Genomic DNA, 112,363 nt, shown 5'->3' on the forward strand with positions numbered 1-112,363 from the left:
ATTCTCTACATCACCGGCACTCGCGCTGATTTTGGACTGATGCGTACCACATTGGAGCGAATCCACGCCTCCACAGAGCTGAGCCTTTCGCTACTGGTTACAGGCATGCATCTCGATCCTCATTATGGTGAAACGGTTCGCGAGATCGAGGCAAGTGGTTTGCCGGTCGTTGCACAGGTGCCTGTGACATTGCGCAGCGATGATGGTGCAGTGATGGCGCGCGCTATTGGTCAGGAATTACTCGGTATGGTCGACATTATAAAGCATGAACGCCCGGATCTGGTATTGCTGCTTGGCGACCGGGGCGAGATGCTTGCCGGAGCGATTGCCGCCCTGCACCTTAACATTCCAGTAGTCCACCTGCATGGCGGCGAGCGTTCGGGTACCGTGGATGAGCCAGTGCGCCATGCCATTTCCAAACTGGCCCACTACCACTTTACCGCCACCACAGGAGCACGTGAGCGGCTAATCCGCATGGGCGAGCGGGCTGAGCATATCTTTGTAACCGGCGCGCCGGGGCTTGATGGCCTGGTCGAGTCGGTGCGACGTGGACGTACAGAACTGGCGGAGCAGATGGCTTTTGATCCAGAACTTCCCATCGCTCTGGCGGTATTCCACCCGATTGTGCAGCAAGTGGATGAGGCTGCTGACCAGGCCGTGATCCTGCTCGATGCTCTGGCTGCAATTCCCAGGTTACAGGCTCTTTTGATGATGCCTAATGCTGATGCTGGCGGCGAGGCAATCCGTGAGGTGATGCAGCAGACAGAAGGGCGTTTCAAAACGCTGCTCCATTTACCGCGCGCCGATTTCATCGACTGGATGGCGGCGGTAGACGTCATGGTAGGAAACTCCAGCAGCGGCATTATCGAGGCCGCCTCGTTGGGCACGCCGGTGGTCAATGTCGGCGACCGTCAATTGGGGCGCGAGCGCAGTGCGAATGTACGTGATGTTCCTGTGACGCGTGAGGCGATCAAGGAGGCACTGCACGCGGCGCTTGCTGAGGGGCGCCAGGAGGTGACCAATGTCTATGGTAACGGGCGTGCCGGGGAGCGTATCGTTGAGCTGCTTGCTACACTGCCCATCGGCCCTGAACTGCTAATGAAAAGCAATGTCTACTGAACGTTTCATTTTCGGTGCCGGTGGCCATGCCAGGGTGGTGCTCGATGCTCTGCAGAGCAGAGGCGAGACAGCCCGGTTGTTCGATGGTGAACCGGCATATGCCGGTAAAAGTTTGCTCGGGGTAGAAATAGAGTATGCTGACATGGCGACCAAACTCCCACCCTTGGGCCACTTGGCGATCGGTGATAATCAAATACGAAAACGGTTATTGTCAGAACTGGGGGGCGGGTTACGTGGCTGGTTCAGTATTATTCATCCAGATTCTACTCTTGCAACTTCTGCCGAACTGGAAGATGGAGTGTTTGTCGCGGCGCGTGCCGTGGTGGCTCCGCTGGCGCGAATTGCGACTGCAACCATCATCAATCATGGGGCGGTGGTCGACCATGATTGCCGCATTGGGAAATGCTGCCATATAGCGCCCAATGCAACCCTTGGGGGTAATGTGAGTCTCGGTGATGGTGTGTTGGTCGGCAGCGGAGCAGTAGTGTTGCCGGGCGTGGTAGTGGGTGATAATGTCATTATCGGTTCCGGTGCGGTAGTAACCGCTGATGTGAAATCTGGCTGCACCGTGGTCGGGGTGCCTGCTCGTGAGAGAAAAAACAATGCATGATGTGCAACGCCTTATCGTTCGATCCGGGCTCTCGTTGCGTGAGATGTTCGAGTATATGGATAAAGGCAGGCAAGGCATCCTGCTTCTGGTGGATGAGTCAGGAAAATTGCTGCGCACGATTACGGATGGTGACTTGCGGCGCTTATTGCTCAAGAATGTATCACTGGATATGACGGATTTCGAATTGCCAGCCAAGCCACCTGTCACGGCACCGGTGACTAGCTCAGGCAATCAACTACTGGCATTGATGCGGCGTGAGAAAGTAAATCAAATTCCCCTGTTGGATGAGAGTGGCAAACCCGTGAGCATCGTCCAACTTCACGATCTCGAAGAGCCGATATTATTATCTACTCCGCACATGGGTAACCAGGAGCTGAATTTTGTAAACCAGGCTTTTGATACCAACTGGATAGCTCCTTTAGGCCCTAATGTTGATGCCTTTGAAAAAGAACTGGCTGAGATGGTGGGTATCGAACATGCCGCCGCCCTAAGTTCTGGGACAGCTGCGCTCCATCTTGCTCTGATTCTGCTTGGAGTTAGACGTGGCGATACCGTGTTCTGTTCAAGTCTGACATTTGTGGCAAGCGCTAACCCGATATTGTATCAGGGCGCGACGCCAGTTTTTATTGACTCTGATACGAATACGTGGAATATGTCACCCCGCGCACTTGAGCGAGCATTACTTCATGCCGATGCGTCCGGGAAGCTGCCTAAGGCAGTAATTGTAGTGAATCTCTACGGGCAGAGTGCAGATATGGACTCGATTAAATCTTTATGTGATCGATTTGATGTTCCGATTATTGAAGATGCGGCCGAGTCACTGGGTGCAACATATAAAGGCAAAGCAAGTGGAACGCTAGGTACGATTGGTGTTTACTCATTTAATGGAAATAAGATTATCACTACATCTGGCGGTGGAATGCTGGTATCTGACGATGCCGATCTTGTGGAAAGAGCACGTTTTTTATCCACTCAGGCGCGAGATAACGCACCTTATTATCTCCATTCCCAGGTTGGTTATAATTACCGTATGAGTAATGTGCTTGCGGGGATAGGTCGTGGCCAGCTAAAAGTGCTTGATGATCGTATTGCGGCGAGACGTAATATCTTTGACCGCTATAAGGAAGGGTTGAGCGATATTCCTTATATTCAGTGGATGCCTGAGGCGGATTATGGAATAAGCACTCGTTGGCTGAGCTGCCTTACTATAGATCCCAATAACAGTCCACTTACAGTGGATGAGCTAATCACTCACCTTGCTAACAACGATATTGAGGCTCGTCGAGTCTGGCGACCAATGCATATGCAGCCCTTATTTAAAGATTGCGAGTATTTTTCATATGTTCAAAACAAGAGTGTTTCGAATATGTTATTTGAAAATGGACTGTGCTTGCCATCCGGGTCTAACATGACTCTGGAGCAACAGAGTCGTGTAATTGACGTAATTATTGATGCCTTTAACCAGTATCAGTGAGATTCCCACCATCAGTGAGCTATGCTTGAAACTGGTGTACGGGGTGATTGAAGAAGGCGGCGTACCCTGCTGAAATCGGTTTGTCATGAACTGAAACAGCAGAGGAGGTACGCCACCATGAGCAAAGATAGCGTAATCGAATTTCCGGCGCCAGAGGCGATTTCGGACCCGCTGACGGAGCTTCTCCGCCAAGGCGCCAAACGCCTGATTCAGCAAGCCATCGAGGCGGAATTGACCGAGCTGCTGGCCCAATACGCCGAGGTGCGGGACGAACAGGGCCGCCGGGCGGTGGTCCGAAACGGCTACCTGCTACGGCGGGAGATTCTGACCGGGGTGGGCCCGGTGTCGGTCAAGGTGCCAGCCGGACGTGCGAGCCGGTGGTATTTCGCTCCTCGCAGGTCCGCCCTATGTGCGCTAGGCCCGGCGCGTGGAGGCAGCCCTGCCGTGGCTGTACCTGAAGGGCATTGCCACGGGGCAGATGTAGGAGGCCCTGGACGTGCTGGTTGGCTCCGAAGCGAAGGGCCTGTCGGCCACGGTGATTGGCCGCCTGAAGCGGGAATGGGAGGCCGAGAACGCCGACTGGTGCCGCCGGGACGTAGCGGGACCGCTGGGTCTATCCGTGGGCGGACGGCATCTACAGCAGTCTGAGAGCCGAGCAACAGAAGCTGTGCGTGCTGGTGGTCATTGGCGTCAATGACTGGGGCGAGAAGCATTTTCTGGCCATCGAGAACTGCGTGCGGGAATCGACGCAGAGCTGGCGGGAGGTGCTTCTGAACCTGAAGCGACGCGGTCTTGCCAATCCACCGAAACTTGCGGTGGGCGACGGCGCCCTGGGCTTCTGGGCGGCGCTGAAGGAGGTGTACCCCGAGACCCGGCACCAGCGCTGCTGGGTACACAAGACGGCGAACGTGCTGAACTACCTGCCGAAGGGTGTACAGCCCAAGGCGAAGCAGGCGCTGCAGGAAATCTGGATGGCAGAGAATCGGGCCTCGGGCACAAAGCCTTCGAGCACTTTGTGCAGACGTACCAGGCCAAGTACCCGAAGGCGGTTGCTTGCCTTGAGAAGGACCGAGATGCCCTACTGGCCTTCTACGACTTCCCGGCCGAGCACTGGGTGCACATTCGGACGACGAATCCGATCGAGTCGACCTTCGCGACGATTCGGCATCGGACGGACCGAGCCAAGGGATACATGAGCCGAAACACCATGCTGGCCATGATCTACAAGCTGGGCGTGAGTGCCGAGAAATGCTGGCGACGAATCCGGGGATTCAAGCTCTTGGCCAAGGTGATTGAAGGAGTGAGATTCAAGGATGGCATTGAAGTGAACAACCATGATTCCGAGGACAACAGGAACGCCGCCTGATCATGACATACACCAGATTTGACTATAGTTCCGAACTTCGCAGTCAGATCGCAGTGCCCGTTCAGTGCCACGCCCACTTGCCAGCGCCAGCCCGGAATGAAAGGTAATGTCGATGTCGGATTGCTCGATGATGAAGCGGCACACTGGTTACCTCGCAGGTGAGTTTAGTTGTGTCCCTCATAATACCGTTGCGCACTATATTCATCGAGTAAAAGGGGGCGTTTTTCTGCTTTGTAAAGCACTGATTAAGCTGGAAAGATAGTGGGTCTCAGAGGTCTGCTTTGAGAAAAGCATGGAATATGATGTCTGGGATAGTCAACGAAAGGAGCTTTTGTGAGAAGTTACTTGCGTAAAGCATTGCACAGCACCCGGAAAACTCTGCTTGTGGCACTGCTGGATTTGGCTATGATCCCGTTGTCTTGGTTGGGTGCCTACTGGTTGCGTTTCAATCTGGGCGCGATTCCTCCCGAGATGTTGACGGCCATGCAGCAGGCGCTGTGGCTGCTGGTACCGGTGCAGGGTGCCTGCTTCTGGTACTTTGGTCTCTACCGCGGAATGTGGCGCTTTGCCTCCATGCCCGATCTGCTGCGGATCCTCAAGGCTGTTGCGGTAGGTGTTGCGATTTCCTTTGCACTGCTTTTCCTTTGGACACGCCTTCACGACATCCCTCGCACGGTGCCGATTCTCTACATCATCTTGCTTGTGGGTTTGCTCAGTGGGCCCCGCTTTTTTTACCGCTGGCTCAAGGATTTCCGTCTTCCTTTGGGTGTCGGTAAACGGGTTCTGGTGGTGGGTGCCGGACGTGCGGGCGAGATGCTGGTGCGCGATCTGCTGCGAGATCCTGGCCACGCCTATCGGCCCGTGGGTTTTGTCGATGATGAACCGGGCAAGGAGGGACGGGAGATCCACGGCATCCGGGTATTGGATAAGTGTGATCGCATACCTCGACTGGTGAAGGAATTGTCGGTCGAGGCGGTGATTCTGGCTATTCCGTCGGCCAATTCGAAGCAGATCCGCAGGCTGGTTGAACTGGCCGAGGAGGCCGGAGTGCCTATACGTACCTTGCCGCGCCTCGCAGACTTGATGTCTGGCAAGGTGGGTGTGAACGAACTGCGCGAGGTTTCCATCGAGGATTTACTGGGTCGCGAGCCGGTTTCCCTCGATTGGAACGCCATCCGTGCCGGCCTGTCGGGGAAGAGGGTAATGGTGACTGGGGCAGGTGGATCCATCGGCTCCGAGCTGTGCCGACAGCTCGCCCAGTTGGGGCCGGGCGAGCTGATCCTGCTGGAAAACAGCGAATTCAATCTTTACGCCAGCGAGTTGGAACTTGGCCGCGATTTCCCCGACCTTTTGCTGCATGCTCGGCTATGCGATGTGCGCGATGCCGGGGCTGTGGAGCGGGCCTTCGCGCGTCATCAGCCAGAGGTGGTGTTTCATGCAGCGGCCTATAAGCACGTCCCCATGCTCGAACATCAAGTGCGTGAGGCAGTGCGCAATAATGTGCTGGGTACGCGGGTTGTGGCGGAAGCCGCGGATCGCCACAGGTGCTCGGAGTTTGTGCTCATCTCGACCGACAAGGCAGTGAATCCGGCGAACGTCATGGGTACCACGAAACGGGTGGCGGAAATCTTTTGCCAGAACCTGGATGCCCGTTCGAATACCCGTTTCATTACCGTTCGTTTTGGAAACGTTTTAGGGTCCGCCGGCAGTGTGGTGCCGCTGTTCAGAAAGCAGATTGAGGCGAGCGGGCCGGTAACAGTCACTCACCCCGAGATCGAGCGCTATTTTATGACCATTCCCGAGGCGTCCCAGCTCATCATGCAAGCCTCGGTGATGGGGGAGGGTGGTGAAATCTTTGTGCTGGATATGGGAGAGCCGGTAAAGATCCGCTATCTGGCAGAGCAGATGATTCGCCTTGCGGGACAAGAGCCGGGAGAGGATATCGAGATTGTCTACACAGGCTTGCGCCCCGGTGAAAAGCTGTATGAGGAGCTGTTCCATGAGCAGGAGTCACTGACCGGTACCGGTCATGAGAAGATTTTGCTGGCGCGGTATAGACAGGTAGAATGGGCAGAGCTAACAAATATACTGGATGAGATGGCAGAAGCCTGTAACAGTCATGATGATGAGGTTTTGCGACGATTGTTGGTGCGATTGGTCCCGGAAAGCAATCTGATCGGAAATGGGAAGAAAAAGGTAGGAGGTTTGGTGGTGGTGAAATAGACCGAGGTTCTGTGTCAGGACAACGATTCTATCAGCTCGGTTGTCCAGTGTTCCGGATGGGTTTCAAGGGCCGTAATGGCCCGTTTTTTGTCTAGAATGCTAAACGGAGGGCGTTCGGCAGGCGTTGAATATTCGCTGGTAGGGATGGGGATAATGTTTTTGCAGGGGAGCGCGGTGCATTTTTGCAATTCGTTGTATATGGCGACGGCGAAATCGTACCAGGTGGCGCTGCCGCTGTCTGTCCAGTGGTAAATACCCCTTGCACTTTCAAGGGTGGCAAATATATATAGTGCTTTTGCAAGGCTATAGGTGCTGGTGGGCGTGCCAAACTGGTCGGAGACAACGCGGATTTCTTCGCGTTCGTGCATTAGACGGATCATGGTTTTGACGAAGTTGTGGCCGTAGGGGGAGTGGACCCAGGCTGTGCGTACGATTAGGTGTTCAGGTCCGAGGATCTTCTGGATGGCCTGTTCGCCGGCGAGTTTGGTTTCGCCGTAGACGTTCAGGGGGTTGGGTTCGTCTTCGGGGGTGTAGGGGCGGCACTTTCGGCCGTCGAAGACGAAGTCGGTGGAGATGTGGATCAGGCGGCAGCCGGATTCCAGTGCAGCGATGGCGAGGTTTTCGGGACCATGGCCGTTGATGGCCATGGCGATGTCTGGTTCGGATTCGGCCTTGTCCACGGCGGTGTAGGCGGCGGTGTTGATGATGACGTCCGGTCGGATTTCGCGGACGGTTTCGAGTACCGCGTTGCGGTTGGTGATGTCGAGTTGGCTGCTGGTGAGGGGGACGATTTTGTGCTCACGGGGTGTCAGATGCTGCAAGGTGAGGCCGAGCTGGCCGCCGGCGCCGGTGATGAGGATTTTTTTGTTCATCAAGCAAAATTCATGGTGGATTGGTTTTGGATTCGGTATGTCTGGCTGAAACCCGGCCTACGCATGTGCTTTACCGTCTCGAAACGGAATTTGCACAACTTGACGCCTGCCCGAACATCAGGACATATTCTGTAGGAGCGGCGCAAGCCGCGAGCCATGCAGGGCCGAGTGGCGAGGGACGAGGGCCGAGAAAAAACACGGCTGGTTGGCTTCGGTGACTTCGGCCCTCGTCTCTCGTTCCTCGGCATTGTCTGATTCGCGGCTCGCGCCGCTCCTACATGTAACCCGCTTTCGCACGAGAGTAAAGATTATTTTGCGACGAATAGTGAACGTTCCAAATTAATCTTACACAAAGCATCGTAGGCTGGATCAAGCGCAGCGGAGCCGGAATTTCGGGATGCCGATCCGGTGCTGTGGTCGTTATCTGGGAGTTGTTCGGATTTTCATGGGAAGTATTCGGCTTCGTCGAAGCGAAGCCCTTCGCGGTCTTTTTGCGAGAGGATTGGGCCAGTGGTGATCGGCCAGTTGATGGCCAGTTGCGGATCGTTCCAGCGGATGCTGCGTTCGTGTTCCGGAGCGTAATAGTCAGTGGTCTTGTACAGGAATTCGGCCGTTTCGCTGACGACGTAGAAACCGTGGGCGAAGCCTTCGGGGATCCAGAGCTGGCGCTTGTTGTCAGCGCTGAGAGCGATGCCGACCCATTTGCCGAAGGTGGGTGAGCTGCGGCGCAGATCGACGGCGACGTCGAAGACCTCGCCGGCCACGACGCGGACCAGTTTTCCCTGGGGCTGTTGAATCTGGTAGTGCAGACCGCGCAGGACACCTTGGGCTGAGCGGGAGTGGTTGTCCTGTACGAATTCGCCGGTGAAGCCGGTCAGTTCATGGAAGCGTTGAGCGTTGTAGCTTTCGAAGAAAAAGCCGCGGTCGTCTCCGAACACGTGGGGTTCGAGGATCACGACGTCTGGGATGGAGGTGGGGGTGGCTTTCATGGCTGTTGTGGGTTTTCTCCCCTCACCCCTACCCTCTCCCCCCTGGGGAGAGGGGGTGGTCTTCTTCCAGGATTCGGAGGAGGTATTGGCCGTAACCGTTTTTGGTGAGTGGTTTGGCCAGAGTTTCGAGTTGGGTGTTGTCGATATAGCCGAGGCGCCAGGCGATTTCTTCGGGGCAGGCGATTTTGAGGCCCTGGCGTTTTTCGATCGTTTCGATGTAGGTGGCGGCATCGAGCAGGGATTCGTGGGTGCCGGTGTCGAGCCAGGCCATGCCGCGGCCGAGGTTCTCGACGTTCAGCCTGCCCTGTTCCAGGTAGGTGCGGTTGATGTCGGTGATTTCCAGCTCACCTCGGGCGGAGGGTTTGAGACTGCGGGCGATTTCGATGACGGCATTGTCGTAGAAGTACAGGCCCGTGACGACGTAGCGGCTACGCGGGTGTTCGGGTTTTTCCTCAATGGAGACGGCGCGGCCGGTATCGTCAAATTCCACCACGCCGTAGCGTTCGGGATCCTTGACCGGGTAAGCGAAGACGGTGGCGCCTTGTTCACGTCCCGCGGCGCTGCGCAGGAACTTCACGAGATCGTGGCCGTAGAAGATGTTGTCGCCCAGGATCAGGGTGCAGCGATCGGTTCCGATGAAATCTTCGCCGATGAGAAAGGCCTGGGCCAGGCCGTCCGGAGATGGCTGGACAGCATATTCGATGCGAAGGCCCCAGTGGCTTCCGTCACCGAGCAGTTGTTCGAAGCGCGGTGTGTCCTGGGGCGTGGAGATGAGCAGGATGTCGCGCAGGCCCGCCAGCATCAGGGTGGTGAGCGGATAGTAGATCATCGGTTTGTCGTACACCGGCAGCAGTTGCTTGGAGACGACCCGGGTGACCGGGTGCAGCCGGGTGCCGCTGCCACCAGCGAGGATGATGCCCTTCATGCGCCGACACTCCCTGTCAGGCCCAGCCGCTCGCCGCTGTAGGAGCCGTCGAGCACATTGCGGATCCATTCGTCGTGGCTCAGATACCATTCGACGGTCTTGCGCAGGCCGGTTTCGAAGGTTTCGTCGGGCACCCATCCAAGTTCGCGCTGGATTTTGCCGGCATCGATGGCGTAGCGCCGGTCGTGGCCGGGGCGATCGGCAACGTATGTGATCAGTTCCCGGTATCGGCTAACACCGGCTGGTTTTTCCGGGCGAAGCGTTTCGAGGATGTCGCACACACCGTGGACGACTTCCAAGTTAGTCTTTTCGTTGTGGCCACCGATGTTGTAGGTCTCACCGGTCCGGCCTTGTTCCAGTACGTGCAGCAGGGCGCGGACATGGTCGTCCACGTAGAGCCAGTCGCGGATCTGCTGGCCGTCGCCGTAGACGGGCAGGGGCTTGCCGGCGATGGCGTTGAGGATCATCAGCGGGATCAGCTTCTCCGGGAACTGGTAGGGGCCGTAGTTGTTGGAGCAATTGGTGATCAGCACCGGCAGGCCGTAGGTGCGGTGCCAGGCCCGTACCAAGTGATCGGAGCTGGCCTTGGAGGCCGAGTAGGGCGAGCTGGGTGCGTAGGGCGTCTGTTCCGTGAATAGGTCTTCCGTGCCTTCCAGATCGCCGTAAACCTCGTCGGTGGAGATGTGGTGGAAGCGAAAGCGGTCGCGGCGCCCGGTCGGGAGGGCCTCCCAGTAGCGGCGTGCCTCCTCGAGCAGGATGTGGGTGCCGATGACGTTGGTTTGCATGAACTCGGCCGAGCCGTCGATGGAGCGATCCACGTGGGATTCGGCGGCCAGGTGCATGATGGCATCGGGCTGGAAATCGGCCAGGAGGTGACGGACGGTGTCGGTGTCACAGATGTCGCCGTGGTGGAAACGGTAGCGTTCCGAGTGTTCGACCGGTTGCAGTGACTGCAGGTTGCCGGCGTAGGTGAGCTTGTCGAGGTTGAGAACCGTGTCCCGGCGTTCGGCGATGATGTGTCGGATCAGGGCCGAGCCGATGAAGCCTGCGCCGCCGGTGACGAGTATTTTCATGGTGGTGAGTGCCGCGAGATTTCAGCCGCGCAGTGGGGTGACCGTGGCGCTGGCCGCTGAACGGTCCGCCAATGCAGGGACGATACCGCGGTCGGCCAGAAACGCGAAGAGCAGGTCCACGCTCTCTTCCAGCGACTGGCTGTCGGTTTCGATGACCAGCTCCGGGTTTTCCGGTGTCTCATAGGGAGACGAGATGCCAGTGAAGTTGGGAATCTCGCCCTGGCGGGCGCGCTTGTAGAGGCCCTTCACGTCTCGCTGTTCGCAGACTTCGAGCGAGCACTTACAGTAGATCTCAATGAAGTCGCCTTCGTCGAAAAGCTGGCGGATGCGGTTGCGATCGTCCCGGAAGGGGGAGATGAAGGCGGTCAGGGCGATGACGCCGGCTTCCACGAACAGTTTGGTCATCTCGCCGATGCGGCGGATGTTTTCCTTGCGGTCTTCGTCGCTGAAGCCGAGGTCGCTGCACAGGCCGTGGCGGACGTTGTCGCCGTCGAAGACGAAGGTGCGGCAGCCGGCCTGGTGGAGCCGTTCTTCCAGGGCATGGGCCAGGGTTGACTTGCCAGAGCCGGACAGGCCCGTGAACCAGAGCACGGCGGCACGGTGTTTCTGCAGGGCTTCGCGGCGTTCGCGGGTGACGGTGGCGTGGTGCCAGACGATGTAGTTATCCATGGATGAACGAGTTCCTTGTCGTGCGCGGTGCCGGGTTGGTGCGCTGATTTTCGGGGTATTATACCTGGCTGAAGGGGTGGGAGTCATTACACGTTGGTTGTAGGCGGTTTGGTGGTGTCCCCTCACCCCGGCCCTCGGCTCTGGCTTCCTGATTCGCCTTGTCTCCTGCATCCATGCAGTCGTCTCCCAGAATGGGAGTAGGGAACTTGAATCGCGGCTTGCGCCGCTCCTACAGGGGGTGGAAGGAACCCTTATGTTCGACACCATGCATGTACTGCATGCCGATTGCACGTACACGCTCTCTCCCCTCTGGAGAGAGGGCCGTGGTGAGGGGGAACACGTTTGCATATGACAAAATCATTGACTTATCGCTACGCTACCCTGTGGTGGCTCATCGGCTGGGGCATGGTGGCGGCGGTCACGGGGCTTTCGCTGATGCCGGATCCGCCGGAACCGGTGGAATTCGGGCATGCCGACAAGCTGGAGCATTTGCTGGCCTACGGGGTGATGATGGGCTGGTTTGCGCAGCTCGTGGAACGAGGGCGGCAGGTTCGCTGGGCACTGGGGCTGGTCGGGCTGGGGGTGGGACAGGAATTCGTGCAGGGGTGGAGTGGGTACCGGATGTTCGATGTGCTGGACATGCTGGCCAATGCCTCGGGCGTGCTGCTGGGCTGGTGGCTGGCGCGGGGCCGGCTGGGCGGGAGTCTGGCGAGGCTGGATCGGTGGTTGGTGGCGTGGGCCGGGGGCGGGCCAAGGGCTTGAATTCACGGGGGGCTTCCGGTACATTTCGCGGCCTGACAACAGTCGCGTAGCTCAGTTGGTTAGAGCACCACCTTGACATGGTGGGGGTCGTTGGTTCGAATCCAATCGCGACTACCAGATGACAGGGACGAGTGGCGAGGACCGAGTGACGAGGAGAGGGCTTTTGCTACTCATCCATGAATACATCAAAAAAATCAGGGGTTTGCCCCTGATTTTTTGTTTTTGGGACATTCTCACCTGTAGGTAGGTCGGGCTTCAGCCCGACCATGGCATCAAAAGATATGACGTTTGTCGGGCTGAAGCCCGACCTACGGATCGGCTGGTTCGACGACAAATTTTACCTGCACGTGGCCTTTGGTAGGGGCCACCACTGCGAAAGGACGGTTATTCATGCCCACCATTACCCTTCCCGACGGCTCGCGCCGCAGCTACGATCACCCTGTTTCCGTCATGGATATTGCCCGGGACATTGGTCCGGGGCTGGCTCGGGCCACGATTGCCGGCAAGGTGGACGGCAGGCTGGTGGATGCCTCCACGGTGGTCGATCACGACGCCGAGGTGGCCATTGTCACCGAGAAGGATCCGGAGGGGTTGGAGGTCATTCGCCACTCCACGGCGCACCTGCTCGCCCAGGCGGTCAAGGAACTCTATCCCGAGACCCAGGTGACCATCGGGCCCGTAATCGAGGACGGGTTCTACTACGACTTCGCCCGGGACAAGCCCTTCACGGAAGAGGATCTGGCCCGCATCGAGAAGAAGATGCAGGAGCTGGCGAAGCAGGACATTCCCGTGGAGCGCACGGTGATGCCCCGGGAGGAGGCCATCGACTTCTTCCGCAACCTGGGCGAGGAGTACAAGGCCGAGATCATCGAGGATATTCCCAAGGGGGAAGAGCTCTCCCTCTACCGGCAGGGCGACTTCATCGATCTGTGCCGCGGCCCGCACGTGCCCTCCACCGGCAAGCTCAAGGCCTTCAAGCTGATGAAGGTGGCCGGGGCCTACTGGCGCGGGGATGCCAGCAACGAGATGCTGACCCGCATCTACGGCACTGCCTGGCCGGACAAAAAGGCCCTCAAGGCCTACCTGAAGCGGCTCGAGGAGGCCGAGAAGCGGGATCATCGCCGGATCGGCCGCCAGCTCGACCTGTTCCACGTCCAGGAAGAGGCGCCGGGGATGATCTTCTGGCACGACCGGGGCTGGCGGATCTACCAGCAGGTGAAGCAGTACGTGCGCGAGAAGTTGCGCGCCCACGGTTACCAGGAGGTCAACACCCCCGTGCTGGCCGACCGGGTGCTGTGGGAGAAGTCGGGCCACTGGGAGAAGTTCCGCGACGACATGTTTATCACCGAGTCGGAGAAGCGGATCTTCGCCATCAAGCCCATGAACTGCCCCTGCCACATCCAGATCTACAACCAGGGGCTCAAGAGCTACCGCGATCTGCCCCTGCGCATGGCCGAATTCGGCTCCTGCCACCGCAACGAGCCCTCGGGCACCCTGCACGGGCTGATGCGCGTGCGGGGCTTCACCCAGGATGATGCCCACATTTTCTGTACGGAAGAGCAGATCCAGGGCGAGGTCTCCGATTTCATCGATCTGCTCCACGAGGTCTATCGCGATTTCGGTTTCGACGAGGTCATCGTCAAGCTCTCCACCCGCCCCGAAAAGCGGGTCGGCTCCGACGATCTGTGGGACAAGGCCGAGCACGCCCTGGAGAAGGCCCTCAACGACAAGGGTCTGGACTGGGATCTCCAGCCGGGGGAGGGGGCCTTCTACGGGCCCAAGATCGAGTTCTCCCTGAAGGACTGCCTGGGCCGGGTCTGGCAGTGCGGAACCATTCAGGTGGACTTCAACATGCCGGCCCGTCTCGATGCCAGTTACGTGGCCGAGGACGGTTCGAAACAGGTGCCGGTGATGCTCCACCGGGCCATCCTCGGCTCCCTGGAACGGTTCATCGGCATCCTCATCGAGCATTACGCCGGCGCCATGCCCCTGTGGCTGTCGCCGGTGCAGGCGGTGGTGATGGATATCACCGATCGCCAGGCCGAATACGTGAAAAAAGTCGAAAAAACCTTGCGGGATGCCGGTTTACGGGTCGAAACCGACTTGAGAAATGAGAAGATCGGCTTTAAAATCCGCGAACATACGCTGCAGAAAGTTCCCTATCTGCTGATCGTCGGCGATCGGGAAGTCGAAAATTCCACTGTGGCCGTGCGCACGCGCACCGGCGAGGATCTCGGCGCCATGTCCCTCGCGGACCTGACCGCCCGCCTCACCGCGGAAGTCGCGAGCCGCGGCCGCAGTCATTTGGAGGGTTGAAGTATCGCAACCAAAAGAACACGCATCAACGCGGACATCACGGCGCCGCAGGTCCGGGTGGTGGACGCCGAGGGCGAACAGCTGGGGGTCATGCCCATTGAGGAGGCCCTGAAGATCGCCGAAGAGGCGGATCTGGACCTGGTGGAAGTGGCCCCGCAGGCCGATCCGCCCGTCTGCCGCATCATGGACTACGGCAAGTTCCTGTTCGAGGAGAACAAGAAACGCCATGCGGCCCGCAAGAAGCAGAAACAGATTCACGTCAAGGAAGTGAAGTTCCGCCCAGGGACGGAAGAAGGGGACTATCAGGTCAAGCTGCGTAACCTGAAGAAGTTCCTTAGCAACGGGGACAAGGCCAAGGTCACCCTGCGTTTCCGCGGCCGGGAAATGGCCCACCAGGATCTCGGTGCCAAGCTCCTCAAGCGCATCGAGGAGGATTTGGCCGAGTACGGCACCGTCGAGCAGTATCCGAAGATGGAAGGCCGGCAGATGGTGATGGTCATTGCCCCCAAGAAGAAGTGACGACGGGTCCCAAGGCATACCTGCGTCACGTTTCGTTCAATCGTCAAGATGGAGTAACCGAAATGCCCAAGATGAAGACCAATCGCGGCGCCGCGAAGCGCTTCAAGCGCACCGCCTCCGGCGGCTACAAGCGTGCCCATTCGTTCAAGAACCACATCCTCACCAAGAAGAGCACCAAGCGCAAGCGTCAGCTGCGCCCCATGGACATGGTGGCCGACGCCGACGTGCCCATGCTGCGTCGCCTGATGCCCTACAGCTAACGAGGAGGAACGAACATGCCACGCGTCAAACGCGGCGTCACCGCCCGCGCCAAGCACAAGAAAGTCATCGCCCAGGCCAAGGGCTACTACGGGCGGCGCAAGAACGTCTTCCGCGTCGCCACCCAGGCCGTCACCAAGGCCGGCCAGTATGCCTATCGTGACCGCAAGCAGCGCAAGCGTCAGTTCCGCGCCCTGTGGATCGCCCGCATCAATGCCGGTGCCCGCGAGAATGGTCTGTCCTACAGCCGCCTGATCAACGGCCTGAAGAAGGCCAACATCGAGATCGACCGCAAGGTCCTCGCCGATCTGGCGGTCTTCGACAAGCCGGCCTTCGCCGCCCTGGCAGAACAGGCCAAGGCCAGCCTGGCCGGCTGACCGCCGCGGCCTGCGCCGCGACGGCAGACGGAACCCGCCCCTCGGGGCGCAAGAAGGGAAGGCCGATGGTCTTCCCTTTTTCGTGTGAGGGCCGAAGACCGACCTGCAGCAGGAGCGGCGCCCTCGCCGCGACGAGGGACGTATCAATCATGGTAGGAGCGGCGCGAGCCGCGATGCGGCGGTAGCGGGTCGGGGGTAGCTGGTAGTCGAGAAAACCGAATGCCGTTTCCGGCCACCTGTCCCCGGCTACCCGCGACTGCATAATCGCGGCTTGCGCCGCTCCTACAGGGGGCGTCAATCGTGGGGTGATGCCTCCGGCCTGAAGATGAATCGCGGCGAGGGCGCCGCTCCTACAACTCGTCCCTCGCCACTCAAGAAAAGGGGATAACATGCAAGACGAACTCGATCGGCTCGTTGCCGAGGCCAAAAAGGCGGTGGCGGCGGCTGACGATTTGCAAGGCCTCGATCAGGTCCGGGTCGAGTATCTCGGCAAGAAGGGCAAGCTGACCGAACGCATGAAGACCCTCGGCCAGCTCCCGCCCGAGGCGCGGCCGAAGGCGGGGCAGGCCATCAACCAGGCCAAGCAGGCGGTGCAGCAGGCCATCGAGGCCCGCAAGGCCGAGCTGAAACAGGCGGCCCTCGAGGCGAAGCTGGCCGCCGAGAAGGTGGACGTGACCCTCCCGGGCCGCCAGATTCCGGCTGGCAGCCTGCACCCGGTCACCCGCACCCTGCAGCGCATCGAGGATCTGTTCGCGCGCATGGGTTTCGAGGTGGCCGAGGGGCCGGAGATCGAGGACGACTTCCACAACTTCGAGGCCCTCAACATCCCCGAATCCCATCCCGCCCGGGCCATGCACGACACCTTCTATTTCCCGGATGGCCGGCTGCTGCGGACCCACACTTCACCGGTGCAGATCCGGGTGATGCAGAACGCCGAGCCGCCCCTGCGGGTCATCGCGCCGGGGCGGGTCTATCGCTGCGATTCGGATCTGACCCACACCCCCATGTTCCACCAGGTGGAAGGTTTCATGGTGGACGAGCAGGTCACCTTTACCGATCTCAAGGCCATCCTGAACGATTTCCTGCACCGCTTTTTCGAGCGCGAGGATCTGGCCGTGCGCTTCCGCCCGTCCTACTTCCCCTTCACCGAGCCCTCCGCCGAGGCCGACATCCAGTGCGTGATGTGCTCGGGCGAGGGCTGCCGGGTGTGCAGCCAGACCGGCTGGCTGGAAGTGCTCGGCTGCGGCATGGTCCATCCCAACGTCTTCGCCCACGTGGGGATCGACAGCGAGAAATACACCGGCTTCGCCTTCGGCATGGGCGTCGAGCGCCTGGCCATGCTGCGCTACGGCGTGGACGATCTGCGGCTGTTCTTCGAGAACGATTTGCGGTTTTTGAAGCAGTTTGCGTGAGAAGAGGGTAGGAGCGGCGCAAGCCGCGATAAATCGTGTAGGTCGGCGTTCAGGCCGACAATCATGTCCGCCGCGTGGATGTCGGCCTGAAGGCCGACCTACAAAACCTTCCTCGCGGCTTGCGCCGCTCCTACGGGAAAACACAACAGAGATTCGAACCGGATAGACAGGCATGAAATTCAGCGAAAAATGGCTCCGTGAATGGGTCGATCCGCCGGTGTCCACCGAGGAGCTGGCCCACCAGCTCACCATGGCCGGGCTCGAGGTGGATGCCGTCGAGCCGGTGGCCGGTGAGTTCAGCAAGGTGGTGGTAGGGCGGGTCCTCAAGGTCGAAGCCCATCCCGATGCCGACAAGCTGCGGGTCTGCGAGGTGGACGTGGGCGGCGACGAACCGCTGCAGATCGTCTGCGGCGCGGCCAACGTGCGCGAAGGGCTGAGGGCGCCAGTCGCGCTGGTGGGGGCGAAGCTGCCCGGCGGGTTCAGGATCAAGAAGTCGAAGCTGCGCGGCGTGCCCTCCCACGGCATGCTCTGCTCGGCCAGCGAGCTGGGCCTGGCCGAGCAGTCGGAAGGGCTCATGGAATTGCCGGACGATGCGCCGGTGGGGGCCGATCTGCGTGAATACCTGGAACTCGACGATGTGACCATCGAGCTGGGCCTGACGCCCAACCGGGGCGACTGCCTCAGTATTGCCGGTGTGGCCCGCGAGGTGGGCGTGCTCAACCGGGTGCCCGTCGAAGGGCCGGAAATTCCGCCCCAGGCCAATGCCATCAAGGACACCCTCGCGGTGCATCTGGAGGCGCCCGAGGACTGCCCGCGCTACGCGGGCCGGATCATCCGGGGCATCGACACCGCGGCCACCACGCCCCTGTGGCTGCAGGAGAAGCTGCGGCGCAGTGGTCTGCGCAGCCTGGGTCCGGTGGTGGACGTCACCAACTACGTGTTGCTGGAACTGGGCCAGCCCATGCATGCGTTCGATCTGGCCCGCATTGCCGGGGGCATTCACGTGCGCCGAGCGACCGCCGGCGAGAAGCTGACCTTGCTCGATGGCCAGGAAGTGACCCTGACCGAGGGCACCCTGCTCATCGCCGACGATCAGCGCCCCCTGGCCCTGGCCGGCATCATGGGTGGCGCCGAGAGCGCCGTAGGCGACGCCACGACCGACATCTTCCTGGAGAGCGCCTGGTTCTCGCCCCTGGCCATCGCCGGCCGTGCGCGTTCCTACGGCCTGCACACCGACTCTTCGCACCGCTTCGAGCGTGGCGTGGACCCCGAACTGCAATTGCAGGCCCTGGAACGGGCCACCTTCCTGTTTCTGGAGATCGTCGGCGGCCAGGCCGGCCCGGTCATCGAACAGGTCGTTTCCGCGCATCTGCCGCCGCGCACGCCGGTGCGCCTGCGCGAGGCCCGTATCGAGCGGGTGCTCGGTACCGCCATTCCGGCCGACGAGGTGGTCGACACCCTGAGCCGCCTCGGCATGCAGATGGAAGGCGGGCAGGGCACCTGGCAGGTCACGCCGCCGTCGTTCCGCTTCGACATCACCCTGGAGGTGGATCTCATCGAGGAGGTGGGCCGCATCCACGGCTACGACAACCTGCCCGAGACCACCCCCGCCGTGCACCTGCGCATGCCGCAGCGGCCCGAGGCCCAGGTGAGCCTGGAGCGGATCCGCGAGCGGCTGGTGGATCTGGGCTATGCCGAGGCCATCACCTACAGTTTCGTCGATCCGGACCTGCAAAAACGCCTGGATCCGGACCATCCGGCCATCGAACTGGCCAATCCCATCGCCAGCGACATGGCGGTGATGCGCACCTCCCTGTGGCCCGGATTGCTGCAGGCGGCGCAATACAACTTGAATCGACAGCAAAATCGGTTATGCTTGTTCGAGTGCGGTCTGAGATTCATCAGGCAAGAGCCTGAAATCAAACAGGAAATGATGGTTTCCGGTGTGCTGTCCGGAAGCGTTGCACCGCAACAATGGGGGATTCCCCCGCGCAACGTGGACTTTTTCGACGCCAAGGGGCATGTGGAAGCCCTGCTGGACCTCACCGGGCGTCGTGCGGACTTCACCTTCAAGGCCGACAGCCATCCCGCCCTGCACCCGGGCCAGAGTGCCGCCATCGTGGATCGCGACGGCCGCACGGTGGGCCGGGTTGGGGCCCTGCATCCGGCCCAGGCCAGCGCTCTGGGTCTGTCGCAGACGGTGTATCTGTTTGAATTGGAAGCAGATATTTTGCAGACGGGGAGGGTGCCGGCCTACCGGCCGCTGTCGAAATACCCTTCCATCCGCCGGGACATTGCGCTGGTGGTAGATGCCGACATCCCGGCGGCCCGGGTGCTCGAGACCATCCGCGAGGCGGGCGCAGAGCACCTCACGGACATCGAGCTGTTCGACGTGTATACGGGCGAAGGTATTGATTTAGGAAGAAAAAGTCTGGCATTGGGCTTGACCTTGCAGGATCTTTCGCGCACTCTTAAGGATACTGAAGTCGAGGCCGAAGTGGTTCGCATCCTCGATGTGCTGAACAAGAAGCTTGGGGCTACACTAAGAGCATAACAACATGGCGTTGACGAAGGCCGACCTCGCGGAGCGCCTGTTCGAAGAACTGGGGCTGAACAAGCGCGAAGCGAAAGAGATTGTCGAGATGTTCTTCGAGGAGATCCGTGGGGCACTGGAACGGGGCCAGCAGGTCAAGCTTTCCGGCTTCGGGAACTTCGACCTGCGCGACAAGAAGGAACGGCCCGGCAGAAACCCCAAAACCGGAGAGGAAATCCCCATCACCGCCCGGCGCGTCGTCACCTTCCGCCCCGGACAGAAACTCAAGGCAAAAGTAGAGGCTTATGCTCGAACCCACGAACAACAATGAGCTCCCGCCGATTCCGAGCAAGCGCTATTTCACCATCGGTGAAGTGAGCGAGCTCTGCGCCGTCAAACCCCACGTCCTGCGCTACTGGGAACAGGAGTTCCCCCAGCTCAAGCCGGTCAAGCGCCGCGGCAACCGCCGCTATTACCAGCGCCAGGACGTGATCATGATCCGCCAGATCCGCAGCCTGCTCTACGAGCAGGGCTACACCATCGGTGGCGCCCGCCTGCAACTGTCGGAGAACCACAACAACCACACCGATCCGCTGCACAACGACAAGGCCATCCTGCGGGAAATCCGCCAGGAACTCGAGGAAGTGGCCCGCCTGCTCACCCTGGATCGTTGAAACGACACCTTCCATCCTGCCCCGGCCTGGGGTAAGATACCGCGCCTTCCACGGGCGCCTTTCAAACGGCATACCGATTCTTTCGGGGCGTAGCGCAGTCTGGTAGCGCACCGCAATGGGGTTGCGGTGGTCGGAGGTTCAAATCCTCTCGCCCCGACCAATTCAGGGCCGAGGGACGAGTGGCGAGGGACTAGGGTCGTTCGCTGCAGTTCCTGGCACGATTCTCGAAGTTCCCGCCCGATTTCTCCAATTTCCCGGCATTTTTCTGTAGGAGCGGCGCGAGCCGCGACCACGGCGGTAGCGGGTTGCGGGTGGCTGGTAGCTGGGAAAACCGAGTGCCGTTTCCAGCTACCCGTCCCCAGCTACCCGCCACCGCATAATCGCGGCTTGCGCCGCTCCTACTCCGATGTTGCGCCACCCCGCCGCGGATCGCCGGCACCAGCGAATTCCCCTTCCCGATGCAACACGGCATGCACGCCGCCGAAAAAGAGGTTGGGTTCCGGCCAGAGGGTGTGGTCGGGGAAGTCGGCCAGGAGGCGGTCGCGGGTTTTGGGGTCGAAGCCGGCTTCCAGATCCAGGTGCCGGCCTTCCACGTGCAGGCGGGGGGCGGTGATGGCCGAGTGCAGGGGCCGGTTCTGATCGACGAGGCGCGAGATCACTTCGAGCATGGCGCTGCGGATCCGGTTGGAGCCGCCGGAGCCGAGGGCGATGGCGGTGCCGTCGGCCAGCTCCAGCAGGGCCGGGGTCATCATGGAGATCATGCGCGTGCCGGTGGGCCAGCGGTGGAAGCCGGCGGGGTTGATGTCGGCTTCGCCGAGCATGTTGTTGAGCATGATGCCGGTGCCGGGAATGAGGTGGCCGCAGCCTTCGCCGTTGCTGGTGGTCAGGCTGGCCCGGTTGCCCTCCGCGTCGATGACGCTGATGTGGGTGGTGCCGCGGCGGGCGAGGGCGCCGTGGAGCCGCCGGCGCCAGCGCTCGAGCCGATCCGCGCCCAGCAGGGGAAGCAGCGATTCGGCCAGGGCGGGGTTCTCCAGGGGCTGGCGGGCCTCGGCGGTGAGGGCCAGTGTGCGGGCCAGGGCGGGCAGCCAGCCCGCGTCCGCACGCAGGGTGTGCCGTTCGAGGCTGGCGAGCAGTTGCAGCCCGAAGGCCACCAGCAGGCCGCCGGTGGAGGGGGGCGGGGTGAGGAACAGGCGGGCGTCCCGGTAGGGCAGCGAGAGCGGCGCGCGGACGGCCACGCTGTAGTGGCGCAGGTCATCCCGGCGAAGATGGCCGCCGCCTTCCCGGCACAGGCTCTCGACGCTGGCCGCGATCTCTTCCCGGTACAGGCGTTCCCCTTCGCGGGCCAGGGCCTCGAGGAAATCGGCCTGTTCGCGCTGGCGCAGGCGCTGGCCGGCGCCGATCACTTGGCCGGAGTCCTGCGGATCGGCGTAGATGGCGCGGCTTTCCGGGGTGGCCAGATAGATGGGGGCCACGATGCGGAAGATCCCGGCCTGGAAGGTGTTGAGGCGGATCCCCTCCCGGCCCAGGGCCACGGCCGGGACGATCAGTTCACGCAGCGGCAGGCGGCCCAGATCCCGGTGGATGGCCAGCAGGCCGGGAATGGCGCCGGGCGTGGCGGCCGCGCCGAGGCCGATGTGGAACTCCTGCCGGGCGGTGCCGAAGTCGGCATGGATGGGGTGGAAGTCGATCTCGTCTGCCGGGCGCTTGCGGCGGGGGGTGTGGACGAAGAAGTCCCAGGCGCGGACCGGCCCGCCCCGCGGCGCCGCCAGCAGGAAGCCGCCACCGGCCAGGGAGCAGAGTACCGGTTCGGCCATGCAGGCGGCGAAATGGGCAGCCACCACCGCATCGAAGGCGTTGCCGCCGGCATGCAGGATTTCCGCCGCCGCCTCGGCGGTGGCCGGATGGCCGGCGGCAACCATGCCCTTCAGGGTCGTCATGGTGAACGGGTGGAGGCTTGTGTCATGGGGGCATTTTCCTCTCGGGATAGGCCGAGGGGAACAGCGTACCCCAACGGGCAAGGTTCGGGGGGCGGGGCATCGGTGGTAGAATTACTGGTTCGATTGGCCTGTCGATTGATTTTTCGGCCATTTTCCACAAGTCAGCGGAGCCGACGTGAAGTTTCTTCCTCTTTTCATGAACGTGCAGGGCCAGCCCTGCCTGGTGGTCGGTGGCGGCCAGGTGGCTTCGCGCAAGGTGTTCATGCTCCAGCGCGCCGGGGCCGAGGTGACCGTGGTGGCGCCCGAGTTGTGCGACGAGCTTTCGCAGCGGGCGGAGAAGGGTGAAATCCGTCATCTGCCCGAGAGTTTCCGTCCCGGCCACGTGGACGGCCAGATGGTGATCATCGCCGCCACCGACGACGAGGCGGTCAATCGGCAGGTGTCGGAAACCGCCAAGGGGCGCGGAATCCCGGTCAACGTGGTGGATGCGCCGGCGCTGTGCAGTTTCATCGTGCCTTCCATCATCGATCGGGACCCGGTGCAGATCGCCATCTCCACCGGCGGCGCCTCGCCGGTGCTGGCGCGCCTGCTGCGGGCGCGCCTGGAGACCTTCATCCCCGCTGCCTACGGCCGCCTGGCGAAGCTGGTGGAGTCCTACCGCGAGCAGGTCAAGGCCCGCCTGCCCGACAGCAATGCCATCCGCCAGTTCTGGGAACGGATCCTCGAGGGGCCGGTGGCCGATCGGCTGATGGCCGGCAAGGATCGGGAAGCCCGGGAACTGCTCGAGCAGGCGGTGGCGAAGGCCGAGCCGCCGCCGAAGACCGGCGAGGTCTATCTGGTGGGCGCCGGGCCCGGCGATCCCGATCTGCTCACCTTCCGCGCCCTGCGCCTGATGCAGCAGGCCGATGTGGTGGTCTACGACCGGTTGGTCTCCGCCGAGGTGCTGGATCTGGTGCGCCGCGATGCCGAGTTCATCTATGCCGGCAAGGCGCGCAACCAGCACACCCTGAAGCAGGAGAACATCAACGCCCTGCTGGTGCGCCTGGCGAAGGAGGGCAAGCGGGTGCTGCGCCTCAAGGGCGGCGATCCCTTCATCTTCGGCCGGGGCGGCGAGGAGATCGAGACCCTGATGGCCGAGGGCGTGACCTTCCAGGTGGTGCCGGGGATCACGGCCGCCGCCGGTTGCGCCGCCTACGCCGGCATCCCGCTCACCCACCGCGACTACGTGCAGTCCTGCCTGTTCGTCACCGGCCACCTGAAGGACGACAGCCATGAACTCAACTGGGAGGCCATCGCCCAGCCGGGCCAGACCGTGGTCTTCTACATGGGCCTCTCCCAGATCGAGGGCCTGTGCGCCAAGCTCGTGGAACATGGCCTGCCCGCCGATACCCCGGCCGCCCTGGTGGAGAAGGGCACCACCCAACAGCAGAAGGTCCACATCGGCGATCTCGCCACCCTGCCGCGGCTGGTGAAGGAAAACGACGTCAAACCCCCGACCCTGATCATCGTCGGCGAAGTGGTAAAGCTCCACGACAAGCTCGAATGGTTCCACCCCGACGCCAGCGGCGCGGCGACGTATCCGATCTCGGGGTGAAGGGCTGCGTTCGGGGTTGATGGAACCGTAGGAGCGGCGCAAGCCGCGACAGGCGGTAGCGGGGGACGGGTGGCTGGTGACAGCCGGTTTTTCCCGAGAGGGGCCTCCAACACAATCCGTTGCTGCATTTCGCGGCTTGCGCCGCTCCTACCTTGCCGGGAAACTCGAACGCCTTTCCCCGCTACCGCCCATTGCGGCTTGTGTCGTTCCTACCCGGACGTTTGCCTCTTGCCTCTTTCCTCTGCCGTCAAATGCACCATGTAATAGAGGGCGGGTACCAGTAACAGGCTGACGAGCAGCGAGAAGAGCAGGCCCCAGACGATGACCACGGCCAGGGGCTGGAGCATTTCGGCGCCTTCGCCGAGGCCGAGGGCCAGGGGCAGCATGCCGGCAGCGGTGGTGAGGGTGGTCATGAGAATGGGGCGCAGGCGCACCCGGCAGGCTTCGAGAATGGCTTCGGTGAGGGGCAGGCCGGCTTCCCGTTCGATCTCGATCTGTTCCACCAGCACGATGGCGTTGTTGACCACGATGCCGGCGAGCATGATCAGCCCAAGCCATACGGGAATGGAGACGGGCAGGCCGCTGACGTAGAGTCCGGCGCTGACGCCGAGCAGGCTGAAGGGCACCCCGAGCAGGATGATCAGCGGATTGCGCAGGGATTCGTACTGCACCGCCATGACCACGAATACCAGGAACAGGGCCAGTCCCAGGAGCACCTTGCCCAGCCCCTCGCTCTCCTGCAACTGCTGGCGCACGCCGCCGTCGTAGAGGCTGTAGCCGTCGGGCAGGGGGAAGTCGGCCAGGGCCGCGTCCACCGCGTCGAGGGCCTGGCCCAGGGGCAGGTCCGGGCCGAGGCTGGCGCTGATCTCCACGATCCGCCGCTGGTTGTCGCGCTTGATGCGATCCGGCGAGGCGACGATGGCCAGCTGCGCCACCTCGCCCAGGCGCACGGGCTGCCCGTTGCGATAGCCCACCAGCAGGCGCCGGGCCCGTTCCAGGCTGTCGACGGCGTGGCGGGGCAGGCGCAGGCGGATGGGATAGCGGCGATCGCCCTCCCGGTAGTCGGAGATCGGCCGCCCTTCCAGGGCCACCTGCAGCGCCCGGCCGATGGCCTCGGTATCGATGCCCAGCGTGGCGGCCCGTTCGCGGTCCACGCGCACCACCAGTTCCTCGCGCAGGGCCTCGTAGTTGTGCTGCACGTTGCGCAGCCCCGGGATCCGGCGCAGGCGATCCACGGCGGCATCGCCCAGCCGGCGCAGGGTGTCGAGGTCGTCGCCCTGGATGCGCACGCTGATGTCGTCGTCGCCCCGCCCCAGATGCACGCCGCGCACGCCCCGCACGCGCAGGCGCACCCGGTAGCCCACCAGGTCCAGCCTGCCGATGGCCTGCTGCATGCGGCGCACCCACTGCTGGCTGGACAGGGTCCGCTCGCTGGCCGGGACCAGTTGCACGTAGAGGCCGCTGAAATGGCTGGACTGGAACTCGGAGCGGCCGAAGATGAAGCCGCCCACGGTCACGAACAGGGACTCGACCTCGGGACTTTGCAGAATCACCTCCTCGATCCGCTGCACCGTGGCATCCATGGCGTCCAGTTCGGTGCCCGGATCGCTGCTCACGCTGATGATTACCCGGCCTTCGTCCACCTGCGGCAGGAAAATCGGCGTGCGGGCCAGCAGCAGCCATGCGGACAGCGCCAGCAGCGGCAGCAGGCCGAACAGCAGCCAGCGGCCGTGGGGCAGCAGACGGGCGGCCAGGGCCGCGTAGCGTTCGCGCAGGGCGTCGAGGGCGCGGCTCACGACGCGGGGCGGGCGCCCGGCGAGCCGGCTGCGGGCGCCGAGGGCCGGGACCAGGGTGATGGCCACCACCAGCGAGGCCAGGATGGCGGCGGAGATGGTGACGATGAGTTCCCGGAACAGCAGGCCGATGAGCCCGCTGATGAACAGGAAGGGCAGGATGGCCGCCAGGTTGGTGGTGGTGGAAGCGGTGATGGCGCCGGTGACTTCCGCGGCGGCGTTGCGCGCCGCCTCGTCTTCCCCTTCGCCGGCCTGCTGGTGGCGGGTCATGTTCTCGAGCATGACGATGGTGTTGTCCACCAGCATGCCCACGCCCACCGCCAGGCCGCCGAGGGTCATGATGTTCAGGGTCAGGCCGAAGACGGCCATGATGATGAAGGTCACCAGGATGGCCAGCGGAATGGCCAGACCGATGATCAGGGTGCGGGTGAGGTCACCCAGGAACAGCCACACCACCAGCATGGCCAGCAGCGCCCCGCCGAGCACCGCCAGCGCCGCGTTGCGCAGGGAGTGGCGAATGAACACGGACTGATCGGCGATCACGGCCACGTCGATGTCATCCGGAATCACCCGCTGCTGGCGCAGCCAGGCGAGCCGCTCGCGCACCGCGTCTACCACGGCCACCGTATTGGCGCCCGGCTGTTTCTGGATGGAGAGCTTGATGGCCGGCTGGCCGTCGAGACGCACCCGCAGCCGTTCGTCCTCGTGGGTGTCGAAGATCCGGGCCACGTCGCCCAGGCGTGGCGCGTTGCCGCTGGCGTCCGGCTCGCCGATGGGCAGCGCCGCAAGCCTGGCCGGTTCGCGCACCCGGCCGTCGGCCCGGCTGGCCAGTTCGCGGCCGGCCACCAGGATCCGCCCGCCCGGGTATTCCCGGTTCTCTGCCGAGAGCGCCGCTTCGATGTCGGCGAAATCGAGCCCCAGCGCGGCGAGCCGTTCCTGATCCACCTGGATGCGGATCTCGCGCACCTGGCCGCCGCCCACCTCGGCGGCCGCGACCCCGGGCAGGTTCAGGAACCAGTTGCGGAAGGCGTAGTCGACCCAGTCGCGCAACTGCACCGAATCCCGCCCGCGGGAGCTGACCGCCAGTTCCAGCACCGGGATCTGGGCCGGATCCCGCTTGTAGATGATGGGCGGCTCGATGCTGGTGGGCAGGAAGCGCCGGGCCCGATCCAGGCGGGTGCTGGCGTCACGCAGGGCGCGGTCGATGTCGGTGCCGTAGGGGAAGCTCAGATCCACCGAGCTGCGCCCCTCGGTGGTGGTGGACTGTACGGCGATGGCGTTCTCGGTGATGGCCAGCTGTTCCTCGAGCTGGCGGGTCACTTCGTCTTCCATGATCCGCGCCGGCACGCCGGGATTGAGCACCCGCACCCGCACTTCCGGGTAGATGATGTGGGGCAGCAGATCCACCGCCAGGCGATCGAGGGAGAACAGCCCCAGCACCACCACCGTCAGCGCCAGCATCACCGTGGCCACGGGGCGGCGGATGGACCAGGCGGCGAGCCCCCCGGTGCGCGGGCGCACGGCCATGTTCAGTCGTCCCCGCCGGCCACGCGGACGGTCCGGCCGTCACGCAGCCCGGTGAAGCCCTTCACCACCACCCGCTCGCCCGCGGCCAGGCCCTGGCGCACGGCGATGTGCTCGCCCAGTTGCAGTCCGGTGACGATCCGCACCTTGCGCACCCGGCCATCGTCATCCAGGCGATAGACATAGGCGCCGTGGCTGTCGTGGCGCACGGCGAGGAAGGGCACGTGCAGCCTGGCGGCGGTGCGCACCGGCAGGCGCACGCGCACGAACTGGCCGGGCAGGGCGCCGGCGGGCGGCGTGAAGGCGATTTCGATCCGTCGCTTGAGGCTGCGCGTGTCCACGCCCGGCGTCAGGCGCAGGAGGCGGCCAGCGAGGAAGCGGGTGCCCAGGGCATCGATCCGCAACTGCACCGGCTGGCCGGGGGCCAGGCCTTCGGCGAGCAGCTCCGAGAGAAACACCACGGCCTTGAGCCGGGCCGGATCGATGAGGGTCAGCAGATGGGTGTGCAGGGGCGCCACGTCGCCCGGCTCGAGACGCCGTTCGCTGACGATGGCATCGAACGGCGCCAGAATGCGGGTGCGGGTGAGGCGGGTCTCGAGCTGGCTGACCTCCGCCTGGGCCAGCTTGATGGCCGTATCGGCGCGGGCGATGTCCTCTTCGGAAACCAGTTTCTGACGAAACAGGGCGTCGAGCCGCTGCCGGTCACTGCGCGCCTGGGCGAGGCTGGCCCGGGCCTTGCGCAACTGGGCCTGGATCAGCCGATCGTCGATGCGCACCAGCAGTTCGCCGCGGCGCACCCGGTCGCCCGCATGCCAGGGCAGCTCAAGCACGCGGCCCGCTTCCTGGTTGAAGATCTGCACGCGGCGGCTGGCTTCGAGCCGGCCGCTGGCGGTCTGTTCGCCCGCGAGCGGACCGTCGCCGACCGTGGCCACGGCCACGGTGATCGGGGAGCGTTCCCGTTTTCCGTTGCGCGCCGGGTGATCGTCGTCACTGCAGGCTTGCAGGAAGGCCAGGGCAAGGAGGAACAACCAGAGGCGGGCAATCCGGGACATGCTGTGTTCCATTCGGGTCGGGCTTTCCCACAAGGTTGACAGGGAGATGCCGCAACGGTTCAGGGGGCGGTTCGGCCTTATGATAATATCTCCCACCTTTCTTCGATAGCCGGGAATCATGCGCATCGAACGTTACACCGAAGCCCCCACGGTCGGCAGCCAGGAGTTGCGCAATCTCAAGCGCATGTTTCCCTATGTCTGGCAGTACCGCGGCCGGGTGTTGCTGGCGCTGGCCAGCCTGATCCTGGCCAAGGTCTCCACGGTGGGGATCCCCGTGGTGCTCAAGCACATCGTCGATGCCCTCGACACCAGCCAGGGCCGCCTGCTGGCCCTGCCTATCGTGCTGTTTCTGGCCTACGGCGCCCTGCGCCTGGGCAGTTCCCTGTTCAACGAACTGCGTGACGCGATCTTCGCCCGGGTGCGCTATCACGCCATGCGCCGGCTTTCGCGGCAGGTGCTCGAACACCTGCACCGGCTGTCGCTGCGCTATCACCTGGAGCGGCGTACCGGCAACATCATCCGCGATCTGGAGCGGGGCACCCAGAGCATCAGTTCGATTCTCAATTACCTGGTGTTCAACATCCTGCCCACGGCCGCCGAATTCGTGCTGGTGGCCTTCCTGCTGCTGGGCCAGTACGACTGGCACTTTGCCCTGGTGACCTTCCTCACCGTGGCCGTGTACATCGCCTTCACCCTGGCGGTGACCGAATGGCGCATGCACTTCCGGCACACCATGAATCGCCTCGACTCCAAGGCCAACGGCCAGGCGGTGGACAGCCTGCTCAACTACGAGACGGTGAAATACTTCAACAACGAACGCTTCGAGCTGCAGCGCTACGATCGCACCCTGGGTGAATGGGAGAACGCGGCGGTCAAGAGCCAGACCTCCATGGCCCTGCTCAACTTCGGCCAGGGCGCCATCATCGCCGTGGGCGTGACCCTGATCATGATCTACGCCGGGCAGGGCGTGGTGGACGGCAGCATGACCCTGGGCGATCTGGTGCTGGTCAATACCCTGATGCTGCAGCTGTTCATCCCGCTCAATTTCCTCGGCATCGTCTACCGCATGCTCAAGCACACCCTGGCCGACATGGATCGGGTCTGGAAGCTGCTCGACGAGACGCCCGAGATCGGCGATGCGCCCGATGCCCGGCCGCTGGTGGTGCGCGAGGGCGAAGTGGCGTTCGAGCACGTGGCCTTCGCCTACCAGCCCGAGCGGCGGATCCTCGAAGACGTGAGCTTCACGGTTCCCGCCGGCCACAAGGTGGCCGTGGTGGGGCCCTCGGGCGCCGGCAAGTCCACCCTGGCACGGCTGCTGTATCGCTTCTACGACGTGGAGCGCGGGCGGATCACCATCGACGGCCAGGACATCGCCCATGTCACTCTCGACAGCCTGCGCCAGGCCATCGGCATCGTGCCCCAGGACACGGTGCTGTTCAACGAATCGATCTATTACAACATCCTCTACGCCCGGCCCGACGCCAGCCGCGAAGAGGTGGAGCAGGCGGCGAAACTGGCGGCCATCCACGACTTCATCGTCAGCCTGCCCGAGGGCTACGAAACCCTGGTGGGCGAACGGGGCCTGAAGCTCTCCGGCGGCGAGAAGCAGCGCATCGCCATTGCCCGGGTGATCCTCAAGAACCCGCCGATCCTGATCTTCGACGAGGCCACCTCGTCCCTCGACTCCCGATCCGAGCGGGCCATCCTCGACGCCCTGCGCCAGGTGGCCGAACAGCACACCACCCTGGTCATCGCCCACCGCCTCTCCACCATCGTCGATGCCGAACGGATCCTGGTCATGGACCAGGGCCGCATCGTCGAACAGGGCACCCACGCCGAACTCCTCGCCCAGGGTGGACTCTACGCCCAGATGTGGGAACTGCAGCAGGAGGAGCGGCAGGTGGTGGCAAAGGAAGCCGGGCTTGAGGAGGTGGGGGAGGAAATCTCCTTGTAGGAGCGGCGCAAGCCGCGATGCGGCGGTAGTAGGTGGCTGGTAGCTGGTAGCTGGAAAAAAACCGTCAACACTTGTTCCAGCTACCCGGCCCCAGCTACCAGCCACCAACTGGTCGCGGCGAGGGCGCCGCTCCTACAGGTCAGATCCGGCTATAATGGGTGTTCACAGCGAGGAGAATTGTCATGGCCGAGATGAAACGTTCCCAGATGGCGCCGGCGCCCGATGAGCTCAGCGGCTGCGCGTCCGCCGAGCCGTTCGCCCTGCAGGTGATCGACGACAGCATGGAGCCCGAGTTCAAGAAGGGCTGCATCATCATCATCGATCCGGAAGGCCTGGCCACCGATGGTTCCTACGTCATTGCCCTGATCGAAAACGGCTACATCTTCCGCCAGCTCCGCCGCCACGAGGACAAGTATTACCTCGTGCCCCTCAACGAAGCCTATGCCCACGAAGCCCGCGAGATCGCCATCGAGCAGGTCAAGGGCGTGATCATCCAGCAGGCCGCCCCCAATGGCCGGCGCAAGGACCGCAAGAAATACGAATACCGCACGAAGAGCGAGGTCAATCCCGGGTGTGGGTCCTGCGGGCAGGGGTGAGAACCCCAGCCAGGCTCGGTGGAAGGAACGCAGAGGGCGCAGAGACGCAGAGTTTTTTGCAGAAAAGCTTTCCACCCCGTGTAGGAGCGGCGCAAGCCGCGATAAATCAGGGCTGAGGGACGAGGCTGTCGAAGCCAATCAACCACGTTTTTCCTCGGCCCTCGGCCCTCGCCACTCGTCCCTGCATTGTTCGCGGCTTGCGCCGCTCCTACAGAAACCGGCCACGGGCCATCAAATCAAAACAAATCTCCGCGTCCTCTGCGTCTCTGCGCCCGCTGCGTTGTTTGCAGACAGCCTGATCATTTCGCATTGCTGCTGAGCTGCTCCGGGCGCAGGCGGGGGGTGAAGTATTCGTCGGCTTCGTCTTCCGAGACCGGCTGGCCCTGGCCGTTGACCATGGGCTGTTCGTAATCGGCCCAGCCGCGCAGGCCGGTCTTGAGGGAGACGACGTTGGTGTAGCCCATCTTCTGCATCACCTCGCAGGCGAACACGCTGCGGTTGCCGGAACGGCAGATCACGACGATTTCCTTGTCCCGGGCTTCCACCAGTTCCGGCACGGTTTCCTCGTAGTCGTATTCGCAGGCGGTTTCGAGCACGCCGCGGGGGACGTTGAGGGAGCCTTCGATGTGCATGGCCTCGAATTCGTAGGGCTCGCGCACGTCGAGCAGCATCACTTCCCGTTCCTGAAGGATCTCCTCCAGATCCCAGGGAAAGATTTCCCTGACGTGTTCGGCCGCCTCGGCGACCAGTTCATTGAAGCGTTTCATGGCGTTTCGCTCTGAATATTGAATGTCTCAAAATTGTTTTGACGTGAATGGTTCGTTGTAGGAGCGGCGCAAGCCGCGAAGGGATACCGTTTCGCGGCTTGCGCCGCTCCTACAGGATGGAACCTGCCAATTTCGGTCAACACAATTCGGATCAGCTGTCTAGCCGTTGTTCCCGGAGGCGTTGCGGGAGAAGCCGTGTTCGACGGCCATCACGGCGGCTTCCACGCGCGAGTGCACGTCGAGCTTGCGCAGGATGGCTTTCACGTGCAGCTTGACGGTGCCGTCGGAGATCCCGAGGTTGCGGGCGATGGCCTTGTTGCTCTGGCCCTCGGCCAGCAGGCCGAGGATTTCGGTCTCGCGCGGGGTCAGTTCCGAGAAGGGGCTGTCGTCTTCCGGCTCCTCGGGCTCGCCACCGCCGCCCTGCACGGCCTTGGCCAGAATGGGGGCCAGATCCGGGGCCACCACGGTCTTGCCGGAGACGATGTCGCGCAGGGCCAGCACCAGCTCGTCCGGCTCCATGTCCTTGAGCAGGTAGCCCTGGGCGCCCTGGCGCAGGGATTCGAGCAGATCGCTCTCCTCGGTGCTGGTGGTGAGCATGACGATGGGCAGTTCCAGCCCCTCCTGGCGCAGCATCTTCAGCACCCCCAGGCCGTCGATGCCGGGCATGCGCATGTCGAGCAGGATGACGTCCGGTTGCAGTTCCTCCACCAGGCGCAGGCATTCCTGGCCGCTGCCCACCGAGGCCACCACCTCGATGCCGCGGCTGGCCAGCAGGCCTTCGAGGCCCACCCGGAACAGGGTGTGATCGTCGATCAGCAGCACGCGCAGACTCATGGCAGCACCTTGGCCGTGGGCAGGTCGACCCGCACGCTGTGGGTTTCGTCGTCCGGGGCCGGTTCGGGATAGCGGAAGTGCAGGATGACCCGGGTGCCTTCGCCCGGTTCGCTCTCGATGCGCACGGTGCCGCCGATCCGCTTGGCCCGCTCTTCCATGATGGACAGGCCCAGGTGATCGCCCGAGGTGCGATCCGATTCGGGCAGCAGGGTCATGCCCACGCCGTCATCCTCGATCAGAATGTGGCAGTCGCCCTGCACGTCGGAGCGCATGATCACCCGCACCGCATGGGCCTGGCTGTGCTTGCGGATGTTGTTGAGGGCTTCCTGGATGATGCGCAGGGCCTGGACCTCGACGCTGGCGGGCAGTTGCAGGACGTTCCACTCCTTCTGCAGGAAGATGGAAATCTCGCTCTGGTTGCGGAAGCGCTCCACCAGATGCTCCACGGCCGGTACCAGGCCGCGCTTGTCGATGGGCGCGCGGAAGTGGGTGATCAGCTCGCGCAGTTCGGCGTAGGCCTCGTCCAGGTTGTTTTCGATCTTCTCCAGTTCGTACCAGATGGCCGGCTCCTGGCCCTGGCGCAGGGTCTCGTCCAGCACCCGCACCTGGAAGCGCAGGCTGGCCAGGGTCTGGGCCAGGGAGTCGTGCAGCTCGTGGGCCAGGCGGGTGCGTTCTTCCATGATCGACAGGCGGTTGGACTCGTCATCGTGACGGGCCTTGTCGATGGCCATGCCCAGGTGGCGGCCGATGGAGGTGAGCAGGCCCACCATGTCTTCCTGATCGGCGAAATCCTCGTGATCCACGAACAGGTTGTACACGCCCAGGGTCTTGTCCCGGTATTGCAGGGGCACGGCGATCATGCCGATGTTGTCGTCGTTGAAGAAGGAGCGGCCGACGATCTTGTCGCAATGGGTGATGTTCTTCTCGAACAGCACCGTCCCGTCCCGGTAGGCGCTGCCGCACAGGCAACTGTCGGAGGGGATGAGCTGTTCGCGCTTCATCAGATCCTCGTCCAGGCCGATGCTGGAGACCAGGCGCATCTGGCCGTCGTCGGTCATCAGCCGCACCACGGCGGCGCGGGCATTGACCACGTCGCGCAGGGTGTGCAGGAAGCGGGTCAGCAGATCCTCCAGATCCCGGGAGACGTTGATGCTGGCGGCCACGTCGTAGATGATTTCCAGCGAGTGGGTCTTGCGCTCGATGTGCTCGGTCTGGGCGCGGACCTGGCTCTGCATGTCGTGGGTGAGGGCCTGCAGCTTGTCGCTCAGCTCGTTGATGTCCTCGTACAGGGCGTTGAAGTCCCGGGAGGCGGTGCGGGGCAGGCGGGCGCCGAGCTTGCCTTCACGCAGATCCTGGGCCCACTGGCGCAGGGCGGTGAGGGGTTCGAGCAGGGTGCGCTGGATCTGCCGCACCAGGCGGGTGGTCAGCACCAGGCCGAACAGGGTCGGCAGCCAGATCAGCAGGTGGCCGGTGGGCGGGTAACCGGCTCGCTCGATCAGCCAGCTTCCGGCCGCGGCCATCAGGATCAGCAGGCCGGCGATGCTGAAGATCAGCACGCACAGATGGCTGCGCCACAGGCGGCCGCGCTGGCGGCAGCATTCCGTGTCGAAGGCGCTGCCGTCGTCGGGATGCCGGATCTGGTCGGGATGCGTCGCCATGAGCCGTTGATTATACCCCGGAAGCGTCCCGGAACGGTTACAGGGCGTGTTCCGTGCCCGAATCGTCGTTCTGCGGCGGCGTGTAGTTGGGATCGTTGGGGTTGAGGAAGATGAAGTTGTACTCGCCATCGTCGAGCTGTACGTAATCGAGGGTACAGCCGTTGAGCAGATCGATGCTGGAGGGGGCGATGACGATGGTGACGCCTTCCTCGGTGAAGCTGAGATCGTTCTCGGTGGTCTCGTCGGCAAAGCCCATGGCGTACTGGATGCTGCCATCGGTTTCGCGGCGGGCGGCGATGCGCAGGGGCATGCCTTCCATCTGGCCTTCGCGGGCCGACTTGATGATCTGTTCCGCGGCGGCGGGGGTGACTGTGAACATGGGATGACTCCGTGTGTGGATTAATAACCTAGCGCAATAGTCAATTATACACGATGGGCGGCCCGTTGTGCGCGCACGAAGTTCACGAAGCGCGGTGCCCAGTGATTGTGGGAAGTGTCGCGAAGATGGGCGTAAGCGGCCAGCAGGTTGCGGTAGACGATGCCGTCGTGGTTGCCGTCGACACCCATGCCGCGGTGTACCCGGTAGGCGAAGCGGGTCCCCTCGGGCAGGGGTTCCAGGGCCGAGTAATGGAACTCGTGGGCGGGGAAGATCCGCTGGCCCGGCTGCCCCGGCCAGGGGTGGGCGGCGGTTTCCTCGAGCTGGACGTAGCCCCGGCCCACGGGCCGGTCGTGCATGACCACGGGCACGGGCAGGATGCCGACCATGTCGGCTTCCCGGCCTTCCCAGCGCAGGCGGCGGGACAGATACATCAGCCCGCCGCATTCGGCGTAGGCCGGCAGCCCCGCTTCGATGGCCTCGCGCACCGCCTCGCGCATGGCCCGGTTGGCGGAGAGGCGCTCCATGTGGGTCTCGGGAAAGCCGCCGCCGAGGAACAGGCCGTCGCAGTCCGGCAGCCGGCTGTCGGCAAGGGGCGAGAAGGGCACCAGTTCGGCCCCTGCCGCTTCCAGAGCCTCGAGATCGTCGGGATAGTAGAAGCCGAAGGCCGGATCGCGGGCGATGGCGATGCGCACGTCGCGGCGGACAGCAGGTTGCGGCCAGGTGACGTCGCTGGCCGGCAGGGGCGGAGCCTGTGCGGCGATGGCCAGAATGGCCTCCAGATCGACCTGGGCCGCGACCCGTTCGCCGATGTGTTCGACGAAGGCGCGGGCATCGCCGCTCTCGTTGCTCGGCACCAGGCCCAGATGACGCTCGTGGATGGTCATGGCCGGGTCGTGATAGACGGCGCCGACCACCGGCACCTCGGTATAGTGTTCCAGCACGGCACGCAGCTTGGCCTCGTGGCGTGCGCCGCGGATCTGGTTGAGGATGATGCCGGCGATCCGCACTTCCGGTTCGAAGGCCTGGTAGCCGAGGACCAGGGGCGCGATGCCCCGGGTCATGCCCTGGACGTTGATCACCAGCACGACGGGCGTGCGGGTGAGGCGGGCGAGGGCGGCGTTGCTGTTGCTGCCTTCCAGATCCAGGCCGTCGTAGAGCCCCTTGTTGCCCTCGATGAGGGCCAGATCGGCCTCGCCGGCATGGCGGGCGAGACTGGCGAGGATTTCCTCCCGCGCCTGGGTATAGAAATCGAGGTTGTAGCAGGGACGGCCGGCGGCCAGCCCCAGCCACATGGGATCGATGTAGTCGGGCCCTTTCTTGAATGGCTGGACGTGCCGGCCCCGTTCCCGCAGGGCGCGGCACAGGCCGATGCTGAGGGTGGTCTTGCCCGAAGACTTGTGGGCGGCGGAGATCAGCAATCGGTTCATGTGCGGGATCCGAAACGGCAAAAGGGGATTTTGCAATCCCCTTTTGCGCAGGTCCGGTGTGGCAGGACTGGACGCTTACTTGTGATGGGGATCCACCACCTCGTCAGCCAGGCTCTCCGGCAGGAACTGCAGGACCTTCACGGCCAGCGCCACGATGATCATGGCCACGGCCATCCCGCCCAGGCCCAGCAGGACTTCCGGCAGGCTCGGCGTGTAGCTGTTGACGATGCCGTCGAAGAAGGAACTGGAAACTTCCTTGCCGGGGAAGATCAGCAGCGGATAGGCCTGGCCGCCGATGATGATGACGTACATGGCTGCCAGCCCGCCCAGGATCACCAGGGCCGAGGCGAAGCCGATCAGGCCGCGGTTTCGGCCCCAGGTGGGGTGGTAGACGATGGCCAGGGGCACCAGGCTGCCGAGCAGGATCCAGCCCAGCCAGAAGAGCTGGGTGTAGACGCCGCCATTGAGCAGGATGAAGGCCTCCACGCCGTGGTACTGGGTGATGTAGAGCTTGGTCAGATGGTAGGCCAGCAGCAGGAGCAGGGTGCCGGCCACGAACACGCCCAGCAGGTTCTTCAGCCGCCGCAGCAGGGCATCACCGAGGGGCCGGCCGGTCCACTTGTAGGCGGCCATGGTGACCAGGATCAGGATCGCCAGGCCGAAGGCGAAGGACATGACGATGAACAGCGGCGCCATGATGGCCTCGTTGTAGGCCAGGCGGGCCACCAGGAAGCCGAAGATGGAGCCGGTACCGGTGGTGAGGATCAGGCGCCAGACGAAGGCGCTGACCCCGGCCACCTTGGTGTACTGGGTCTTGGTCGGGTCCATCATGGTCCACAGGTAGATGGCCACCAGCAGGAAGAAGCCGTTGTAGAGGATGATGTTCCAGGCGAAGATCGACTTGAAGTTGTAGTAGGTCATGGCCACGATCAGGCGATCGGGCCGGCCGAGATCCAGCACCAGGATCATCAGGCCGCCGGCCAGCAGGGCGATGGCCAGCAGGCCGGAAAGCCGTGCCAGGGGCTTGTAGGCGGTCTTGCCGAACACCGAGGCGATGGAGGCCGTGTTCAGGGCGCCCGATGCGGCCACGATCAGGAACACGGCGAACACGTGCGGCGTCCCCCACACGATCTGGTTGGTCATGCCGGTGATGTAGTGGCCGTAATGTTCCATGAAGTACACGGCGATCAGGCCGGCACCGGCAAACGCGCCCAGTAACGCCAGCAGGGCCAGGTAGCCCGCGCTGTTCCCCTCGATGGTGCTGTATCGGATGTTTTTCATTTTCTGCACTGCTCGCTCTGGAGGTTAGAGACCCTGATAACGGATGCCGGTGTTCAGGCCCAGGTCGGCCCGGATCTGTTCGCCACCGCGCTCGCGCAGTTCGCGGGAGATGGCACTCTCCGGATCCTTGAGATCACCGAAGATCATGGCCTGTTCCGGGCAGGCTTCGACACAGGCGGGCTGACGGCCGGCATCGACCCGCTGCACGCACAGGGTGCAGGATTCCACGGTGCCCTTGCCCCGGGGGGCGTTGACCTTCTGGTCGTGCAGTTCTTCATGAATGAAGGACCGCGCCTTGTAGGGGCAGGCCATCATGCAGTAACGGCAGCCGATGCAGATGTGCTTGTCCACCAGCACGATGCCGTCGGCGCGTTTCATGGAGGCGCCGGTGGGGCACACGTCGACGCAGGGCGGATGCTCGCAGTGCTGGCACATCAGCGGCAGGGTCTGCACGTGGCCGGTCTGCTTGTCGGTGAGCTTGACCTTGCGGATCCACTGGGCCTTCTGCTCCGGCGAGGATTTCGTCTCCGGACTGTTGGGGCCCCAGCCGTATTCGTCCTGGCAGGCGGTGACGCAGGCGTCACAGCCTTCGGCACACTTGTTGGTGTTGATCAGGATCCCCCAGCGCTGGCGATCGCTGGCCGGCAGTTCCGGCGCCCGGGCGTGGGCCACCTGCTGGAGGATGACGCCGGGGGCCACGGTCAGGCTGGCCACGGCGGCTACCTGGCCGAAGAAACGGCGCCGGGCCTGGTCGGTGGTGTTGGTCTTCTTCTCGTCCATCAGCGTGCCTCATCGACGTTGGCGGAAACGGTCAGGGCGCCGGTCCGGCCGGGATTCAGATCGCCATGAGGGTTGGCCATGGCGCCTTCCTGAATCTTTTCCGGATCCGGCGTGTCGCGATGACACTCGAAACAGTCGATACGGACCGCGGCATAGGTATGGCAACTGCTGCAGAAGTGCTCCTTTTCGCCGAAGCGGGCGTACTGGCCGTCCGCCTTGGGCGTGATGTGGCAGTTCACGCACTCGGCGAGACTGAACTGCTTGGTGCGGATCCCCTGACGCAGGGTTTCGTCACGGTGATGCAGGAGGTACTGCATGTGATGCTTGCGCATGTCCTCCTCGGGACGAACGCAGCCAAACTCCGGGTTGGCCTTGGCGCGGGGTTTTGGCACCCCGGCCAGCGGACCGGTGTCGTCGGCGATGGCGGGCAGGGCGAGGACCAGCCCTGCCACCATGAGGCACTGCCTGCTCAGTTGTCCAAAGGTCACGATCCGGACTCCTATGATTGTTATTCACCCATGGCCATGTCGATGTAGCCGGTCGGGCAGACGTCGGCACAGATGTGGCAGCCGATGCACTTCTTGTAGTCGGTGGCCACGTAACGACCCATGGTGTGCTTGTCCTTCGGCACGCGGTACACGGCGTCCTGGGGACAGAAGATCACGCAGTTGTCACACTCGAAGCACATGCCGCAGCTCATGCAGCGGTCGGCTTCCTTGACGGCTTCCTCTTCGGGCAGCGGCTTCATGCGCTCGGCGAAGTGACCCAGCACTTCCTCGGCGGTGGGCACGTCTTCCTCGCGCTTGTGACGCGGGGTGTACTCGAAGTGGCCCAGGAACAGCTTCTCGGCCGGGATGATTTCCTGCTTGGCGCGATCCTCGAAGTTGTGGATGGCGAAGTCGGACTCGGAGGTGCCCCAGACGGAAGTGTGGTCGTACTCGGCGGGGGCGAGGCCGGCTTCCTGCATCTTCTCCAGCAGGTTGAAGTGATGCTTGTCCACCTTGGGCCGCTTGCCCAGCTCTTCGTTCTTGAGGTAGTGATCCACGCTCTCGGCGGCGATGGAGGCCTGGCCGATGGCGGTGGTCAGCAGGTGCGGCCGCACGATGTCGCCGGCCACGAAGTGACCGGGACGGCCGGGGACCTGGTAGTGCTGGTCGGCGTCGATCAGCTTGCGCTCGTTGCCGATGTCTTCGAAGCCGTCCAGCTTGCCGCCCTGGCCGATGGCAGCGACGATGAGATCCAGCTCGATGTCGTACTCGGAGCCTTCAATGGGGGTCTTGCCGTCGCTTTCCAGCTTCTGCACGCGGACGGCCTTGGCGCGGCCGTTCTCGTCGAGCACCAGCTCGACCGGGTTCACGCAGTCGATGATCTCGATGCCTTCGCGCTGGGCGTCGTGGATTTCGTGCTCGGCGGCGTTCATCTTGTCGATGGGCGAGCGGCTGAGCAGGATGACCTTGGCCGGCTTGCGCTTGGCATCGTCGCCGTAGTTGTGGGTGGTCTTGCCGGCGATGACGTTCTCCGGCAGCTCTTCTTCGGACATGCCTTCGATGGTGCCGAGGCGGCGGGCCACGGAGGCCACGTCGATGGAGGTGTCACCACCACCGACCACGACCACGGTCGGGCTCACGGCCTGCAGGCGGCCCTGGTTGAAGGCTTCCAGGTACTCGATACCGATGACGGCGTTGGGCGCCTTGTCGGCACCGGGGATCGGGAGCTGGCGGCCGGACCAGGCGCCCACGGCCCAGACGATGGCGTCGAAGTCCTTCTCCAGATCCTCGACCTTCACGTCCTGGCCGACGCGGGTGTTGAGCTTGAGCTCCACGTCCATGTCGATGATGCGGTTGATCTCGCCGTCCAGCACGTTGCGGGGCATGCGGTAGCCGGGAATGCCGAAGCGCATCATGCCGCCCAGGCTGTCGTGATCGTCGAACAGGGTGACGCCGTGGCCACGGCGACGCAGCTGGTAGGCCGCGGCCAGGCCGGCGGGACCGCCCCCGATCACGGCGACCTTCTTGCCGGTGTCGGGGCCGGCTTCGAACTTGAAGCCGCCTTCCAGGGCCTGGTCACCGATGTACTGTTCCACCGAGTTGATGCCGACGTGGTCTTCCACCTCGTTGCGGTTGCAGCCGTCTTCACAGGGTGCGGGGCAGACCCGGCCCATGACCGAGGGGAAGGGGTTGGCGTCGGTGGAGCGGCGGAAGGCGTATTCCTGCATGCTCATGCCCTCGGCCGGCTTCTCGATGCCGCGCACGATGTCCAGCCAGCCACGAATGTCCTCGCCGGAGGGGCAGCTGCCCTGGCACGGCGGCGTGCGGTGCACGTAGGTCGGGCACTTGTGGGAGGTGTCCTGAACGAAAATCTTGTCCGCCCAGCTTTCCCACTGGTTGTCGCCGTCCTTGAAGCGCCGGAACGTGAGCTTTTCGTTTTGCATTTCGTCGCGGGAAGTAGCCATGCCAATTCTCCTGTGTAAGCGATTCTTCTGAATTCGAAGGGATTCGTTGTTCGGTTATTCGTCGTCGGCCTCGTCACCGGCGTCTTCGGACGGCGCATCACTGAGGATGAGCGCGTCGCCGACCAGCTGGTGGACGCTGACGATCTGATCCATGGTGAAGCCGTAGTAGGGCAGCACCTTGGCAAACTGGGTCTTGCAGATGGCGCAGATGGCGGCCAGGTTGGTCACGCCATAGTCGTCCACCACGCTCTTGTAGGCGGCCATGCGCGGCATGGCGCCCTTGACGCGCAATTCCATGAGGTCGTCGGTCAAAAGACCGCCGCCGCCGCCGCAACAGAAGGTGGCTTCGCCGATGGTGTTCTCCGGCATGTCCACGTAGTTGTTGCACACGGTCTTGATGATGTTGCGCGGAATTTCCAGCTGACCTCCGGGCTTGTCGCCCATGCGCGAGGCGCGGGCCACGTTGCAGGAATCGTGGAAGGTCAGGGTCATGTGATCGTTTTCGGACGGATCGAACTTCAGCTTGCCCTTCTGGATGGCATCCCAGGTGTATTCGCAGATGTGCTGCGGCACGGGGTAGTTGGGATCCAGGAAGTCCCAGGGGCCGGCCAGGGTATTGAGGAAGCTGTAGGCCACACGCCAGGCATGGCCGCACTCGCCGAAGATGATGCGCTTGACGCCCAGATCCTTGGCGGCCTTGCGGATGCGGCGCGAGATGCGGCGCATGTTCTCGTAACTGCCGATGAACATGCCGAAGTTGGCCGCTTCCGAGGCGTAGGAGCTGAGGGTCCAGCTGGCGCCGGTCTCATGGAAGACCTTGGCGTAGCCAATCAGGCCGTCCACGTGGGGCTCGGCGAAGAAGTCGGCGGAGGGGGTGACCAGCAGGATTTCGGCGCCCTTGACGTCCAGCGGGAACTTGATGTCCACGCCCGTATCGTCCTTGACCTCTTCCTCGAGGCCTTCGAGGGTGTCGGCCAGGGCCGGCTCGGGCAGGCCGAGGTTGTTGCCGATCTTGTGGACCTTGGCGATGATTTCGTTACAGTACTTCTGGCCCATGCCCACCGCGTCCATGATCTCGCGGGCGGCCATGGAGATTTCGGCGGTGTCGATGCCGTAGGGGCAGTACACGGAGCAGCGGCGGCACTGGGAGCACTGGTGGAAGTAGCTGTACCACTCGTCCAGCACTTCGCGGGTCATGTCCACGGCGCCAACCAGCTTGGGGAAGAACTTCCCGGCAAAGGTGTAGTAACGGCGATAGACCTTGCGCAGCAGATCCTGACGGGCCACCGGCATGTTCTTGGGATCGGCGGTGCCCAGGAAGTAGTGGCACTTGTCGGTGCAGGCGCCACACTTGACGCAGGAATCGAGGAACACCTGGAGGGAGCGGAACTTGCCTTTCAGTTCGCCCAGCTTCTTGACGGCGACCTCTTCCCAGTTGTCGACCAGTTCACCCGGATAACCCAGGGGTTCCTGGAAGTCCGCCTTGGCCACGTAGGGCTTGCTGTGCGCCATCGCACCTTCCTTGAGCGGCGGGATGTCCAGAAACGCTTTCAGTTCGGGGATGTCAAAATCGGCCACAGTATTGTCCTCAATCGTTTTTGTCGCGGCGAAGGTTCAGGTCAACCGTCTGTCAGTTGCCGGATTCGGCGGCATCCAGTTCGGCCGCCCACGGCGCGATGTGACGTTTCTCGCGCGCGTTGTCGACCTGATTGCGGGTCGGACTGAAGAAGACGCCGGGCGCATGCAGCAGCTTGCTGATGGGGAAGACGATCAGCAGCGTGGCGACCAGGGCCAGATGCAGGAGCAGATTGAAGTCGTCGGGCAGCGGCCGGATGCTCCCGACCATGAGGCCCCGGAAGAAGTCCTTGACCATGACGATATCGGTATGGGTCACGAAGGTCATGGACATGCCGGTGATGACGATGCCGAGCAGCAGGGCCAGCATCAGGTGATCGGAGGGGCTGGTGATGTAGCGGATCCGCTCGACGAAGACGCGGCGGCCCCACAGGCCGAGCAGGCCGATGAGCATGCCGAAGGCGGCATACTTGCCGAAGGGCTGGATCAGGTTCACCCACCACCAGACGGGATCGGTGAAATAGCGCAGATGGCGGGCCAGCACCAGGAACATGGCCATGTGGAAGAGCCAGCCGAACAGCCAGATCCACTTGTTGGACTTGAACAGAGAGGCGAACAGGACGACTTCCCGTGCCATGCGCAGAACCACGCCGGTCTGGGTGACAGGGGCCGGCATGGTGGGAATCTTGAGGGGAGCGGGTGTCTTGGCGTAAATCCAGATTTTACGACCGACGCCGACCAGGAAGATCAGGGTCGCGGCGTAAAACAAAAGCGCATAGATAACGGACAGGGCAGACATGCTTCTGTTCCCTCTATCTGTGGAATTCGTAGGTTGGTCGAAAAGGCGGGGAGCCGTGGCTCCCCGCCGTTTTCGGGTACGGCTTTATACGCAGCCGGTCGGCTTCGGCAGACCGGCGTACTTGCACGCCTGCTTGCCGGGGCCATAGGGGAACAGTTCGTACAGGTACTTGCTGTTGCCCTTTTCCTTGCCCAGCTTCTTGCCGATGGCCTTGGTCAGAACGCGAACGGCCGGGGCGATCTGGTACTCGTCATAGTACTCACGCAGGAAGTTGATCACTTCCCAGTGGGCATCGGTCAGTTCGGTACCGTCTTCCTTGGCCATGGCTTCGGCCACGGCGGGGGTCCAGTCGTTCAGGTTGGCCAGGTAGCCTTCCTCATCAGTCTCGATGGTCTTACCTTCTACTTCGATAGGCATGGTCGATCTCCTCGTTTGAAAACTTGAAACAACAACTCAACAATGGTTACAGCCAGGCATTCACCTTGTCGTTTTCCACCGTCAGATCCACGAAGCCCTTGTAATCGACGACCTTGATGCCGTCGATCAGCTTGTCTTCGGACAGTCCGCGGGCCTTCAGATCGGCGCCGAGAACATAGATGGAAACATTGTCCATGGCGTTCTTGACGGTATCGGCTACCGTGGAACCCTGCAGGGCGCCGTACACGCCATCCTCGAACAGCAGGACGGCATGGCCTTTCCCGGCAAGACGCAGGCAGGTCTGCAGAGAAGGACGGTCGAACGGTGACTTGTTCACAGTGTGCAATGTGGACATGGTTTTCCTACCCTCTCTCAGAAGCTCAGAACAACGTCTTGCTGTTCGAGAATTTCCGCCATTTCGGCAGCCGTGACGACGCGAATGGAATCCTTTTCGGCCCAGTCGTCGTCCTCGTCCTCGTACTTGAGGGGCATGAGGTCGTCGATGGTGAGACCGCGGGCTTCCAGGGACTCCTTCTCGACGTAAATCTTGTTCACGTCGTAGTCGCCCAGGGCCGAGTAGGTCGGCGAGAAGTTCTTGATGCCGAGCTCGGTGGTGTCCTGACCCTTGACCAGCTGGAACACGCCATCGTCCATGAACGCGAGGCTCACGTCCTGTTCGAAGGCGGCGCCGATCAGCACGACTTCCAGGGCTTCCCAGGCGTAGATGGTGCCGTAAGGGGCCTTGCGGTTGACATACATGAATTTCTTGACATCAGACATGGCTAATCCCCTTAGTCGCCGAACACGACGAGACGGTCACACTGGATCCCGGCTTCGATCAGCTGGCCGAGGCCGGAGATGCGGAAGCCCGGGGCGATGTTGTTGGCATCCTTCCCGTTGCGTTCCTGTTCGCCTTCGTCCACGATGCCGCGACGCTGGGCAGCCGCCACGCACACCACCAGATCGATGTTGTGCTTTTCGGCCAGTTCGGACCAGCTCTGGACGATGTTGATGTCGTCCTGGGGCGGCGTGGTCAGGCGGGTGCCGTTGTTGACGCCGTCATGATAGAAGAACACACGGAAGATCTCGTGACCCGCGTCCAGCGCGGCCTTGACGAAATTCAAGGCCGACACGGACGCTTCGTGGGTGTAGGGACCTTCGTTTACCTGTATCCCAAACTTCATCAGCAGATTCCTCAGAAGCGGATGTGGGTCGAGGCGTTGAGGCTAGCCCGGGCACCACGCCAGTTGTCGATGTGGTACTTGGTGAAGGGCAGACCGGTCTTCTCGAAGAAGCGCGGCCAGCCGATACGCTCGATCCAGTCGTTGATCCGCTCCCAGTCCTTGGCGTCTTCCTTGTAGGTGCGCAGGATCTGCTTGACGATGGCCGTGGCTTCCGGCCAGCGCGGCGGGTTGTTGGGGATGCCGGCAGCGACCAGCTTCTGGAAGGTGGGCTTGCCACGGGCGTTGGAGTGGTTGCCACCGACCCAGATGGCCAGCTTGGTGTGCTCCGGATCGTTGATCTGCATGGGCGGGCAGGGCGGGAAGCAGGCGCCGCAGCAGATGCACTTCTTCTCGTCCACTTCCAGCGAGGGCTTGCCGTTGACCATGGCCGGACGGATGGCGGCGACCGGGCAGCGGGCTACGACCGACGGGCGCTCGCACACGTTGGCGACCAGATCGTGGGCGATCTTCGGCGGCTTGGTGTGCTGGACGTTGATGGCGATGTCACCCTGGCCGCCGCAGTTGATCTGGCAGCAGGAGGTGGTGATGTGCACCCGGTTGGGCATGTTGCAGTTCTTGAACTCGTCGATGAGCTCGTCCATCATCGCCTTGACCACGCCGGAAGCGTCGGTGCCGGGGATGTCGCAGTGCAGCCAGCCCTGGGTGTGGGAGATCATGGCCACCGAGTTGGCGGTGCCGCCGACGATGAAGCCGGCTTCTTCCAGGGCGTCGATCAGCGGCTGGACCTTGGCTTCGTCGGCCACCATGTACTCGATGTTCGAGCGGATGGTGAAACGCACGTAGCCTTCGCCGTACTTGTCGCCGATTTCGGTCAGCTTGCGCAGGGTGAACAGGTCCAGGATGCGCTGGGTGCCGGCCTTGACGGTCCAGATCTCGTCACCGCTGTGGGCCACGTGACGCAGCACGCCGGGACGCGGGTGCTCGTGGTACTTCCACTGGCCGAAGTTCTTGCGCATGACCGGATGCATGTACTGGAAGCCGTCAGGGCAACCGGATTCGATCGGCTGACGCATTTCTTCTAATGCCATTCGTCTTCTCCTGATTAACTTGATACGTTAGTGAATCGACAAACCCGGGATCAGCCGGCCGCCTGTTCGGCCTTGCGGGCAAACCACTTCTCGGCTTCCTCGTCCCAGCCGTCCATGCGGACGTAGGAGGACTGGCGCGGGTTGTTGACCATGTGCGGATCCACTTCGACGCCGATGCCTTCGAGGAAGTTGACCAGGCCGATACGCTCGATCATCTCACCGGTACGCTCGTGCTCGAGCGCGTTTTCGGCAAAGAAGTCGATGACCTCTTCGGCCAGTTCGACCAGGCTTTCGTAGTCCTCTTCGGTTTCCAGCTTCTTGAAGGGCACGATGACGGTACCCATCAGGTCGCCGATCTTCAGGGTGCGCTTGCCGCCGATGAGGATGGTGACGCCCTTGTCGTCCCCCGGAGAGAGGGCCTTGTTCATGACGTTCAGGCAGTGCATGCAGCGCACGCAGTCATGATTGTTGACGTCCAGGGTGTCGTCGTCGTTCAGGGTCATGCACTGGGTCGGGCAGCGGGTGATGACGTTGTCGATCACGTACTGACGGCCCTTGGCTTCGATGAACTTCTTGACTTCGTCCTGATCGATCTTCATGTCGTCACGCCAGGTGCCGATGACGGCGAAGTCGGAACGCTCGATGGCGTTCTGGCAGTCGTTGGGGCAGCCCGAGACCTTGAACTTGAACTTGTAGGGCAGGGCCGGACGGTGCACGTCGTCGGTGAAGTTGTTCACCAGCCAGCGCTGGATGGCGTGCTCGTTGGCGCAGGACTGTTCGCAGCGGGCGGCGCCGACGCAGGACATGGCGGTACGCACGCAGGGACCGGCACCACCGAGGTCCCAGCCGTACTCGTTGATCTCGTCGAAGAAGTGCTGGGTGTTTTCGGTGGTGGTACCGATGAACATGATGTTGCCGGTCTGGCCGTGGAAGGTGATGAGGCCGGAACCGTACTTCTCCCAGCTGTCGGCCAGCTGGTTCAGCATGTCGGTGGTGTAGTAGTTGCCGGCGGGCGGCTGAACGCGGAGGGTGTGGAATTCCTTGGACTCAGGGAAGGCATCGGCGACTTCGGAGAAACGGGGAATGATGCCGCCGCCATAGCCGAAGACGGAAACGGTGCCGCCTTTCCAGTAACCCTTGCGGGTTTCGTAGGAGTGTTCCAGCTGGCCGAGCAGGGAACCGACGGTTTCGTTGATGCGCGGATCCGGGTGTTCGTCACGCAGGCGCTTGAAGCCGGAGATGAAGCTGGGCCAGGGACCCTTTTCCAGCTCGTCCAGCATCGGGGTGTCATGAATCTTCTTCGCCATGGCATTCTCCTTGAGGGGTTAGCCGTTAAGCCTTGGGTTGAATCGAAAAACCTTGCACATCCCACCGCGGCGGAATGCGACGTGTCCGAGTTGCTGCGAAGTCTAGGGCGGCCGGAAAAATGTGACCACCTTCCTCATGGGGGAGTGGGGCGTATCCCCTTATCCCCAATGGGGTATGGTCGACCCCGTCCGGATTTTCGCCCTGCCGACCGCACGCTTGGCCCGCTGGCCGTATCACCAGCAGGATATACCGTACAGGGGCAGGCCGTGTTTCAATCCCCGTCCGCAAGCGGCCCGGCCGACGCCCCCTTGAAACGGGCGGCGCCGGTGCCCATGAAGCCTAGTTGAACTTGCGGCGTTTGCCAATCCCTAGTATTTTACTCAGGAAAGCCGCGCAAACTGTGGGCGTATTCTACTCGGGGCCGCCAGGAAAGCAAATGTCCGATCCGTCAGTCCATTCCGTCCGGTTTGCCGGGGGCTCGCCCTTCGATCCCGACGCCGGCGATGCGTGGCGCCGCTGGCGGGATGCGAAGCTGGCCGGCTATCCGGCCAGCGCCGCTGATCTGCTGGTGGAGCTGCGCGACGGCTTCCGCCTGCGCGAGAGCGAGCTGGCGGCCCTGCGGGAGCGGGTGCGGCGTGCCGGCTTCGCCATCTACCAGGTCCCGGCTCGCCAGGCGGAGGACAAGGCCGTGGTGCGGGCCATCGGCCGGCAACTCGGCCTGCGGCGTCTGGATGGCAACCTGTGTGCCGACGAGGACAACATCACCGCCCTGCGGGTGACGGACGAAGGCCGGCAGCGGTTCTACATTCCCTACACCGATCGGCGCCTGAGCTGGCATACCGACGGCTATTACAACGCGCCGGCGCAGCGCATCCGGGGGATGGTGCTGCACTGCGTGCGGCCGGCGGCGCGGGGCGGCGAGAACCTGCTGCTGGATCACGAGATGGCCTGGCTGGATCTGCGCCAGCGCGATCCGGCCCTGGTCCGGGCCCTGATGCATCCCGCGGCCATGATCATCCCGCCCAACGTGGAGAACGGGGTGGAGATCCGCGGGGAGCTGCGCGGCCCGGTGTTCAGCGTGGACGCGGGCGGCGCCCTGCACATGCGCTACACCGATCGCACCCGCAGCATCGCCTGGCGGGACGACGCGGCCACGCGCGCCGCCCGCGAGCACCTGCGGGCGCTGCTGCACGGGGATTCCCCCTGGATTCTGCGTCACCGCCTCGAGCCGGGGCAGGGCGTGCTGAGCAACAACGTGCTGCACGCCCGCACCGCCTTCGAGGACGGTGACGGACCGGGCCGCCTGCTGTACCGGGCCCGCTATTACGACCGAATTGCCGAAACCTGAGCCGGGAGGCCAAGACATGCTGTATCTGAGCGAACTGTTGTTGCAACGGCACGATCTGGAGAATTTCGAGGAACTCTGCCAGGCGGTGGCCGCCAAGGCCCGGGAGGGTGAGATGTTCTTCCGCATGGACGTGCGCCCGCCGTTCCCCGACACCCCCGAGGACTGGGAGGAGCGCCTCGAAGCGCGCTTCACCTCGGCCCGCTGAGCGGAGGCGGCGGCATGAGTGATCAGAACCTGTTCTGGAGCGAGGAGCGGGACGAGAAGGCGGCCTGGCAGGTCCCGGATCGGGTCCAGGACGTGATCTTCCGCATCGAGTGCAAGTCCATCCCCCAGGAACACGCCCATCTGCTGGCCGAGGCCCTGCAACAGGCCCTGCCGTGGCTGGCCGACGAGCCGCAGGCCGGCATCCATCCGCTGCTCGGCGCCGAGTCGGGCAACGGCTGGGAGCGGCCGGACACGGAAATCCTCTACCTGTCGCGCCGCCAGCGCCTGACCCTGCGCCTGCCCAAGACGCGCCTCGAGGACGTGCAGGCCCTGGTGGGACAGACGCTGGACATCGGCGGTCATCCCCTCAAGGTGGGCGCGTTCACCACCCGCAAGCTCAGCGATCTGCCGACCCTGTTCGCCAAGGGCGTGATCAGCGAGCCCGGCCAGAGCGAGAGTGAATTCCTGCAGACCGTGGCCGAACGCCTCAAGGCGCTGGACATCCGGATCCGCAAGATGCTGTGCGGCAAGGAGGGCCAGATCGCCGGGCCCGACGGCATTCTCCATACCCGTTCCCTGATGCTCGCCGAGCTGGATCGGGAGGAATCGGTTCGCCTGCAGGAGGAGGGGATCGGCCCCGGCCGCCAGTACGGCTGCGGCCTGTTTCTGCCGCAGAAGGACATCAAGCCGGTCCGCCCTGACTGATCCGACCCTCCCGGTGGGGATATTGTCTCTCGCCGTGGATCGGGTTTAATTGCGCCCGTTCGAATTTTGCACCCTTTCGTTTCCGGGGCCCGGCCCCGCATCCAAGAGGAAATCGACATGTCCTTTGAATTCAACGGCAAGACCATCGAAACCACTGAAACCGGCTATCTGGTCGATCCCAACGACTGGACCGAGGAGATGGCCCAGTACCTGGCCGATCAGGAAGGCCTCGGCGAGCTGACCGAGCGCCACTGGGACATCATCAACTACCTGCGCGACGAATACTTCAACAACAACCAGAACCAGCCCAACGAACGCGCCATCCTCAAGGCCATGAGCAAGAAGTGGGGCCAGAAACTGGCGCAGAAGGACACCTTCTCCCTGTTCCCCAAGATGCCTTCCAAGCAGGGCGGCAAGGTGGCCGGGCTGCCGGAAAGCCGGCGCAAGGGCGGCTACTGATCCCGGGATAGCCTTATAGACCAAAGTGGATATGGCCAGCCCGTGCGGCCACTGCTAGATTTGCCGCCACGGATTTCCGGTCCACCCGTTTTCCATATACCTTAATATACAGGGGCAGAAAATGAGCGAAAAAGCCAAACTGATCCAGGAAATGCTCGAATTGCAGAAGAAGTTCATGGAATACGAGCACGAGCACGGCGTGACCGCCGAAGAATACTACGTGCCGAAGGAAGGCCACCCGCTGCACGGCTACCGTGAGCGCTACGCCGAGCTGGCCGACAAGGTCAACGCCCTGGCGCACGCGGAAAAGGGCTCCAAGCGTTTCTACTGAGCGCTTTCCCAACGCCGAAAAAAGGGCCGCAAAGCGGCCCTTTTTTGTGTGATATAATCATTAAAAAACAATAAGATATAATGTGTTTTTAATGTAAATTGGTAGGCCGGCTCAAGCGCAGCGGAGCCGGCAAAGAAGCATCATCCACAAATGCCGGCTCCGCTGCGCTTGAGCCGGCCTACCCGATTTTCCTGTTTCCTCATTCCTCAGTCGTTCTACGTCTCCGCCCACATCCGCACCAGGTTCACGTAGGCCACGTCCACCCGTTTGGTCTCCGGTTCTTCGGGGCGGTGTTTGAGCAGGCTCTCGCGGGCCTGGTTGAGCTCGTAGAGCAGTTCCCGGCGGGCCGGGTCGCGGACCATGCTCTGGGCCCAGGTCACGGCCACCAGGCGCTCGCCGCGGGTCACTTCGGCCACGTGGTGGAGGCTGGAGGAGGGGTAGACCACGGCGTGCCCGGCCGGCAGCTTCACCCGTTGATCGCCGAAGGGGGTGCGTACCACCAGTTCGCCGCCGTCGTATTCGTCCGGCTCGCTGAGGAACACGGTGGTGGACACGTCGGAGCGGTAGCGGCCCTGGGGCGGCCCCATGACCGGATCGTCCACGTGATCGCCATAGGTCATGCCGGGCGCGTAGCGGGCGTAGAAGGGGCTGGCGACCTTCAGCGGCAGCACCGCCGACTGGTATATGGGATGCTGCACCAGGCTGCCCATGACGATCCGGTTGAGGGGCTGGATGAGCCGATCCTCCGGTCCCAGTTCCTCGTTGTGCTTGACCCGCCTGGCCGCCTTGCCGGCGGACAGACGGCCATCGATGAAGCGGCCGCGGGCCAGGAGATCGCGCACCTCGCGAAGCTGTTCGGGGCGCAGAACGGCGGGTATTTCCAACAACATTGCTCAGGTACTCATCGGCGACGGTTCGCGCTAGAATAGCACAGCGAATTTCCCCAACCCCTTTTCTGAATTTGGAGCCTGGCATGATTCTCAACGTCGTCGTCGATGGAAACACCTTTCCCGTGGAAGTCCCGGATCACCTGGTGCGGGAGGCCGGCGAGTTCTTCGACAGGATCGATGCCGACATGGACAAGGGCTATCTCGTCGGCCGCGAGTGGGTGGACAACCCCACCCTCGAACACCGCGTGCAGGTGGTGGCCGATCGCATGCTTACCGCCATGGAGACCGAAAACGAATCCATGCGCGTGATGATGGCCGCCTACATCCTCAATCGCGTGCCCGGCATCAAGGGCGTGCGCGTCGCCACCGATGGCGACATCATGGAATCGGAACTGTTGATGGATCTCTCCCAGTTCTGAGCGCGCACGGTCCCCTGTAGGCGCGGCGCCCTCGCCGCGACGAACGCTGCCCGCCAACGCCGGTCATTGACGAGTGGCTGACGACCGGGAAAACCCGCGCCTTCCCCTGTCACCCGTCCACCGCATGGTCGCGGCTTGCGCCGCGCCTACAAGGTGCCGAAAACGCTGTAGGCGCGGCGCAAGCCGCGATACAGGGGACGAGTGGCGTGGTTCGACGAAGCCGCAAGAGCAACGGTTTTCCTCGTTTCTCGTCCCTCCATGGCCGCGGCTCGATCTGCGCCTGCCCCGTTGCGGTCAGGCACCCTGTCGCCGGTGCTATGATGGCTTCCGGTGCACCACGGGAGCCCTTCGATGCCTGAATCGCCGCTGTCTGCGCCTCACAGTCTTTCGCCAGAGACGGTCTTGGAACGGCTGGCCAGCCGCGCCTCGGGCCTGTCGCCGGAGGAAGCGGCCCGCCGGCTGGCGCGCTACGGGCCCAATCGCCTGCCGCGCCCGACGGGCGATGGCCTTGTGCGCATCTTCCTGCGCCAGTTCGCCAGTCCGCTCATCTACGTGCTGGTGGCTGCGGCCATTCTCTCGGCGGTCATCGGCGACTGGAGCGATGCCGGCTTCATCACCGCCGTGCTGCTCATCAACGCCGTCATCGGCACCTTCCAGGAATTTTCCGCCCAGCGTGCCGCCGAGGCCCTGCAGCGGCTGGTGAAGATCCGCAGCCGCGTGCTGCGCGGCGGCGAGGACTACGAGATCGATGCCGAGCAGCTGGTGCCGGGCGACATCGTGCTGCTCGAGTCGGGCAGCGGGGTACCGGCGGATCTGCGCCTGCTGGACAGCCATGATCTGGAAATCGACGAGTCGCTGCTGACCGGCGAGTCCCTGGCGGTGGGCAAGCAGGCCGACCTGTGCCTGCCGGACGACACGCCGCTGGCGGAACGGCGCAACATGGCCTTTGCCGGCACGCTGGTCCTGCGCGGCCGTGGGCATGGCGTGGTGGTCGCCACCGCCCTGGACACGGCGCTGGGGCAGATCGCCAGCGACGTGCTGGCGCGGCCGGCGGCGCGCCCGCCGCTGGTGGAGCGCATGGAGCGCTTCACCCGCTGGATCGCCATGCTGGTGGGCGTGGCGGCCCTGCTCATGGCCCTGATCGCCCTGTATCGCGGCATGCCCCTGGCCGAGGTCTTCCTGATGGCCGTGGCCCTGGCCGTGTCGGTGATCCCGGAAGGCCTGCCCGTGGCGCTGACCGTGGCGCTGGCGGTGAGCATGCGCCGCATGGCCCGGCGCAACGTGCTGATCCGCCGGCTGGTGGCGGTGGAGTCGCTCGGCTCCTGCACCTTCGTCGCCACCGACAAGACCGGCACCCTCACGCTCAACCAGCTCATGGCCCAGCGGCTGGTGATCCCGGAGCCGGAGCCGGAAGTCTGGCAGGTGACGGGGGAAGGGCTGGCGCCGGACGGCGAGGTGATCACGCCCCGCGGGCCGCCGGCGCCGGAGGAATGGGCCCTGCTGCGCCGCATCGCCGAGGCCGCGGCGCTGGCCAACGAGGGCTTCCTGGGCCGGCGCAACGGCGAATGGATCCGCCACGGCGACGCGGTGGACGTGGCCCTGCTGGTGCTGGCCCACAAGGCCGGGGTGATCCGCGACGAGCTGCTGCTGCGCCTGCCGGAAGTGGCCACCATTCCCTTCGAATCGGAACGCATGTATGCCGCCAGCCTGCATCGTGCCGAGGAGGGATACCGGATCTGCGTCAAGGGCGCGGTGGAACGGCTGCTGCCCATGTGCAGCCGCATGGCCACCCGGCAGGGCGAGGTGCCGCTTCAGGCGGAGCACGTGGCCGGCGTGGCCGAGCGTCTGGCCGCCGACGGCTTCCGGGTGATTGCGCTGGCCGACGGCGAGCTGGAACTGGCCGATCCCGAATCCCTGGGCGAGGGGCATCTGCGTGATCTCACCCTGCTGGCGCTGGTGGGCATGATCGATCCCCTGCGCCCCGAGGCGGCGGAGGCCGTGGCCCGTTGCCGGGAAGCGGGGATCGAGGTGGCCATGATCACCGGCGATCACCCGGCCACGGCCCTGGCCATCGCCCGCGAGCTGGCGCTGGCGCAAGACGCGGCGCAGGTGGTCACGGGACCGCAACTGGCCCGGGTGAGCGGCCCGGAGGCGCTGGACCGACTCACCGCGCGGGCCCGGGTCTATGCGCGGGTGGAGCCCCACCAGAAGCTGGACATCGTGCTCTCCCTGCAGCGCCAGGGGCATTACGTGGCGGTCAGCGGCGATGGCGCCAACGACGCCCCGGCGCTGCGCGCCGCCCAGGTGGGGGTGGCCATGGGCCGCCAGGGGACCGACGTGGCCCGCGAGAGCGCCGATCTCATCATTACCGACGACAACTTCGCCTCCATCGTGGCCGGGGTGGAGGAAGGGCGCATCGCCTACGGCAACGTGCGCAAGGTGATCTTCCTGCTGGTCTCCACCGGCGCCGCCGAGCTGGTGCTGTTCCTGCTGGCCCTGTTCAGCGGCCTGGCCATTCCGCTTCTGGCCGTGCAACTGCTGTGGCTGAACCTGGTGACCAACGGCATCCAGCACGTGGTGCTGGCCTTCGAGCCGGGCGAGGGCCACGAGCTGCGCCAGCCGCCCCGGCCACCCGACGAGGGGATCTTCAACCGCCTGATGGTCGAACGGGTGGTGCTGAGCGCGCTGGTGATGGGCGGGGTGGCCTTCTTCCTCTACCAGCTCCTGCTCGAGCGGGGCTTCTCTCTCGACGAGGCGCGCAACGGCACCCTGCTGCTGATGGTGCTGTTCGAGAATCTGCACGTGTTCAATTCCCGCTCCGAGACCCTCTCGGTGTTCCGCCACAGCCTGCTGCGCAATCCGCTGCTGGTGCTGGGGGTGCTGGCGGCGCAGGGGATCCATATCGGCGCCATGTACCTGCCGGGGCTGGCGGACGTTCTGCACATCCGGCCGGTTTCGCCCGAACACTGGCTGGAACTGCTGGGCATGGCCCTGTCGGTGCTGGTGGTGATGGAGGCGCACAAGGTCGTGTGGCAGTGGCGGGAAAAGAGGAAAGCGAAAAGAGACAAGGGACAGTAGGCCCGGACGCGTTGCCGATCCCGGGGACGATTGTTCGTTGTCGCAAAATGTCTTGACGCAAATTGCTTGAGGCAGGAGCGGCGCAAGCCGCGAAAACGTCGCCCGTCGCGGCTTGCGCCGCTCCTACAGGATGGAGACTGCATCGAATTCCGCAGTCTCTCTGTAGGCCGGCACAAGCGCAGCGGAGCCGGCGAAAAGGTGTCCTGCCAAAATGCCGGCTCCGCTGCGCTTGAGCCGGCCTACGCAGGTGAAAAACCATTTTGAGCCCCTTTATGCAAGGGTGTCGCGCCCCTATGCCGCTTCGCTCTTCTTGCCGAGTTCTGTCAACAGTTCCTCGAGGATGGCAAAACGATCCTCGGCGTCCGGCAAGGTTTTGACGATGCGCAGCTTGTCGTTGCCGTCGAGGCGGTAGGTGTCGGGCTGGCCCTGGATGAGCTGGATGATGCGCATCGGATCGATGTCGGGTTCCTCGCCGAAGACAAGGCGCCCGCCGCTGGCGCCAAGATCGATCTTCTCGATGCCGAGGGGCGTGGCCAGCAGTTTGAGCGCAGTGATGCGGAACAACGTCTGGAGCGGCTCGGGGAGCAGGCCGAAGCGATCGATCATCTCCACCTGCAGTTCGCGCAGTTCGGCCTCGCTTTCGGCGCTGGCGATGCGCTTGTAGAGGATCAGGCGCTCGTGCACGTCGGGCAGGTAGTCCTCGGGAATCAGGGCCGGCACGTGCAGGTTGATCTCGGTGGCGTGATGCAGGGGCTGCTCCAGGTCCGGTTCCTTGCCTTCCCTGAGGCTCTGCACGGCGCGTTCCAGCAGTTCCGTGTAGAGCGAATAGCCGATTTCCATGATCTGGCCGCTCTGTTCGTCGCCCAGCAGTTCGCCGGCGCCGCGGATCTCGAGATCGTGGGTGGCCAGGGTGAAGCCGGTGCCCAGGGATTCGATGGATTCGATGGCCTCCAGGCGCTTGCGGGCGTCTTCCGAGAGGGCCTTGCGGTTGGGCACCAGCAGGTAGGCGTAGGCCCGGTGGTGGGAGCGGCCGATCCGGCCGCGGATCTGGTAGAGCTGGGCGAGGCCGAACTTGTCGGCCCGATCCATGATCAGGGTGTTGGCGGTGGGGATGTCGATGCCGGTTTCGATGATGGTGGTGCACACCAGCAGGTTGAAGCGCTGGTGATAGAAGTCGGACATCACCTGTTCCAGTTCCCGCTCGCGCATCTGGCCGTGGGCGATGCGCACGCTGGCCTCCGGCACCAGCTCGGCGAGCTTCTGCGCCGTCTTCTCGATGGTCTCCACCTCGTTGTGCAGGTAGTAGATCTGGCCGCCGCGGCGGATCTCGCGCAGGCAGGCCTCGCGGATCAGCGCCGGCTTGGGCTCGGCGACGAAGGTCTTGATGGCCAGCCGCCGCGCCGGCGGCGTGGCGATGATGGCCAGATCGCGGATCCCCGACATGGCCATGTTGAGGGTGCGCGGGATGGGCGTGGCGGTGAGGGTCAGCACGTCCACCTCGGCGCGCAGGGCCTTGAACTTCTCCTTCTGGCGCACGCCGAAGCGGTGTTCCTCGTCGATGATCACCAGGCCCAGATTTTTGTATTTCACGTCGTCCTGGAGCAGCTTGTGGGTGCCGATGACGATGTCCACCTTGCCGGCCGCCAGATCGGCGATCACCCGATCCTGGGCCTTCTTGCCGCCGAAGCGTGACAGGGCCTCGATGCGCACCGGCCAGTTGGCGAAACGGTCGCGGAAGTTTTCCAGGTGTTGCCGGGTGAGCAGGGTGGTGGGCGCGAGCAGGGCCACCTGCCGGCCGGCCTGCACGGCCACGAAGGCGGCGCGCATGGCCACTTCGGTCTTGCCGAAGCCCACGTCGCCGCAGACCAGCATGTCCATGGGCTTGTCGTCCTGCATGCGGGCCAGCACCTGATCGATGGCCGCCTGCTGATCCGGGGTCTCCTCGAAGGGGAACTCGGCGGCGAAGGCCCGCCAGGCCATTTCGTCGAGGGGATAGCGGAAGCCGGTGCGGGCTTCGCGCCTGGCGTAGATGGCCAGAAGCTCGGCGGCCACGTCGCGCACCTTTTCCCGGGCCTTGCGCTTGGCCTTCTCCCACTGGCCCGAGCCGAGCTTGTGCAGGGGCGCGTTCTCGGGCGCGGCGCCGGTGTAGCGGCTGATCAGGTGCAGGGAGGCCACCGGCACGTAGAGCTTGTCGCCGCCGGCGTATTCCAGGGTCAGGAACTCGGTGGGCGCGCCGCCCACCTCCAGGGTCTGCAGGCCGAGATAGCGGCCCACGCCATGGTCTTCGTGGACCACGGGAGCGCCCACGCTCAGTTCGGCCAGGTTGCGGATGATGGCGTCGCTGTCGCGGGTGGACTTGCGCCGCCGCCGGCGCTGCAGCACCTGCTGGCCGAAGAGCTGGGGCTCGGCGATCACGGCAAGCGGCGGATCGGTGAGCAGCAGGCCCTTCTCGAGCGGGGCCACGGTGATGGCCAGCGGCACGTCGCTGTCGAGAAAGGCGGGCCAGTTGTCCACGGCAGCGGGGTGGATGTCGTGGCCACGCAGCAGATCCAGCAGGTATTCCCGCCGGCCGGTGGTTTCCGCGGCGAACAGCACCCGCCCGTCGAAGCCGCGCAGGAAGTCTTCCAGCACGGCCACGGGATTCTCGGCACGCACGTCGAGGGTCAGCGCCGGGGGCTTGCCGGTGGCGAAGTTGTCGCCGGCCTTCTCCAGCTCGAAGGCCTGGTAGCGGATCCGCGGCCGGGCGCGGAAGGCGGCGAACAGTTCGGGCACCGGCAGGAAGACCTCGGCGGGCGGCAGCAGGGGGCGTTCGCGATCGTGGCGCAACTGCGCGTGGCGCTCGCCGATTTCGGCCCAGTGGGCCTCGGCGGCGCCTTCCACCGACTCGGTGGTGACGATGGTGGCCGAATCGGGCAGGTAGTCGAACAGCGTGGCGGTGCGTTCGAAGAACAGCGGCAGGTAGTAGTCGATGCCGCCGGGCGCCATGCCGTTGCTCACCTCGCGGTAGAGAGGCGAGTCCTGCGGGTTGCCCTCGAAACGGGCGCGGAAGGCCTGGCGGAAGCGGCTGATGCCGTCCGGATTGAGGGGGAATTCCCGGGCCGGCAGCAGTTCGATGCGCTCCACCTTTTCGATGGAGCGCTGGGATTCGGGGTCGAAGCTGCGGATGGAGTCGATTTCGTCGTCGAACAGCTCGATGCGGTAGGGCAGGGGGCTGCCCATGGGATAGAGATCCAGCAGGGCGCCGCGCACGGCGAATTCGCCGTGCTCCATCACCGTGGCCACGCAGCGGTAACCGCTGCGCTCCAGGCGCTGGCGCATGGCTTCCAGATCCAGGGTGTCGCCGGTGGCCAGCAGCAGGCTGTGGGCCTGCAGGTACTCGGGCGGCGCCAGGCGCTGCATCAGCGTCTGGGCCGGCGCCAGCAGGATCCCCTGGCGCAGATCCGGCAGCCGCGCCAGACAGCGCAGCCGCTCGGAAACGATGTCCTGGTGGGGGGAGAAGACGTCCCAGGGCAGGGTTTCCCAGTCGGGGAAGGGAAGGATCGGCAGATCCGCCCCGTCGAGGAAGAAGCGCAGGGCGGTCTCGAGCTGCTGGGCCTCGGCCGGGCTGCCGGTGACCACCAGCAACGGTCCGCCGGCCCTGCGTGCCGCCGAAGCGATGGCCAGCGCCGGCCCATTGCCATACAGGTGCCCCCAGTCGCGGATCTCGCCGGGCTTTTCGGGCAGGCGGGGGTGAAGGGGGCTGATGCGTTCGTGAGTCATGCAGGCGCGGCGCGTGAATGGTGAAAACCCCGTATTTTACACCGCAAACGGTTTTTCTGGGGTGATTTCAACGGGAAGACGATCGGGGCAGCGTCGAGAGCTGCGATAGGCGGGCCTGCCAGGATTTTCCAGCTAACCACCAATCGGTTACCTGTCACCGGAATATCGCGGCGGGGGCGCCACTCCTACTTGAGTAGCGCATGGTCGCGGCTTGGGCCGCTCCTGCGGTTTTCAGAGCCCTATGGCGCGTGTCGACCAACAAAACTCAGTGATCTCCGTGCCTCTGTGCCCTCCGTGTTCCTTCCACTCACCTCTCGACGAATCAGCGAATCTCCTCGAGACTGAAGCGTTTTTCCATGACGGTGGGGGCGATGAGGGCGTAGCCCTGCTGTTGCCAGTGGGCCAGCTCGGTGATGGCGGAGGGGACCACTTCGATGAAGTCCTGGAAGTCGTCGATCCGGTAACCGTAGTCGGCGGCGGCGAGGCCGCAGACCTTGAAGCGGACGCCGAGCTGGGCGTAGTAGCGCATGCGATCCACGGCATTGCGGTATTTTTCGTAGTTGTGTTTCGCCACGGTGACGATTTCGGTGCCGTGGATGACGACCACCAGATCCATCATCTCCGGGGCGAAGCCGTAGGGTTCTTCCATCAGGGGGTTGATCAGGGAGCGGATCCAGTAGAGGGCGGCGTGGATCTTCTGCGGATCGTCGAAGTAGAAGTCGAAGACCACCTTCGGCTCTGCATAGGGCGTGGCAACGAAACGGGCCGGGTCGGCGCGCGCGGGCAACAGCAACAGCAGGAGGAGACAGGCGGTAAGATAGCGCATGGGACACCTCCATCGGGTGTCGGGAGATACGCTGAGTATAGACGGCCCCGCGGCCGGCGGTGGCGAAGGCGACGGACGGCACTGGCCGCCCGTCGCCGACGGGGATCAGAACTTCAGGTAGAGGCCGGCAAACGGGCCACTGAACTTGATGTCGGCGGTAATTCCCGCAACGTCGTCCAGGGTGTAAACCTGGCTGCGGTATCCCGCCTCGACGCCCAGCAGAAATGCGCTGGTGTAGGCGACTTTTGCCGTGAAATCCGACACCGTGGTTCCCGAGTATGTGACGTAGGCCATTTCCGCGGAGAGCAACAGGCCCGGCATCGGGGAGGCGCCGACCAGGCCATAGACCATGGGAATCGTTGCGCTGGCGCTGTCCGAGGTGGTGCCGCTGAGGCTGCCCGTGGCCGTGTAGCTCAGATCAAGCAGTTTTGCGTTCAATCCGAGATCGAGGCTGACCACGTTGTCGAGGATTTCCCAATAAAGGGTGATGTCCGTCTGGTCGAAGCTGGCGCTGCTGGTAACGTCTTCGCTGGCACTGTAAGTCGTGCCGTTGATGGTGATGCTGCGGGTCAGGGTGCCGGCGCCACTGTGCTCGACATTGACCTTGGAAAGCCGAATGTTGGGCAGAATGGGAATCGGGTGCTCGAGGGTGGCAAAGAAATAGTTCTGATTTTCGTCGCCCCAGTACAGATCGTTTTCGATATCGACGTTGATATTGTCACTGGTCTTGCGGAAATAACCGGTGGGGCTGTCCTTCCAGATGCCGGCGCCAACGGAAAAACCGATGAAGTCCGCGCTGGCAAGACCGGGGGTCAAAAGCAGGCTGCCCAGAAATGCAGTGGTAATCAGTGTTTTCATGCAACGTGTTCCTCGTTTTTTGTCCATGACGGGTGGCTCCCACCTTACCTGACGCCATATCGGCAGGTGAGGCTGGGAACTTTAACGAAATTTTGTCGGGAGAAAAATGGAACCTTCAGCGGTTTTTCGTCGTCGCCTCGTCGCGATAGCGGCGCAGGAGGTCGTGGTAGGCGTCGATGCGCCGGTCGCGCAGGAAGGGCCAGATCCGGCGCACCTGCTCGGCGCGGGACAGATCGATCGCCTGGATCAGGATTTCCGGCTCGTTGGGCGGGGCTTCGGCGAGGATCTCGCCCTGGGGGCCGGCGATGAAGCTGTGGCCCCAGAAGTCGATGCTGCCGCTGCCATCGGGCGCGGTTTCGGTGCCGATCCGGTTGCAGGCGAGCAGGGGCAGGCCGTTGGCGATGGCGTGACCGCGCTGCACGGTGCGCCAGGCATCGAGCTGGCGGGCCTTCTCGTCCTCCTCGTCTTGCGGATCCCAGCCGATGGCGGTGGGGTAGAGCAGCAGTTCGGCGCCCGCCAGGGCCATCAGCCGGGCCGCTTCCGGGAACCACTGATCCCAGCACACGAGCACGCCGAGCCGGCCCACGGCGGTGTCCACCGGCGTGAAGCCGAGATCGCCGGGCGTGAAATAGAACTTCTCGTAGTACCCGGGATCGTCGGGGATGTGCATCTTGCGGTAGCGGCCGGCCAGGCGGCCGTCGCTGTCGAAGACCACGGCGGTATTGTGATACAGGCCCGGGGCACGCCGTTCGAACAGGGAGGCGACGATGACCAGCTCCAGTTCCCGGGCTAGGGCGCCGAGGGCCTCGCTGCGGGGGCCGGGAATGGGCTCGGCCAGGTCGAACAAGGCCGGATCCTCGGTCTGGCAGAAGTAGGGCGTATCGTGCAGTTCCTGCAGCAGAACGAGACGCGCACCGCGGGCCCGGGCCTCGCGCAGGGCGGCATCGACGTGATGCCGGTTGGCGGCCGGATCGGGACTGCAGGCGTGTTGCACGAGGGCCACGGTCAACGAAGGGTGATTCATGGGGCGGTGGACTCCGGCCTCAAGGGCGTGCTGGATGTTGGACCAGCAGCCAAAAGCGCATCAAGACAAAAAGCCGACTTCGCCAGGGTTTGAAGCGGCCTGCACACTGGAATCCGGAACGGCGATTCCGCTGCCTTGGAGTATACTGCTCCCCTGTGCGTCACGGAAAGCCGGAGGAAAACATGCCGTTCCCGCGATACCTGTTGTTGATCCCCATGCTGCTGTCCCTGCTGGGCTGTGCCGCCCAGGAACAGCAGCGTCATTTCAACGAGACCGCCTTCGCCTTCGAGCGAGCCATCCGCTGGCAGACGCTCGACGATGCCGCGGCCTTCCAGAAGAAACCCCAGTCCATCTCGCCACGGCAACGGGCGCTGATGAAGTCGATCAAGGTCACCGGCTACGACGTGATCCGCACCAGCCCGGCGGGCAAGAACAGGCTGCGGCAGGTGGTGGAGATCCGGTATTACAACGAGCACCGGGCCATCGAGCGGAACATGAGCGTGGAGCTGGAGTGGGAATACGATCCGGAACGGGAGCGGTGGCAGCTGGTGTCGAAGTTGCCGGAGTTTGGGGAGTGAGGCAAATCGCGGCTTGCGCCGCTCCTACAGGGGTGGTCGTTTTCAGAGTAGGAGCGGCGCGAGCCGCGATGAACGGTGGCCGGCAACGCAGGCCATGGGCGAGTGTCTGATGACGGGGAAAACCGAATACCTTTCCCGGCCACCCGCTGCTGGATGATCGCGGCTTGCGCCGCTCCTACAGGGGTGGTCGTTTTCAGAGTAGGAGCGGCGCGAGCCGCGATGAACGGTGGCCGGCAACGCAGGCCATGGGCGAGTGTCTGATGACGGGGAAAACCGAATACCTTTCCCAGCTACCCGCTGCTGGATGATCGCGGCTTGCGCCGCTCCTACAGGGAGGGGCGTTTTCAGAATGAAGGATCAGGGGAGGGTGCCGGCGGGCAGTTGCATGGTGAGGCAGTGGAGGCTGCCGTTCTGGCGGATGAGGGGGCGGCAGTCGATGCCGATGATCTCCCGGTCGGTGAAGGCCCCGGAGAGCGTGGCCATGGCCATGGCGTCGTGGGGATCGGCATACAGGGGGACCAGCACCGCCTCGTTGATGATCAGGAAATTGGCATAGCTGGCGGGCAGGCGCCGGCCCCGGTCGAAAATGGGGGCCGGGATCGGCAGTTCGAGGATGCGGTAGGGGCGGCCTTGGGTATCGCGCAGGGCGGCCACTTCCTCGCGCAGGGCCCGCAGTTCCCGGTAGTGCCGGTCGTGGGGATCGTCGCAGACGGTGACCGCCAGGGTGCCGGGATCGCAGAAGCGTACCAGCATGTCCACGTGACCGTCGGTATCGTCGCCGTCCAGCCAGCCGTGGGTCAGCCAGTGGATCCGCTCGACGCCCAGGTACCGGTTCAGCCGTTCGGTGAGGGCGGCCTGGTCGAGGCCGGGATTGCGTCGCGCGTCGAGCAGGCAGGAGACGGTGGTCAGGAGGGTGCCTTCGCCGTCGGTGTCGATGGCCCCGCCTTCGAGCACCAGATCGATCCGTTCTAGGGGCACTTCGTCGAAGACGCCCTCGGCATGCAGGGTGGCGGTGATGGCATCGTCCCGCGCATGGGGGTATTTTTCGCCCCAGCCGTTGAAGCGGAAGTCCAGGAGGCGGGGCTGGCCGGCCTCGTGCACGGTGAGGGGGCCGAAGTCGCGGGCCCAGGTATCGTCGGACGGGGCGATGGCGTAACGGATCCTCCGCTGATCGATGCCCGCGGCCTTGAGGCGGCGGGAGACCTGGATCTGATGGGGGCCGTCATGGCAGACCACCAGCAGCCGTTCCCGGGGCGTGATGGCCCGGGCCAGGTCGAGACAGACGTCTTCAACGGCAGGCAGATCCGCGGCCCAGTCGGTGCCGGCATGGGGCCAGACCAGCAGCACGCCGTCCTGCTCCGCCCATTCGGGGAGCAGGCGGCGCTGGCTAGCGTCAGTCACCTGGGGCAGGGGCGGGCGCCGGTGCCGGTTCGGCGTCCGGGACGCTGGGCCGGGGGATGCCGGCGGCGTTGGGCACGGCGTCGATCACGTATTCGTATTCGAAATAGACCGTGAAATCGTCGTAGACCCAGCGGGTGATGGGCGGCTCGCCCACCGAGGGCAGACGCTCGCGGGGCGGGCCGAACTTCGCTTCCACCTGTTCCATGGTCATGCCGCGGCCGGGCAGGGTGATGCGCACCGGCGCCGGGGCCGCTGCCGGACTGGCCGCGTCGGCAGCCTCGGCGGCGGGTGCCGGGATGCTGAGGGTGTCGGCCGGCAAGGGACCGGCCAGGACCAGGAACAGCAGGCTGAGAGGCAGCAGGGGGCGGGGCATCGCGGGCTCCTTGGTGGTTTTTCAAAGGAATATACTCTATCAATGACTTGCAGGCAAAACCTCAGATCATGTCTCCATTCCACCAGCGGTCGGCTGAACCGGCGCTGAACCCGTGCGTTTTCCCTCTCCCCTGATTCCGGCCACCCTGATCCGGCGCTACAAGCGCTTCCTGGCCGACGTGCGTCTGGACGACGGGCGGGAGCTGACGGTGCACACCCCCAACACCGGCGCCATGACCGGTTGCGCCGAGCCCGGCAGCCGGATCTGGCTGCGCGACACGGGCAATCCCGCCCGCAAGTATCCCCTGGCCTGGGAGCTGTCCACGACGCCTGGCGGCGCCCTGGTGGGCGTCAATACCCATCTGGCCAACCGCCTGGTGCGCGAGGCCATCGAAGGGGGCGTGATCCCGGAACTGCGTGGCTATGCCCGGATCCGCCAGGAAGTCCGTTACGGCGAGGAGGGCAGCCGCATCGATCTGCTGCTGCAGGAACGGGGGCGCGCCGACTGCTACGTGGAGATCAAGAGCGTGACCCTGGTGCGGGGCGAGGGCGAGGCGGCCTTTCCCGATGCGGTGAGCGCCCGCGGCAGCAAGCATCTGCGGGAACTCGCCCACATCGTGCGCGGTGGCGACCGGGCGGTGCTGCTGTTCTGCGTGCAGCGGGCCGATGCGCGCCTCGTGCGCCCGGCCGCCGACATCGATCCGCTCTATGCCCGGACCCTGGCCGAAGCCCGGCGGGCGGGTGTGGAGATCCTCGCCTGGCGGGCCTCGGTGTCGCCGCAGGCCATCGAACTCGACACCCGCCTGCCGGTGGAGATCGAGGGCTGAGCGGTAACGGCGGGCGGTTTTTTGTGGTTTAATGCCGCCCCATGTTCCGTCCCCTGGAAATCGCCATCGGCCTGCGCTATACCCGCGCCAAGCGCCGCAACCATTTCATCTCCTTCATCTCCCTGACCTCGATGCTCGGCATCGCCCTGGGCGTGACTGCGCTCATTACCGTGATGTCGGTCATGAACGGCTTCGAGAAGGAAGTGCGCGGGCGCATCCTCGACATGGTTTCCCATCTGACCGTGACCGGTTTCGAGGGCCGCCTGCGCGACTGGTCCGACGTGGTCATGCAGTTGCGGGAGAATCCCCAGGTGCTCGGCACCGCGCCCTACGTGGAGGCGCAGGGGATGCTGATCCACGGTCGCAAGGTCCAGGGCACCCTGATCCGGGGCATCGATCCGGCGCTGGAGCCGGCGGTCTCCAACGTGGGCCGCAAGATGGTGGCGGGCACGCTGGATGGGCTTCAGCCGGGCCGTTTCCGCATCGTGCTCGGCCGGGATCTGGCGCGCATCCTGCGCGTGGAGGTGGGCGACAAGGTGACCCTGGTCACGCCCAGCGCCAACGTCACGCCGGCCGGCGTGATGCCACGCCTCAAGCAGTTCACGGTGGCCGGGATCTTCTACGTGGGCATGTTCGAATACGACAGCTCGCTGGCCCTGATTCATCTGGCCGATGCCCAGCGCCTGTTCCGCCTCGGTGAGGCCGTGACCGGGGTGCGGGCCCGGCTGAAGGATCTCTTCCGGGCCCCGCAGGTGCGCTACGAGCTGCAGCAGGGCGGCCTGATGGACTACTGGGTGCGGGACTGGAGTTCCTATCACGCCAACTGGTTCCGCGCGGTGAAGATCGAAAAGCGCATGATCTTCCTCCTGCTGCTGCTGATCGTGGCGGTGGCCGCCTTCAACATCGTCTCCACCCTGGTGATGCTGGTCACCGACAAGCAGAGCGATATCGCCATCCTGCGCACCCTGGGCGCCAGCCCGCGCAGCATCATGGGGATCTTCATGGTTCAGGGCACGCTGATCGGCTTCATCGGCACCCTGCTGGGGATCGTCGGCGGCGTGAGCCTGGCGCTCAATCTGGATACGGTGGTGCCCTTCGTCGAGCGGCTGTTCGGCTTCCACATCCTCGATCCCGGCATCTACTACATCAGCGAACTGCCCTCGGATCTGCACTGGGACGACGTGTGGACCATCGTCGGCGTGGCCTTCGTGCTGGGCCTGGTCTCGACCCTCTATCCGGCCTGGCGCGCCAGCCGCGTGCAGCCCGCGGAGGCCCTGCGCTATGAGTGAGCCGGCGATCATCCTCCGCTGCCAGGGGCTGACCAAGACCTTCCTTCAGGGGCCCGAGCCGGTGGAAGTGTTGCGTGGCATCGATCTGGCCGTGGCCGCCGGGGAGCAGGTGGCCATCGTCGGCGCCTCCGGCTCCGGCAAGAGCACCCTCCTGCACCTGCTCGGCGGACTGGACGTGCCTACCGCCGGCGAGGTCACCATCGGCGATCAGTCCATGTCGGCCCTGGACGAGGCAGGCCGGGGGCGGTTGCGCAACCGCATGCTGGGCTTCGTCTACCAGTTCCACCATCTGTTGCCGGAGTTCACCGCCCTGGAGAACGTGGCCATGCCGCTGCTGATCCGCGGCGAGCCGGTGGCCCGTGCCGAGGGGCGGGCCCGGGAGGTGCTCGAGCAGGTGGGGATCGGCCACCGCCTTGGTCACAAGCCGGGGGAACTCTCGGGCGGCGAGCGCCAGCGCGCCGCGGTGGCCCGGGCCCTGGTCACCCGGCCCGCCTGCGTGCTGGCCGACGAGCCGACCGGCAACCTCGACAGCCATACGGCGGCCCAGGTGCATGATCTGATGCTGGAACTGAATCGCCGCCATGCCACCAGCTTCGTGGTGGTGACCCACGATCCGCGCATCGCCGCGCGCATGGATCGGGTGCTGAAGATGACCGACGGCGTTCTCGAGGAAGTAAAGGATATCAATAACTTGTCGTAACTACTTCAGGTGGTCTTCAGGGTTTGCCTGAAGTTTCGCCGCTTCCCGTTCGAGCCGTTTCCGGCGCCGTTCCCGCAAGTGGGAAATCACGTGCAGCCGCCAGAACAGGCGGGTCAGGCCGTAGCCGCCGGCCGCCGAGATGCTGCCGACGATGAAGCAGCCCAGCAGCAGGGGCTGCCAGATCAGGCGCAGTTCGTGTTCCATCCACTCCCAGCTCAGGGAGAAGTTCACCGGGTGCAGCGGCGCGCCGAGGATCCACGTGCCCACCTTGTAACAGAAGTAGAACATGGGCGGGATGGTGATCGGATTGGTGATCCAGACCAGACCCACGGCAATGGGCAGGTTGACCCGGAACACGATGGCCGCGGCCGCGGCCACCAGCATCTGGGTGGGCAGGGGAATGAAGGCGCAGAACAGTCCCACCGCCATCGCCCCGGAGACGGAGCGGCGGTTGAGGTGCAGCAGGTTGGGATCGTGCAGCAGCTTGCCGAAGAGCCGGTTGAGCAGGCGGTGGTTGCGGATCTTCTCGTGATCCGGCATATAGCGTCTGAAGAATTTGCGGGACATTGAGGTTGGAATGGAAACCGGCCTTCGACGCGCCATTATCGCCCATTTGTCAGGGAATCGACAGTGAACGGCTGGCTGTCGCGCAGCCTGGCGTTCGCCGCCGGATGCCTGCTTCTGCAGGGCTTCGCCGCTCTGCCGCCGTTGTGGCTGGTGACCGCGCTGCCGCTGCTGCCCCTGCTGGCGCGCCCCTTTCCCCGACCCCTGCCTGCCGGCCTGCTGTGGCTGCCGGCCGGTTTCCTCTGGGCACTGTTCCAGGCCCATCTGCTGCTCGACGAGAACCTGCCTCCCCGGGCGGAAGGGGTGGATCTGTGGCTCGAAGGGCGGATCGCCTCCCTGCCGGCTCGCACCCCCCGCCGGGTCCGTTTCGAGCTGGCCGTGGATTCGGCCCGCCTGGCGGCGACAGGGCAGCCGGTGGCGATGGTCTCCCGGGTGCGGCTGAGCTGGTATGGCCGCTTTCCGGATCTCGTCCCCGGGGAGACCTGGCGGCTGCGGGTTCGCCTGAAGCGGCCCCACGGCTTCCGCAATCCCGGCGGTTTCGACTACGAACGCTGGCTGTTCCGCCACGGGATCCGGGCCACCGGCTACGTGCGCGCCGATCCCGGCAACCGGCGCCTGGCGACGGCCCGGGGAGACGTCGTGAACCGTCTGCGTCACGGCTTGCGCCAGCGTCTCGAGGCATGGCTGCCCGACACGCCGGCCGCCGGCCTGTTGCAGGCCCTGGTGGTGGGCGATCGCAGCGACATCGGCGAGCAGGAATGGGCGGTGCTGCGCGCCACCGGCACCAATCATCTGATGGCCATCTCCGGCCTGCACATCGGCCTGCTGGCGGGTCTCGGTTTCTGGCTGGGACGGTGGCTGTGGCGGTTCTCCGGCCGGGGCCTGCTGTGGCTTCCGGCACCCCGTTTCGGGGTGCTGACCGCCCTGTTCCTGGCCACCGGCTACGCGGCCCTGGCCGGCTTCTCGGTGCCCACACAGCGGGCCCTGATCATGGCCGCCGTGGGCCTGCTGGCCCTGTGGCGCTATCGCCGGGTGGCCAGCGGCCAAACCCTGGGCCTGGCCCTGTTGCTGGTGCTGGCGTTCGATCCGCTGGCCGTCCTGGATCCCGGCCTCTGGCTCTCCTTCGCGGCGGTGGGGCTGATTTTCTATGGTCTGCAGGGCCGCCTGCGGGCCGCCGGACGGCTCGGCCAGGCGTTGCGGGTCCAGTGGTGGATCTCTCTGGGCCTGCTGCCCCTGTTGCTGCTGCTCTTCGGCCAGGCATCGCTGATTTCGCCCCTGGCCAACCTGCTGGCGGTGCCCCTGGTGGGGCTGCTGGTGGTGCCCCTGGCACTGCTCGGCAGCCTGCCGGGATTGATCTGGCCGGTGGGCGGCGAGTTTCTGCTGGCGGCCGGCACCTGGCTCATGCAGGGGATCCTGAGCGGCCTCGGCATCCTGGCCGGCTGGCCATACGCCCAGTGGGGCGGGGCGACGGTCTCGGGCTTGGCCACCGTCCTGGCCCTGGCGGGCATGCTGCTGTTGCTCATGCCGAGGGGCATGCCCGGGCGGTTCGCCGGCGCGCTGCTCCTGCTGCCGCTGCTGTTTCCGCCGTCCTCGGGGCCGCCTCCCGGGCAGGCCGACTTCACCCTGCTCGACGTGGGACAGGGACTGGCGGCGGTGGTCCGCACTCGCGGGCACGTGCTGATCTACGACACCGGGCCCCGCTTCGGGCCGGACTTCGAGGCGGGCAGTGCGGTGGTGGTGCCCTTTCTGCGGGCGGCGGGCATCGGCAAGATTGATCGGCTGCTGATCAGCCATGGCGACAGCGATCACCGTGGTGGCGCCGCGGCCATCCTCCGTGCACTGCCGGTGGCCGACTTTCTGGCCAGCCGCAGGCTCACCATCGGCGGGCGCCGCTCGCGGCCCTGCCGGGCGGGGGAGGGCTGGGAATGGGACGGGGTGCGTTTCGACCTGTTGCACCCGCAGGCAGGTGAAGGCCGGGGCAACGATGCCTCCTGCGTGCTGCGGGTGGCCGCCGCCGGCCGGGTGCTGCTGCTGACCGGCGACATCGAACGGCCCGCCGAGCGACGTCTGGTGCGGCGCCTGGGCACGGCCCTGCGGGCGGACGTGCTGGTGGCGCCACACCACGGCAGCCGCAGTTCCTCCAGCCCGGCCTTTCTGGAGGCCGTGCGGCCCCGCTGGGTGCTGTTTCCGGTCGGCTATCGCAACCGTTACGGTTTTCCCGATCCCCGCGTGCGGGCACGCTATGCGCAACGGCGCGTCCGCATGCTGGCCAGCGCGGCCTGCGGCGCCGGTGCCCTGCGGCTTGGCGGCGAGCCCCTGCAGATGCGCTGCTACCGCCGCGCCGCGCGCCATTACTGGCATGATCCCGGACCCTGAACCGGTCGTTTGTCCTCGGCCTGTCCAGTCTGCTAAAGTTGCCGCACTGCGAAACACCCCGTCCTCATCTTCAACCCCAAGGAAACCTCACATCGTGTTCGAGATGGTTCAAGCGGGCGGCTGGCTCATGCTGCCCATCCTGTTGTGTTCGGTCATCGCCCTGGCCATCGTCGGCGAACGCTTCTGGTCCCTGCAGACGAAACGCATCACGCCGCCCAACCTGGTGGCCCAGGTCTGGCAGTGGCACAAGTCCGGCAGTCTCGATGACGAGCACATCCAGGCGCTGGCGAAGAACTCCCCCCTGGGCCGGATCCTGGCGGCCGGCCTGGTCAACCGCCACCATCCGCGGGAGATCATGAAGGAAGCCATCGAGGACGTGGGCCGCCAGGTGGTGCACGAACTGGATCGCTATCTCAATACCCTGGGCACCGTGGCCGCGGTGACGCCCCTGCTGGGCCTGCTCGGCACCGTGATCGGCATGATCAAGGTCTTCGCCGCCATCACCGCCCACGGGGTGGGCAACCCCGGCGTGCTGGCCGGCGGAATCTCCGAGGCCCTGATCACCACCGCCGCCGGCCTGTCGGTGGCGATTCCCAGCCTGATTTTCTACCGTTATTTCCGTGGCAAGGTGAACGGCCTGGTGCTCAAGATGGAAGAAGAGGCCCTGAAGATGCTGGACGTGATGCACGGCGAGCGGGAAGCCCGGGAGCCCTGAGTCATGCGCCTGCAAGACAACCGCCGGGACGAGGAGCCGGAGGTCAACCTCACGCCACTGATCGACGTGGTGTTCCTGCTGCTGATCTTCTTCATGGTCTCCACCACCTTCGACAAGCAGGCGGAACTGAACATCGAGCTGCCGGAAGCCAGCGGCAAGGTCACCGAGACCAGGCAGTTCAAGGTGGAAATCAGCATCGACGCCCAGGGCCACTATTTCATCAACAACCGGCGGGTGCGCGACGAGAAGCTGGCCACCCTCAAGCGGGCCCTGTCCGACACGGTGGAAGGGCATGACAGGCCGCAGCTGATCATCAGCGCCGATCGCAAGACGCCCCACGAATACGTGATCCGCGCCATGGATGCCGCCCGCCAGCTCGGGCTCACCCACCTGACCTTCGCCACCCGGCAGTCTGCCCAGGACTGATGGCATGAGCCGCGCGGACGCCCAAGCCGACGGGGTGGCCATCTACCGTCGCCTGCTGCGCTACGTGCGCCCCTACATCGCCATGTTCCTGCTGGCGGTGCTGGGCATGATCCTCTTTTCCGGCACCGAGGCGGCCTTCGCCCGCATCATCCAGCCGCTGCTGGACGACGGCTTCGTGGCCCGCGATCCCAAGGCCCTCACCTGGATCCCGACCCTCATCATCGCCATCTTTGCCCTGCGCATCGTCAGCAACTTCCTCTCCGACTACGGGATGAACTACGTGGCCCGCAGCGTGATCCGGGATCTACGCCGGGAGATGTTCGCCCAGCTCATGCGCCTGCCGGTGCGCTTCTACGACACTACCTCGTCCGGCAACCTGCTGTCGAAGCTGCTCTACGACGTGGAGCAGCTGGCCTTCGCCACCTCCACCGTGATTACCATCATCATCCGCGACAGCCTCACCATCCTGGCCCTGCTGGGCCTGTTGCTGTACTACAGCGTGGAGCTGACCCTGATCCTGCTCGCCGCCGCGCCGCTGCTGGTGTGGCTGGTGATGTTCGTCAGCAAGCGTTTTCGCAAGCTCAGCCGCCGCATCCAGGAATCCATGGGCGATCTGTCCAGCGTCTCGGAGGAGATCATCGGCGCCCACCGGGAGATCCGGGTGTTCGGCGGACAGGACTACGAGGCCCGCCGCTTCGCCGACATCAACCAGCGCAACCGCCGCCAGTTCCTCAAGCTGGCCGTCACCAATGCCCTCAGCTCGCCGGTGATCCAGTTCATCGTGGCGGTGGCCTTCGCCCTCATGATCTATTCGGCCTTCGAGCTGGATCTGCAGGTGGGCGAGTTCGGTTCCTATCTCACGGCCATGCTCCTGCTAATGCAACACGCCAAGCGCCTGACCTCGGTCAACGTCAACCTGCAACGGGGCATCGCCGCTGCCCAGAGCGTGTTCGAGTTTCTCGATCAGGCGCCGGAACGGGACACGGGCACGCTGGCCCTGCCGCGGGCGCAGGGCGCCATCCGTTACGAAGGCGTCTCCTTCCGCTATCATCCCGATGCCGAACCGGTCCTGCAGGACATCGATCTCGACATCGCCCCCGGCGAGACGGTGGCCTTCGTGGGCCGCTCCGGGGCCGGCAAGACCACCCTGGTCAACCTCCTGCCGCGCTTCTATGAGGCGGACACCGGCTGCATCCGCCTCGACGGCCACGACATCCGCGAACTGCGCCTGGCCAACCTGCGCAGCCACATGGCGCTGGTCAGCCAGCACGTGACCCTGTTCAACGACACCATCGCCCACAACATCGCCTACGGCGCCCTGGACACCGCCAGCCGGGACGATCTGGTGCGCGCGGCGAAGGCCGCCCACGCTCTGGAATTCATCGAGAAGCTGCCCGAGGGCTTCGACACCCTGGTGGGGGAGAACGGCGTGTTGCTCTCGGGCGGCCAGCGCCAGCGCCTGGCCATCGCGCGGGCCATCCTCAAGGATGCGCCGATCCTGATCCTCGACGAGGCCACCTCGGCGCTGGACACCGAATCGGAACGTCACATCCAGGCGGCGCTCGAGGAGCTGATGCAGAACCGCACCACCCTGGTCATCGCCCACCGCCTGTCCACCATCGAGCGGGCGGATCGCATCGTGGTCCTCAGCCAGGGCCGCATTGTCGAAAGCGGGCGGCATGACGAGCTGCTGGCCCGGGGAGGGCACTACGCCGCCCTCTACCGTCACCAGTTCAGCGAGGCGGTGCCGTGATCGCCGATCGGCTGCCCCAGATCTGGTATTCCCGCAACGGGCTCAGCCAGGCCCTGCGGCCTCTCTCGTGGCTGTTCTGCGGGCTGGTCAACCTGCGTCGCCTGCTCTACCGCCTGCGGATCCTGCCTTCCCGCCGCCTGCCCGTGCCGGTGATCGTGGTCGGCAACCTCACGGTGGGCGGCACGGGCAAGACGCCGCTGGTGATCGCCATCGCCCGCATTCTGCGCGAACACGGCTACCGGCCCGGCATCGTCAGCCGGGGCTATGGCGGGCGGGCCCGCCGCTGGCCCCAGCAGGTGCGCCCCGACAGCGATCCGGTGATGGTGGGAGACGAGCCGATCCTGATCGCCCGCCAGACCGGCTGCCCCATGGCCGTGGGGCCGGAGCGGGCCGAGGCTGGCGAGGCGCTGCTGCGCCACAACGACTGCGACATCCTGCTCTGTGACGATGGCCTGCAGCACTACGCCCTGCGCCGGGATCTGGAAATCCTGGTGATCGATGGCGAGCGCCGTTTCGGCAACGGCCTGTGCCTGCCGGCCGGCCCCCTGCGCGAACCGGTACGGCGGCGCGAGACAGTGGATTTCCTGATCTGCAATGGCACTTCGGCCCATTCGGGCGAGCTGCCCATGCGCTATCGTATCGGCGATCTGGTCAACCTGGCCGATCCGACTCGCCGCGTGCCGCTGTCGGACTGGCAAGGACGACCGGTGCACGCGGTGGCCGGCATCGGCCATCCGGCGCGCTTCTTCGAAACCCTGGAGCGGGCCGGGCTGCAGGTGACGCGCCATCCCTTCGCCGATCATCATCCCTACACGGCGGCCGATCTCCATTTCGGCGACGACCGGCCGGTGGTGATGACCGAGAAGGATGCGGTAAAGTGCCAGCGGTTCGCCCGCGCCAATCTGTGGTATCTGCCCATCGAGGCGCAACTGCCCGCTGGCTTCGCCCAGCATTTCATCAACCGGATCGAGGCCCGACATGGACAAAAACCTGCTTGATATCCTCGCCTGCCCTGTCTGCAAGGGGCCCCTGATCTACGATCAGGAAAAACAGGAACTGATCTGCAAGACCGACCGCCTGGCCTTCCCCATCCGTGACGACATCCCGGTGATGCTCGAGGACGAGGCGCGCCAGCTCGAAGCCGACGAGGTCAGCTGAGCGTGGCCTTCCGGGTCGTCATTCCGGCCCGGTACGCCGCCAGCCGGCTGCCGGGGAAGCCGCTCCTGCCGCTGGCCGGCCGGCCCATGATCGCCCATGTGCACGACTGCGCGCGCCGCAGCGGCGCGCAGACGGTGATCGTGGCCACCGACGATGCGCGCATCGCGCAGGCGGCCCGGGATTTCGGCGCCGACGTGCGCATGACCGCCGACACCCATCGCTCCGGCACCGATCGCCTGGCGGAAGTGGTCGCCGCCGAAGGCTGGGCCGACGACACCATCGTGGTCAACCTGCAGGGCGACGAACCCCTGATGCCGCCGGCCTGCATCCGCCAGGTGGCCGAAGCCCTGGCCGCCCATCCGGAGGCCGACGTGGCCACCCTCTGCACCCCCGTCCACCATCCGGCCGAGCTGTTCGATCCCCACGTGGTCAAGGTGGTGCGCGATGCGGCCGACCATGCCCTCTATTTCAGCCGCGCGCCGATCCCCTGGCACCGGGACGAATTCGCCGGCGATCCCGACACCCTGCCCGCCGACACGCCCTTCCTGCGTCACATCGGCCTGTACGCCTACCGCGCCGGCTACCTGCGCGACTACGTGACCGCCGCCCCGGCGCCGCTGGAGCGGGCCGAATCGCTGGAGCAGTTGCGTGTGCTGTGGCACGGCGGGCGCATCGTGGTGCCCGTGGCGGAGGCGATCCCCGGCCCGGGAGTGGACACGCCGGACGATCTGGCCCGGGTGGAACGGATCCTGTTGGGGGAGGGGACGTGAATCGCGGCTCGCGCCGCGCCTACAGGTAGCCGCCCGGAATCATCGCTGTAGGCGCGGCGCCCTCGCCGCGACCTGCATCTGACTCACTCGATCAGATCCAGCGCCAGAAACTCGCTGGACAGCTCCGTGCGATCCTCGTTGAGCACCGGAATGGTGTAGGTGACCGGCGAGCGGCGGGTGGCCTCGCCGTGCTGGTTTGGCTGGATGGTGGGGGTCTCGTCGATGCCCTGCAACACGAGGGAAGGGCCGTCTTCGAGCACTTCGATCACCTGGCAGCGCTGGCCCTGGTGGATCATGCGCAGGCCGATGAGGCTGCGCAGCTGTTCGAGGGTGATGATGATTTCGCTCATGGGGCGGATGGTCGGGTCGTTACCCGGCCATTTGACCTCATGCCGCGAAATCCCGCAAGCGTATCGGAATGCGCTTGGCGCCCCAGTCGCCGGGCCTGGCCTCGAACACCCCGGCACAGGGCGTGCCGCATTGGTTGCAGCGGCCCTGCGCATCCAGGTTCCAGGTGGAGAGCACGTACCAGTCGCGGCCGATCAGCTTCTGGCCGCACTGGTGGCACCAGGTGCTCTGGCCTTCCTCGTCATGGACGTTGCCGGTGTAGGCGTAGCGGATGCCGTTGTCCATGGCGATCTTGCGGGCCTTGATCAGGGTTTCCATCGGCGTCGGCGGCACGTCCAGCATCTTGTAGTCGGGATGGAAGGCGGTGAAGTGATGGGGCACGTCGGGCCCGAGTTCCTTCACCACCCATTTCGTCATGGCGTCGATTTCCTCGTCCGAATCGTTCCAGCCCGGAATCAGCAGGGTGGTGATCTCGAACCACACATCGGTTTCGTGCTTGAGATAGACCAGCGTGTCGAGTACCGGTTGCAGATGGCCGCCGGTGAGCTTGTAGTAGAACTTCTCGGTGAAGCCCTTCAGATCCACGTTGGCGGCATCCATGTGGGCATAGAACTCCTTGCGCGGTTCGGGGCTGACGTAACCGGCCGTGACGGCCACCGACTTGATGTCCTTCTCGTGACAGGCATCGGCCGTATCGATGGCATACTCGTGGAAGATGACCGGGTCGTTGTAGGTATAGGCCACGCTGCGGCAGCCCGTTTCCGCGGCAGCCCGGGCGATGGTCTCGGGAAAGGCCTCGTCCGCCAGGGTATCCACCTCGCGGGACTTGCTGATGTCCCAGTTCTGGCAATACTTGCAGGCCAGGTTGCAGCCGGCGGTGCCGAAGGAGAGCACGGGGGTGCCTGGCAGGAAGTGATTGAGGGGCTTCTTCTCGATGGGATCGATGGCAAAGCCGCTGGAGCGGCCGTAGGAGTTCAGCACGATCTGGTCGTGGCGGTTCTCCCGCACGAAACACAGGCCCCGCTGGCCTTCATGGAGCTTGCATTCCCTGGGGCACAGATCGCACTGGATGCGGCCGTCCTCCAGCTTGTGCCAGTAGCGGGTGGCGACCACGTGGGGATCACCGTCGATGATCTGGCGTTGGTGGTTGTTCATGGGGCGATAGGCGGGTTGCTGGATCGAATGATTCCAGAATGGGGGCAAATCCGGGGCATTGCAAGGCCCGGCTGTCATGAAATGCCGGTATGGAAATTGCGCGATCGGGCAGTCGGCGAAGGGAGGTGGAAGTAACGCAGAGTGCGCAGAGACGCAGAGATCACAGAGGGCTGGTAAGTCTGTTCTGTCGGATTCAGGTGATTCTGTTGATGGCAAGCAATCTTGCTCGTCTTCGCCTTTCTCGGCGTTCTCTGCGTCTCTGCGCCCTCTGCGTTATTTGCAGGCCGTAGGGCGGCTCAAGCGCAGCGGAGCCGCCATCTCGGGATGACACTTTTTGCCGGCTCCGCTGCGCTTGAGCCGGCCTACACACGCCCCACACCGGAGCCGTTTGTGTCAGCACAATTTTGCGACGTTTCAGCCCTTCTTCACCAGGCTGGCCACCTCGGCCGGGGCGCGGGACTTGCGGTAGAGATGCTCGTAGCAGTAGTTGGTGGCCTGGACGAAGCCGTCCACGCTGCCGCAGTCGAAGCGGCGGCCCTTGAAGCGGTAGGCCATCACGCAGCCGCGCTGGGCCTGGGCCATGAGGGCATCGGTGAGCTGGATTTCACCGCCCTTGCCGACCGGGGTCTCGCGCAGCAGATCGAAGATGTCCGGAGTGAGAATATAGCGGCCGATGATGGCCAGGTTGCTGGGCGCCTCGCCGGGCGCCGGCTTCTCCACCATGGTCTCGACCCGGTAGATGTCGTCGCGCACTTCCTCGCCCTTGATGATGCCGTACTTGTCGGTCTCGCCGGCGGGCACTTCCTCGATGGCCACGATGGTGCAGCGGAACTGCTTGTAGAGCTGGACCATCTGGGCCAGCACGCCGTCGCCGTCGGTGATGCAGAGGTCGTCGGCCAGCACCACGCCGAAGGGCTGATCGCCGATCAGGGTCTCCCCGGTCAGGATGGCGTGCCCGAGGCCCAGCATCTGTTTCTGGCGGGTATAGGTGAAGGTGCAGTTCTGGATCAGGTGACGGATGTCGGTGAGGCGATCTTCCTTGTCGGTGCCGGCGATCTGCGCCTCCAGCTCGTAGCTGATGTCGAAGTGATCGGGGATCGCCCGCTTGCCGCGCCCGGTGACGAAGGCCATGTCGGTCATGCCGGCCTGAAAGGCCTCCTCGACGCCGTATTGCACCAGGGGCTTGTTGACCACCGGCATCATTTCCTTGGGCATCGACTTGGTGGCCGGGAGGAAGCGGGTGCCGTAACCGGCAACGGGAAAGAGGCATTTGCGGATCATCGGTCCTTGTCCTTCTCAGGTGGTCCTGTGCGGAAAAACCGCTTGGAGTGTGCCAACATTCGCTGGCTCCGGCAATAGGCCGAAGGCATAATGTGCGCCCGTATCCGTGTAACCCGAAAAGGTGTCCGTTCGATGAAAACCGACAAGATTTCCGTGCTCTTCGTCTGCATGGGCAACATCTGCCGTTCGCCCATGGCCGAGGGGGTGTTCCGGCGGCGGGTGGAGGAGGCGGGCCTGGCCGAACGGGTGCATGTTGACTCGGCGGGCACCCATGCCTACCACGTGGGCGAACCGCCCGATCCGCGGGCCCGGGAGACGGCCTCGCGCCGCGGCATCGAGCTGGATGCGCTGCGGGCCCGGCGGGTGACCCATGAGGATCTCGGCCTGTTCGATTTCGTGCTGGCCATGGATCGGGACAACCTGGCCATCCTGCACGACATGGCCGAGGAGGCGCATCGGGAGCGGATCCGCCTGTTCATGGAGTTTGCGCCGGAGATGAAGGTGCGGGAGGTGCCGGATCCCTATTACGGCGGGCAGGGGGGCTTCGATCAGGTGTTCGATCTCGTGGAGGCGGCGGCCGAGGGGTTGCTGGCGGAGATACGCCAGCACCTCGAATCCCGCTGACGAATCGGGATAAGCGGCAGCGTTCCTGCCCACGCAAGAAAACGGGGAGCCTTGGCTCCCCGTTTTCTTGCGGGTTGACCGCTGCCGGGTTGAAAAAGCCCAGGATGGGCTTTTTCAACCGCCTGTTAGTGACTGCCGCTCTCGTCAGCGGCCCGGGCCGGTTTTTCCGCATTTTCCTCGGCCGGTTTCAGGTATTCGGGCTTGGTGAACACCTGCTGGAGTTTCGGCTCTTCGCGTTTGGCGGCCGGGGCAGGAGCCGTTTGGCCGGCGCCGGACGGTTTCGCCTCGTTCGCGGAAGGCGCGGCGGCCGGCTTGTCCTGAGCGGCGGTGTCCGCCGGCCGGCTTTTGGCCGCAGGGGGCGCGGCGTTGTCGGCCGACCTGGCGGCCTTGTCCGGCTCGGCGGGGGCGGGTTCGACGGCCTTCGGCACGGCGTTTTCCGGCACGTTCGCCGCACTTTGTGCCGCAGGTTCGCTGGCAGTCCTTGCCGGCGCGGCGTCAGCGGCGGAGTTCTGTCTGCTCTCGCTCCTGGGTTCGGGCTGCGCCTCGGGCCGGGATTCGCTGGCCGCTGGCTGGGCGGTGTCGCTGGTCGCTGCTGCCGGTGCGTTTTCGGTGGCGGGCGCGGTTGCCGGGGCCTCGCGTTCCGCCGTGGCCGCCCGGGACTCGTTCGGGGCATCCGCCGTGGCGGCGCTGTCGCCTTGCGACTTGCGGCGGCGGCGACCACCGCGGCGGCCGCGGCGGCTGCCGGAGCCGGTGCTGGCGCCCTGTGTCTGTCCCTGGGTCGAAACGGGGGCCGAAGTGGTGGTGTCGGGCTGCTCGCCGGTCACGCTGGCCGCCTCGGGCGCCGCGGTTTCGGCACCGCCGTTGCCGCCGCTGCGACGGGCCTGGCGGGCGGCCTGGGCTTCCTCGTTGGCCCGCTGCGCCATCTGCCGTCCCTGCTGGCGGGCCTGCACGCTTTCGTTACGGCGGGAACCGGCCCCCTGGCCGCCGCCACGGCGGCCACCCGCCTGCCGTTGTTGCGCAGCCGGCTTTTCGCCACCGCTGGCGGCGGCCGCTTCCGGCTTGCTGCGCGCCGGCCGGGTTTCCTTCTCCTGGGCGGCCTGGCGTCCGCCGCCCTGGGCCGAGCCACCGCGGTTGCGGCCGCCCTGCTGACCACCGCGTCCCCGGCCCTGCTGACCGCCGCGGCCGCCGCGCTGGCCCTGCTGGGCGCCCTTGCCACGGCGCCCGTTGCTGCGGCTCTTGTTGCCCGATCCGGCCGTTTTCCGGGCCGGTTCCGGCTCGCTGCCCTTGCCGAACAGGGCCCGCCACAGGCGCACGAACAGCCCCGGTTTCCCGGCGGCGGGAGCCGCTTCCTCGGTTTTCGCTTTGGCCGGCGTGCTGGGCGCCGGCCGGGGCGTGGCCGGGGCCACCGACTTGACGGCAGGCTCCTCGACCGGCTTCTGCTCGCTGACGGCGCCCTGGGCCGCTTCGGCTTCCTCTTCGGGATTGTGGGTGGCCAGTTCGTAACTCGGATGCTTGCTGACCTCGCCGTCCTCGCCCTCGCGGATCCGCTCCACGTCGTAGTGGGGGGTGTCGAGGTGGGTGTTGGGCACCAGCAGGATCTGCACCTTCTGGCGCTTTTCGATGTCGGAGAGGATCCGGCGCTTCTCGTTGAGCAGGAAGGTGGCCACGTCCACCGGCACCTGGGCGATGACCTTGGCGGTCTTCTCCTTCATCGCCTCTTCCTCGATCACCCGCAGGATCGACAGGGCGATGGATTCCACGCCGCGGATGGTGCCCTGGCCGCTGCAGCGGGGGCAGACCATCTGGCTGGACTCGCCCAGCGAGGGGCGCAGCCGCTGACGGGACATCTCCAGCAGGCCGAAGCGGGAGATCCGGCCGATCTGGACCCGGGCGCGGTCCATCTTCAGGGCCTCGCGCAGGCGGTTTTCCACCTCGCGCTGGTTGCGGGCCGGGGTCATGTCGATGAAGTCGATGACGATCAGGCCGCCCAGGTCGCGCAGGCGCAGCTGGCGGGCGATTTCGTCGGCCGCCTCGAGGTTGGTGTTGAGCGCGGTTTCCTCGATGTCGCCGCCCTTGGTGGCGCGGGCCGAGTTGATGTCGATGGAGACCAGGGCCTCGGTGTGGTCGATGACCAGGGCGCCGCCGGAGGGCAGGCGCACCTCGCGCTGGAAGGCCGATTCGATCTGCGACTCGATCTGGTAGCGGGTGAACAGCGGCACCGGATCCTGATAGAGCTTGATCTTGTTCAGGTTGTGGGGCATCACCTGGGCCATGAACTCCTTCGCCTGCTCGTAGACGGAGGGCTCGTCGATCAGGATCTCGCTGATGTCGTTGCGCAGGTAGTCGCGGATGGTGCGGGTGATCAGGTTGCTTTCCTGATAGATGAGGAAGGGCGCGGGACGCTCCTTGGCGGCTTCCTCGATGGAGCGCCACAGGTTCAGCAGGTAGTCGAGGTCCCACTGCAGCTCCTCGACGCTCTTGCCCACACCGGCGGTACGGATGATGACCCCCATGTCGGAGGGGATCTGGAGCTGGTTGAGGGCTTCCCTGGCCTCGGCCCGTTCCTCGCCCTCGATGCGCCGGGAGACCCCCCCGGCGCGGGGATTGTTGGGCATCAGCACCAGGTAGCGGCCGGCCAGGCTGATGAAGGTGGTCAGGGCCGCGCCCTTGTTGCCGCGCTCCTCCTTGGCCACCTGCACGACCACTTCCTGACCCTCGCGCAGCACGTCCTTGATGTTGACCCGGCCGGAGGTGTCGGCGTCGGGGCGGAAGTAGGTGCGGGAGATTTCCTTCAGGGGGAGGAAGCCGTGACGTTCGGCGCCGTAGTCGACGAAGGCGGCTTCCAGGCTGGGCTCGATGCGGGTGATTTTGCCCTTGTAGATGTTGGATTTCTTGCTTTCCCGCTGAGCGGTTTCGATGTCGAGATCATAGAGTTTCTGACCGTCGACGAGCGCCACACGCAGCTCTTCCGGCTGCGTGGCGTTGAACAGCATTCTTTTCATGACAAAACCTTGCGTGTTGGCGCTCGACCACGGTCATGAATCGACCAGTGGGATCTGCCAGACCGGTATCTGTGCTCGCATGACCTTGCCGCCGAAGGGGGCGGTGTGCGCGAATGTGCCTGCGCCCGATCATGCCCGGGCCTGCCCACCACAATCCGGAATCAACTCAGACAATGGGAGCGCGGTTGTTCATCCAGGTTACTGACCGCAGCATTCGTGAAAATGTGGCGGGCAGTAGGTGTCGTTTCGGGTCACCGCGAAAGTGTCGCGTCGGTGACGGATCGCAAATGATTTCGGTTTGCACCGGCTGCGCGCCGTGATGCCGGTTTTCCGCGCAGCTTCCGGATTACCGGAATTTGAACACTATATCAATGATTTGTTCCCTCAGCAAATGCGCGGGAACCTGATAGAATGGATAAATGCAGGAAAACGACAGCAAACAGGGCACGAACAGGGTTCAACTTGTCGAGATCGGCCCGGATTTGGCCGGCCAGCGGGTGGACAACTACCTGCTGGGGCGGCTCAAGGGCGCGCCGCGCAACCTCATCTATCGCATCCTTCGCCGGGGCGAGGTGCGCGTCAACAAGGGGCGCATCCGCCCCGACTATCGCCTGCGTGCCGGGGACGTGGTGCGGATCCCGCCGGTGCGGCTCGATGCCCGGCCGGCGCCGGCGCGGCCGGCCAACGCGGTGCTGGAGACGCTCGCCGCGGCCGTTCTCCACGAGGATCCGCACCTGCTGATCCTGAACAAGCCCAGCGGCCTGGCCGTGCACGGCGGCAGCGGGCTGCGCTACGGGGTCATCGAGGGCCTGCGGGCCCTGCGCCCGGAGGCCCGCTACCTGGAACTGGTCCACCGGCTGGATCGGGAGACCTCCGGCTGCCTGATCATCGCCAAGCGGCGATCCACCCTGCGGATCCTGCACGACCTGCTGCGGCAGAATCGCATCGACAAGCGCTATCTGGCGCTGGTGCAGGGGCGCTGGGAAGGGGGAACCCGTACCGTGGATGCGCCCTTGCGCAAGAACGTGCTGCGCTCCGGCGAACGGATCGTGCGGGTCGATCCCGCCGGCAAGCCTTCCCGCAGCGTCTTCCGGCCGCTGGCCGTGGGGGAACTTGCCTCGCTGGTCGAAGTCCGACTCGAGACGGGGCGCACCCACCAGATCCGGGTGCACGCGGCCCATATCGGCCATCCGCTCGCCGGCGACGAGAAATACGGCGATGCCGGATTCAACCGGCAGATGCGGGAGCAGGGCTTGCAGCGGCTGTTCCTGCATGCCCATTCCCTGCGCATTCCGCTGCCGGGCGAGAAGCCGCTCGCGGTCCGCGCTCCGCTGGACGACGAACTGATCACTCTGCTCGACCGACTGGCACTGGCACATGACTTCTGAACCGACCCGCCTCCTCGTCTTCGACTGGGACGGCACCCTGATGGACTCCCAGGCCCGCATCGTCGCCTGCCTGCGTGCGGCGATCCGTGAAACGGGCCTCCCGCCCCGGGACGAAGCGGCACTGCGCAACATCATCGGCCTGGGCCTGCGCGAGGCGCTGATGGCCCTGTATCCGGAGGCCGCCGAAGCGGAGTGGGATGCGCTGGTGCACCACTACCGGCGCCACTTTCTCGAGCTGGACGACACCCCCAGCGTCCTGTTCGAGGGCGCCGAGGCACTGATCCGGCGGCTTCACGAGCAGGGCCATTTTCTGGCCATCGCCACCGGCAAGGGCCGTCAGGGGCTCGATCGGGTGCTCGCCGAGACCGGCCTGGCGCCATACTTCCACGCCACCCGCTGCGCCGACGAGAGCTTCTCCAAGCCCCATCCGGCCATGCTGCTCGACATCCTCGACGTGACGGGCATGGCGCCGGACCAGGCCCTGATGATCGGCGACACCGAATACGATCTGCAGATGGCCAGCAACGCCGGCGTGCCGGCGCTGGGGGTCACCTACGGCGTGCACGATCGGGAACGCCTGCTGGCCTGCCGGCCGCTGGACTGCGTCGATTCCCTGGCGGAAGTGGGGCGCTGGCTGGACGGCTGGCTGAGCCGGGCGGCCTGAACCGGCATTGCAAAATCGTGCCAACCGGGCGATGCTTCCGCCTGATTTCATCCAATACGAATCAGCAAGGAATCCCACATGACCGGCCAAACCGCACCGGAGCCTTCGCGCCATGACGACGACTGGCAGCGCGAGGTGGTCAACCGCCTGGCTTTCGCCGCCCTCAACGAACAGCGTCGTGCCCGGCGCTGGAACATCTTCTTCAAGGTGGTGCTGCTGGCTTACCTGTTCCTGATCTTCTTCGCCCTCTACCTGCCGCGCGAGGGCGGCAAGCCCCTGACCGTGGGCAAGCACACCGCGCTGGTGGAGGTGAAGGGGGTGATCGCCGCCGACGCCGAGGCCAGTGCCGACAACATCGTCAGCGGCCTGCGCGCCGCCTTCGACGACGAGAACACGGTGGGCGTGATCCTGCGCATCAACAGTCCCGGCGGCAGCCCGGTGCAGGCCGGCTATGTCTACGACGAAATCCGCCGCCTGCGGAAGAAGCATCCCGACGTCAGGCTCTACGCCGTGGTCGCCGACATGTGCGCCTCCGGCGGCTATTACATCGCGGCGGCCGCCGACGAAATCTATGCCGACAAGGCGAGCATCGTCGGCTCCATCGGGGTGCTGATGAACGGTTTCGGCTTCGTCGATGCCATGAAGAAACTGGGCGTGGAGCGGCGGCTGTACACGGCCGGCGAGCACAAGGGCATGCTGGATCCCTTCTCGCCGGAGAAGCCCGACGAGGTGGCACACGTCAAGTCCATGCTCGCCGCCATTCACCGGCAGTTCATCGACGCCGTGAAGACGGGCCGCGGTGAACGCCTGGCCGACGATCCGACGATCTTCTCCGGCCTGTTCTGGACCGGCGAGGAGGCGAAGAAACTGGGGCTGGTGGACGGCCTCGGCAGCGCCAGCTACGTGGCCCGGGAGATCATCGGCGAGGAGAAGATCGTCGACTATACGCCCCGCCCCGACTACCTGGAACGCTTCGCCGAACGCTTCGGCATGGCCATGGCCGAAACCCTGGCCCGGATCACCGGCGCGGAGAGCGCACGACTGCGCTGACGCCTGGCATCCCCGCGCCGGCAACCCCTTGTGGGAGCGGCGCAAGCCGCGAAAATACGGTTGCTGGTGTCTGGCAACATCACCAGGTTTTCCTGGCTACCCGCCATCAGCTCCCCGCAACAGCCTGCTAAAGGATGGGCATTCCCGCCTTTTCCAGCATGCGCACCAGGCGGATCAGCGGCAGGCCGATCAGGGTGTTGGGATCCTCGCCTTCCAAGCGTTCGAAGAGCACGATACCGAGGGCCTCGGACTTGAAGCTGCCGGCACAGTTGTAGGGCTGTTCACGCTTCAGGTAATTCTCGATCATCGTCTCCGACAGTTCCCGGAAGTGGACATGGAAGGGCACCACTTCCGACTGCACCTGGCCGCTTGCCGCATTCACCAGGGCCAGCCCGGTGAGGAAGGTGACGCGGCGGCCCGAAGCCTGCCGCAACTGCGCGACGGCCCGTTCGTGACTGCCGGGCTTGCCCAGGATCTCGCTATCGATCACGGCCACCTGATCGGAGCCGATCACCAGCCCCGACTCCCGTTCCCGCGCCACGGTCCGTGCCTTGGCGATGGACAGCCGCTCCACCAGTTCTGCGGGCGTCTCGCCCGGGCGTGGGGTCTCGTCCACGTCGGGAGAGACCACGTCGAAGGGGATGCCGAGCTTCTCCAGCACGGCGCGACGGAAGGGGGAGGTGGAGGCCAGCACGAGGTTCATGGGCGGGATTATCGTGGCATGCAACGCGGGAAGCAAATGACGGGGCGACGGTGGAAGGAACGCATGGGTTGACAGAGGTAGGCCGGCTCAAGCGCAGCGGAGCCGGCAAAAACATGTCATGCCGAAATGCCGGCTCCGCTGCGCTTGAGCCGGCCTACGGGGTGGATCAACAACTTGAGACATTGAAAAATCAGTCGATCACGATCAACGCCTCGTCCGGCGTCACGCTTTCGCCCTTTTTGACGTGGATCTCGGTCACCACGCCGGCGATGGGGGCCTGGATTTCGGTTTCCATCTTCATGGCTTCCGTGATCAGCACCGGGTCGCCGGCCTGCACTTCGTCACCGACGTTGACCAGGATGTCGACGATGGTGCCGGGCATGGTGGTGGTGACGTCGCCGGGACGGGTGGCGCGGGGGCGGGCGCCGGCGGCGGCCGGCTGACGGGGGCGTTCATCGCCGCCACCGTCGCCGAGTTCGATCTCTTCCAGCGGTTCGATCAGCACCTCTTCGGGCACGCCGTCGATGCTCAGGTAGTAGGGCCGCTTCTCGGCGCTGCCGTAACCCTTGCCGGTGATCCTGATGTGATAGGTCTCGCCGTGCATGGTGACGTTGAATTCGGTGGCGGCCCGCTGGCCGCCGTTGCCGGGCGTGTCGGCCGTCTCCAGCGGTTCGGGCACCAGGGTGCCGGCCTCGCGCTGTTCGAGGAATTCGCGGCCGATGTCGGGGAACATGGCATAGATCAGCACGTCTTCCTCCGAATGGGCGAGGGGACCGATCTCCTTGCGCAGCTTCTCCAGCTCGTCCGGGATCAGATCGGCGGGGCGGCATTCGATCACGTCTTCGTTGCCGATGGCCATGTGCCGCACCTGGGGACTCACCGGGCCGGGGGGCTGGCCGTAGCGTCCCTGCAGATAGAGCTTCACCTCGTTGGTGATGGTCTTGTAGCGTTCGCCGGTGAGCACGTTGAGCACCGCCTGGGTGCCGACGATCTGCGAGGTGGGCGTGACCAGCGGCGGATAGCCCAGCTCCTTGCGCACCCGGGGGATCTCCTCCAGCACCGCGTTCATGCGCCCCAGGGCGCCCTGTTCCTTCAACTGGTTCGAGAGGTTGGAGATCATCCCCCCCGGCACCTGGTTGACCTGGACCCGGGTGTCGATGCCGGTGTATTCGCTCTCGAACTGGTGGTACTTTTTGCGCACCTCGCGGAAGTAGAAACCGATTTCCTGCAACAGGGGCAGATCCAGTCCGCTGTCCCATTCGGTGTCGCGGAAGGCGGCGACCATGGACTCTGTGGGCGGGTGGGAGGTGCCACCGGCGAAGGCCGAGATGGCCGTGTCGATGCCGGCCACGCCATTCTCCACGGCCTTGTAATGACACATGGCGGAAAGCCCGGCGGTGGCGTGGGCATGCAGGAACACGGGCACGTCGAGTGCTTCCACCAGCGCACGCACCAGCCGGGCGGTGACCTGCGGCGTGAGCAGCCCGGCCATGTCCTTGATGGCGATGCTGTCGCAACCCATGCCCTGCATGGCCAGACCCTGTTCCACGAAACGCTCCAGGGTATGGATGGGGCTGGTGGTGTAGCAGATCGTTCCCTGGGCGTGCTTGCCGGCGGCCTTGACCGCCTCGATGGCGGTCTGCAGGTTGCGCACGTCGTTGAGGGCGTCGAAGATGCGGAAGATGTCCATGCCGTTGTCGGCGGCCCGGGCCACGAAGGCGCGCACCACGTCGTCGGCATAATGGCGGTAACCGAGCAGGTTCTGGCCGCGCAACAGCATCTGCAGCCGGGTGTTGGGCAGGGCCTCGCGCAGCTTGCGCAAGCGCTCCCAGGGATCCTCCTTCAGAAAGCGCACGCAGGCATCGAAGGTCGCTCCCCCCCAGACCTCCAGAGACCAGTAACCCACCCGATCCAGCTTCTCGCAGATGGGCAGCATGTCCTCGGTACGCATCCGCGTGGCGATGAGCGACTGATGCGCATCGCGCAGGATGGTGTCGGTGATCTTGATCTTGGGCATTTTGCTCAGGCTCGGTGGAAAGAACACGGAGAGCACGGAGACACGGAGGTCACGGAGTGGATGATCGCATGGGCCTGCATGATGCCGGATTTCACGATGTTGGCAGTTTCATCAGGTGACATTGAGCCGATACGATGAAAGTTGCATGGATTTGTGGTTTTCCTTTTGTTCATCTTCCTGTTCTCCGTGTCTCCGAACTCTGCGTGTTCCTTATTACTCCATTCCGGATTCACAACCCCATGTTGGCCGCCAGGGCGGCGGCCACGGCGGCGGCCATGTCGCGGGTGGAGCGGCGGACGGAGTAGGCGGTCAGTTCGGGGTGGGCTTCGACGAAGCCGGTGTCGAAGCGGCCGGCCTGGAATTCGGCGTTGCGCAGGATCTCCAGGTGATAGGGGATGGTGGTCTTGACCCCGAACACGCCGATGTCGCGCAGGGCGCGGTTGGCGCGGTCGAGAAGGCCGTCCCAGGTCAGGGCCCAGACGATCAGCTTGGCGCACATGGAGTCGTAGAAGGGCGGGATCTCGTAGCCGGTATAAATGGCGCCGTCGGTGCGCACCCCGGGGCCGCCGGGAGCGAAATAGCGGCTGATGCGGCCGAAGCTGGGCAGGAAATCGTTCTTGGGATCCTCGGCGTTGATGCGGAACTCCATGGCGAAGCCGCGCTTCTGTACCCGGTCCTGGGTGTAACCGAGCTTCAGCCCCGAAGCGATGCGGATCTGTTCCTGGACGATGTCGATCCCGGTGATGGCCTCGGTGACCGGATGTTCCACCTGCAGGCGGGTGTTCATCTCCATGAAATAGAAATTGTCGCCGCCGTCCATCAGGAATTCCACGGTGCCGGCATTGGTGTAGCCGCAGGCGCGGGCGGCGCGCACGGCCAGATCGCCGAGGATCGTCCGCTGTTGGTCCGTGAGCTGGGGGGAGGGGGCGATCTCGATGAGCTTCTGGTGACGGCGCTGGATGGAGCAGTCCCGCTCGAAGAGGTGGATCACGTTGCCGTGATGGTCGGCCAGGATCTGCACCTCGATGTGACGGGGATTGGCGATGAACTTCTCCAGGAACACCTCGGCCCGGCCGAAGGCCTTCTCGGCCTCGGAGATCACCCGATCGTAGTGCCGGCGCAGATCGGCCTCGGAATCACAGCGGCGGATGCCGCGCCCCCCGCCGCCGGAGGTGGCCTTGAGCATGACCGGATAGCCGATTTCCGCGGCGATGGCCAGGGCCTCCTCCAGGCTGGCGACGTTGCCTGTCGAACCCGGCGTGACGGGGATGCCGGCGGCGCGCATGGTGTCCCGGGCCCGGGTCTTGTCGCCCATCATCCGGATCACCTCGGCGTCGGGGCCGATGAAGCGGATGCCGCGGCGCGCGCAGATCTCGGCAAGTTCCGGATTTTCCGAAAGAAAACCGTAACCGGGGTGGAGCGCGTCGCAGCCGGTGGCCACCGCCAGGTTGACCAGCCGGTGCGCATTCAGATAGCCGGCGACCGTATCGGGCCCCAGGCTGTAGGCCTCGTCGGCCTTCTTCACGTGCAGGCTGTAGCGGTCGGCCTCGGCGAACACGGCCACCGAGCGGATCCCCATCTCGGCGCAGGCGCGGACAATGCGCACGGCGATTTCGCCGCGGTTGGCGATGAGAATCTTGCGGATCATGGGGATGTCGCGGGTCCTGTGGGGCGGCGCACGCCGACTGCTCACAGGTGTAGGGAGAAACCCCACCAATGTCAAGTCTTGCCCGTGTCGAAAGCGTGACGGAACAGCCGGAAATTCAAGGATTTTTTTGACACCATCGGGGGAGAATCGGTAGAATTCGCGGCTTATGTCGAATTGGCAGGCGCGTTTGCCCGTACAGGTGGATCCCTTCCGGATGGCGGAAGCCCGCCGGATCCTGGAAGGGGAGGTTCCCCTGCGCCAGATGAAACGCCTGGCGGCGCTGCTCGAGGACGATTCGGGCAAGGCCCGGGTCCGGCTCGAGTTCGGGATCGACGAGATGGGCGTCCGCTTTCTGCAAGGGACGATTCGGGCGGCCCTCTCCATCCAGTGCCAGCGCTGTCTGGAGCCCATGGCCTGGCCGGTGGAACTGGCGCTGTCCCTGGGCCTGCTGCATCCGGGTGAGGACGAATCCCGGGCCGGCGTGCATGAGCCGCTCATCGTCGATCCGGTGCCCATGCACCTGATCGACCTGCTGGAAGACGAAATCCTGCTGGCGCTGCCGCAGATTCCGCGTCACGCCCTCGAGGCCTGCCCGGCCCGGGAATACGTGGAACCGGCAACGACACCGGATCGGAACGACACGGCCCGCGCGAAGGCCAACCCCTTCAGCGTGCTGGCCGGCTTGAAAACCGCGACATCCAACGAGGAATGACGAGACCATGGCTGTTCAACAGAATCGCAAGACCCCTTCCAAGCGCGGCATGCGCCGCTCCCACGACAGCCTGAAGAACCCGGCGCTGTCCATCGAGTCGACCACCGGCGAGACGCATCTGCGTCATCACGTGAGCCCCGACGGCTACTATCGCGGCCGCAAGGTCGTCGCTAGCCGCGACGACTGAAGCGGCCCCCGCCGCAGCGGCCCACGGGGCCGCGCACACCGGCAGACGGGACAGGGGCGACCCTGTCCCGTGTCGTTTTCACGGACAGGACCCTGGCCACCGCATGAACCAAGAGAGCATCGTTGCGCTGGATTGCATGGGCGGTGATTTCGGCCCCCCCGTGGTGGTGCCCGCCGCCCTGCGTGCCCTGGAGAAGCATCCCGAGCTGTCGCTGATCCTGGTGGGGCTGGAGGATCGCATCCAGGCCGCCCTGGACGAGGCGAAGCCCGGTGCCCTGGCCAACCGCCTGCGCATCCACCACGCCAGCGAGGTGGTGGGCTCCGACGAGCTGCCTTCCCACGCCCTGCGCAGCAAGAAGGACTCGTCCATGCGGGTGGCCATCAACCTGGTCAAGGCCGGCGAGGCGGGCGCCTGCGTCAGCGCCGGCAATACCGGGGCCCTGATGGCCACCGCCCGGTTCGTGCTCAAGACCCTGCCCGGCATCGACCGGCCGGCCATCTGCACCGTGCTGCCCAACATCCAGGGCGGCCACACCCACGTGCTGGATCTGGGCGCCAACGTGGATTCCAGCGCCGCCAGCCTGATGGAGTTCGCCGTGATGGGCGTCGCGCTGGCCCAGGCGGTGGACAACAATCCCCGGCCCAGCGTGGGCCTGCTGAACATCGGCGAGGAGGAGATCAAGGGCAACGATCGGGTCAAGGAAGCCGCGCGCCTGCTGTCCGAGAGCACCCTCAACTACATCGGCTACGTGGAAGGCGACGGCATCTACATGGGCGATGCCGACGTGGTGGTCTGCGACGGCTTCGTGGGCAACGTGATGCTCAAGACCACCGAGGGGGTGGCCAAGATGATCAGCCACTTCATGAAGGAGGAGTTCCGGCGCAATCCCCTGACCCTCCTAAGCGGCCTGGTGGCCATGCCGGTGTTGCGCCGCCTGCGCAAGCGCATCGATCCCCGCCGCTACAACGGCGCCAGCCTGCTGGGCCTGCAGGGCATCGTCATCAAGAGCCATGGCGGGGCCGATGCCTTCGCCTTCAGCCAGGCCATCGGCGAGGCGCTGGTGGAGATGCGCCAGAACGTGCCCCAGCTCATCACCGAAACCCTCGAGAACCAACTCGTGAAGAAGGAAGCCTCTTGATCTATTCACGCATCGCCGGCACCGGCGGCCATCTGCCGGAACGCATCCTCACCAACCAGGAACTCGAGCGCATGGTGGACACCAGCGACGAGTGGATCACCGAGCGCACCGGCATCAAGAAACGCCACATCGTGGAAGGGGAGACCACCTGCGATCTGGCCGAACAGGCGGCCCGCAAGGCCATCGACGCCGCGGGCATCAGCACGGCCGACATCGATCTCATCATCGTCGCCACCACCACCCCCGATCGCATCTTTCCCAGCACCGCTTGCCTGCTGCAGTCGCGGCTGGACGTGCACGGCAGCCCGGCCTTCGACGTGCAGGCGGTGTGCACCGGCTTCGTCTACGCTCTGAGCCTGGCCGACATGTTCATCAAGAGCGGCAAGGCGAAACATGCCCTGGTGGTGGGGGCCGAGACCCTGTCCAACATCGTCGACTGGACCGACCGCAGCACCTGCGTGCTGTTCGGTGATGGCGCCGGCGCGGTGGTGCTCTCGGCTGGCGAGGCGCCCGGGATCCTCTCCACCCACCTGCACGCCGATGGCCAGTACAAGGAACTGCTCACCGTGCCGGCCGGGCTCTCGGAGCACCCGGAAGTGCTCAAGTCGGGCAAGGCCTTCATGGCCATGAAGGGCAACGAGGTGTTCAAGGTGGCGGTCAACACCCTGGGCCGGATCGTCGACGAGACCCTGGCCGCCAACGGCCTGCAGAAATCCGACATCGACTGGCTGGTGCCGCACCAGGCCAACATCCGGATCATCGCCGCCACCGCCCGCAAGCTGGACATGCCCATGGACAACGTGGTGGTCACGGTGCAGGATCACGGCAACACCTCCGCCGCTTCCATCCCCCTGGCCCTCGACATCGCCGTCCGCGACGGCCGCATCCAGCGGGGCGACACCCTGCTGCTGGAAGCCTTCGGCGGCGGCTTCACCTGGGGCTCGGCGCTGTTGCGTTACTGAATCAGATACCCTGCAAAGAACACGGAGCACACGGAGACACAGAGGACACGGAGATAGTGGCGTCGTGGCGAGACAACGGAATGACGAGCACAGATCGACATTCTGTTTCGTCTCCGTGATCTCCCTGCCTCCGTGTGCGCCGTGTTCCTTCCACCGAACATGAACAAGAGGTTGAAATCATGACACTGGGATTCGTCTTTCCCGGCCAGGGATCACAGTCGGTCGGGATGTTGAAGGAACTGGCCGAAGCCTTTGGCGAGGTGGAGCAGACCTTTGCCGAGGCCAGTGAGGCGCTGGACGAGGATCTGTGGGCCATCGTCCAGAACGGACCGGCGGAGAAGCTCAACAGCACCGAGATCACCCAGCCGACCATGCTTTCGGCCGGCATCGCCGTGTGGCGGGTGTGGCAGGCCCAGGGCGGGCCCGCGCCGGCGATGATGGCCGGCCATTCGCTCGGGGAGTATTCGGCGCTGGTGGCCGCCGGCAGCCTGGAATTCGCGCATGCCGTGCGGCTGGTGGCCGAGCGGGGGCGCCTGATGCAGGAAGCCGTGCCGGCCGGCAGCGGGGCGATGGCGGCCATCCTGGGGCTCGACGACGAGGCGGTGATCCGGATCTGCGCCGACGCCGCCGGCGACGAGGTGGTGGAGGCGGTCAATTTCAACTCGCCCGGCCAGGTGGTGGTGGCGGGGAACAAGAGCGCGGTGGAGCGGGCCGTGGCCCTGGCCTCGGAGCGGGGCGCCAAGCGCGCGGTGATGCTGCCGGTCAGCGTGCCCTCCCACTGTGCCCTGATGCAACCCGCGGCCGAGAAACTGGCGGCCATCCTCGAGGACATCCCGGTCCAGGCCCCCTCCATTCCCGTGATCAACAACGTGGACGTGGCCGCGCCGAGCGATCCCGACGCCATCCGCGACGCCCTGGTGCGCCAGCTCCACAACCCCGTGCGCTGGGTGGATACCATCCGCAAGATGCAGTCCGAGGGCGTGGAGACGCTGGTCGAATGCGGCCCCGGCAAGGTGCTGGTGGGCCTGAACAAGCGCATCGAACGGCGCATGCCGGCCCTGCCGGTGTACGATCCCGACACCCTCGCCGCGGCCCTCGAGGTGGTAGCTTCCTGAGCCGCGATGGAAGGAACACGGAGAACACGGAGTGCCCTTGTAGGTCGGCCTTCAGGCCGACATGTCGGGCCAAAGCCCGACCTGCTTGTCCCCTTGCCCGCCGTGTTCCATCCCGGAGCGCCTGAACAACGATTCACCAAATGGGGAGGATTGACATGACACTGGAAAACGACATCGCCTTCGTCTCCGGCGCCAGCCGGGGCATTGGCCGGGAGATCGCCCTGGTCCTGGGGGCGCAGGGGGCCACGGTGGTGGGCACCGCGACCTCGGACAAGGGCGCAGACAACATCAGCGCCTATCTGCAGGATGCCGGCATCACCGGCATGGGCGTGGCCATGGACGTGACCGATCAGGCCAGCGTGGATGCCGCGCTGGAGAAGGTCGGCGCCGAGTACGGCGCGCCCACCATCCTGGTCAACAACGCCGGGATCACCCGCGACAACCTGCTGATGCGCATGAAGGACGAGGAGTGGGAGGCCATCATCAACACCAACCTCACCTCCATCTATCGCCTGAGCAAGGCCGTGCTGCGGGGCATGATGAAGGCGCGCCGGGGACGGATCATCAGCATCGCCTCGGTGGTGGGCGTCTCCGGCAACGCCGGCCAGACCAACTACGCGGCGGCCAAGGCCGGGGTGATCGGCTTCTCCAAGTCCCTGGCGCGGGAGGTGGGCAGCCGCGGCATCACCGTCAACGTGGTGGCGCCCGGCTTCATCGACACCGACATGACCCGGGCCCTGCCCGAGGCCCAGCGCGAGGCGCTGCTTTCGCAGATCCCGCTCGGCCGGCTCGGCGATCCGGCCGAGATCGCCCATGCGGTGAGCTTCCTCGCCTCTCCCGGCGCGGCCTACATCACCGGCGAGACGATCCACGTCAATGGCGGCATGTACATGGCCTGACGACCGCAAGCCATTGATATTAAAGGCATTGAAAACCCGAATCCGTCCCTGCGCCGAGTATGGCATCCGGACGGCATTTTCACTACAATAGCGGCCGCAGCGCGCCCTGTCAGCGAAAGGGAGGCGGGCCGCGGCTGAACGATAACCACAAGAGGAAATGACGACATGAGCAGTGTTGAAGAACGCGTTGAAAAGATCGTGGTCGAGCAGCTGGGCGTGAAGCCCGAGGAAGTGTCCCGCGAATCTTCCTTCGTCGACGATCTCGGCGCAGATTCCCTGGATACCGTGGAACTGGTAATGGCCCTGGAAGAGGAGTTCGAAACCGAAATTCCCGACGAGGAAGCGGAGAAGATCACCACCGTCCAGCAGGCCATCGACTACATCAAGTCCCACACCTGATCTTCCCGCTGTCGCGATTTCCCGGCCGCACCACACGTGCCTGTGGGTGCGGCCGTTTGCATTTTCTGCAGCCAACTCCTGGATGAAGAGGACACCCCGTTGAGCAAGCGTCGTGTTGTGATCACCGGACTGGGCATGGTCTCGCCGGTCGGACTGGACGTGAAGACGTCCTGGGAAAACGTGCTGGCCGGCAAGAGCGGCATCGGCCCCATCGAACATTTCGATACCACCGGCTTCCCGGTGACCTTCGGCGGCTCGGTGTGGGGCTTCGACGTCTCCACCGTGCTCACGCCCAAGGAAGCACGCAAGATGGATACCTTCATCCACTACGGCCTGGCGGCGGCGAAGGAGGCCATCGCCGACGCCGGCCTCGAGGTCACCGAAGCGAACGCCGAGCGCATCGGCGTGCACATCGGTTCGGGGATCGGCGGGCTGCCCGGCATCGAGAAGGGTCACAGCGCCTATCTCAAGGGTGGCCCGCGCCGGATCTCGCCCTTTTTCGTGCCCAGCAACATCATCAACATGATTTCGGGCAACCTCTCCATCATGTACGGCATGAAGGGCCCCAACCTGGCCATCGCCACGGCCTGCGCCACGGCCACCCACAGCATCGGCGATGCCATGCGCCTCATCCAGTACGGCGATGCCGACGTGATGATCGCCGGAGGCGCGGAGATGGCCACCAGTCCCTGCGGCCTGGGCGGCTTCGCCGCGGCCAAGGCCCTGTCGACCCGCAACGACGATCCCCAGACCGCCTCGCGGCCCTGGGATCAGGACCGCGACGGCTTCGTGCTGGCCGATGGCGCCGGCGTGCTGGTGCTGGAGGAATACGAGTTCGCCAAACGGCGCGGCGCGAACATCCTTGCCGAGCTGATCGGTTTCGGCATGAGCGGCGATGCCTACCACATGACGTCGCCGGCCCCCGGCGGCGAGGGCGCCAGCCGCTGCATGAACGTCGCCCTGAAGAACGCCGGCGTGAATCCCGAACAGGTGCAGTACATCAACGCCCACGGCACCTCCACCCCGGCCGGCGACAAGGCCGAGGTGATGGCCGTCAAGGCCAGCTTCGGCGATCACGCCTACAAGCTGGCCATGAGCTCCACCAAGTCCATGACCGGGCATGCCCTGGGCGCGGCCGGCGGCATCGAGGCGGTGTTTACCGTCAAGGCCATCGCCGAGCAGGTGGCGCCCCCCACCATCAACATCTTCAATCCCGATCCCGACTGCGATCTGGATTTCGTGCCCTGGGAAGCACGGCAGATGCCCATCGAAGTGGCCCTGTCCAACTCCTTCGGCTTCGGCGGCACCAACGGCACGCTGGTCTTCCGCAAACCGCAGTAGGTCGGCCTTCAGGCCGACGCCGGCACTTTCATTTAGACGTGACGCCCCATGTCATCGAGCGTTCGGGAATGGCCGATCTGCTGGCACTGCACCACGCTTTTCCCGAAGACTTCCCCTGTCTGTTGCACAGTGCCGTGGCCGATGCCGGCCGGCTGGAGAGCGCCCGTTACGACATTCTCTTCGCCTTTCCCCGTGACGCACTGATTCTGGGTAGCGACGGCGTGCTGCGTCTGAACGGGACAGTCATGCCCGACCACGACTTTCTGGCCACCCTGGATCGGCTCCACGCCGAGGCAGCCCGGGAGGCGCCGCGGCTGACGGGTGAGGTGCCCTTCCGCGGCGGCTGGTTCCTGTTTCTGGGCTACGAGCTGGCCGGCCAGATCGAGACCCGGCTGCGCCTGCCGAGGGGCCGGGCCGACTTTCCGGTGGCCGTGGCCCTGCGCATCCCGGCGGCCATCGTCAACGATCACGCCAGGGGTGAAACCCGCCTGTTGGCCGAGGCTCCGGCCGATCTGGCGCGCCTCGAGGCGGCCCTGGCCGAGGCGCCGGCGGTGCCATCCCGGCGCGGGCCGACGGTGACAGTGGTGGAGGATCCGCCGGAACGCTACCTCGCTCAGGCCCGGCGGGTGCATCGCTACATCGTCGACGGCGACGTGTTCCAGGTGAACCTCTCCCGCGCCTGGCGCGGGCCGCGCCCCGCCGGACTCGAGGCGGCCGAACTCTACCGTCGCCTGTGCCGAAGCAATCCCGCCCCCTATGCGGGCATCGCCCGCCTGCCGGGCGGTACGGTACTCAGCTCGTCGCCGGAACGGCTGCTGCGGATCCGCGGCGGCATCGCCGAGACCCGGCCCATCGCCGGCACCCGGCCGCGCGATACCGCCGCCGGCGCCGATGCCGCGCTGAAGGCCGAACTCATCGGCCATCCCAAGGAACGGGCCGAGCACGTGATGCTGATCGACCTGGAGCGCAACGATCTTGGCCGGATCTGCGTGCCGGGGAGCATCGAGGTCAGCGAGATGATGACCCTGGAAAGCTACGCCCACGTGCACCATATCGTCTCGAACGTGCGTGGCCGCCTGCGCCCGGGGGTGACGCCCGGCGCAGCCATCCGCGCCGTGTTTCCCGGCGGCACCATCACCGGTTGCCCCAAGGAACGCTGCATGGCCATCATCGCGGCGCTGGAAGAGACCGCCCGGGGGGCGTATACCGGTTCCATGGGCTATCTCAATCATGACGGAAGTCTGGATCTGAACATCCTGATCCGTACCATTACCGTGCACGATGACGAGGTCATTCTGCGAGCCGGTGCCGGCCTGGTGGCCGATTCGGTGCCCGAACGGGAGCTGACGGAAACCCGGCACAAGGCCCGCGGTCTGTTGCAAGCACTGGAGGGTTCCCTGACATGATTCTGGTGAATGGCGAGACGACAGAGCGCCTGCCCATCGACGATCGGGGTCTGGCCTATGGCGACGGCCTGTTCGAGACCCTGGCGGTGTTCGACGGCGAGTGCCCCTGGTTCGAGCGGCATCTGGCCCGGCTCGGCGTGGGCTGCGACCGCCTCGGACTGCCCCGGCCCGATCCGGCGCAACTGCGGGAAGAGACCGAACGCCTGGCCCGCGGACAGCAGCGGGCCGTGATCAAGTGGATGATCACCGCCGGCAGCGGGGGGCGTGGCTATGCCCGCCCCGAGCCGGTTCAGCCCCGGCGCATCGTCAGCCGTCATCCCTGGCCCGACTACCCCCTGGCCCACTGGGAGGAGGGGATCGGCCTGTTCGCCTGCAAGCTGCGCCTCTCGGCCCAGCCGGAACTGGCCGGCATCAAGCATCTCAACCGTCTCGAGCAGGTGCTGGCCCGCCGCGAACTGCCGCCGGACTGTGCCGAAGGGGTGCTGTGCAATGCCGATGGCGAAGTGGTGGAGGGCATCGCCAGCAACCTCTTCGTGGTGCGCGACGGCACCCTGATCACCCCGCCCATCGGCGATTGCGGCGTGCACGGCCTGATGCGCCGCTGGGTGCTGGAGACGGCCATGGAAGAGGACATCGACACCGCCATCGAGCCCCTGCGCCCCGAGGATCTGGCACAGGCCGGGGAAATCTTCATGACCAACACCCTGATCGGCCTGTGGCCGGTGCGCCGTTACGGCGCGAAGATGCTGGAACGGGGCCCCATCCAGCAGCGGCTGTTCGCACGGCTGCTCGAAACCTATCCGGTGCTCGATGGCCGGCCGTAGGCGTCGCCTCTTCCTGCTGGGCGTGCTGGTCCTGGCCCTGGCCGGCGGCACCCTGGCCTGGCGGATCGACCACTGGCTGGACAGCCCGCTGCGGCTGGAAGCCCCCCTGACCTACGAACTGGCGCCCGGCAGCAATTTCATCCGGGTGGTCAACGATCTGACCCGCCAGGGGATCGTCGACAAACCCCGCTGGCTGCGCTGGTATGCCCGCCTCAGTGGCCAGGCGAGCCGGATCAAGGCCGGCGAATACCGCTTCGAGCCGGGGCTCACGCCCCGGCAACTGCTGCGCGAGCTGGTCCAGGGGCGCGTGCGCCAGTATTCCCTGACCCTCATCGAGGGCTGGAACTTCCGCCAGCTCAAGGCCGCGGTGGCGACCCATCCGGCCCTGCGCCAGACCCTGCGCGGGCTCGACGATGCCGCCATCATGGCCCGCATCGGCCATCCCGGCGAGCATCCGGAGGGCCGCTTCCTGCCCGACACCTACCATTTCCCGAAGGGCACCCGCGACGCCGACTTCCTGGCCCGCGCTTACGACGCCATGGCCCGCGTGCTGGCCGAGGAATGGGCGGGACGGGCGCCCGATCTGCCCCTCAAGACGCCCTACGAAGCGCTGATCCTCGCTTCCATCGTGGAGAAGGAAACGGGCCTGGCCAGCGAACGGCCGGCCATCGCCGGGGTGTTCATCCGCCGCCTGCGCAAGGGCATGCGTCTGCAGACCGATCCCACCGTCATCTACGGCATGGGCGAGGCCTACCGAGGCAACATCCGCAAGCGGGATCTGCTGAAGGACACGCCCTACAACACCTACCGCCGGCGCGGCCTGCCGCCGACGCCCATCGCCATGCCGGGCCGCGCGGCCATCCATGCCACCCTGCACCCCGACGACAGCGACAATCTCTATTTCGTATCCCGCGGGGACGGCAGCCACCAGTTCTCGGCCACCCTCGAGGAGCACAATCGGGCCGTGATCAAGTACCAGCTCAAGGGGCGGCGCAAGCCGTTCTCATCGTACAATCCCGGCTCATGACCACTTCTGACACACGCGGCCGCTTCATCACCGTCGAAGGCACCGAAGGAGTCGGCAAGACCAGCAACCTCGATTTCATCGAAAGCTGGCTGCGCGAGGCCGGCAAGGCGGTGGTGCGTACCCGGGAGCCGGGCGGTACCGCGCTGGGCGAGACCCTGCGCGCCATCCTGCTCGATGCCGGCCAGGACGGCATCACCGACGATGCCGAACTGCTGCTGATGTTCGCCGCCCGGGCCCAGCACCTGGCCGAGGTCATCCGTCCGGCCCTGGCCGCCGGCAAGTGGGTGCTGTGCGATCGCTTCACCGATGCCACCTACGCCTACCAGGGCGGCGGACGGGGGATCCCCGCGTCGCGCATCGCCGTGCTGGAGCAGTGGGTGCAGGGCGAACTGCGCCCCGATCTGACCCTGCTGCTGGATCTGCCGGTGGACAGGGGCCTGGCCCGGGCCGGCGAGCGCAGCGCGCCGGATCGTTTCGAACGGGAACAGGCCGAATTCTTCGAGCGGGTGCGGCAGGTCTATCTCGAACGGGCCCGCAGGGAACCGGAGCGGTTCCGGATCATCGATGCCAGCCCGCCCCTGCCGGAAGTGCAGGCCCAGATCCGCCAGGCGCTGGAGGCGTTTCTCGTCTCATGAGCGTTCTTCCCTGGCATACCGGCACCCTCGCGGAACTGCTGCAGCGGCACCGGGACGGCCGTCTGCCCCATGCCCTGCTGCTCGCCGGGCCCGCGGGCATTGGCCGGCGCGGCTTCGCCGAGGCCCTGGCGGCCGCTCTGCTGTGCCTCGAACCGACCGCCGACGGCACGGCCTGCGGCCGCTGCCCGGCCTGCCAGCTGCGCGCGGCCGGCACCCACCCCGATCTGCTGCACCTGGGGCCCGAGGATTCGCAGGTGATCCGGATCGATCAGATCCGCGATCTCATCGAACAACTGGCCCTGAGCCGGCACCAGGCCGCCTGGCGGGTGGTGATCCTCGATCCAGCCGATGCCCTGAACATCGCCGCCGCCAACGCCCTGCTCAAGACCCTGGAGGAGCCGCCGCCCCGGACCCTGATGATCCTCCTGGCCATGCGTCCGGCCCGCCTGCCGGCCACCATCCGCAGCCGCTGCCAGTTGCTGCGCATGCCGCTGCCCTCGCCGCAGGCGGCCGTGGCCTGGCTGCAGACCCAGGGCGTCGAGGCCCCGGCGGCGGCCCTGCAACTCGCGGGAGGCGCACCGCTGATCGCCCGGGAACTGGATGCCGATTTGCTGCGTCGCCATGCCGAACTGTTCCGGCAATGGGTGGCGCTGGCCGCGGGGGAGGGCGATCCGGTGAAACTCGCCGGCGAATGGATCAAGCCCGAGGCCGAATGGCCGATACAGTGGATGCAGCAGTGGCTCGGCGACATGATCCGCCTGCGCCATGGCGGTCCGCCCCGCATGGCGGATCTGTCAGGTGCTTTGCAGCCGCTCGCCGAGGCGATAGACTTGCAACGACTGCATCGCCTGCTGGAGCGGGTCGACGAGGCCCGCCGGCTGCTCGCCAGCCAGGTGAATGCCCAGACCCTGGTGGAAGGGCTGTTGATCCACTGGAGCAACCTGCCCCGCCGCACGGCTTGATCAAGAGGGACAATCGCATGGCTACACCCGCCGGACGTCAGGGGATCCTGTCCCTGACCATCAAGGACAAGAGCGCCCTGTACGCCGCCTACATGCCGTTCGTGAAGAACGGTGGCCTGTTCATCCCCACCAACAAGAAATACAAGCTCGGCGACGAGGTCTTCATGCTCCTGACCCTGATGGATGAGAAGGAAAAACTGCCGGTGGCGGGCAAGATCGTCTGGATCACCCCGGCCGGCGCCCAGGGCAACCGCGCGGCCGGGATCGGCGTGCAGTTCTCGGATCAGGACGATGGCCAGGCCCGCACCAAGATCGAAACCTACCTTGCCGGCGCGCTGAAATCGGATCGCCAGACCCATACCATGTAAAAGGGCCGAGTGGCGAGGGACGAGGGACGAGGGTTTGGGATAGAATAAAACGGATTTCAGGTCCCGGCTCCAGAGGGCGGTGCTGGACGAATCGACGTTGCCGCCCGAAATCGTGATCGAAACACCCGCTTGATCAAAAAACCAGCAGGATCTCCCCATGTTTCTCGTCGATTCCCACTGTCATCTGGACCGGCTCGATCTCACGCCCCATGGCGGGGATCTCGAGGCGGCCCTGCAGGCGGCGCGCGACAACGGGGTGGGGCATTTCCTGTGCGTGAGCATCGGCATGGCCAACTTCCCCGAGGTGTTGCGGATCGCCCGTGAACATCCCGACGTCTCCGCCTCGGTGGGGATGCACCCCAACGAACAGGAAGACAGCGAGCCGGACGTGGATCGGCTGGTGGCCCTGGCGGCCGATCCCAAGGTGGTGGCCATCGGCGAGACCGGGCTCGACTACTTCCGCAGCGAGGGCGATCTGGAATGGCAGCGGGATCGCTTCCGGACCCACATCGCGGCGGCCCGGCGCACCGGCAAACCGCTCATCATCCACATGCGCGAGGCCACCGAAGACACCCTGCGCATCCTGCGCGAGGAGGGCGCCGATGCGGTGGGCGGGGTGATGCACTGTTTCGTCGAGGACTGGGACACGGCCAGGGCCGCCCTGGATCTGAACTTCCACATTTCCTTCTCCGGCATCGTCACCTTCAACAGCGCCAGAGCGCTGCAGGACGTGGCCCGCAGGCTGCCCGCCGAGCGCATGCTGGTGGAGACCGATTCGCCCTATCTGGCCCCGGTGCCGAAACGGGGCAAGCCCAACCAGCCGGCCTGGGTGCGCTACGTGGCCGAATTCATCGCCGGCTTGCGTGAGGAGCCACTGGAACAGATCGCCGAGACCACCAGCGCCAACTACTTCCGCCTGTTCGGCGGCGAGGCGCGCGCAAGCGAAATCGCATGACCCCGCAGGAACCAAGACAACGGGACTGGAAGCTCCTGAGCTTCTACGAGAAGTTCGAGGAAACCGTGGCCATCCTCCTCACGGCCGTGATCGCCGTGATCATCGTGGCGGCGCTGATCAATCTGATCGTGAACGTGACGGTACTGCTGGTCGACGGACTGGTGAACCCGGCCGAGAAATCGGTCTTCCAGGCCATCTTCGGCATGATCATGACCCTGCTCATCGCGCTGGAGTTCAAGCACTCCATCCTCAAGGTGGTGGCACGCCGGGAAAGCATCATCCAGGTCAAGACCGTGATCCTCATCGCCCTGATGGCGGTTGCGCGCAAGTTCATCATCCTCGACATCAACACCACCTCCGCCGCCACCATCGCGGCGCTCTCCGCGGCCATCCTCACCCTCGGCGCCGCCTACTGGCTGGTACGCATCCGCGACGACCGCGCCACCGACTGACTGTCCCACGGCAAAGACACCTTTCAGTCATTTCCTCCGCACCGCAGGCCGGCTCAAGCACAGCGGCGCCGGCCCACCCTGACCATATCCCTCGAAAAGGCTTGCAATTTGCCTTGCGCGCCTATACCCTACTGTTTTAGTCAGGTAATCACAGTCGCACAACGAGAACGATCAGGAGGTAATGTCATGTCACAGGCACAAGCCACAAGCCCCGTTTCGGACGTCGAGATCCCGCCCCGCGATGGCGACGGCTATCTGGTGGACATGAACCAGTGGACACCGGAAATCGGCCGCGCCATGGCCGAGGCCGACGGCGTGGTGCTGGACGACGAGATGTGGGAGCAGATCCTCAAGGCCCGGGAATACTACGAGGAGTACAGCGTGGTGCCCCCGATCCGCAAGTTCGCCAAGTACATCGGCGCCAACCAGAAGGATCTGTTCAAGAAATGGATGACCGGCCCCATGAAGCCGATCACCAAGTACGGCGGGCTGCCCAAGCCGACCGGCTGCGTCTGACCCCCCAGACGCTCAGCGCTGTTTGCCACGCGACGACGGCCGCCTCCTTCGGGAAGCGGCCGTTTTCTTTTGCGCCTTCCCTTGAATTTGGCGCCTTCACCCAACCGGGAAGCAACACAACCACCTCTCGGATCCCAGTGTGCCCTCCTGTTGCAGCGCAGCCTGCGGGACTTCCTCACCCGGACGATCTGTCCTCCGGGGAGAGGAGGAAACCGCGTTCAGGCGGAGAGGGTTGGCGGGTATAATGGGATTCCATCCCGAATTCGGAGCCCGCATGTCCAAACGCAAGATCCGCGTCGGTCGCAGCCCCATCCACGGCAAGGGCCTGTTCGCGGCCGCCCCCATCGCCGAAGGCGAGGTGCTCGGCCATCTGCGCACCCGGGCGGCCCGCAGGGACGGGCCCTACGTCCTCTGGCTCGACGACGGCCGCGGCCGGGAAGTGCTCTGCGACTTCCGCTACATCAACCACCATCCCGAACCCAACGTGGCCTACTACGACGACCTGACCGTGGTCGCCCTGCGCGACATCGAACCCGGCGAAGAACTGGTGCACCACTACGGCGACGAGTGGGAAGACGCCTGATGACGGAAGCGTGGGAGCGGCGCACGCCGCGATGAACGCGGCCAGGGAACGCAGGCCATTGACGAGCGGCTGACGACCGGGAAAACCAAACGCCTTTCCCAGCCACCCGCAGCCTCATGTGGTCGCGGCTCGCGCCGCTCCTACGGGGGATTGCGATTTCCTGAGTAGGAGCGGCGCAAGCCGCGATGAACGAGGCCAGGGAACGCAGGCCATTGACGAGCAGCTGACGACCGGGAAAACCAAACGCCTTTCCCAGCCACCCGCAGCCGCATGTGGTCGCGGCTCGCGCCGCTCCTACGGGGGATTGCGATTTCCAGAGTAGGAGCGGCGCAAGCCGCGATGAACGAGGCCAGGGAACGCAGGTCATTGACGAGCAGCTGACGACCGAGAAAACCAAACCCCTTTCCCAGCCACCCGCCCCCGGCGACCCGCTACCGCTGTTGGGCGTCCACGGGCCGTGGGTGGCGTTGTTCGTCGATGGCCACGTAGGTCAGTTCCGCTTCGGCGACCTGTTCGCATTCGAAGCGGCCGCGTTCCCGCTCGGCCCAGGCGCTCACCCCCACGCGGATCGAGCTGCTGCCCACGCGCAGGACCTGGGCATAGAAGCTGACCAGATCGCCCACGTACACGGGTTTGAGGAACCGGAACTCGTGCACGGCCACGGTGACCACCCGCCCGCGGGCCCGGCGGTGGGCTTCGATGCTGCCAGCGATGTCGGTCTGGGCCATGAGCCAGCCGCCGAAGATGTCGCCGGCGGCATTGGTGTCGGCAGGCATGGCCAGCACGCGGATGGCCGGTTCCCGGTCGGGCAGAGTGTCGCTGCCGGCCATCAGTGCCCCTTGTAGAGCTGATCGATGATGGCCTCGTACTCCTGGTGCAAGGGCTTGCGCTTGATCTTGAGGGTGGGGGTGATGAGCCCCTGCTCGATGGTCCAGGGTTCGAGCCGCGCGTGCACGCGAATGATCCTGGCATAGCCGGGAAAGGCCGACAGGCGGGCATTGATGCGTTCCAGGAGCGCTTTTTCCACGTCGGGATGCTGGAGGTTGCCCGGATCGGGCGACAGGCCGAGTTCGCCGGCCAGTTGTTCCCAGTGGTCCTCGTCCAGTACCACCAGGGCGCTGAGGAAGGGTTTGCCCTCGCCGACGATCATCACCTGCTCGAACAGGGGATCGGCGGCGATGGCCAGTTCCATGTCGGCAGGAGGCACCTTCTCGCCATTGGCCAGGACGATGATGTCCTTGATGCGGCCGGTGATCCAGATGTGATCGTCTTCGATGCGGGCCACGTCGCCGGTGTGCAGCCAGCCGTCGGCGTCGATCACCTCGGCAGTGGCTTCCGGCCGGTTCCAGTAGCCGAGCATCACGCCGGGGCTGCGCACCAGCAGCTCGTCGTTCTCGCCCAGCTTCACTTCCACGTCGGGCAGGGGCTGACCCACGCTGTCGGGCCGGTTGTCGTCCAGCCGGTTGGTGCAGACCACCGGCGAGAGTTCGGTCATGCCGTAACCCTGGGAGATGGTCAGGCCGAGGCCGATGAAGACCCGGGCGACCTCCAGCGACAGGGGGGCGCCGCCGGAGACGGCCAGGCGCAGGCGCCCGCCCAGGCGCTCGTGGATCTTGCGGGCCACCAGTTTCTCCAGCAACGGCCAGAGCAGCAGTTTCGGTGACCAGGGCGCCCGGCCCTGCTGGTGTTCGAAACGCTGCCAGCCCACCTCCACCGCCAGATCGAACAGCTTGCGGGCCAGCGGCGGCTTGTGTTCGAGCTGTTCGCGGATACGGTTGTGAACCCGTTCGAAGATCCGCGGCACGGTGATCAGGATGGTCGGCCGGATGATCTGCAGATCCTCGGCCAGCTTGTCGATGGCCCGGGCATAGGCCACCCGGGCGCCGACCAGCATGGGCAGATAGTAGCCGGCGGTGCGTTCGAACATGTGCGAAAGCGGCAGGAAGGAGAGGAACACGTCGTCGGTGTAGAAGGTGTCGCAACTGGCGGCGGCGCTGGCGTTCCACAGGATGTTGTCGTGGGAGAGCATCACCCCCTTGGGATTGCCGGTGGTGCCGGAGGTATAGACGATGGTGGCCAGATCGCCGGGCGCGATCTCCGGCAGGGCCGGCGCCGCGGCCGTCTCCGGCAGCCAGTCGGCGAAGGTCTTCAGGCGCATGTCGTGCACCTCGGGCACCGGTTCGATGGACAGCAGGGTCTGCACCTTGCCCAGGCGCGGATAGATCTCGCTCAGCACCTCCCAGTGGCCGGCATCCTCGAACAGCAGGATGCGAACCCCGGCGTCTTCCAGGATGTAGCCGATGTTCTCGGCCCGGTCGTTGGTGTACAGGGGCACCACCACCAGGCCCAGCCCGAGGGCCGCCTGTTCGAACACCACCCAGCTCGGGCAGTTGCGCATGAGGATCCCCACCCGATCGCCCGGTTCGAGGTTCTCGCGCTGCAAGGCGGCCTGGCAGCGGGCCACGCGCTCGGCCATCTCCTGCCAGGTGAGATCCACCCAGCGTTCAGCATGGCGGTCGTAATGGGTGTAACCGATGGCCTCGGGGCTGCGCCGTACCCGTTCGCGGAACAGGCCGTGCAGGGTGCGGGCCGTGTCACGGAGAATGTAGTCGGTCTGGCGTTCAGGCATCGTCGTCTCCCGTTTCCGCGATCAAATCCGCCCAGCCCGGATCAGGTTCGAAGCGTTCGCCATGGCTGCGGGCCAGGGACTTGAGCAGGGCTTCGAGCTGTTGCGGCCCGCGCTCGCGGATGTAGTGCACCGGACCGCCCCGGAAGGGGGCGAAGCCGGTGCCGAAGATGATGCCGGCATCGGCCAGATCGCCGTCGGCCACCACCTTTTCCCGCAGACAGGCGACCACTTCGTTGAGCATGCGCAGGATCAGCCGGTCCTGCAGATCGGTCGGCGCGCGGTAGCCCTTTTCCGGTTTGGGTTTCACCGGACGGCCCTGGCGAAAATCGTAGAAACCGCCACCGGACTTCTTGCCGAGCCGCCCGGCTTCCACCTTGTCGCGCAGGATGCCGGGCACCTCGCCGCCGAAATGGCCGGTGAGGTTCTCCGCCACCTTGAGGCAGATGTCGAGCCCCACTGTATCGGCCAGTTCGATGGGCCCCATGGGCATGCCGAAGTCGGTGGCGACCCGGTCGATGATCGCCAGCGGAATGCCTTCTTCCACCATCACCACCGCTTCCATGAGATAGGGCATCAGCACGCGGTTGACCAGAAAGCCCGGCGTGCTGGTCACCGGCAGGGGCAGGCGGCGGATGCTGCGGGCGAAGGCGGCGGCCCTGGCTACCGTTTCGGCCGCCGTCTCGGGGCTGTGGACCACTTCCACCAGCGGCATCTTGGCCACCGGGTTGAAGAAGTGCAGGCCCACCAGCCGGTCCGGATGAGCGAGGGCCGGTGCCAGTTCCTGCAGGGGAATGCTGGAGGTGTTGGTGGCGATGATCGCCGACTCGGGCAGGCGGGGCTCGATCTTGGCGAACAGATCGCGCTTGACCTGCGCATCCTCGAAGATGGCCTCGATCACCAGTTCGGCCTTGCCCAGGCCGTAGCCGGGCAGGTCCGGCATCAGCCGATCGAGGGCGGCGGTGGCCGTGCGGCGGGGCTTGAGTTTCCTGCGGTAGAGATCCGCGGCGCGCCTGACCACCCGCCCCAGGGTGTCGTGATCCCGATCCTGGATGCTCACGCGGTAGTCCTGCATGGCGCACCAGGCCGCAATGTCGCCGCCCATCACGCCGCCCCCGACCACGTGCACGTGGCGCGGTCGGAAGGCCTGCTGCTTGCCCAGCGACTTGAGCCGCTCCTGCAGGCCGAACACCCGCACCAGGTTGCGCGAGGTCTTGCCCGTCATCAGCCGGGCCACCGAGGCGGCCTCTTCCCGCAACATGCGCCGGCGATCGCCGAAATGGCGCACCCAGAGATCGATCAGGGCCCAGGGCGCCGGATAGTGGGCCCGGGGCGCCTTCTTCGCGACTTCCCGTTGCAGGAGTTTCGCCACCAGTGGCCGCAGGGCCGGGGCGTTGAGGGCGCGCAGCCAGGCCGGCAGGGGCTTGCGGCGCGGCGGATCGAGCACGCAGGCGCGGGCGGCGGTGTGCAGATGGCGGCGGGGCACGGCATGGTCCACCAGGCCGATGCGTTTCGCCGCGCGGGCCGAGAGATTGCGCCCGGTGAGCATGAGGTTCATGGCCTGCAGCACGCCCAGCCGCTCGATGCTGCGCAACGTGCCGCCGAAGCCGGGATGGATGCCCAGTTTGATTTCGGGCAGGCCCAGCCTGGTGGCCGGATCGTCTTCGGCCACGCGCCAGTCGCAGGCCAGCGCCAGCTCCAGTCCGCCGCCCAGGGCGAAGCCGTGCAGCATCGCCACGGTGGGACAGGAGAGACCCTCAATGTAGTCCATGATGGCCTGGCCGCGCTGGATGGCCTCGAGGGCCGCCTGTTCGGTTTCCAGGCGGGTGAATTCCTGCACGTCGGCCCCGGCGATGAAGCCGTTGGGTTTGTCGGAGAGGAAGATCAGGCCCCGGGGCGGCTGGCGCAGCAGTTCCTCGAGATGGCCTTGCAGCTCCTCGAGCACCGCGCGGCTGAGCACGTTGGTGTCGCCGTCGGCCTTGTCCAGATGCAGCCAGACGATGCCGTCGGCATCGGTTTCGCGGTGCCAGTGGCGTGCGGTCTGGGTCATGGTATCGGTCTCCCGGTTCATGATGCGATCCTCTCGACCAGCACGGCGCCGCCCTGGCCGCCGCCGATGCACAGGGTGGCGATACCCAGGCGGGCGTCGTGCCGCGCCAGCACGTGCAACAGGTGCAGGGTGATGCGGGCGCCGCTGGCACCGACCGGATGACCGAGGCTGATGCCGCCGCCGTCCACGTTGAGCCGTTCCTCGTCGATGTGGCCGAGCGCCGCCTTCAGGCCCAGTTCCTTGCGGCAGTAGTCGTCGTCGGCGAAGGCCCGCAGGCAGGCCAGCACCTGGGCGGCGAAGGCTTCGTTGATCTCCCAGAAGTCGATGTCCTCGAGCTTCAGGCGGTGGCGTTGCAGGAGCGGGGCGGTGGCGTGGACCGGGCCGAGGCCCATCTGGGCCGGGTCCAGCCCCGCCCATTGCGTATCGACGAGGCGGCCGAGCACCGGGAGATCGTACTCTTCGATGGCCTTCTCCGAAGCCAGGATCAGCAGCGCCGCGCCATCGCTGATCTGGGCGCTGTTGCCGGCGGTGACGTTGCCGAAGGGCTTGTCGAACACCGGCCGCAGTTTGGCCAGTTTCTCGAGCGTGGTGTCGGCGCGCAGGCCGTCGTCGTGCAGATGGGGTTTGCCGCGGGTGTCGTAGAGGGGCTCGACCTCCTGCAGGTAACCCTTGTCGATGGCCCGGGCCAGGCGTTCGTGGCTGCGCAGGGCGAAGCGATCCATCTCCTCGCGACTGATCCCGAAGCGGAAGGCCAGGTTCTCCGCGGTCTGGCCCATGGACAGGCCCACCACCGGATCGGTGAGGCCGCGCAACAGGCCGATGATGGGCTTGAGGTGGGCCGGGCGCAGTTGCGCCAGGGTCTGTAGGCGCTGGGGCAGGGAACGGGCGGCGGTCCAGGCGCCCAGCCAGGCGGCCATCGCCTCGCTGAACAGGATGGGGGCGTGGCTCATGGCTTCCACCCCGCCGGCCAGCACCAGCTCGGCGCGACCGGAGGCGATGTTGCGGGCGGCCGTATCCACCGCCTGCATGCCCGAGGCGCAGTTGCGCTGCACCGTCCAGGCGGGCACCGACTGGGGAACGCCGAGGCGCAGGGCGGCCACCCGGCCGATGTTGACCTCGTCGGGGCCGGGCATCACGCAGCCGAGAATCACTTCGTCGAAGGCCCCGGGCTCGAAGGGCTGGCGCGACAGCAGGGGCCGGCCGCAGCCGATCACCAGATCGGCGGCATGGAAGGGGCCGGGCCGGTTGCGGGCCTTGAGCTGGGGCGTGCGGCTGCCGTCGACGATGAACACCGGCCGGCGACGGGCGGTGGCGCGGCGGGCAGTCTTCTTCTTGTTGTTGCCGGTTTTGGCCATGAGGGATCCTTGTGCTGATTATTCCAGATTGATGTCGAACTCGTCGACGCGGATGACCTCGTCGCGGGCCGCCTCGGCCTCGCGGATCAGGTCGGCTTCGGCGGCATCGATGATGCCGCGTTCGAGGGCCGCCTCCAGCACGCCTTCGAGGCCGCGCCAGTCGGGCGTGAAGTCCTTCAGCTTGTGGCGGATGCGGCGTTCGGCCGGTTCGGCCTTGATCACCTTGCGCAGGGCGTCTTCGATGCGGCCGAGCTGGTCGTCGGTGGATTCGGGGATGAACAGCCCGGCGGTCAGCCGATCCCGGGCCGGGGAGGGCGCCAGCAGCAGATCGGCCACCTGGTGGCCGAGCCGGTCCGAGGGCGGCCGGAAGTGGCGGCCGAGGGGGAAGACCAGCAGGCGCAGCAGCCAGGCGGCCGGCCGGTTGGGCAGATTCTGGAACAGGCCGTCGAAGGCCTGCTGGATCTGGTGCAGGGAATGCTGGCAGGCCCAGTGCAGCAGGGGACGATCCTCCTTCGGGCTGCCCTGATCCTCGAAACGCTTGAGCACCGCCGAGGCCAGATAGAGATGGCTGAGAATGTCGCCGAGCCGGCCCGAGAGCTTTTCGCGCCGCTTGAGGCTGCCGCCGAGGGTCATCATGGCCACGTCGGTGGAGAGGGCGAAGGCGGCGCTCATGCGGGTCAGATGCTGGTAGTAGCGGCGCACGGGACGCCTGCTCCGCACCCACACCAGATGCGAGCCGGTGAGGCCGTGCCAGAGGCTGCGCACCACGTTGTGGAAGAAGAAGCCGATGTGGCCGAACAGGGCCCGGTCGAACTGGCGCAGCGATTCGTCCGGATCGGCTTCGCCGAGGGCCGACAGCTCCTTGAACACCCAGGGATGGCTGCGGATGGCGCCCTGGCCGAAGATGATCATGGTGCGGGTGAGGATGTTGGCGCCTTCCACGGTGATGCTGATGGGCACGCCTTCGTAACCCCGGCCGAGGAGATTGCGCGGGCCCAGGCAGATGCCGGCACCACCGAGCACGTCCATGCCGTCGTTGATCACCCGGCGCATGTTCTCGGTGAGATGGTACTTGACGATGGCCGAGATCACCGCGGGCTTTTCGCCGCGGTCGAGCGCCGCGGCGGTGAGGCTGCGCGCGGCGTCCATGATGTAGGTGAGGCCGCCGATCCGGGCCAGGGCTTCTTCCACCCCCTCGAAGCGCCCGATGGGGAGCTTGAACTGGCGGCGGATCCGCGCATAGCCGCCCACCGCCCGCGAGGTCAGCTTGCCGGCGCCGGTGGACAGGGCCGGCAGGGAGATCCCGCGCCCGTCCGAGAGGCATTCCATGAGCATGCGCCAGCCGTGGCCGGCCATCTCCCGGCCGCCGATGATCCAGTCGAGCGGTATGAACACGTCGCGGCCGCGGGTGGGGCCGTTCATGAAGGTGATCTCCATCGGCAGATGCCGGTGACCGGTTTCCACGCCGGGCGTGTCGGTGGGGATCAGCGCCAGGGTGATGCCGAGATCGCGCCGGTCGCCGAGCAGGCCATCCGGATCGTAGAGGTGGAAGGCCAGGCCGAGGAGAGTGGCCACCGGCGCCAGGGTGATGTAGCGCTTGTCCCAGGTGAGGCGGATCCCCAGCACGTCCTGCTCGCCCTGGAAGTCCTGCCGGCAGACGATGCCGTAGTCGGGGATCGCGCCGGCGTCGGAGCCGGCCTTGGGACTGGTGAGGGCGAAGCAGGGGATCTCCACGCCCTTGGCCAGGCGCGGCAGATAGTATTCCTTCTGCTGCTCGGTGCCGTATTCCATGAGCAGCTTTGCCGGGCCGAGGGAATTGGGCACCATCACCGTGACCGCCGCGGTGATGCTGCGGGTGGCGATCTTCATCACCACTTCCGAGTGGGCCAGGTTGGAGAAGTCGAGCCCGCCGTAGCTGCGGGGGATGATCAGGCTGAAGAAGCCGTTGTCTTTCAGATAGCGCCACACGTCGGTCGGCAGATCCTTCTGCTCGCGGGTGATCTGCCAGTCGTCGAGCATCCGGCAGAGGTTTTCCACCGGGCCGTCGAGGAAGGCCTGTTCCTCGGGCGAGAGTTTCGGCGGGGGGAGGGAACGCAGCTTCTGCCAGCGGGGACGGCCGGAGAAGAGTTCGCCGTCCCACCACACGGAGCCGGCGTCCAGCGCCTCCCGTTCGGTCTGGGACATGCGGGGCGTGACGCGCCGGAACAGTTTGAGGGCAGGCCCGGAAATCCAGCGGCTGCGCCAGGGATGGGAAGTACGGGTCTCGTTCATGCGCGATCTCCTTGCGGTGGCATGGTCTGCAGCAGGTTTACCCGGGGCGCCCGCCGGGTGGGCTTCGGCGGGTCGCCGGCTTCCGCGGCCACGGCCCGGAAGCAGTCGTTGAGGTCGTTGCAGACGACGTCCGTGTCCTGCCAGGGCAGGTGACGGTAGATGGCCACGTCATCCCGCCCGAACAGCGGATACTTGATGATATCGAAATACGGCGAATAGTCGAAATCCCGGGGCGAGACCAGGCGCGGATTGCGCTGGTGGAGATGGATGCGTTCACCGTCGATGCGCTCGGCGAAGGGCAGCAGGGGAAAGCGCACCGACTGGAAGGCCTCGGCCAGCAGGGTGGAGCAGACCGTGCGGGTGGGATCGCCGGCATTGTGACGGAACAGGCTGGAGCGCCAGCGCCGGGGGATGATGCCGTAGGGAAAGAGGAAGCGGGCCAGATCGAAGAGCTGGCGCATGTCGTAACCGGTGCCCAGCCGTTCGAGGGTATAGGCGATGACCTTGCGGGCATCCTCGGGCGACAGGCCGCTGGGCCGGCAGATCCGCAGGTGTTCGCGTCGATATTTGCTCAGGGGGTGAATCACGGTGCCCTCGTCCAGCAGGCTTTCGAGGATGAGCTGGGTCTCGGGGGCGACATCGATGTGTGCCTCCACCCGCTCGCGCAGGGCGGGTTCCTCGATGTCGTAAAGGCGGCCAATGTACAGGGCGGAATGGGTCCAGGGGCTCTGGGTGATCTGCTTGATGACGTTGGAAACCCGGCTGCGGCCTTCCACCAGGATCACGTCGCCGGGGCGGATCTCGTAGCAGAGCCGATCGAAGTTGAGCAACAGCACCGCGTCATCGGGCGGCGTGGGCTCGTAGGTCAGCCAGCGGGCGATCGCCTGGCCGATACGACGGATGATGCGGTTCTCCATGCGCCTGCTCCTGCGGTTTTTTTCCTGACGGACTGTTGTTCGTGCAAGATGCGTTCCTTCTCCCTCATGCAATATGACCCGCGCCGGGACAAAAGGTGCGGTCGGAAACAAATACCTTGTCCATATTGAAGTCTAGCAGGCGCCGGCGAAATCGCGCCCCGCCTCAAGGGCTCTGTGCCCACAGCAAACAGGTGACCGGAAATTCGGAACAACCCTCTCTGCATCCTGGATGCAGCAATCAGGTTTCCGCGGGACAGGCTTCCGCCAGGGTCACGGCCTGGTCAAGCTGCGCCAGGGGGGTGTGGAAGTGGGGAGAGAAGCGCACGCCCGGACCGCGGCGGGCGCACAGTACCCGGTGTTCCATGAGCCAGGCGTAGAGGCGTTCGGCCGATACCCGGCGATGGCGAAACAGCACGATGCCGGCATGACGATCGGGATGGGTGTCGGTGAGACATTCGAGCCTGTCGCTGGCGCCGATGCGCCGGAAGAGGTGACGGGCGCGTTCGAGCACGGCCCGTTCCACCGTCTCCATGCCCGTGTCGAGCAGGAGGCCCACGCTGGCATGCAGGGCATGGATGCCGAGCATGTTGGGGCTGCCGCATTCGAAGCGGCGGGCGCTGCGAGCAATTTGCCAGTCGCGCCGGTCGAAGTCGATGGTTTCCACCATGTGCCAGCCGAACTGGTGCAGGCGCAGGCGTTCCCGGGCGTCGGGATGGCTGTAGAACAGCGCCAGCCCTTCGGGGCCCAGTAGCCACTTGTGGCCATCGGCCATCAGAAAATCGATGTGCGCGGCGGTCACGTCGAGGCGCAGGGCGCCGAGACTCTGGATGGCGTCCACGCAGAACAGGATGCCGTGTTCCCGGCAGAAGCGCCCCAGCCGTTCCAGATCGACCCGCAGGCCGCTGGCGTATTGCACGGAACTGATCGAAAGCAGGCGGGTGTGTTCGTCGCAGGCATCGATCAGGGCGTCTTCCGGGGTGTTGCCCCGGTGCAGATCGACCTCGATCACGTCCACGCCCTGATCGGCAAGGGATTCCCAGACGATGCGGTTGGAGGGAAATTCCTCGTTGCTGATCACGACCCGATCTCCGGCATGCCAGCGCAGGCCGTGGGCCACCACGGAGAGAGCTTCGGAGGTGCTCTTGAGCAGGGCGATGTCGGCGTCCGCGGCGCCGATGAGGCGCGCCAGCCGGGCCCGCAATTCCGCTTCGACCTTCAGCCAGCGGGGATAGTGGCGGGAGCCGTGGCGGGCATTTTCACGGGCGAAGGCTTCCACGGCCTGCCGCGTGCAGCGGGGCCAGGGCGCCACGGCGGCATGGTTCAGATGGATGAGATCGGGATCGAGTTCGAACGGCATGGGCGTCGGCGGCCGATGGCGGGACG

At 65.2% G+C, this 112,363-nt stretch carries 103 protein-coding genes, 2 tRNA genes and 1 pseudogene (1 of these 106 only partly in view); 59 read left to right on the forward strand and 47 right to left on the reverse strand.

Annotated elements, in window-relative coordinates:
* The 5 genes and pseudogenes from neuC to ACZ5BH_RS12430 all read left to right on the forward strand — a co-directional run.
* A protein-coding gene (gene neuC / locus ACZ5BH_RS12410) for a UDP-N-acetylglucosamine 2-epimerase (protein WP_464889577.1) crosses the window boundary here: on the forward strand, positions 1-1,119 show its 3' portion. Its footprint begins 9 nt before the window's first position; only the last 1,119 of its 1,128 coding nucleotides appear in the window; the start codon falls outside the window, past its left edge; the stop codon is at positions 1,117-1,119.
* Positions 1,109-1,729, forward strand: a complete 621-nt coding sequence (locus ACZ5BH_RS12415; RefSeq protein ID WP_464889578.1) for a NeuD/PglB/VioB family sugar acetyltransferase — start codon at positions 1,109-1,111, stop codon at positions 1,727-1,729. The genes neuC and ACZ5BH_RS12415 overlap by 11 nt, the downstream gene beginning before the upstream one ends.
* A complete protein-coding gene (locus ACZ5BH_RS12420; RefSeq protein WP_464889579.1) occupies positions 1,707-3,203 on the forward strand; it encodes an aminotransferase class I/II-fold pyridoxal phosphate-dependent enzyme in 1,497 nt (498 codons plus the stop codon). Before ACZ5BH_RS12415 ends, ACZ5BH_RS12420 begins: the two co-directional genes overlap by 23 nt.
* A 117-nt stretch (positions 3,204-3,320) precedes the next feature.
* A pseudogene (locus ACZ5BH_RS12425) lies at positions 3,321-4,569 on the forward strand (IS256 family transposase).
* A gap of 405 nt (positions 4,570-4,974) precedes the next feature.
* Entirely contained in the window at positions 4,975-6,792 is a 1,818-nt protein-coding gene (locus ACZ5BH_RS12430; RefSeq protein WP_464891220.1) for a polysaccharide biosynthesis protein, read from the forward strand.
* Between the two features lie 14 nt (positions 6,793-6,806).
* Here the strand turns inward: ACZ5BH_RS12430 and rfbD are convergent, their stop codons facing one another.
* From rfbD to cysC, 5 genes are all read right to left on the reverse strand, one after another.
* On the reverse strand, positions 6,807-7,664 hold the full coding sequence (gene rfbD, locus ACZ5BH_RS12435) for a dTDP-4-dehydrorhamnose reductase (protein WP_464889580.1): 858 nt from the start codon (positions 7,662-7,664) through the stop codon (positions 6,807-6,809).
* Positions 7,665-8,107: 443 nt separating this feature from the next.
* Positions 8,108-8,653, reverse strand: a complete 546-nt coding sequence (rfbC, locus tag ACZ5BH_RS12440) for a dTDP-4-dehydrorhamnose 3,5-epimerase (RefSeq protein WP_464889581.1) — start codon at positions 8,651-8,653, stop codon at positions 8,108-8,110.
* Between the two features lie 28 nt (positions 8,654-8,681).
* A complete protein-coding gene (gene rfbA / locus ACZ5BH_RS12445; protein ID WP_464889582.1) occupies positions 8,682-9,578 on the reverse strand; it encodes a glucose-1-phosphate thymidylyltransferase RfbA in 897 nt (298 codons plus the stop codon).
* A complete protein-coding gene (rfbB, locus tag ACZ5BH_RS12450) occupies positions 9,575-10,651 on the reverse strand; it encodes a dTDP-glucose 4,6-dehydratase (protein WP_464889583.1) in 1,077 nt (358 codons plus the stop codon). Before rfbB ends, rfbA begins: the two co-directional genes overlap by 4 nt.
* A 21-nt stretch (positions 10,652-10,672) precedes the next feature.
* The gene (gene cysC / locus ACZ5BH_RS12455; protein ID WP_464889584.1) at positions 10,673-11,320 is read right to left on the reverse strand and encodes an adenylyl-sulfate kinase; all 648 of its coding nucleotides are present in this window, start codon (positions 11,318-11,320) and stop codon (positions 10,673-10,675) included.
* A gap of 348 nt (positions 11,321-11,668) precedes the next feature.
* On the opposite strand from cysC, the gene ACZ5BH_RS12460 reads away from it, so the two are divergent.
* From ACZ5BH_RS12460 to ACZ5BH_RS12510, 11 genes are all read left to right on the forward strand, one after another.
* Positions 11,669-12,082 carry a VanZ family protein gene (locus tag ACZ5BH_RS12460; RefSeq protein WP_464889585.1) on the forward strand — a complete coding sequence of 138 codons (414 nt, stop codon included), beginning with the start codon at positions 11,669-11,671 and terminating at the stop codon, positions 12,080-12,082.
* A gap of 40 nt (positions 12,083-12,122) precedes the next feature.
* A tRNA-Val gene (locus tag ACZ5BH_RS12465) sits at positions 12,123-12,199 on the forward strand.
* Positions 12,200-12,472: 273 nt separating this feature from the next.
* The gene (gene thrS, locus ACZ5BH_RS12470) at positions 12,473-14,398 is read left to right on the forward strand and encodes a threonine--tRNA ligase (protein ID WP_464889586.1); all 1,926 of its coding nucleotides are present in this window, start codon (positions 12,473-12,475) and stop codon (positions 14,396-14,398) included.
* A 60-nt stretch (positions 14,399-14,458) separates the two neighbouring features.
* Entirely contained in the window at positions 14,459-14,917 is a 459-nt protein-coding gene (gene infC / locus ACZ5BH_RS12475; RefSeq protein WP_464889587.1) for a translation initiation factor IF-3, read from the forward strand.
* Positions 14,918-14,979: 62 nt separating this feature from the next.
* Positions 14,980-15,177, forward strand: coding sequence for a 50S ribosomal protein L35 (gene rpmI, locus ACZ5BH_RS12480; RefSeq protein WP_464889588.1), 198 nt, complete (start codon positions 14,980-14,982; stop codon positions 15,175-15,177).
* Positions 15,178-15,192: 15 nt separating this feature from the next.
* On the forward strand, positions 15,193-15,552 hold the full coding sequence (rplT, locus tag ACZ5BH_RS12485; RefSeq protein WP_464889589.1) for a 50S ribosomal protein L20: 360 nt from the start codon (positions 15,193-15,195) through the stop codon (positions 15,550-15,552).
* Between the two features lie 389 nt (positions 15,553-15,941).
* Entirely contained in the window at positions 15,942-16,964 is a 1,023-nt protein-coding gene (pheS, locus tag ACZ5BH_RS12490; RefSeq protein WP_464889590.1) for a phenylalanine--tRNA ligase subunit alpha, read from the forward strand.
* Positions 16,965-17,136: 172 nt separating this feature from the next.
* Positions 17,137-19,518, forward strand: coding sequence for a phenylalanine--tRNA ligase subunit beta (gene pheT / locus ACZ5BH_RS12495; protein ID WP_464889591.1), 2,382 nt, complete (start codon positions 17,137-17,139; stop codon positions 19,516-19,518).
* A 4-nt stretch (positions 19,519-19,522) separates the two neighbouring features.
* A complete protein-coding gene (gene ihfA / locus ACZ5BH_RS12500; RefSeq protein WP_464889592.1) occupies positions 19,523-19,828 on the forward strand; it encodes an integration host factor subunit alpha in 306 nt (101 codons plus the stop codon).
* Positions 19,803-20,171, forward strand: a complete 369-nt coding sequence (locus ACZ5BH_RS12505; RefSeq protein WP_464889593.1) for a MerR family transcriptional regulator — start codon at positions 19,803-19,805, stop codon at positions 20,169-20,171. The genes ihfA and ACZ5BH_RS12505 overlap by 26 nt, the downstream gene beginning before the upstream one ends.
* A gap of 83 nt (positions 20,172-20,254) precedes the next feature.
* Positions 20,255-20,331: transfer RNA gene (locus ACZ5BH_RS12510), tRNA-Pro, on the forward strand.
* 238 nt (positions 20,332-20,569) lie between these two features.
* On the opposite strand, the gene ACZ5BH_RS12515 is transcribed toward ACZ5BH_RS12510, so the two are convergent.
* Positions 20,570-22,108, reverse strand: a complete 1,539-nt coding sequence (locus tag ACZ5BH_RS12515) for a gamma-glutamyltransferase family protein (RefSeq protein WP_464889594.1) — start codon at positions 22,106-22,108, stop codon at positions 20,570-20,572.
* Between the two features lie 175 nt (positions 22,109-22,283).
* Here ACZ5BH_RS12515 and cysG point away from each other — a divergent pair, with 175 nt between their 5' ends.
* The gene (gene cysG, locus ACZ5BH_RS12520; RefSeq protein WP_464889595.1) at positions 22,284-23,702 is read left to right on the forward strand and encodes a siroheme synthase CysG; all 1,419 of its coding nucleotides are present in this window, start codon (positions 22,284-22,286) and stop codon (positions 23,700-23,702) included.
* A 209-nt stretch (positions 23,703-23,911) separates the two neighbouring features.
* Here the strand turns inward: cysG and ACZ5BH_RS12525 are convergent, their stop codons facing one another.
* Together ACZ5BH_RS12525 and ACZ5BH_RS12530 are read right to left on the reverse strand one after the other, a co-directional pair.
* Positions 23,912-27,022, reverse strand: a complete 3,111-nt coding sequence (locus ACZ5BH_RS12525; RefSeq protein WP_464889596.1) for an efflux RND transporter permease subunit — start codon at positions 27,020-27,022, stop codon at positions 23,912-23,914.
* A gap of 2 nt (positions 27,023-27,024) precedes the next feature.
* Positions 27,025-28,071: an efflux RND transporter periplasmic adaptor subunit gene (locus ACZ5BH_RS12530; protein WP_464889597.1), complete on the reverse strand. Its 1,047-nt coding sequence runs from the start codon at positions 28,069-28,071 to the stop codon at positions 27,025-27,027.
* Positions 28,072-28,189: 118 nt separating this feature from the next.
* On the opposite strand from ACZ5BH_RS12530, the gene ACZ5BH_RS12535 reads away from it, so the two are divergent.
* Both ACZ5BH_RS12535 and ACZ5BH_RS12540 read left to right on the forward strand, forming a co-directional pair.
* Positions 28,190-30,025 carry an ABCB family ABC transporter ATP-binding protein/permease gene (locus tag ACZ5BH_RS12535; protein WP_464889598.1) on the forward strand — a complete coding sequence of 612 codons (1,836 nt, stop codon included), beginning with the start codon at positions 28,190-28,192 and terminating at the stop codon, positions 30,023-30,025.
* A 182-nt stretch (positions 30,026-30,207) separates the two neighbouring features.
* On the forward strand, positions 30,208-30,621 hold the full coding sequence (locus ACZ5BH_RS12540) for a S24 family peptidase (protein WP_464889599.1): 414 nt from the start codon (positions 30,208-30,210) through the stop codon (positions 30,619-30,621).
* A gap of 299 nt (positions 30,622-30,920) precedes the next feature.
* Here ACZ5BH_RS12540 and ACZ5BH_RS12545 read toward each other — a convergent pair whose 3' ends face one another.
* The 17 genes from ACZ5BH_RS12545 to dsrA all read right to left on the reverse strand — a co-directional run bounded on the left by ACZ5BH_RS12545 (position 30,921) and on the right by dsrA (position 46,569).
* Positions 30,921-31,388: a rhodanese-like domain-containing protein gene (locus ACZ5BH_RS12545; protein WP_464889600.1), complete on the reverse strand. Its 468-nt coding sequence runs from the start codon at positions 31,386-31,388 to the stop codon at positions 30,921-30,923.
* Between the two features lie 159 nt (positions 31,389-31,547).
* Positions 31,548-32,222 carry a response regulator gene (locus tag ACZ5BH_RS12550; RefSeq protein WP_464889601.1) on the reverse strand — a complete coding sequence of 225 codons (675 nt, stop codon included), beginning with the start codon at positions 32,220-32,222 and terminating at the stop codon, positions 31,548-31,550.
* Positions 32,219-33,880 (reverse strand): GAF domain-containing sensor histidine kinase, encoded by a 1,662-nt coding sequence (locus ACZ5BH_RS12555; RefSeq protein WP_464889602.1) that lies wholly within the window; start codon positions 33,878-33,880, stop codon positions 32,219-32,221. Before ACZ5BH_RS12555 ends, ACZ5BH_RS12550 begins: the two co-directional genes overlap by 4 nt.
* Positions 33,881-33,917: 37 nt before the next feature.
* Positions 33,918-34,259, reverse strand: a complete 342-nt coding sequence (locus tag ACZ5BH_RS12560) for a HesB/IscA family protein (protein ID WP_464889603.1) — start codon at positions 34,257-34,259, stop codon at positions 33,918-33,920.
* A gap of 44 nt (positions 34,260-34,303) precedes the next feature.
* Positions 34,304-35,686 carry a cobyrinate a,c-diamide synthase gene (locus ACZ5BH_RS12565; protein ID WP_464889604.1) on the reverse strand — a complete coding sequence of 461 codons (1,383 nt, stop codon included), beginning with the start codon at positions 35,684-35,686 and terminating at the stop codon, positions 34,304-34,306.
* Positions 35,687-35,761: 75 nt separating this feature from the next.
* Entirely contained in the window at positions 35,762-36,967 is a 1,206-nt protein-coding gene (nrfD, locus tag ACZ5BH_RS12570) for an NrfD/PsrC family molybdoenzyme membrane anchor subunit (RefSeq protein WP_464889605.1), read from the reverse strand.
* A 24-nt stretch (positions 36,968-36,991) separates the two neighbouring features.
* Positions 36,992-37,747 (reverse strand): sulfate reduction electron transfer complex DsrMKJOP subunit DsrO, encoded by a 756-nt coding sequence (gene dsrO, locus ACZ5BH_RS12575; RefSeq protein WP_464889606.1) that lies wholly within the window; start codon positions 37,745-37,747, stop codon positions 36,992-36,994.
* Complete coding sequence (locus ACZ5BH_RS12580) at positions 37,747-38,235, reverse strand: sulfur reduction protein DsrJ (RefSeq protein ID WP_464889607.1); 489 nt, start codon at positions 38,233-38,235, stop codon at positions 37,747-37,749. Before ACZ5BH_RS12580 ends, dsrO begins: the two co-directional genes overlap by 1 nt.
* 20 nt (positions 38,236-38,255) lie before the next feature.
* A complete protein-coding gene (locus ACZ5BH_RS12585; protein ID WP_464889608.1) occupies positions 38,256-40,199 on the reverse strand; it encodes an NAD(P)-binding protein in 1,944 nt (647 codons plus the stop codon).
* 54 nt (positions 40,200-40,253) lie between these two features.
* Complete coding sequence (gene dsrK, locus ACZ5BH_RS12590) at positions 40,254-41,777, reverse strand: sulfate reduction electron transfer complex DsrMKJOP subunit DsrK (protein ID WP_464889609.1); 1,524 nt, start codon at positions 41,775-41,777, stop codon at positions 40,254-40,256.
* A 52-nt stretch (positions 41,778-41,829) separates the two neighbouring features.
* Positions 41,830-42,573, reverse strand: a complete 744-nt coding sequence (locus tag ACZ5BH_RS12595; protein ID WP_464889610.1) for a respiratory nitrate reductase subunit gamma — start codon at positions 42,571-42,573, stop codon at positions 41,830-41,832.
* A gap of 84 nt (positions 42,574-42,657) precedes the next feature.
* On the reverse strand, positions 42,658-42,990 hold the full coding sequence (locus tag ACZ5BH_RS12600; RefSeq protein WP_464889611.1) for a TusE/DsrC/DsvC family sulfur relay protein: 333 nt from the start codon (positions 42,988-42,990) through the stop codon (positions 42,658-42,660).
* A 46-nt stretch (positions 42,991-43,036) separates the two neighbouring features.
* The gene (tusB, locus tag ACZ5BH_RS12605; protein WP_464889612.1) at positions 43,037-43,345 is read right to left on the reverse strand and encodes a sulfurtransferase complex subunit TusB; all 309 of its coding nucleotides are present in this window, start codon (positions 43,343-43,345) and stop codon (positions 43,037-43,039) included.
* A 17-nt stretch (positions 43,346-43,362) separates the two neighbouring features.
* On the reverse strand, positions 43,363-43,770 hold the full coding sequence (gene tusC / locus ACZ5BH_RS12610; protein WP_464889613.1) for a sulfurtransferase complex subunit TusC: 408 nt from the start codon (positions 43,768-43,770) through the stop codon (positions 43,363-43,365).
* Between the two features lie 11 nt (positions 43,771-43,781).
* The gene (tusD, locus tag ACZ5BH_RS12615) at positions 43,782-44,174 is read right to left on the reverse strand and encodes a sulfurtransferase complex subunit TusD (protein ID WP_464889614.1); all 393 of its coding nucleotides are present in this window, start codon (positions 44,172-44,174) and stop codon (positions 43,782-43,784) included.
* 11 nt (positions 44,175-44,185) lie between these two features.
* Complete coding sequence (gene dsrB / locus ACZ5BH_RS12620; RefSeq protein ID WP_464889615.1) at positions 44,186-45,262, reverse strand: dissimilatory-type sulfite reductase subunit beta; 1,077 nt, start codon at positions 45,260-45,262, stop codon at positions 44,186-44,188.
* Positions 45,263-45,312: 50 nt separating this feature from the next.
* Complete coding sequence (gene dsrA / locus ACZ5BH_RS12625; RefSeq protein WP_464889616.1) at positions 45,313-46,569, reverse strand: dissimilatory-type sulfite reductase subunit alpha; 1,257 nt, start codon at positions 46,567-46,569, stop codon at positions 45,313-45,315.
* Between the two features lie 437 nt (positions 46,570-47,006).
* On the opposite strand from dsrA, the gene ACZ5BH_RS12630 reads away from it, so the two are divergent.
* The 5 genes from ACZ5BH_RS12630 to ACZ5BH_RS12650 all read left to right on the forward strand — a co-directional run bounded on the left by ACZ5BH_RS12630 (position 47,007) and on the right by ACZ5BH_RS12650 (position 49,617).
* Positions 47,007-47,918: a TauD/TfdA family dioxygenase gene (locus ACZ5BH_RS12630; protein WP_464889617.1), complete on the forward strand. Its 912-nt coding sequence runs from the start codon at positions 47,007-47,009 to the stop codon at positions 47,916-47,918.
* A 16-nt stretch (positions 47,919-47,934) separates the two neighbouring features.
* A complete protein-coding gene (locus ACZ5BH_RS12635; RefSeq protein ID WP_464889618.1) occupies positions 47,935-48,123 on the forward strand; it encodes a sulfur relay protein DsrC in 189 nt (62 codons plus the stop codon).
* 14 nt (positions 48,124-48,137) lie between these two features.
* Positions 48,138-48,827, forward strand: a complete 690-nt coding sequence (gene cas6, locus ACZ5BH_RS12640; RefSeq protein WP_464889619.1) for a type I-MYXAN CRISPR-associated protein Cas6/Cmx6 — start codon at positions 48,138-48,140, stop codon at positions 48,825-48,827.
* A gap of 117 nt (positions 48,828-48,944) precedes the next feature.
* The gene (locus tag ACZ5BH_RS12645) at positions 48,945-49,286 is read left to right on the forward strand and encodes a TusE/DsrC/DsvC family sulfur relay protein (RefSeq protein ID WP_464889620.1); all 342 of its coding nucleotides are present in this window, start codon (positions 48,945-48,947) and stop codon (positions 49,284-49,286) included.
* 121 nt (positions 49,287-49,407) lie between these two features.
* Positions 49,408-49,617 (forward strand): hypothetical protein, encoded by a 210-nt coding sequence (locus ACZ5BH_RS12650; protein WP_464889621.1) that lies wholly within the window; start codon positions 49,408-49,410, stop codon positions 49,615-49,617.
* Positions 49,618-49,832: 215 nt separating this feature from the next.
* Here ACZ5BH_RS12650 and ACZ5BH_RS12655 read toward each other — a convergent pair whose 3' ends face one another.
* Positions 49,833-50,507 carry a Fe2+-dependent dioxygenase gene (locus ACZ5BH_RS12655; RefSeq protein WP_464889622.1) on the reverse strand — a complete coding sequence of 225 codons (675 nt, stop codon included), beginning with the start codon at positions 50,505-50,507 and terminating at the stop codon, positions 49,833-49,835.
* Between the two features lie 83 nt (positions 50,508-50,590).
* Between ACZ5BH_RS12655 and ACZ5BH_RS12660 the strand changes: the two genes are divergently transcribed.
* Both ACZ5BH_RS12660 and ACZ5BH_RS12665 read left to right on the forward strand, forming a co-directional pair.
* Entirely contained in the window at positions 50,591-50,926 is a 336-nt protein-coding gene (locus ACZ5BH_RS12660) for a hypothetical protein (RefSeq protein ID WP_464889623.1), read from the forward strand.
* Between the two features lie 351 nt (positions 50,927-51,277).
* Complete coding sequence (locus ACZ5BH_RS12665; protein WP_464889624.1) at positions 51,278-54,004, forward strand: cation-translocating P-type ATPase; 2,727 nt, start codon at positions 51,278-51,280, stop codon at positions 54,002-54,004.
* Positions 54,005-54,295: 291 nt separating this feature from the next.
* Here ACZ5BH_RS12665 and mfd read toward each other — a convergent pair whose 3' ends face one another.
* The 4 genes from mfd to ACZ5BH_RS12685 form a co-directional block, all read right to left on the reverse strand.
* Complete coding sequence (mfd, locus tag ACZ5BH_RS12670) at positions 54,296-57,763, reverse strand: transcription-repair coupling factor (RefSeq protein ID WP_464889625.1); 3,468 nt, start codon at positions 57,761-57,763, stop codon at positions 54,296-54,298.
* A 322-nt stretch (positions 57,764-58,085) separates the two neighbouring features.
* Positions 58,086-58,589, reverse strand: coding sequence for a DsrE family protein (locus ACZ5BH_RS12675; protein ID WP_464889626.1), 504 nt, complete (start codon positions 58,587-58,589; stop codon positions 58,086-58,088).
* A 105-nt stretch (positions 58,590-58,694) separates the two neighbouring features.
* Positions 58,695-59,447 carry a TIGR04219 family outer membrane beta-barrel protein gene (locus ACZ5BH_RS12680; RefSeq protein ID WP_464889627.1) on the reverse strand — a complete coding sequence of 251 codons (753 nt, stop codon included), beginning with the start codon at positions 59,445-59,447 and terminating at the stop codon, positions 58,695-58,697.
* 115 nt (positions 59,448-59,562) lie between these two features.
* Positions 59,563-60,471, reverse strand: coding sequence for a carbon-nitrogen hydrolase (locus tag ACZ5BH_RS12685; protein WP_464889628.1), 909 nt, complete (start codon positions 60,469-60,471; stop codon positions 59,563-59,565).
* 182 nt (positions 60,472-60,653) lie between these two features.
* On the opposite strand from ACZ5BH_RS12685, the gene ACZ5BH_RS12690 reads away from it, so the two are divergent.
* Positions 60,654-61,049 carry a hypothetical protein gene (locus ACZ5BH_RS12690; protein ID WP_464889629.1) on the forward strand — a complete coding sequence of 132 codons (396 nt, stop codon included), beginning with the start codon at positions 60,654-60,656 and terminating at the stop codon, positions 61,047-61,049.
* A gap of 357 nt (positions 61,050-61,406) precedes the next feature.
* Here the strand turns inward: ACZ5BH_RS12690 and ACZ5BH_RS12695 are convergent, their stop codons facing one another.
* Positions 61,407-62,450: an agmatine deiminase family protein gene (locus tag ACZ5BH_RS12695; protein ID WP_464889630.1), complete on the reverse strand. Its 1,044-nt coding sequence runs from the start codon at positions 62,448-62,450 to the stop codon at positions 61,407-61,409.
* Positions 62,443-62,823 carry a hypothetical protein gene (locus tag ACZ5BH_RS12700; protein ID WP_464889631.1) on the reverse strand — a complete coding sequence of 127 codons (381 nt, stop codon included), beginning with the start codon at positions 62,821-62,823 and terminating at the stop codon, positions 62,443-62,445. The genes ACZ5BH_RS12695 and ACZ5BH_RS12700 overlap by 8 nt, the downstream gene beginning before the upstream one ends.
* Before the next feature lie 112 nt (positions 62,824-62,935).
* Between ACZ5BH_RS12700 and sfsA the strand changes: the two genes are divergently transcribed.
* From sfsA to lolD, 3 genes are read left to right on the forward strand one after another with little or no spacing between them, the layout of a single operon-like run.
* Complete coding sequence (sfsA, locus tag ACZ5BH_RS12705; RefSeq protein WP_464889632.1) at positions 62,936-63,649, forward strand: DNA/RNA nuclease SfsA; 714 nt, start codon at positions 62,936-62,938, stop codon at positions 63,647-63,649.
* A gap of 41 nt (positions 63,650-63,690) precedes the next feature.
* Positions 63,691-64,938 (forward strand): lipoprotein-releasing ABC transporter permease subunit, encoded by a 1,248-nt coding sequence (locus tag ACZ5BH_RS12710; RefSeq protein WP_464889633.1) that lies wholly within the window; start codon positions 63,691-63,693, stop codon positions 64,936-64,938.
* Positions 64,931-65,638, forward strand: a complete 708-nt coding sequence (lolD, locus tag ACZ5BH_RS12715) for a lipoprotein-releasing ABC transporter ATP-binding protein LolD (protein WP_464889634.1) — start codon at positions 64,931-64,933, stop codon at positions 65,636-65,638. The genes ACZ5BH_RS12710 and lolD overlap by 8 nt, the downstream gene beginning before the upstream one ends.
* On the opposite strand, the gene ACZ5BH_RS12720 is transcribed toward lolD, so the two are convergent.
* Complete coding sequence (locus ACZ5BH_RS12720; protein ID WP_464889635.1) at positions 65,639-66,205, reverse strand: DUF2062 domain-containing protein; 567 nt, start codon at positions 66,203-66,205, stop codon at positions 65,639-65,641.
* Positions 66,206-66,268: 63 nt separating this feature from the next.
* Between ACZ5BH_RS12720 and ACZ5BH_RS12725 the strand changes: the two genes are divergently transcribed.
* From ACZ5BH_RS12725 to kdsB, 7 genes are all read left to right on the forward strand, one after another.
* Positions 66,269-68,578, forward strand: a complete 2,310-nt coding sequence (locus tag ACZ5BH_RS12725; RefSeq protein WP_464889636.1) for a DNA internalization-related competence protein ComEC/Rec2 — start codon at positions 66,269-66,271, stop codon at positions 68,576-68,578.
* A 94-nt stretch (positions 68,579-68,672) separates the two neighbouring features.
* Positions 68,673-69,293, forward strand: coding sequence for a MotA/TolQ/ExbB proton channel family protein (locus ACZ5BH_RS12730; protein ID WP_464889637.1), 621 nt, complete (start codon positions 68,673-68,675; stop codon positions 69,291-69,293).
* A gap of 3 nt (positions 69,294-69,296) precedes the next feature.
* On the forward strand, positions 69,297-69,719 hold the full coding sequence (locus ACZ5BH_RS12735; protein WP_464889638.1) for an ExbD/TolR family protein: 423 nt from the start codon (positions 69,297-69,299) through the stop codon (positions 69,717-69,719).
* A gap of 4 nt (positions 69,720-69,723) precedes the next feature.
* The gene (gene msbA, locus ACZ5BH_RS12740) at positions 69,724-71,472 is read left to right on the forward strand and encodes a lipid A export permease/ATP-binding protein MsbA (RefSeq protein ID WP_464889639.1); all 1,749 of its coding nucleotides are present in this window, start codon (positions 69,724-69,726) and stop codon (positions 71,470-71,472) included.
* The gene (gene lpxK / locus ACZ5BH_RS12745; RefSeq protein WP_464891221.1) at positions 71,472-72,470 is read left to right on the forward strand and encodes a tetraacyldisaccharide 4'-kinase; all 999 of its coding nucleotides are present in this window, start codon (positions 71,472-71,474) and stop codon (positions 72,468-72,470) included. The genes msbA and lpxK overlap by 1 nt, the downstream gene beginning before the upstream one ends.
* Positions 72,451-72,630, forward strand: coding sequence for a Trm112 family protein (locus ACZ5BH_RS12750; protein ID WP_464889640.1), 180 nt, complete (start codon positions 72,451-72,453; stop codon positions 72,628-72,630). Before lpxK ends, ACZ5BH_RS12750 begins: the two co-directional genes overlap by 20 nt.
* A gap of 2 nt (positions 72,631-72,632) precedes the next feature.
* On the forward strand, positions 72,633-73,400 hold the full coding sequence (kdsB, locus tag ACZ5BH_RS12755; RefSeq protein ID WP_464889641.1) for a 3-deoxy-manno-octulosonate cytidylyltransferase: 768 nt from the start codon (positions 72,633-72,635) through the stop codon (positions 73,398-73,400).
* Positions 73,401-73,483: 83 nt separating this feature from the next.
* Here the strand turns inward: kdsB and ACZ5BH_RS12760 are convergent, their stop codons facing one another.
* The 3 genes from ACZ5BH_RS12760 to galU form a co-directional block, all read right to left on the reverse strand.
* Entirely contained in the window at positions 73,484-73,750 is a 267-nt protein-coding gene (locus ACZ5BH_RS12760; RefSeq protein ID WP_464889642.1) for a hypothetical protein, read from the reverse strand.
* A gap of 37 nt (positions 73,751-73,787) precedes the next feature.
* Positions 73,788-74,903 carry an AmmeMemoRadiSam system radical SAM enzyme gene (amrS, locus tag ACZ5BH_RS12765; RefSeq protein ID WP_464889643.1) on the reverse strand — a complete coding sequence of 372 codons (1,116 nt, stop codon included), beginning with the start codon at positions 74,901-74,903 and terminating at the stop codon, positions 73,788-73,790.
* Positions 74,904-75,317: 414 nt separating this feature from the next.
* A complete protein-coding gene (gene galU / locus ACZ5BH_RS12770) occupies positions 75,318-76,184 on the reverse strand; it encodes a UTP--glucose-1-phosphate uridylyltransferase GalU (protein ID WP_464889644.1) in 867 nt (288 codons plus the stop codon).
* Between the two features lie 132 nt (positions 76,185-76,316).
* On the opposite strand from galU, the gene ACZ5BH_RS12775 reads away from it, so the two are divergent.
* Positions 76,317-76,808 (forward strand): low molecular weight protein-tyrosine-phosphatase, encoded by a 492-nt coding sequence (locus ACZ5BH_RS12775; protein ID WP_464889645.1) that lies wholly within the window; start codon positions 76,317-76,319, stop codon positions 76,806-76,808.
* A 125-nt stretch (positions 76,809-76,933) separates the two neighbouring features.
* Here the strand turns inward: ACZ5BH_RS12775 and rne are convergent, their stop codons facing one another.
* The gene (gene rne, locus ACZ5BH_RS12780) at positions 76,934-79,810 is read right to left on the reverse strand and encodes a ribonuclease E (protein ID WP_464889646.1); all 2,877 of its coding nucleotides are present in this window, start codon (positions 79,808-79,810) and stop codon (positions 76,934-76,936) included.
* Positions 79,811-80,229: 419 nt separating this feature from the next.
* Here rne and rluC point away from each other — a divergent pair, with 419 nt between their 5' ends.
* From rluC to ACZ5BH_RS12795, 3 genes are all read left to right on the forward strand, one after another.
* Entirely contained in the window at positions 80,230-81,198 is a 969-nt protein-coding gene (gene rluC / locus ACZ5BH_RS12785) for a 23S rRNA pseudouridine(955/2504/2580) synthase RluC (protein ID WP_464889647.1), read from the forward strand.
* On the forward strand, positions 81,188-81,862 hold the full coding sequence (locus tag ACZ5BH_RS12790; protein ID WP_464889648.1) for an HAD family hydrolase: 675 nt from the start codon (positions 81,188-81,190) through the stop codon (positions 81,860-81,862). The genes rluC and ACZ5BH_RS12790 overlap by 11 nt, the downstream gene beginning before the upstream one ends.
* Positions 81,863-81,940: 78 nt before the next feature.
* On the forward strand, positions 81,941-82,912 hold the full coding sequence (locus tag ACZ5BH_RS12795; protein ID WP_464889649.1) for a S49 family peptidase: 972 nt from the start codon (positions 81,941-81,943) through the stop codon (positions 82,910-82,912).
* Positions 82,913-83,039: 127 nt separating this feature from the next.
* On the opposite strand, the gene ACZ5BH_RS12800 is transcribed toward ACZ5BH_RS12795, so the two are convergent.
* From ACZ5BH_RS12800 to ACZ5BH_RS12810, 3 genes are all read right to left on the reverse strand, one after another.
* Positions 83,040-83,615, reverse strand: coding sequence for a Maf family protein (locus tag ACZ5BH_RS12800; RefSeq protein ID WP_464889650.1), 576 nt, complete (start codon positions 83,613-83,615; stop codon positions 83,040-83,042).
* Positions 83,616-83,805: 190 nt separating this feature from the next.
* On the reverse strand, positions 83,806-85,632 hold the full coding sequence (gene oadA, locus ACZ5BH_RS12805) for a sodium-extruding oxaloacetate decarboxylase subunit alpha (protein ID WP_464889651.1): 1,827 nt from the start codon (positions 85,630-85,632) through the stop codon (positions 83,806-83,808).
* Positions 85,633-85,861: 229 nt separating this feature from the next.
* Positions 85,862-87,280 (reverse strand): acetyl-CoA carboxylase biotin carboxylase subunit, encoded by a 1,419-nt coding sequence (locus ACZ5BH_RS12810; protein ID WP_464889652.1) that lies wholly within the window; start codon positions 87,278-87,280, stop codon positions 85,862-85,864.
* A 214-nt stretch (positions 87,281-87,494) separates the two neighbouring features.
* Here ACZ5BH_RS12810 and ACZ5BH_RS12815 point away from each other — a divergent pair, with 214 nt between their 5' ends.
* From ACZ5BH_RS12815 to ACZ5BH_RS12900, 18 genes are all read left to right on the forward strand, one after another.
* Entirely contained in the window at positions 87,495-87,992 is a 498-nt protein-coding gene (locus ACZ5BH_RS12815) for a YceD family protein (protein WP_464889653.1), read from the forward strand.
* 7 nt (positions 87,993-87,999) lie between these two features.
* Complete coding sequence (gene rpmF / locus ACZ5BH_RS12820) at positions 88,000-88,179, forward strand: 50S ribosomal protein L32 (protein ID WP_464889654.1); 180 nt, start codon at positions 88,000-88,002, stop codon at positions 88,177-88,179.
* A 103-nt stretch (positions 88,180-88,282) separates the two neighbouring features.
* Complete coding sequence (gene plsX, locus ACZ5BH_RS12825; RefSeq protein WP_464889655.1) at positions 88,283-89,317, forward strand: phosphate acyltransferase PlsX; 1,035 nt, start codon at positions 88,283-88,285, stop codon at positions 89,315-89,317.
* Positions 89,314-90,279: a beta-ketoacyl-ACP synthase III gene (locus ACZ5BH_RS12830; protein ID WP_464889656.1), complete on the forward strand. Its 966-nt coding sequence runs from the start codon at positions 89,314-89,316 to the stop codon at positions 90,277-90,279. Before plsX ends, ACZ5BH_RS12830 begins: the two co-directional genes overlap by 4 nt.
* A 179-nt stretch (positions 90,280-90,458) precedes the next feature.
* Complete coding sequence (gene fabD / locus ACZ5BH_RS12835) at positions 90,459-91,394, forward strand: ACP S-malonyltransferase (protein WP_464889657.1); 936 nt, start codon at positions 90,459-90,461, stop codon at positions 91,392-91,394.
* Between the two features lie 155 nt (positions 91,395-91,549).
* Complete coding sequence (fabG, locus tag ACZ5BH_RS12840; RefSeq protein WP_464889658.1) at positions 91,550-92,293, forward strand: 3-oxoacyl-ACP reductase FabG; 744 nt, start codon at positions 91,550-91,552, stop codon at positions 92,291-92,293.
* Between the two features lie 165 nt (positions 92,294-92,458).
* Positions 92,459-92,692, forward strand: a complete 234-nt coding sequence (gene acpP, locus ACZ5BH_RS12845; protein WP_464889659.1) for an acyl carrier protein — start codon at positions 92,459-92,461, stop codon at positions 92,690-92,692.
* 99 nt (positions 92,693-92,791) lie between these two features.
* Positions 92,792-94,033, forward strand: coding sequence for a beta-ketoacyl-ACP synthase II (fabF, locus tag ACZ5BH_RS12850; protein ID WP_464889660.1), 1,242 nt, complete (start codon positions 92,792-92,794; stop codon positions 94,031-94,033).
* A 68-nt stretch (positions 94,034-94,101) separates the two neighbouring features.
* Positions 94,102-95,439 carry an aminodeoxychorismate synthase component I gene (locus tag ACZ5BH_RS12855; RefSeq protein ID WP_464889661.1) on the forward strand — a complete coding sequence of 446 codons (1,338 nt, stop codon included), beginning with the start codon at positions 94,102-94,104 and terminating at the stop codon, positions 95,437-95,439.
* Positions 95,436-96,263 (forward strand): aminodeoxychorismate lyase, encoded by an 828-nt coding sequence (gene pabC, locus ACZ5BH_RS12860; protein ID WP_464889662.1) that lies wholly within the window; start codon positions 95,436-95,438, stop codon positions 96,261-96,263. The genes ACZ5BH_RS12855 and pabC overlap by 4 nt, the downstream gene beginning before the upstream one ends.
* Positions 96,250-97,290: an endolytic transglycosylase MltG gene (mltG, locus tag ACZ5BH_RS12865; RefSeq protein ID WP_464889663.1), complete on the forward strand. Its 1,041-nt coding sequence runs from the start codon at positions 96,250-96,252 to the stop codon at positions 97,288-97,290. Before pabC ends, mltG begins: the two co-directional genes overlap by 14 nt.
* The gene (gene tmk / locus ACZ5BH_RS12870; RefSeq protein ID WP_464889664.1) at positions 97,287-97,925 is read left to right on the forward strand and encodes a dTMP kinase; all 639 of its coding nucleotides are present in this window, start codon (positions 97,287-97,289) and stop codon (positions 97,923-97,925) included. Before mltG ends, tmk begins: the two co-directional genes overlap by 4 nt.
* Positions 97,922-98,887, forward strand: a complete 966-nt coding sequence (locus tag ACZ5BH_RS12875; protein ID WP_464889665.1) for a DNA polymerase III subunit delta' — start codon at positions 97,922-97,924, stop codon at positions 98,885-98,887. Before tmk ends, ACZ5BH_RS12875 begins: the two co-directional genes overlap by 4 nt.
* A 17-nt stretch (positions 98,888-98,904) precedes the next feature.
* Positions 98,905-99,255, forward strand: a complete 351-nt coding sequence (locus ACZ5BH_RS12880; protein ID WP_464889666.1) for a PilZ domain-containing protein — start codon at positions 98,905-98,907, stop codon at positions 99,253-99,255.
* A 157-nt stretch (positions 99,256-99,412) separates the two neighbouring features.
* Complete coding sequence (locus ACZ5BH_RS12885; protein WP_464889667.1) at positions 99,413-100,210, forward strand: TatD family hydrolase; 798 nt, start codon at positions 99,413-99,415, stop codon at positions 100,208-100,210.
* Positions 100,207-100,662, forward strand: coding sequence for a phosphate-starvation-inducible PsiE family protein (locus ACZ5BH_RS12890; RefSeq protein WP_464889668.1), 456 nt, complete (start codon positions 100,207-100,209; stop codon positions 100,660-100,662). Before ACZ5BH_RS12885 ends, ACZ5BH_RS12890 begins: the two co-directional genes overlap by 4 nt.
* 186 nt (positions 100,663-100,848) lie before the next feature.
* Entirely contained in the window at positions 100,849-101,178 is a 330-nt protein-coding gene (locus tag ACZ5BH_RS12895) for a TusE/DsrC/DsvC family sulfur relay protein (RefSeq protein WP_464889669.1), read from the forward strand.
* A 274-nt stretch (positions 101,179-101,452) separates the two neighbouring features.
* A complete protein-coding gene (locus ACZ5BH_RS12900; protein ID WP_464889670.1) occupies positions 101,453-101,761 on the forward strand; it encodes an SET domain-containing protein in 309 nt (102 codons plus the stop codon).
* Between the two features lie 431 nt (positions 101,762-102,192).
* On the opposite strand, the gene ACZ5BH_RS12905 is transcribed toward ACZ5BH_RS12900, so the two are convergent.
* From ACZ5BH_RS12905 to ACZ5BH_RS12935, 7 genes are all read right to left on the reverse strand, one after another.
* A complete protein-coding gene (locus ACZ5BH_RS12905) occupies positions 102,193-102,591 on the reverse strand; it encodes an acyl-CoA thioesterase (protein WP_464889671.1) in 399 nt (132 codons plus the stop codon).
* Entirely contained in the window at positions 102,591-104,390 is a 1,800-nt protein-coding gene (locus ACZ5BH_RS12910) for an AMP-dependent synthetase/ligase (protein WP_464889672.1), read from the reverse strand. The genes ACZ5BH_RS12905 and ACZ5BH_RS12910 overlap by 1 nt, the downstream gene beginning before the upstream one ends.
* On the reverse strand, positions 104,383-106,458 hold the full coding sequence (locus tag ACZ5BH_RS12915) for a 3-hydroxyacyl-CoA dehydrogenase NAD-binding domain-containing protein (RefSeq protein ID WP_464889673.1): 2,076 nt from the start codon (positions 106,456-106,458) through the stop codon (positions 104,383-104,385). The genes ACZ5BH_RS12910 and ACZ5BH_RS12915 overlap by 8 nt, the downstream gene beginning before the upstream one ends.
* Positions 106,455-107,792: an acetyl-CoA C-acetyltransferase gene (locus tag ACZ5BH_RS12920; protein ID WP_464889674.1), complete on the reverse strand. Its 1,338-nt coding sequence runs from the start codon at positions 107,790-107,792 to the stop codon at positions 106,455-106,457. The genes ACZ5BH_RS12915 and ACZ5BH_RS12920 overlap by 4 nt, the downstream gene beginning before the upstream one ends.
* An 18-nt stretch (positions 107,793-107,810) precedes the next feature.
* A complete protein-coding gene (locus tag ACZ5BH_RS12925) occupies positions 107,811-110,063 on the reverse strand; it encodes an acyl-CoA dehydrogenase (RefSeq protein WP_464889675.1) in 2,253 nt (750 codons plus the stop codon).
* A complete protein-coding gene (locus tag ACZ5BH_RS12930; RefSeq protein WP_464889676.1) occupies positions 110,060-110,980 on the reverse strand; it encodes a YiiX/YebB-like N1pC/P60 family cysteine hydrolase in 921 nt (306 codons plus the stop codon). Before ACZ5BH_RS12930 ends, ACZ5BH_RS12925 begins: the two co-directional genes overlap by 4 nt.
* A 238-nt stretch (positions 110,981-111,218) precedes the next feature.
* Positions 111,219-112,337, reverse strand: coding sequence for an aminotransferase class V-fold PLP-dependent enzyme (locus tag ACZ5BH_RS12935; RefSeq protein ID WP_464889677.1), 1,119 nt, complete (start codon positions 112,335-112,337; stop codon positions 111,219-111,221).
* Positions 112,338-112,363: the final 26 nt, after the last annotated feature.

It is taken from the genome of Thioprofundum lithotrophicum (genome assembly GCF_055387065.1).

Bases quoted from the DNA above. Each gene is read 5' to 3' on its own strand.
- ACZ5BH_RS12875 (WP_464889665.1), top strand. From the start codon at position 97,922: ATGAGCGTTCTTCCCTGGCATACCGGCACCCTCGCGGAACTGCTGCAG.
- mfd (WP_464889625.1), bottom strand. From the start codon at position 57,763: ATGACTCACGAACGCATCAGCCCCCTTCACCCCCGCCTGCCCGAAAAG.
- ACZ5BH_RS12530 (WP_464889597.1), bottom strand. From the start codon at position 28,071: ATGTCCCGGATTGCCCGCCTCTGGTTGTTCCTCCTTGCCCTGGCCTTC.
- ACZ5BH_RS12750 (WP_464889640.1), top strand. From the start codon at position 72,451: ATGGACAAAAACCTGCTTGATATCCTCGCCTGCCCTGTCTGCAAGGGG.
- ACZ5BH_RS12655 (WP_464889622.1), bottom strand. From the start codon at position 50,507: ATGTTGTTGGAAATACCCGCCGTTCTGCGCCCCGAACAGCTTCGCGAG.
- ACZ5BH_RS12600 (WP_464889611.1), bottom strand. From the start codon at position 42,990: ATGCCTATCGAAGTAGAAGGTAAGACCATCGAGACTGATGAGGAAGGC.
- ACZ5BH_RS12915 (WP_464889673.1), bottom strand. From the start codon at position 106,458: ATGAACCGGGAGACCGATACCATGACCCAGACCGCACGCCACTGGCAC.
- ACZ5BH_RS12790 (WP_464889648.1), top strand. From the start codon at position 81,188: ATGACTTCTGAACCGACCCGCCTCCTCGTCTTCGACTGGGACGGCACC.
- ACZ5BH_RS12545 (WP_464889600.1), bottom strand. From the start codon at position 31,388: ATGAAACGCTTCAATGAACTGGTCGCCGAGGCGGCCGAACACGTCAGG.
- ACZ5BH_RS12680 (WP_464889627.1), bottom strand. From the start codon at position 59,447: ATGAAAACACTGATTACCACTGCATTTCTGGGCAGCCTGCTTTTGACC.
- pheS (WP_464889590.1), top strand. From the start codon at position 15,942: ATGCAAGACGAACTCGATCGGCTCGTTGCCGAGGCCAAAAAGGCGGTG.
- pabC (WP_464889662.1), top strand. From the start codon at position 95,436: ATGATTCTGGTGAATGGCGAGACGACAGAGCGCCTGCCCATCGACGAT.
- ACZ5BH_RS12910 (WP_464889672.1), bottom strand. From the start codon at position 104,390: ATGCCTGAACGCCAGACCGACTACATTCTCCGTGACACGGCCCGCACC.
- rne (WP_464889646.1), bottom strand. From the start codon at position 79,810: ATGAAAAGAATGCTGTTCAACGCCACGCAGCCGGAAGAGCTGCGTGTG.
- tusC (WP_464889613.1), bottom strand. From the start codon at position 43,770: ATGTCTGATGTCAAGAAATTCATGTATGTCAACCGCAAGGCCCCTTAC.
- ACZ5BH_RS12665 (WP_464889624.1), top strand. From the start codon at position 51,278: ATGCCTGAATCGCCGCTGTCTGCGCCTCACAGTCTTTCGCCAGAGACG.
- plsX (WP_464889655.1), top strand. From the start codon at position 88,283: ATGAACCAAGAGAGCATCGTTGCGCTGGATTGCATGGGCGGTGATTTC.
- ACZ5BH_RS12630 (WP_464889617.1), top strand. From the start codon at position 47,007: ATGTCCGATCCGTCAGTCCATTCCGTCCGGTTTGCCGGGGGCTCGCCC.
- ACZ5BH_RS12760 (WP_464889642.1), bottom strand. From the start codon at position 73,750: ATGAGCGAAATCATCATCACCCTCGAACAGCTGCGCAGCCTCATCGGC.
- dsrB (WP_464889615.1), bottom strand. From the start codon at position 45,262: ATGGCATTAGAAGAAATGCGTCAGCCGATCGAATCCGGTTGCCCTGAC.
- rplT (WP_464889589.1), top strand. From the start codon at position 15,193: ATGCCACGCGTCAAACGCGGCGTCACCGCCCGCGCCAAGCACAAGAAA.
- fabD (WP_464889657.1), top strand. From the start codon at position 90,459: ATGACACTGGGATTCGTCTTTCCCGGCCAGGGATCACAGTCGGTCGGG.
- ACZ5BH_RS12635 (WP_464889618.1), top strand. From the start codon at position 47,935: ATGCTGTATCTGAGCGAACTGTTGTTGCAACGGCACGATCTGGAGAAT.
- rpmF (WP_464889654.1), top strand. From the start codon at position 88,000: ATGGCTGTTCAACAGAATCGCAAGACCCCTTCCAAGCGCGGCATGCGC.
- ACZ5BH_RS12930 (WP_464889676.1), bottom strand. From the start codon at position 110,980: ATGGAGAACCGCATCATCCGTCGTATCGGCCAGGCGATCGCCCGCTGG.
- ACZ5BH_RS12515 (WP_464889594.1), bottom strand. From the start codon at position 22,108: ATGACGACCCTGAAGGGCATGGTTGCCGCCGGCCATCCGGCCACCGCC.
- ACZ5BH_RS12540 (WP_464889599.1), top strand. From the start codon at position 30,208: ATGGCCGAGATGAAACGTTCCCAGATGGCGCCGGCGCCCGATGAGCTC.
- ACZ5BH_RS12565 (WP_464889604.1), bottom strand. From the start codon at position 35,686: ATGAACCGATTGCTGATCTCCGCCGCCCACAAGTCTTCGGGCAAGACC.
- ACZ5BH_RS12795 (WP_464889649.1), top strand. From the start codon at position 81,941: ATGACCGGCCAAACCGCACCGGAGCCTTCGCGCCATGACGACGACTGG.
- ACZ5BH_RS12800 (WP_464889650.1), bottom strand. From the start codon at position 83,615: ATGAACCTCGTGCTGGCCTCCACCTCCCCCTTCCGTCGCGCCGTGCTG.
- ACZ5BH_RS12890 (WP_464889668.1), top strand. From the start codon at position 100,207: ATGACCCCGCAGGAACCAAGACAACGGGACTGGAAGCTCCTGAGCTTC.
- lolD (WP_464889634.1), top strand. From the start codon at position 64,931: ATGAGTGAGCCGGCGATCATCCTCCGCTGCCAGGGGCTGACCAAGACC.
- ACZ5BH_RS12535 (WP_464889598.1), top strand. From the start codon at position 28,190: ATGCGCATCGAACGTTACACCGAAGCCCCCACGGTCGGCAGCCAGGAG.
- rfbA (WP_464889582.1), bottom strand. From the start codon at position 9,578: ATGAAGGGCATCATCCTCGCTGGTGGCAGCGGCACCCGGCTGCACCCG.
- dsrA (WP_464889616.1), bottom strand. From the start codon at position 46,569: ATGGCGAAGAAGATTCATGACACCCCGATGCTGGACGAGCTGGAAAAG.
- nrfD (WP_464889605.1), bottom strand. From the start codon at position 36,967: ATGAAAAACATCCGATACAGCACCATCGAGGGGAACAGCGCGGGCTAC.
- ACZ5BH_RS12935 (WP_464889677.1), bottom strand. From the start codon at position 112,337: ATGCCGTTCGAACTCGATCCCGATCTCATCCATCTGAACCATGCCGCC.
- thrS (WP_464889586.1), top strand. From the start codon at position 12,473: ATGCCCACCATTACCCTTCCCGACGGCTCGCGCCGCAGCTACGATCAC.
- rpmI (WP_464889588.1), top strand. From the start codon at position 14,980: ATGCCCAAGATGAAGACCAATCGCGGCGCCGCGAAGCGCTTCAAGCGC.
- oadA (WP_464889651.1), bottom strand. From the start codon at position 85,632: ATGCCCAAGATCAAGATCACCGACACCATCCTGCGCGATGCGCATCAG.
- rfbD (WP_464889580.1), bottom strand. From the start codon at position 7,664: ATGAACAAAAAAATCCTCATCACCGGCGCCGGCGGCCAGCTCGGCCTC.
- ACZ5BH_RS12525 (WP_464889596.1), bottom strand. From the start codon at position 27,022: ATGGCCGTGCGCCCGCGCACCGGGGGGCTCGCCGCCTGGTCCATCCGC.
- ACZ5BH_RS12660 (WP_464889623.1), top strand. From the start codon at position 50,591: ATGATTCTCAACGTCGTCGTCGATGGAAACACCTTTCCCGTGGAAGTC.
- ACZ5BH_RS12585 (WP_464889608.1), bottom strand. From the start codon at position 40,199: ATGGCTACTTCCCGCGACGAAATGCAAAACGAAAAGCTCACGTTCCGG.
- ihfA (WP_464889592.1), top strand. From the start codon at position 19,523: ATGGCGTTGACGAAGGCCGACCTCGCGGAGCGCCTGTTCGAAGAACTG.
- rfbC (WP_464889581.1), bottom strand. From the start codon at position 8,653: ATGAAAGCCACCCCCACCTCCATCCCAGACGTCGTGATCCTCGAACCC.
- ACZ5BH_RS12595 (WP_464889610.1), bottom strand. From the start codon at position 42,573: ATGTCTGCCCTGTCCGTTATCTATGCGCTTTTGTTTTACGCCGCGACC.
- ACZ5BH_RS12700 (WP_464889631.1), bottom strand. From the start codon at position 62,823: ATGCCCCGCCCCCTGCTGCCTCTCAGCCTGCTGTTCCTGGTCCTGGCC.
- ACZ5BH_RS12905 (WP_464889671.1), bottom strand. From the start codon at position 102,591: ATGGCCGGCAGCGACACTCTGCCCGACCGGGAACCGGCCATCCGCGTG.
- ACZ5BH_RS12685 (WP_464889628.1), bottom strand. From the start codon at position 60,471: ATGAATCACCCTTCGTTGACCGTGGCCCTCGTGCAACACGCCTGCAGT.
- ACZ5BH_RS12550 (WP_464889601.1), bottom strand. From the start codon at position 32,222: ATGAGTCTGCGCGTGCTGCTGATCGACGATCACACCCTGTTCCGGGTG.
- ACZ5BH_RS12885 (WP_464889667.1), top strand. From the start codon at position 99,413: ATGTTTCTCGTCGATTCCCACTGTCATCTGGACCGGCTCGATCTCACG.
- tmk (WP_464889664.1), top strand. From the start codon at position 97,287: ATGACCACTTCTGACACACGCGGCCGCTTCATCACCGTCGAAGGCACC.
- galU (WP_464889644.1), bottom strand. From the start codon at position 76,184: ATGATCCGCAAATGCCTCTTTCCCGTTGCCGGTTACGGCACCCGCTTC.
- ACZ5BH_RS12855 (WP_464889661.1), top strand. From the start codon at position 94,102: ATGGCCGATCTGCTGGCACTGCACCACGCTTTTCCCGAAGACTTCCCC.
- ACZ5BH_RS12920 (WP_464889674.1), bottom strand. From the start codon at position 107,792: ATGGCCAAAACCGGCAACAACAAGAAGAAGACTGCCCGCCGCGCCACC.
- rfbB (WP_464889583.1), bottom strand. From the start codon at position 10,651: ATGAAAATACTCGTCACCGGCGGCGCAGGCTTCATCGGCTCGGCCCTG.
- ACZ5BH_RS12710 (WP_464889633.1), top strand. From the start codon at position 63,691: ATGTTCCGTCCCCTGGAAATCGCCATCGGCCTGCGCTATACCCGCGCC.
- fabG (WP_464889658.1), top strand. From the start codon at position 91,550: ATGACACTGGAAAACGACATCGCCTTCGTCTCCGGCGCCAGCCGGGGC.
- ACZ5BH_RS12505 (WP_464889593.1), top strand. From the start codon at position 19,803: ATGCTCGAACCCACGAACAACAATGAGCTCCCGCCGATTCCGAGCAAG.
- cas6 (WP_464889619.1), top strand. From the start codon at position 48,138: ATGAGTGATCAGAACCTGTTCTGGAGCGAGGAGCGGGACGAGAAGGCG.
- ACZ5BH_RS12675 (WP_464889626.1), bottom strand. From the start codon at position 58,589: ATGCGCTATCTTACCGCCTGTCTCCTCCTGCTGTTGCTGTTGCCCGCG.
- ACZ5BH_RS12460 (WP_464889585.1), top strand. From the start codon at position 11,669: ATGACAAAATCATTGACTTATCGCTACGCTACCCTGTGGTGGCTCATC.
- ACZ5BH_RS12645 (WP_464889620.1), top strand. From the start codon at position 48,945: ATGTCCTTTGAATTCAACGGCAAGACCATCGAAACCACTGAAACCGGC.
- ACZ5BH_RS12720 (WP_464889635.1), bottom strand. From the start codon at position 66,205: ATGTCCCGCAAATTCTTCAGACGCTATATGCCGGATCACGAGAAGATC.
- ACZ5BH_RS12650 (WP_464889621.1), top strand. From the start codon at position 49,408: ATGAGCGAAAAAGCCAAACTGATCCAGGAAATGCTCGAATTGCAGAAG.
- ACZ5BH_RS12775 (WP_464889645.1), top strand. From the start codon at position 76,317: ATGAAAACCGACAAGATTTCCGTGCTCTTCGTCTGCATGGGCAACATC.
- tusD (WP_464889614.1), bottom strand. From the start codon at position 44,174: ATGAAGTTTGGGATACAGGTAAACGAAGGTCCCTACACCCACGAAGCG.
- ACZ5BH_RS12880 (WP_464889666.1), top strand. From the start codon at position 98,905: ATGGCTACACCCGCCGGACGTCAGGGGATCCTGTCCCTGACCATCAAG.
- ACZ5BH_RS12925 (WP_464889675.1), bottom strand. From the start codon at position 110,063: ATGAACGAGACCCGTACTTCCCATCCCTGGCGCAGCCGCTGGATTTCC.
- ACZ5BH_RS12690 (WP_464889629.1), top strand. From the start codon at position 60,654: ATGCCGTTCCCGCGATACCTGTTGTTGATCCCCATGCTGCTGTCCCTG.
- msbA (WP_464889639.1), top strand. From the start codon at position 69,724: ATGAGCCGCGCGGACGCCCAAGCCGACGGGGTGGCCATCTACCGTCGC.
- amrS (WP_464889643.1), bottom strand. From the start codon at position 74,903: ATGAACAACCACCAACGCCAGATCATCGACGGTGATCCCCACGTGGTC.
- cysC (WP_464889584.1), bottom strand. From the start codon at position 11,320: ATGGATAACTACATCGTCTGGCACCACGCCACCGTCACCCGCGAACGC.
- ACZ5BH_RS12900 (WP_464889670.1), top strand. From the start codon at position 101,453: ATGTCCAAACGCAAGATCCGCGTCGGTCGCAGCCCCATCCACGGCAAG.
- ACZ5BH_RS12415 (WP_464889578.1), top strand. From the start codon at position 1,109: ATGTCTACTGAACGTTTCATTTTCGGTGCCGGTGGCCATGCCAGGGTG.
- ACZ5BH_RS12810 (WP_464889652.1), bottom strand. From the start codon at position 87,280: ATGATCCGCAAGATTCTCATCGCCAACCGCGGCGAAATCGCCGTGCGC.
- ACZ5BH_RS12430 (WP_464891220.1), top strand. From the start codon at position 4,975: ATGATCCCGTTGTCTTGGTTGGGTGCCTACTGGTTGCGTTTCAATCTG.
- ACZ5BH_RS12735 (WP_464889638.1), top strand. From the start codon at position 69,297: ATGCGCCTGCAAGACAACCGCCGGGACGAGGAGCCGGAGGTCAACCTC.
- ACZ5BH_RS12560 (WP_464889603.1), bottom strand. From the start codon at position 34,259: ATGTTCACAGTCACCCCCGCCGCCGCGGAACAGATCATCAAGTCGGCC.
- tusB (WP_464889612.1), bottom strand. From the start codon at position 43,345: ATGTCCACATTGCACACTGTGAACAAGTCACCGTTCGACCGTCCTTCT.
- acpP (WP_464889659.1), top strand. From the start codon at position 92,459: ATGAGCAGTGTTGAAGAACGCGTTGAAAAGATCGTGGTCGAGCAGCTG.
- ACZ5BH_RS12815 (WP_464889653.1), top strand. From the start codon at position 87,495: ATGGCGGAAGCCCGCCGGATCCTGGAAGGGGAGGTTCCCCTGCGCCAG.
- ACZ5BH_RS12895 (WP_464889669.1), top strand. From the start codon at position 100,849: ATGTCACAGGCACAAGCCACAAGCCCCGTTTCGGACGTCGAGATCCCG.
- mltG (WP_464889663.1), top strand. From the start codon at position 96,250: ATGGCCGGCCGTAGGCGTCGCCTCTTCCTGCTGGGCGTGCTGGTCCTG.
- dsrO (WP_464889606.1), bottom strand. From the start codon at position 37,747: ATGGACGAGAAGAAGACCAACACCACCGACCAGGCCCGGCGCCGTTTC.
- ACZ5BH_RS12555 (WP_464889602.1), bottom strand. From the start codon at position 33,880: ATGGCGACGCATCCCGACCAGATCCGGCATCCCGACGACGGCAGCGCC.
- rluC (WP_464889647.1), top strand. From the start codon at position 80,230: ATGCAGGAAAACGACAGCAAACAGGGCACGAACAGGGTTCAACTTGTC.
- pheT (WP_464889591.1), top strand. From the start codon at position 17,137: ATGAAATTCAGCGAAAAATGGCTCCGTGAATGGGTCGATCCGCCGGTG.